This is a genomic window from Geodermatophilus sp. SYSU D00815, from assembly GCF_054050035.1.
On record NZ_JBJGYO010000001.1, the window covers coordinates 224236 to 337677 of the forward strand.

Here is a 113442-nt window from a genome sequence, read left to right on the forward strand (position 1 = left end):
CTCCTCACCGACCAGACCGGCCCGTCGCGCGCGACGGCGCCCCGCACCCGGAGACGCATCGCCATGTTCTTCCCCGCCCTGCTCGCCAAGATCGCCTCCGCCGGCGCCGTCGCCCAGGCGGCCACCGGCGCGGGCATCGCCCTGGTCGCCTTCACCGGCGCCGGCACCGCCGGGGTCCTCCCGGACTCCCTGCAGCACGGCTTCGCCACGGTCGCCGAGACCGTGGGCGTCGAGGTCGCGGACCCCCGCGAGGACGAGGTCGCCGAGGAGTCGACCCCGGTCGCGCCCGCACCCACCCAGGACACCGGCACGACGGCCGGCACCGGCGCCGACACCACCGGCACCACCACGGGCACGACATCCGAGGACGACGCCGCCACCGGGGAGCCCGCCGAGGGGCCGGCCGGGGAGGCGCTGACCTACGACCAGTGGAAGCTCGGCCCCGAGGGCTACGACTCGTTCGGCGACTGGGTGAGCTCGGGCGCCCGGCTCGGCTACGCGAACGGCGAGGACGTCCGCTACTGGGCGCACCGGAAGGGCGAGCGCGTGCCGGACGAGTACGCGGCGCCCACCACGCCCGAGGCCGCCACCGTGACCACGACCGAGACCGCGCCCCAGCCGGAGACCACGCAGTCCGCGACGACCGGCACCGGCCGCGGCAACGGCGGCGGGAACGGGCACGGCAACGCCGGCGGCAACGGCAACGGCGGCAACGGCGGCGGCAACGGCCGCGGGAACGGCTGAGCGCTCCCCCTAGGTGACCGCTGCGCCCCCGGCCAGCAGCAGGACGACGTCCAGCACGGTCAGCAGCATCACCGCGGGGAACGCCAGCCGGCGCCACCGCGGCCGCCCGGCGAGGGCGGCGACGACGACGGCGGGCAGGGCCACGACCAACCCGGCCCAGCCCGCCGCCGTCGGGGCCCCCGGCGGGCCGAGCACCAGCAGCAGCGTGGCGGCGCCGAGCAGCACCGCGCCGGTGACCGCGGAGGCGGTGGCCCCGATCCGGTGCGGCAGCCCCCGGACGCCGGTGGCGAGGTCGTCCTCGAGGTCCGGCGCGACGTTGGCCACGTGCGCCGCCCCGCCCAGCGCGGCACCGGCGGCCACCAGCCACCACGGGGCGGCGGGGGTGCCCGGCCCCGCGGCGACCACGCCCGCGGGCAGCGCGCCGAACCCGACGAGGTAGGGGACGGCCGAGGCGGCGGTGCGCTTGAGGCCGGCGTTGTACGCCCACCCGCTGGCCACCAGCAGGAGCAGGAGCAGTCCCGGCACGACGCCCAGCGCCAGGGAGAGGACGACGGCCAGGGCGGCCGCCAGGAGCGCCGCGAGGCGCAGCGTCGAGGGGCTCACGGCGCCCTGCACGACCGGCTTGTCCGGGCGCGCGACGGCCCGGTCGCGGTCGGCGTCGAGCCAGTCGTTGCTCCACCCGATGGACGCCTGACCTGCGAGGACGGCGGCGCACAGCAGCACGGCGCGCGCCCCGCCGACCCCCGCGGCGACCCCCAGCAGGGTGGCGACGACGGTCACCGCCACCGCCGGCCCGGCGTGCGTCGCGAGCACCAGGCCGCGGACCCGGTCGGACCCACCACGCACACCGGCCACGCGCTTGTCAACCCCCTCCGACCAGTTGATATGCCTTCTGACCTGCAGATTTACGGCGTTCGCCGGGTTCGCCCGTCAGTCTTCCGTGGTAGCCTGGAGACAGCGAAAGGGGTCACACACACATGGGCTTCACTGTCGGCGAGACCGTCGTCTACCCGCACCACGGTGCGGCGCTCATCGAGGCGATCGAGAAGCGCGTCATCAAGGGTGAAGAGAAGGCCTACCTCGTGCTCAAGGTCGCCCAGGGCGACCTGACCGTGCGCGTGCCGGCCGACAACGCAGAGATCGTCGGCGTCCGCGACGTCGTCGGCCAGGAAGGGCTCAACCGGGTCTTCGAGGTGCTGCGCGCCCCGCACACCGAGGAGCCGACGAACTGGTCGCGCCGGTACAAGGCGAACCTCGAGAAGCTCGCCTCCGGTGACGTGAACAAGGTCGCGGAGGTCGTCCGCGACCTGTGGCGTCGCGACAAGGACCGCGGCCTGTCCGCCGGCGAGAAGCGCATGCTGTCCAAGGCCCGCCAGATCCTGGTCAGCGAGCTCGCGCTCGCCGAGGGCACCAACGAGGACAAGGCCGAGGTGCTCCTCGACGAGGTCCTCGCCAGCTGAGCTCGCAGCTCGAGCTCGCACCACACCTCCAGACCGCTCCCGTGCACGCTGTCGGCATCGTCGCAGCGGCCGGGAGCGGTCTGCGTCTGGGGGCGGACCGGCCGAAGGCGCTGGTCCCGCTCAGCGGCCGGCCGCTGGTGTGCTGGGCGGTCGACACGCTGCGCGCCGGTGGCGTCGACGAGGTCGTCGTGACCGTCCCCGCGGGCGGGAGCGCGGCCTTCGCCGCCGTCCTGCCCGGCGACGTGCGGCTGGTCGAGGGCGGCGGCACCCGCACCGCCTCGGTGCGCGCCGGGCTCGCCGCGGCGGGGGAGGACGCCGACGCCGTCCTCGTGCACGACGCCGCCCGGCCGCTGACCCCGCCCGACGTCGTCGTCCGGGTGCTGGCCGCCCTGGCCGGGGGCGCCCGCGCCGTCGTCCCCGTGCTGCCGGTCGTGGACACCACCGTGGTGGTCGACCACGACGGCCTGGTCACCGACGCCGTCCCCCGGGCGCCGCTGCGGCGCGTGCAGACGCCGCAGGGCTTCGACCGCGCGACGCTGGCCGCCGCCTACGCCGGGCTGCCCGAGGGCGTCGAGCTCACCGACGACGCCGCCGTGGTCCGCGCGGCGGGGGTGCCGGTGGCCACCGTCGACGGCGACGAGCGGGCGGCGAAGGTGACCGTGCCGCACGACCTGGCGCTGGCCGAGCTCCAGGTGGCGCGGTGACCGAGCTGCCCCGGGTGGGGCTGGGGGCCGACGTCCACCCGGTCGAGCCCGGGCGCCCGTGCCTGCTCGCCGGCCTGGAGTGGCCGGGGGTGGACGGCTGCGCCGGCCACTCCGACGGCGACGTCGCGGCGCACGCGCTCACCGACGCCGTCCTCTCCGCCGCCGGGCTCGGCGACATCGGCGGCCTGCTCGGCGCCGACGACCCCCGCTGGGCCGGCGCGTCCGGGGTGGCCGTGCTCGAGCACGTCCGCGAGACCCTCGCCGCCGCCGGCTGGCGGGTGGGCAACGCCGCCGTGCAGCTGATCGCGCCCACCCCGAAGGTCGGCCCGCGCCGGGCCGAGGCCGAGGCGGTGCTCTCCGCCGCGCTGGGCGCGCCGGTCAGCGTCAGCGCCACGACCACCGACGGGCTGGGCCTCACCGGCCGCGGCGAGGGCCGGGCCGCGGTGGCGACCGCGCTGGTGGTCAGGGCCGACGTCCCGGAGCGGTCCGTAGACTCCGAGCGGTGAGCCTCCGCCTGTACGACACGGCCGCGCGCGCCGTGCGCGACTTCACGCCCCTGCGTGCGGGACGGGCCTCCGTGTACGTCTGCGGGCTCACCGTCCAGGGGCCGCCGCACATCGGGCATGTCCGCGCCGCGCTGGTCTTCGACGTGCTGCGCCGCTGGCTGGAGCGCGGCCACGGCCTGGACGTCACGCTCGTCCGCAACGTCACCGACATCGACGACAAGATCCTCGCCAAGGCCGCCGAGCACGGGGTGCCGTGGTGGGCCTGGGCGTACGAGAACGAGCGGGCGTGCACCCGCGCCTACGACGTCCTCGGCGTGCGGCCGCCCACCTACGAGCCGCGGGCGACCGGCCACGTGCCCGACATGGTCGAGCTCATGCGGCGGCTGCTCGACGCCGGTCACGCCTACGCCGTCGACGGTGACGTCTACTTCGACGTCCGCTCCTTCCCCGCCTACGGCGCGCTGACCGGGCAGAAGCTCGGCGACCTGCAGCCGGCGGGCGACACCGACACCGACGAGCGCAAGCGCGACCCCCGCGACTTCGCGCTGTGGAAGGCGCACAAGGAGGGCGAGCCCGAGACCGCGTCCTGGGCGACGCCCTGGGGCCGCGGCCGGCCCGGCTGGCACCTGGAGTGCTCGGCGATGGCCGAGCGCTACCTCGGCCCGGAGTTCGACATCCACGGCGGCGGGCTGGACCTGCGCTTCCCGCACCACGAGAACGAGCAGGCGCAGTCCCGCGCCGCCGGCGACGGCTTCGCGCGGTACTGGGTGCACAACGGCTGGGTCACCCTGGGCGGCGAGAAGATGAGCAAGTCGCTGGGCAACACCGCGCTGGTCGACGAGGTGGTCAAGCGGGTCCGGCCGGTGGAGCTGCGCTACTACCTGGCCGCACCGCACTACCGGTCGACGATCGAGTTCACCGACGAGGCCCTCGCCGAGGCGGCGGCCGGGTACCAGCGGGTCGAGTCGTTCGTGCGGCGCGCCGTCGAGCGCGTCGGCGAGGACGCCGGCAAGCCGGAGCTGCCGGCGGCGTTCCGCGCGGCGATGGACGACGACCTGGGCACGCCCGCCGCCGTCGCCGTGCTGCACGAGGCGGTGCGGGCGGGCAACACCGCGCTGGCCGACGACGACGACGCCGGCGCCGCCGCCGCGCTGGGGGCGGTGCGGGCGATGCTCGACGTCCTGGGGGTGGACCCGCTCGACCCGCAGTGGGCCGCAGGCGGGGACGAGAAGCTCGGCGAGGTCACCGACGGGCTGGTGCACCTGGCCCTCGAGCAGCGCCAGGCCGCCCGCGCCCGCAAGGACTACGCCGCCGCTGACGCCATCCGCGACCAGCTGGCGGAGCTGGGCGTGACCGTGGAGGACACCCCGCAGGGGCCGCGCTGGGAGCTGAGCCGCTGATGGCCGGCAACAGCCAGCGCCGCGGCGCCCGAACCGCGGGCGGCAAGAAGGGCGCCACCGGCGGCACCGGCGGCAAGGGCCGCCGCGCCCTGGCCGGCCGCGGGGCGACCCCGCCGGCCGAGATGCGCCCCGGCCACCCGGCGCAGCGCCGGGCCGCCGCCGAGCAGCGGCAGCGGGCCGAGCGCGCCCGCCAGCGGCAGCGCGCCGAGGAGGCGCCGGAGCTGCTGCTGGGCCGCAACCCGGTGGTCGAGGCGCTGCGGGCCGAGATCCCCGCGACGGCGCTGTACGTGGTCACCGATGCCGGCCGCACCGACGAGCGGATCGCCGAGGCGGTGCAGCTGGCCGCCGACCGCGGGCTCGCCCTGCTGGAGGTGGGCAAGGCCGAGTTCGACCGGATGGCGGGTGGCGCGCTGCACCAGGGCATCGGCCTGCAGGTCCCGCCGTACACCTACGCCCACCCCGACGACCTGCTCGCCGCCGCGCACTACTCCGGCCGCCCGCCGCTGATCGTGGCGATGGACGGCGTCACCGACCCGCGCAACCTCGGCGCGGTGGTCCGCTCGGCGGCCGCCTTCGACGCGCACGGCGTCGTCGTGCCGCAGCGGCGGGCCGTCGGCATGACCGCGTCGGCCTGGCGGACCAGCGCCGGCGCCGCGGCCCGGCTGCCGGTCGCCCGGGCGGTCAACCTGCCGCGCGCGCTGGCCGCCTACCAGGACGCCGGTCTGATGACCGTGGGCCTGGCCGGCGACGGGGAGGTCGACCTGCACGAGTACGACGGCTTCGCCGACCCGGTCGCGCTCGTCGTGGGCGCCGAGGGGGCCGGGCTGTCGCGGCTGGTGCGCGAGCGCTGCGACGTCGTCGTCCGCATCCCGATCGGCCGCGACACCGAGTCGCTCAACGTCAGCGTGGCCGCCGGCATCGCCCTGTACGTGGCGGCCCGAGCCCGGCTGTGACGCCGTCCCGTGCGCGTGCGCTCGGGCTGGGGCCGCACCCCGAGGGCGGCTGGTTCCGCCGCACCTGGAGCTCACCGGCGAGCCTCGGCGACCGACCTGCGGCGACCGCGATCCTCTTCCTGCTCGTGCCGGGGGAGCGCTCGGCGCCGCACGTGGTCGACGCCGACGAGCTGTGGCTGTGGCACGGTCCGGGCGCGCTGACGCTGCGGGTGGGGGACCGGCCGGTCGTCCTCGACGCGGCGAACCCGCAGGTGCGGGTCCCGGCCGGCACCGAGCAGTCGACCGACCCGGTCGACGACGAGGTGCTGGTCAGCTGCGTCGTCTCGCCCGGCTTCGCGTGGAGCGGCTTCCGTCTGGTCTGAGCGGAGTGCCACGGGCGCGCTTTCCGCGCCGTGGCACTCCGCCTCAGCCGATCAGCTGGGCGACCGTGTAGATCACCAGGCCGGCGAGGCCGCCGACGACGGTGCCGTTGACCCGGATCCACTGCAGGTCGCGGCCCACCTGCAGCTCGATCCGCCGGCTGGTCTCGTCGGTGTCCCACCGCTGGACCGTCGTCCCCACCAGGTCGGCGACGTCGCCGGCGAACCGTTCCACGAGGTAGCCGGCGACCGTGTGCGCGTGCTTCTGCACCAGCTCGCGCACGGTCGGGTCGGTCTGCAGCAGCCGCGCGAGGTCGCGGATCATGCCGGTCACGCGCGACCGCAGCTCGGAGTCGGGGTCGGCGGCGGCGGCCAGCACCGAGTTCTTCGCGTTGGTCCACAGCGAGCCCGACCAGTGGCGGACGGCGGGGTGCTCGAGCAGCTCCTTCTTGAGCTCCTCCACCCGGGCGGCGGTCGACGGGTCGGTGCGCAGCGCGTGGACGTAGGCGCGCAGCCGGCGGTCGTAGGAGCGCCGCAGCTCGTGGTGCGGGTCGGCGCCGACCTCCTCGAGGAACTGCTGGACGCCGTTGAAGGCGCGGGTGAACACCCGCTCGTCGACCCAGTCGGGCACCCAGGCGGGGGAGGACTCGCCGAGCTGGGCGCGGAACACCACCCGGTTCTCGTCGAGGAAGCGCGCCAGCCCGCGCAGCGCGACCGAGAGCACCTCCTGGTGCCGGTCGCCGTCGACGACCAGCTCCAGCGCGCGGGCCACGATCGGCGCCGCCGGGGTGGCGTGCAGCTTGCGGTCGACCAGGCCGGCGACGGCGGGCTGCAGGTCCTCGTCCTTGAGCAGGTCGGTGAGCCCGGTCAGGGCGGTGGCGGCGTCGCCGGCCAGCCGCTCGGCCCGCCCGGGGGCGGCGAGGAACGCGCCGAGCCGGCCGGGGACGTCGACGGTGGTCAGCTTGTCCTCGATCACCGCGCGGGTGAGGAAGTTCTCCTGCACGAAGGTGCCGAGGCTCGCGCCGATCTGGTCCTTCTTGCGCGGGATGATCGCGGTGTGCGGGATCGGCAGCCGCAGCGGGTGCCGGAACAGGGCCGTGACGGCGAACCAGTCGGCCAGGGCGCCGACCATCGAGGCCTCCGCCGTCGCCCGCACGTAGCCGACCCAGGCGCCGGCGTCGCTCCCGATCAGGACGCACGCGAGGAACACCGCGGCGGCGAGCAGGAACAACCCGGTCGCCAGCCGCTTCATGCGGGTGAGGTCCCGGGCCCGCTGGGGGTCGTCGAGCGAGCCCGCCAGCGGTGCGGGCGGTCGGGGGTCCGGCACCCGCACCAGCCTAGGCATCGGTGCCGGTCCGTGCCGGGGCCCGCGCGCGGACGGCCCCGGCCGCAGGAGGGGGCCGGGGCCGGGGCCGTCGGTCGGGACGGCGCAGCGGTCAGCTGGTCGACGTGCCGAGGGTGACCTGCACGCTCTCGGTGGAACCCCCGCGGCGGACGGTCAGCGTGACCTCCTCGCCGGGGGTGGCGCTGCGCACGGCGGCGGTCAGCTCGGTCGAGGTGGTGACCGGGCGGTCGCCGACGGCGGTGATGACGTCGCCGGCCTGCAGGCCGGCGTCCGCGGCCGCGCTGCCCTCCTGCACCGAGACCACCTCGGCGCCGGCGCCGACCTCGCTGTTCGCGTCGTCGGTCGCGGTCCGCGCGCTCACCCCGAGGACGGCGTGGTCGGCCGAGCCGTTCGCCATGATCTCCTTCGCGATCCGCTCGGCGGTGTTGCTGGGGATCGCGAACCCGACGCCGATGCTGCCGCTCTGCGCCGACTGCTGACCGGGCAGGTCCGACGTCGCCACCGAGGCGATCGCCGTGTTGATCCCGATCACCTCGCCGGCGGCGTTCACCAGGGCGCCGCCGGAGTTGCCCGGGTTGATCGCGGCGTCGGTCTGGATGGCGTCGATGACCGTGGCGTCGCTGGCGCCGGATCCGGTCTGCACGGCCCGGTTCGTGGCGCTCACGATGCCGTCGGTGACGGTGTTCTCCAGGCCCAGCGGCGCCCCGATCGCCACGGCGACGTCGCCCACCTGGACGTCGTCGGAGTCGGCGAAGGTGGCCGGCGTCAGGTCGCTCGCGCCCTCCAGCTTCAGGACGGCGAGGTCGCTGGAGGGGTCGGTGCCGACGATCGTGGCGTCGTAGAGCGTGCCGTCGGCGGTGCGCACCTGGATGTCGGGGTCCGTCGCCTGGCCCTCGAGGGTGGCCACGTGGTTGTTGGTCAGCACGTAGCCGTCGTCGGTGAGGACGACCCCCGAGCCGCTGCCGGCCCCCGAGCCGCTGGTGACGTAGACCGTCACGACGCTCGGGGCGGCCTTGGCAGCCGCGGCGGTGGCGGTCGTCGCCGACTCGGGGTCCTTGATGACGACGCTCTGCGCGGCCGTGGCCGACGACCCGCCGGTGGCCGACGGGTCGAGCAGCGCGACCACGCCCGCGCCGGCCCCGCCGCCGATCAGGGCGCCGGCGACCAGGCCGGCGACGCCGATCCGCAGCCGGCCGGTCCGCCGCGCCGGGGGCACGGCGGACGGCATCGGGCCGGTCGCGCCGGGCGGCGGCACCGTGCTGCCGGGCGGGACGGCGCCGGCATAGGAGGGTGCCCCGTAGGCGGGGGCCGACGGCGGCACCGGGCCGTCGTACACCTGGCCGCCGTGCGCCTGGCCGCCGTGCGCCTGGCCGCCGTGCGCCTGGGTGCCGTGCTGCGGCGGCGGCCAGGCGCCCGCGTGCGCCGGCGCCCCGTACGGCGGGGGCGTCCCGCCGGGGGTCGTCCGCGGGTCCTGCCCGGTGGGGCCGGGGTGTCCGAGCTCGCTCACTTCTGCTGTCCTCCCTCCGCGCGGCCGTCCGGCCGGCGTCCTGCACCGAGGTTCGGCCGACGGCCTGACGCGGCGCTGGAGGGCAGCTGTGAGTCCGCTGGACGCCGGTCAGGTGCCGGTGCGGGCCTGGCCGGCGGCCGTCTCCGGGGTGCGGGTCGCGGGCGGCACGAGGGCCATCGGCGAGGTGCAGTGCCGCAGCAGCCAGCGGTGCGTGCCGTCCAGCCCGCGGTGGAAGCGGCCGCCGCGACCGACGCCGATGACCAGCAGCGGCGTGGGGCAGGACCGGTCCAGCACCTCCACCGGCTGGGCGCCGGGCAGGGCGACGCGCTCCCCGGGCAGGTCCGCGGCCGCGCCGCGGGCGCCGTCCCCCCGGGTGTCCAGCAGCACCAGGCGGCGGCCCGACCGCTGCGCGGCGGCGGCGGCGAAGGCGGCCACGGCGTCGTCGTCGGCCGGGTCGTCGCCGTCGAGGACGGCGACCACGGGGCGGTCGGCCCCCGGCTCCCTGCGCGACCGCGGCACCACGGCGACCGGCTGCGGCGAGCGGGCGGCCACGCGCGCGGCCACCGAGGCGAGCACCAGCTCGTCGGCCGCACCCGTCGTGGAGATGCCGAGCACGAGCAGCTGCGCGCCGGCGGCCGCGCGCAGCAGGGCGGTGGTCGCGTCACCGGGGACGACCTCGGTGGCGGCGGTCAGGCCGGGGGCGGCGTGCCGCGCGGCCGTGTAGGCGGTGGCGGTGATCCGCCGGGCGCGGGGGAGTTCCGGCGGGGGCGCGCCCGGGCCCGGCGGCTCGCCCAGGTAGTCGGCGGCGTGGACGATGCGCAGCGGCGCGCCTCGGGCGGCCGCCTCCCGGGCGGCCCAGCGCACGGCGGACAGCGACGTCTCGCTCCCGTCGACCCCCGCCACCACCTCGCGCACCGGGGGGTCCGCGGTCCCGGGGGCCGGGACGGGGGCCGGGGGCCGGTCGGTGTGGGTGGTCGGGGTCGAGGTCGCCACTGCGCACCTCCTCGGGGCGAGGCGGTCCGGCGCCGGAAGCGGCGTCGGCTTCCGGGACAAAGCGTGCTCGCCGTCCTGCGCCGAGGGAAGACCCGGCGGGACGTGCATGCGGTGCCCGCGCTGGGTAGTGCCGCTGCGACGAACGGGAGCGGGGGGTCGTGGAGCGGCCCGGGCGACCGTGGATCACCTCTGTCCGGTCTTGCTCGCGCAGGAGGCCCCCTTGCTCACCCGCGGTCCCTTCGCCCGCTTCCTCCTCGGCGCCGCCGCCCTCTGCGCTCTCGGTCTCGCGTTGGCCGGCGGTGTCGTGCTGCGCGGGTCGGGGGTCGTCGCCGTCCTGCTCGCCGGCGGCGTCGCCGCCTGCCTGGCGGCCGGCGTGGCCCGGGAGACGTCCGGCACCTCGCGGATCTCCCCCTGGGAGGCGGCGGGTCAGGCCGGGGCCTGGACGATCGGTGCGCTGCTCGTGCTCGCCGGCACGGCGGCGCTGGCCGGTGGGCTGGCCGCCGTGCTCCTCGGCGCCGTCGGCGGGCTGGCCGGGGTGGCGGTCTGGCTGGTGCGCTCGCAGCGGGCGCATGAGGGCGGCGCGCGGCCGCCCGCCACCCAGCCCGCCCGGCCGGCGCCGGGCCTGCCGCCGCGGCCGGTCGCCGCGGCGCCCGGCCACACGGCCACGGCCGGTGTCGCCCGGCTGACCCTGCCGGTCTCGCTGCTGCCCACCGACGCGCTCGGCCGCGAGTGGCTGCGCACCACGACCGCGCTGGCCGGCTGGCTCGACCCGGCCGCGCGCGAGACGATCGTCCGCCGCCGTCAGGAGGCCCTCGACGAGCTCGAGCGGCGCGACCCCGAGGGGTTCGCCCGCTGGCTGGCCGCCGGCCCGGTGCCGGGCAGCGACCCGGCCGACTACGTGCAGGGCGGCTCGCCCAGCAGCCGCGACTGACCCGGTGCACCCCGGGCCGTAGCCGGCGCCCGGGCCACCGCGGCTCGCGCGCCGGCCCGAAGACCGCGTCGGGGTCGACGTTCGCGACGACCTCGCGGTCGCAGCACCCGCCGTGCTCCTCGATGCCGACGTGCGGCCGCGCGAGGTCGATCCCGTGCCGCCGCGCCCAGGCGTCGGTCCCCGGCGCGTCCGGTCGCAGCCGTCCGGCGTGACCACGGCGTCGACGTGGGCGAGCAGCGACTCCAGCTGCGGCCGGTAGAGCGGCACGAGCTCCGCGCCGGTGTCCACGTCCCCCGCATCGGCCGCCGGGGCCGCGGGGCCGTCGACGGCGGTGGTCATCCGGTCCGGACGACGTGGCACCGCCGCCGCGTGCCCACCCTGGGTTCCCGCACCCGAGGGGAGGCCCACCGTGACGCCGGACGCGCAGGACAGCGCCCCGACGCAGGTCCTCCCGGCGGACCCCGACGCGGAGCGGGAGGTCGGACCGCCGGGCGGTGAGGACGTCGGGAGCCGGGCCTCGTCCGCGGCCCTCGAGTTCCTCGCCGTCCTGGTGCTGTCGGTGACGACCATCCTCACCGCGTGGTCGGCGTTCGAGGCCAGCAAGTGGGGCGGGGCCATGTCCATCGCCTTCAGCCAGGCCTCGTCGGCCCGGATCGAGGCCGCCCGCGCCGACGCCACCGCGAACGCCCGCCTCACCAACCAGGTCGGGCTGTGGACCGAGTGGGTGGCCGCCGAGGGCGCCGGGAACGCCGCACTCGCCGGCTTCGTCGCCGACCGGTTCCCCGAGCCGCTGGCCACCGCCCACCGGGACTGGCTCGCGTCCGGTGGTGCCGCCGCGGGAGCGCCGGGGTCGCCCTTCGAGCTCCCCTCGTACGTCCTGCCGGAGGACCTCGCGGCCACGGCGGCCGACGAGCGGGCGGACGAGCGGTTCGCCGCCGCGCTGGCGAACAACCAGCGCAGCGACGACTACACGATCCTCACGGTGCTGTTCGCCGCCGTCCTGTTCTTCGCGGCGATGTCCGGCCGCGTGCGCGCGCACCGTTCCCAGTGGCTCCTGCTCGGGACCGGTCTGCTGCTCGGCGCCGTCGGCGTCGTCTTCCTCGCCGCCTTCCCCAAGCTCGTCTGAGGCGGGCCGAAGTCACCCGCGCCGGGTGAGCCGCCCGCGCGGGCGCGCCGCGATCGTCGCCCCGTGACGGCGCGACCGGGCACGGCGGCGGCCGCCGAGGACTCGGCAGGCCTCCGACGGCTGAGCACCCCGCGCTCGGCGGCGGTCGCCGGGATCCTGTTCGCCCTGCTCTTCGGCACCAGCCTGGTCCTGCTCCGCACCGCCGTCCCGCCCGACCCGTTCGCCGCCACCGGGTGGCTCGACGCCGGCGCCGGCCGGATCCGGGTGGCCGTGGGGCTGGTGCCGTTCGCCGGCATCGCCTTCCTGTGGTTCATCGCGGTGATCCGCGACCACCTCGGCAGCCACGAGGACCGCTTCTTCAGCACCGTGTTCCTGGGCAGCGGGCTGGTCTTCCTGGCGATGGTCTTCGTGGCCACGGCGATCGCCGCGGCGGTCCTGGCCGGCGCCGCGGTCGACGACGCGGAGGGGTACCGGGCGGACGTCGTCCACTTCGGGCGCGCCGTCGTGCTCCAGGTCAGCAACGTGTACGCCCTGCGCATGGCGGCGGTCTTCACGGCCTGCCTCGCCACCATCTGGCTGCGCACCGGCCTGCTGCCGTGCTGGCTCGCGGTCGTGAGCTACGCCGCCGCGCTCGCCATGCTGACGGTGGTCAGCCTGAGCCTCTGGGTCTCGCTGGTCTTCCCCGCCTGGGCGCTGACCGTCAGCGTCCTCCTGCTCCTCCGGGAACGGGGCGCCGCCCGCTGAGGACGCCGTCCGCCGTCGGCCCCGACCGGCCGGGGGACCCGCCGCGGAGTCCCTATCCTTGGGCCCGGACCTGGTGCCAGGTCCCCGCCGGCGTGGCGCAACTGGTAGCGCACCCGACTTGTAATCGGGCGGTTAGGGGTTCGAGTCCCCTCGTCGGCTCCGTCTCCGCGTGCCAGGGTGGTCGGGCCGCCACCACCGCAGGTGGCGGCGGACGAGGAGGCCATCCGTGAGCGACCACGTGTACCGGCTGAGCGAGATCGTCGGCAGCAGCAGCACCAGCGTCGACGACGCGATCAGGAACGCGATCGGCAAGGCCGCGCAGACGGTCCGCAACATCGAGTGGTTCGAGACCACGCAGATCCGCGGGCAGGTCGTCGACGGCGAGGTCGCCTACTTCCAGGTGGGCCTGAAGGTCGGCTTCCGCGTCGAGGACTAGTCGAAGCTGCCGGCGCCGTCCTGCCGGTAGGGGGAGCGGCGCTCCAGCTCCTCCCGTTCCCGGCGCTCCTCCCGCACCCGCGTGGCCGTGCCGGACCGGTACCCGGCCTTGGCCACGCGGTGCTCGGTGGTCTCGGTCATGAAGGCGACGGAGAAGAGCAGGCCGAGGACCAGCCCGCCGACGGCGGCCGACAGCCGGTAGCCGACGGGGACGGGAACGGCGACCAGGCAGAGCACCACCAGCGGCGAGAGCTGCACCACCGCGCGCGCCAGGTGCCGCAGCCACCAGGTGCGGGTCGTGGTGTCCTCCAGCACCCACGGGGACAGCTCCCGCGGCAGGCCGCCGCCGAGCGCGTACCAGAGCCACTGCCACGGGGCGGGGCGACGGCGGTGCTCGGTGCGCACACCCCGACGGTAGGCCGGTGCGCCGGTCGGTGGGACACGCGTTGCACGGCATCGGTGACCGGCGTCACACTTCCCAGGTCGTCGAGGAGGTCCGAGTGCAGATCAGCCAGGTGCTCCGCCGCAAGGGCCACGAGGTGGCCACCATCGAGGCCGCCGTGAGCGTGCGCGACGCGCTCGCCGTGCTCGCGCAGCACGGCATCGGTGCCCTCATCGTCTCCGCCGACGGCAACCGCATCGACGGGATCCTGTCCGAGCGCGACATCGCCCGCGGCCTGCACCAGCGGGGCGCCGGTCTGCTCGCCGAGCCGGTGTCCAGCGTGATGACGGCGGAGGTGCACACCTGCCGGCCCACGGCGAGCGTGCACGAGCTCGCCCAGGCCATGACCGACCGCCGCATCCGGCACGTGCCGGTGGTGGAGGGGGACAGGCTGGTCGGCATCGTCTCCATCGGCGACGTCGTCAAGGCGCGCCTGGACGAGCTGGAGGCCGAGCGCGCCTCGCTGGTCGACTACATCCAGCACGCCTGAGGCCGGCAACTCCTCAGCGGCGCTAAGGACCGGCGCGCCGCGGCGTAGCCTGCCCGGCGTGGACGAGCGTCGGCTGGGAGTCGTCTCCGGGATCACCGCCTACGCGCTCTGGGGCCTGTTCCCGCTGTACTTCCCGCTCCTGGAGCCCTCGAGCGGGCTGGAGATCGTCGCCCACCGCATCGTCTGGTCGCTCGTGTTCGTCGCCCTGCTGCTCACCGTCGTCCGGCGGTGGGGGCAGGTGCGGGCCGCGGTCCGCGACCGGCGGAGCCTGCTGGTCCTCGCCGGCGCCGCCGTGCTCATCGCCGTCAACTGGCTGGTCTTCGTCTACGGCGTGAACTCCGGGCACGTGGTCGAGACCTCGCTCGGCTACTTCATCAACCCGCTGGTCAGCGTGCTGCTCGGGGTCGTGGTGTTCGGCGAGCGCCTGCGGCCCCTGCAGTGGGTGGCGGTGGGCATCGCCGCGCTCGCCGTCGCCGTCCTGACGATCGACCACGGCCGCCCGCCCTGGATCGCCCTGGTGCTCGCGGCGACCTTCGGGTTGTACGGGCTGATGAAGAAGGTGGTGCGGGTCGAGGCGGCGCCGGGCCTGTTCCTGGAGACCGCGGTGGTCGCCGTCCCCGCGGTGGTCCTCCTCGGCGCGCTGCAGGCCGGGGGCGACGGGACGGCGTTCGGCGAGGGGACCGGGCACCTGCTGCTGCTGGTCACCTCGGGCGTCGCGACCGCGATCCCGCTGCTGCTGTTCGCCGCCGCGACGCGCCGGATCCCGTTGTCGACGGTGGGCCTGCTGCAGTACCTCACCCCGCTCATGCAGCTGGCGATCGGCGTCTTCGTCCGGCACGAGCCGATGCCACCCGCCCGCCTGGCCGGCTTCGTCGTCGTGTGGGTCGCGCTCGCCGTCTTCACCGTCGACAGCCTGCGCACGGCCCGGGCCGCCGGCCGCCGCCCGGCACCCGAGCCGGTGTCCGCGCCCGCCTGAGCCCCCGGCCCGGCGCCCTCGCCGATCGGGTCGAAACTGTCGCCGCCGCGAACTACCGTCGTGTCATCCGCACCGCGCCGGTCGGCGCGGTGGACGCCGGTCAGGAGAGACGCACCCATGAGCACCGACCCGGCCCCCGTGGTCTCCCCGCCACGGGACGAGGGTCCAGGGGAGACGACCGCGACCGCTTCGGCGGCCCTCACCCGCCGCGAGCACGACATGCTCGCCTTCGAACGCCAGTGGTGGCGCTCGGCGGGCGCCAAGGAGACGGCGATCCGCGAGCAGTTCGGCGTGACGCCGACGCGCTACTACCAGGCCCTCAACGCCCTCGTCGACCGCCCGGACGCCCTTGCGGCCGATCCGTTGCTGGTCCGGCGGCTGCGCCGGCTGCGCAGCGCCCGGCGACGTGGCCGTTCGGCCGAGATCCTGGGCAACGGCGGCCCCGCCGTCTAGATTTGGTGACCGTGGGGAGGCACGCGGCGCCAGGCAGTGACGGACCGGACCGGGGGGACGCCCCGGTGGCCGGTGGCCGTCGGCGTACCGATGCCCCCGACCTGCGGCGACCGCCGGCCGCGGAGCTGAGCGACCACCCCACCACCCCGGGCCGGCGCCGCGGCGACCGTCCCGACGGCCGCGACCACGGTGGGCCGGCTGCGGTCGACCGGCGCCCGCCGGTGCCCCCGGTCCCGCCGCGCCGGGTGGCGCCGCAGACCACGGTCGCCCCGTTCCAGGTGCCCGGTCCGGAGGCGCAGCCGGACAAGTACTCGCCGGAGCGGCTCGCCGAGACGCCGCTGCCGGGCTCGCCGCCGGCGGGGCTGCCGCTCGGTGGCGCGGCGTCCCGACCGCAGCCGCCGGCGCCCCCCGTTCCGCCGCCGTCCCTGCCGGCGGGGCACCCCTCGGCACCCATCTCGGAGTGGCCTCCGGCCCGCCCCGCCGAGCCCCCGGCCGGCCCCACCGGGGCCCCGACCCGTGCCGAGGCCCCGGCCCGTGCCGCCGAGCCGCCGGTCGAGGCCCTCCGCGCCGAGCGGCCGACCCGCCCGCCGGTGGCCTCGCGGCCGGCCGTCCGGCCGGCCCCGGGCCGGGCCGCCGTCCCCCCGCCCCCCGTGCCCGCACCCGCCGCTCCCGCGGCCTCGGCCCCCGCGCCGTGGACCACCGGCCCCACCGGGGCGCGGGCGGAGGCGCCGCGCCCGGCGTCTGCGGCCCTTGCCGCCGGCCTGCGGGCCCCGGCCACGCACCCCTCCGGGCCCGTGTACGGCGACTGGACGCGGCCGAGCCGGTCGGGCGTCGAGTCCGGCCGCGTGGCCCCGGGGCCGATCACCGCGTCCGACGAGTTCCCGGTGCCGGCACCGGCCACCAGCGCGATCCCCGAGCGGGAGACCACCCGCGGCCGGCGCGGCGAGGTCCGCGACGACGAGTTCGACGCGTACGACGACCCCGAGGCGGACGACGACCGCTCCGCGCGGCCCGCCCGGGACCGGGGCCCGGCGACCGGCCCGTCCACCCAGGTCCGCGGCGGCCGCGCCGCCGACCGGGCGAAGCGGCAGGCCGTCGACGCCGAGCGGCGCAAGGAGCTCAAGCGCCAGGGCGAGACCATGACCGCCCGCGCCTACCTCGACGGCGAGGACGGCACCTCGCGCCGGCCGAAGCGCACGGTGCTCGCGCTGGTCGCCGTCGTCCTGGTCGCGCTCACCGTGCTGGGCGTGTACTCGTTCACCTCCCCGGAGACGCAGGAGACCGCTTCCGGCGGCGACGCCGCGCCCACCAGCACCCCGAGCGCGCCCAGCGGGGTGGCCGACGCCACGCTGCCGCCGCTGTCGGTCGGTCCGGCCTCGCCCACGGAGGCCGCGCCGGCGACCCCGGTGCGCGTGCCGGTGACGGTGCTCAACGCCACCGACGTCAACGGCCTCGCCGGGCGGATCGCCGGCTCGCTGACCGACGGCGGCTGGGAGGCCCCGGTGACCGGTGCCTACACCGGCGGGGACGTCGCCACCACCACGGTGTTCTTCACCGACGGCGACGAGACGCAGCGGCAGGCCGCAGTGCAGCTGGTCGAGCAGTTCCCGGAGATCACCGGCGGGCCGTCACCGCGGTTCTTCGAGATGCCCGCGGACGCGCCCGCCGGCCTGGTCGTGGTCGCCGCCGGCGAGTGGCAGCCCTGATCCGGGACACCTCACAGGTCCCGCACAGCCGGTTCCGGAACACCCGCCGTTCCCCGGCCGTTGGCCGCTTCGTGCGTCCCGTCCGCGGGCCCGTGCGTCCCCGCCCGCGATCCGGCCGGTCGACGCTCGCCGCCCTGCTCCCCGTGCTGCTGACCGCGGCGCTGCTCGCCCTGGTGCCGGCGGCACCGGCGAGCGCCGCCGACGACGTCCGCACCGAGGAGGCGCGCGTCCCCTCCGGCTCCGGCGCCGACGCCGTCGAGCTCGACACCACGCTCCACCTCCCGTCCTCGGCCACCGCGGACACCCCGGCGCCCGCCGTCGTCCTGGCCCACGGGTTCGGCGGCAGCAAGGACTCCGTCGCCGCCGACGCGCAGTTCCTCGCCGAGCGCGGCTTCGTCGTCCTGGCCTACTCCGCGCGGGGATTCGGCGAGAGCACCGGCCAGATCGGCCTGGACGACCCGCGCTTCGAGGTCGCCGACCTCTCCACGCTGCTCGACCTGCTGGCCGACCGCGACGACGTCCTGCAGGACGACGACGGCGACCCGCGGGTCGGCGTCGCCGGCGCCTCCTACGGCGGGGCGCTGTCGCTGCTGGGCGCCGCCTACGACGACCGGGTCGACGCGATCGCGCCGCAGATCACCTGGAACTCGCTGACCGCCGCTCTCTTCCCCTCGCAGACCGGCTCGGTCGACGGCGCCGACACCGTCGCGGCCACGCCGCAGACCGAGGGCGCCGGCGTCTACAAGCGGCTGTGGGCCGGCATCTTCTTCGGCGAGGGCTCGGCCGGCCTGCTCAGCGTCTTCACGGACGGGGACGAGGAGGACGGCGCCGCCACGGCCGACGGCGGGGCGAACGGCGCGCCCGAGCAGCTGCCCGAGATCGACCCGGCGAGCGTCGACGCCGAGCAGGTGGAGCAGGCGCTGCTCTGCGGCCGCTTCCGCGCCGACATCTGCGCGGCCTACCAGGAGGCGGCGGCCACCGGCACGCTCACCCCGGCGATCCAGGCGGTCCTCGACCGCAGCAGCCCGGCGGGCGTCCTCGACCGGATCACCGCGCCCACGCTGCTCGTGCAGGGCACCCAGGACTCGCTGTTCGGGCTCGGCCAGGCCGACGCCAACGCCCGCGGCATCGCGGCCAACGGCACCCCGGTCAAGGTCGTCTGGTACGCCGGTGGCCACGACTCCGGGGCGTCGGACCGCGTCACCGAGCGGCTGCGCGAGCAGGTCGCGGGCTGGTTCGACTGGTACCTGCGCGACGAGGGCGACGAGGCCCGGGGCACCGATCCCGGCACCGGCTTCGAGTTCCCCGCGCCCACCGGGCTGGGCGGCACCGGCGGCGGCTTCGTGCAGGGCGGCAGCCAGACCGTCGTCACCGACGCCTACCCCGGCCTGGACGGCGCGGGGGCGGGGGAGCGCACGGCCGTGCGGGTCAGCGGCCCCACGCAGCCGGTGGTCACCCCCGCCGGCGGCACCCCCGCGGCGATCACCACGCTGCCGGGCCTCGGCGCGCTCGGCACCGCGCTCGGCGGCCAGGCCGTCGAGATCCCCGGCCAGTTCGCCGCCTTCGACAGCGAGCCGCTCGACGCCGCGGTCGAGGTCGTCGGCGCCCCCTCGATCGAGGTCGCCGTCACCTCGCCCAGCGGCAGCGCGACGCTGTTCGCCAAGCTCTACGACGTCGGCCCCGACGGCTCGATGACCCTGCCGTCGGGCCTGGTCGCGCCGCTCTCGCTGACCGAGGTCTCCGCCGACCCCGCCGACCCGACCGTCGTCCCCGTCACCCTGCCGGCGATCGACCACCGCTTCGAGGCCGGCCACACCATGCGGGTGGTGGTCAGCACCACCGACCAGGCCTTCGCCCTGCCCGCCGAGGCCACCGTCTACGGCGTCGGCCTCGCCGCCGGGCTCGGCGACGCCGCCGCCGACCTCGCGGTGCCCTCGGTCGCCGGCACCACCCAGGACCCCGCCGGCACCTCCCGCTGGTGGGTCCTGCTCGCCGTCGTCGTCGGCCTGCTGCTGCTCGGCTGGCTCGCCGCGGTGCTGTGGGGTCGCCGCCGGCGGCGGCGGATCTCCGCGGTCGACCCCGACGGCGAGGACGTGCCGCTGCGCTTCGAGGGCGTCACCAAGGCCTACAAGGACAAGTTCGTCGCCGTCCGCGACCTCTCCTTCGAGGTGCGGCGCGGCCAGGTGCTCGGCCTGCTCGGGCCCAACGGCGCCGGCAAGACGACGTCGCTGCGCATGCTCATGGGCCTGATCCGGCCGACGTCCGGGCGGATCACCGTCTTCGGGCACGAGGCCGGCCCCGGCGCGCCGGTGCTGTCGCGGCTGGGCTCCTTCGTCGAGGGCACCGGCCTGCAGCCGCACCTGTCGGGCCGGGACAACCTGCGCCTGTACTGGGCGGCCACCGGCCGGCCGGAGGCCGACGCGCACATGGCCGAGGCGATCGAGGTCGCCGGCCTCGGCAAGGCGATCGACCGCCCGGTGCGCCGCTACAGCCAGGGCATGCGGCAGCGGGTGGCCATCGCCCAGGCCATGCTCGGCCTGCCCGACCTGCTGGTGCTCGACGAGCCGACCAACGGGCTCGACCCGCCGCAGATCCACGCCATGCGGGAGGTGCTGCGCTCCTACGCGCAGACCGGCCGCACGGTGATCGTCTCCAGCCACCTGCTGTCGGAGATCGAGCAGACCTGCACCCACGTGGTGGTCATGGCCAGGGGCCAGAAGATCGCCCAGGGCACGGTCGAGGAGATCGTCGGCACCGGCGGGGCGGTGCTGGTCGGGCTCGCCGACGACGCCGACACCGACCGCGCGATCGCCGTCCTCGAGGCGCTGCCGGGCGTGAGCGCCGGGCGCACCGACGAGGGCCTGGTCGCCGACCTGGGCGACGGCACCCGCCGGGCGGCGGCGCTGCAGGCGCTCGTCGACGCCGGCATCGCCGTCGACCAGTTCACGCCGCGGCGGCGGCTGGAGGACGCGTTCCTGGCGCTCGTCGGAGAGGGGCCGGTGCAGTGAGCGCGACCGATCACGTGCAGGCGACCGGCGCGGTCGCCGGCTACCGGCCGGAGCGGACGCTGCGGCTGTGGGTCGAGCTGCGCCGCCAGTTCAAGCGCCGCCGCACCCTCGGCGTGGTCATCGCGATGGTCGCGCTGCCGCTGGTGCTCATCGCGGCGCTGCAGCTGGGCGCCAGCGAGGACGCCCAGGAGAACAGCCGGATCAACCTGGTCGACGTCGCCACGGCGAGCGGGCTGAACTTCACGCTGTTCGTGCTGTTCGCGACGACGTCGTTCTTCCTCGTCGTCGTGTACGCCCTGTTCTTCGGCGACACGGTGGCCAGCGAGGCGCAGTGGGGCTCGCTGCGCTACACCCTGGCCACCCCCGTGCCGCGCATGCGGCTGCTGCGCCAGAAGTGGTACGCGGCGCTGGTGCTGTCGGTCGGCGCCCTGGTCACCGTCACCGCGGTCGCGCTGGTGGCCGGCGGCATCGCGTTCGGCTTCGAGGACATCCAGACGCCGGTCGGGGTCACCCTCGACCAGGGCGACGGGCTGCTGCGGCTGGCCGGGATGGTGGGCTACCTCGCCGTCCACCTGCTCGTCGTCGGCACCCTCGCGTTCTGGTTCTCCACGATCACCGACGCGCCGCTGGCCGCCGTCGGCGGCGCGGTGTTCACCATGTTCGTGTTCGCGATCCTCGACCAGGTGGAGCAGCTCGGCGCGATCCGGGACTGGTTCCCGACGGCCGAGGAGTTCGCCTGGACCGACCTGCTGCAGACGCCGGTGGACTCCGGCGACCTGTTCCGCGGCGTGGTGCAGTCGCTGGTCTACGCCGCCGTCTTCACGCTCCTCGGCTTCCGGCACTTCGCCCGCCGCGACGTCACGTCGTAGCGGAGTGCCACGGCGCGGATCCCGCGCCCGTGGCACTCCGTCACAGGCTGGCGCGGACGGCCTGGGCCCAGCCGTCGCCCATGGGGGCGTCGGTGACGGTCGCGTTGGGGACGGCGCCGACCAGCTCCGCCATGCCCTCGACCGCGGCGCCGTTGGCGGTCACCCACAGCCGCCCCACGGCCGGGGCCATCTCCAGGTCGCTGACGCTGTCGCCGATCGCCACCGCGTCGGCCGGGTCGATGCCGCGCCGTTCCAGGTCCCAGGCGATGGCCGCGCCCTTGGAGATGCCGCGCGGCATCAGGTGGTAGACGCGCGGGGGCAGCGCCTCGGGGGCGAGGGTCGTGCGCGCGGTCGCCGGCAGCGCGCCGTTGTCCTTGATCGTCAGCCAGCCGGCGCCCTGCGCGGCGAGCCAGGCGTCGACGGCGACGGGGTCGACGCGACCGCGCAGCATCGCGTCGGCGGTGTGCGAGGCGTGCCAGGGCGCGTGCCACTCGATCAGGCCGGGGTGTTCGGCGAAGAGCCGCTCGACGATGCCGAGCTCGGCCATGACCTCCATCGGCGCGCGGCCGGCGTACCGCTCGGGGAACTCGCCCGGCAGCAGCTGGGTGGTCCGTCCGCCGTCCCAGCTGACCAGGGCGCCCAGCTCGGCGATCGCGCCGTCGGCGGCCAGCAGCCGCGCCGCCTCCACCAGCTGGGCGTGCGTGCGGCCGCTGACCAGCACGAGCGGGACGCCGGCGCGGTGCAGCTCCAGCAGGGCGGTGGCCGGTTCCGCGGTGAGCGAGCGGTCGGCGGCGTGCCAGAAGGAGCCCCGCCAGCCGACCATCGTGCCGTCGAGGTCGGTGTAGACGATGCGGGCTGCCACGCCGTCCATCCTGGCCGGAGCCGGGGGACGACGAGGCACTGGGTACAGTCGGTGCCGTTCACTCATCCAGAGGGGCAGAGGGACACGGCCCGGTGAAGCCCCGGCAACCGCCGCTGTCTGCGCGGGTGGGTCGAGCGGGTGCGCGCGTCGCACCCGGCTCGCCCGCCAGGTGCAGCCGAGCGAGAGGTGCCAATTCCGTCCCGCGCGGCTCGACGGCCCGACGCGGGGAAGATGAGGAGGTAGTCGTCGCATGACCCTGACCGCTCCCAGCCCCACGGTCGCCCAGAACCCGGCGAAGGGCCTGGTCTGCCGCAACTGCGGCGCGACGTTCGGGCTGGTCGCCCAGCACGCCTGCGCGGAGTGCTTCGGACCGCTCGAGGTCGACTACGACCACGCCCTGCTCAAGGCCGTCACCCGCGAGCAGATCGAGGCCGGACCGCAGAACATCTGGCGCTACGCGGCGCTGCTGCCGGTGGGGCACGACCCGGCCGACCGCGTCTCCCTCGACCCGGGCATGACGCCGCTGGTCCGCGCCGACCGGCTGGCCGAGGAGCTGGGCATCACCGGCGGGCTGTGGGTCAAGGACGACTCCGCCAACCCCACCCACTCGTTCAAGGACCGCGTCGTGAGCCTCGCCGCCACCGCGGCCAGGGGGCTGGGCTACCGCAAGATCGCGGCCGCCTCCACCGGCAACCTGGCGAACTCCGTCGCCGCGCACGCCGCGCGCGCCGGCATCCCGTCGTTCGTGTTCATCCCGAGCGACCTGGAGCCGGGCAAGGTCGTCCAGTCGGCGATCTACGGCCAGACCCTGGTCGCCGTCGACGGCAACTACGACGACGTTAACCGGCTGACCAGCGAGCTCGGCGAGACCGACGAGTTCGAGGACACCGCCTTCGTCAACCAGAACGTCCGGCCCTACTACGCCGAGGGCTCCAAGACGATGGGCTACGAGATCGCCGAGCAGCTCGGCTGGCGGATCCCGGCCCAGGTCGTCATCCCCATGGCGTCGGGCTCGCTGCTGACCAAGGTGGACAAGGCCTGGCGCGAGCTCGCCGCCGCCGGGATCGTGCCCGACACCGGGTGGACGGTCTTCGGTGCCCAGTCGGCCGGGTGCGACCCGATCGCCACCGCCTTCGACAACGGTTGGGACGTCGTCAAGCCGGTCAAGCCGACCGGCATCGCCAAGTCGCTCAACATCGGCAACCCGGCCGACGGCCCGTACGCGCTCGACGCCATCCGCCGCACCGGCGGCGCCGTGGGCCGGGTCGGGGACGACGAGATCGTGCAGGGCATCCGCGACCTCGCCCGCACGACCGGCGTCTTCGCCGAGACGGCCGGCGGCGTGACGGTCGCGGTGCTGCGGCAGCTGGTCGCCGACGGGCGGCTGGACCCGACGAAGGAGACCGTCGTCCTCAACACCGGCGAGGGGCTCAAGACCCTCGCCCCGCTGGAGCCGGTCGTGGGCTTCACCCACCGGGTCGAGCCCTCCCTGAAGTCGGTGCGGGCTGCGGGGCTCATCGGCTGAGGGCGTACGCTGGGGGAGACCCGATCACCCGGGCAGAGGAATTCGCCCGGAACCGGGGATGAGCCGTGCGTGGAGTTGCTGTCTCCACGCACTCTGTGCTGTACCTTTCTGCGCGGTTCGAGTTCCACGCGCGTGTCCACGGGCGGAAGAGCTAGACCCGGTCCCTCCACAGGAGGGGTCGTCCGCACGCAGGAAACGTGGGAGCACACGTGGCACAGGGCACCGTGAAGTGGTTCAACGCCGAGAAGGGCTTCGGCTTCATCGCCGTCGACGGCGGCCAGGACGTCTTCGTCCACTACTCGGCCATCCAGATGGACGGCTACAAGACCCTCGACGAGGGCCAGCGGGTCACCTTCGAGGTCGTCCAGGGCGAGAAGGGTCCGCAGGCCGACGCGGTCCGCACCGCCTGAGCCTTCCCGCACGCCGCGAGGCCCGGGTTCCCCCAGGGGAGCCCGGGCCTCGTCGTGCACCGGGGCCACGATCAGCTGACCTGATCCCGGCGGTTCCTCCCTCGCGGTGCGGCATGGGGGAGGAGCTCTCACGGCGGGGGAGGACGGCGGTCGGGGCCGGGGAACAGCCCCGCGGTCGGGACCGTTCTTGCACTCGCATGGGTCGAGTGCCAGACTTCTGATTGGCACTCGTACCATCCGAGTGCCAACTCAGGTCGGGCGGTGAGGCACCGTCCGCGGGCCGACGGAGTGCCCGTGGAGCCGGTGTCGTCCGTCGCGGGCGCCGAACCCGGCCGTGCAGCGATCAACGCATGGAGGACATCGCCACATGGCCAAGATGATCGCCTTCGAGGAGGAGGCGCGCCGCGGCCTCGAGCGGGGCATGAACACCCTCGCCGACGCCGTCAAGGTGACCCTCGGCCCGAAGGGCCGCAACGTCGTCCTCGAGAAGAAGTGGGGCGCGCCGACCATCACCAACGATGGTGTGAGCATCGCCAAGGAGATCGAGCTCGAGGACCCGTGGGAGAAGATCGGCGCCGAGCTGGTCAAGGAGGTCGCGAAGAAGACCGACGACGTCGCGGGTGACGGCACCACCACCGCCACCGTGCTGGCCCAGGCGCTCGTCCGCGAGGGTCTGCGCAACGTCGCCGCCGGCGCCAACCCGATGGCCCTGAAGAAGGGCATCGAGAAGGCCGTCGAGTCGGTCACCGAGTACCTCCTCTCGACCGCCAAGGACGTCGAGACCAAGGAGCAGATCGCCGCGACCGCGTCGATCTCCGCCGCCGACACCGCCATCGGTGAGCTCATCGCCGAGGCGATGGACAAGGTCGGCAAGGAGGGCGTGATCACGGTCGAGGAGAGCAACACCTTCGGCCTGGAGCTCGAGCTCACCGAGGGCATGCGCTTCGACAAGGGCCACCTGTCGGCCTACTTCGTCACCGACCCCGAGCGCATGGAGACCGTGCTCGACGACCCGTACATCCTGGTCGTCAACAGCAAGATCAGCTCGGTCAAGGACCTGCTCCCGCTGCTGGAGAAGGTCATGCAGTCGGGCAAGCCGCTCGCGATCATCGCCGAGGACGTCGAGGGCGAGGCCCTGGCGACCCTGGTCGTGAACAAGATCCGCGGCACCTTCAAGTCCGTCGCCGTCAAGGCCCCGGGCTTCGGCGACCGCCGCAAGGCCATGCTGCAGGACATCGCGATCCTGACCGGTGGCCAGGTCATCAGCGAGGAGGTCGGTCTCAAGCTCGAGAACGCCGACCTGTCCCTGCTGGGCCGCGCCCGCAAGTTCGTCACCACCAAGGACGAGACGACGATCATCGAGGGCGCCGGTGACCCCGACCAGATCGCCGGCCGGGTGAACCAGATCCGCGCCGAGATCGAGAAGTCGGACTCCGACTACGACCGCGAGAAGCTGCAGGAGCGCCTCGCCAAGCTGGCCGGCGGCGTCGCCGTCATCAAGGCCGGCGCGGCCACCGAGGTCGAGCTCAAGGAGCGCAAGCACCGCATCGAGGACGCGGTGCGCAACGCCAAGGCCGCCGTCGAGGAGGGCATCGTCGCCGGTGGTGGCGTCGCCCTGGCGCAGGCCACGGCCGTCGCGTTCGACAAGCTCGAGCTCGAGGGTGACGAGGCGACCGGTGCCAACATCGTGCGCGTCGCGCTCGAGGCCCCGCTGAAGCAGATCGCCGTCAACGCCGGCCTCGAGGGCGGCGTCGTGGTGGAGAAGGTCCGCAACTCGGAGACCGGCTGGGGCCTCAACGCCGCCTCCGGCGAGTACGTGGACATGGTCGGCAGCGGGATCATCGACCCCGCCAAGGTGACCCGTTCCGCGCTGCAGAACGCCGCCTCGATCGCCGGTCTGTTCCTCACCACCGAGGCCGTCGTCGCCGACAAGCCGGAGAAGGCCCCCGCGGGCGCCGGCGCCCCCGGTGGCGACATGGGGGGCATGGACTTCTGATGAAGGACCCCGTCCTCCCCACCCCTCGCTAGCCCGGGGCGGGGCCCGGGACGGGGCCGTTCCAGTCCGTCACCTGCAGGGGCGGTCCGCTTCGGCGGGCCGCCCCTGTCGGCGTTCCCGGGGGCGGCCCGGCCCGCCCCGTCGACCGTGGAGCCGGGTCAACCCTCCTCGTGGGAGAAGCAGCAGAACTCGTTGCCCTCCGGGTCGGCGAGCACGTCCCAGCGGATGTCCCCGTCGCGGGCGCGCACCAGGGTGGCGCCGGCGGCCAGCAGCGCTTCCCGGTCGCCGTCGACGTCGACGTGCAGCCGGTTCTTGACCGTCTTCGGCTCGGGCACGGGGTTGACCCAGATCAGCGGCCCCGCGCCGGACGGGTCCTCGATCGCGACCGGGTCGCGCGCCGGGCGGTCGCCGTCACGGCGGACGTAGCCGAGCGCGGCGCACCACCAGTCGGCGAGCGCCTGGTGGTCGCGGGCGTCGAGGCACAGGTCCTTGAAGCGTGCGGGGGCCGGCATGCCCCGACCCCAGCACGCACGCCGGAGGGCCCCCCACCGAGACCGGTGACGGGCCCTCCGCGCTGTTCAGTTGTGGTGCGTCCCGGCCGGGCTCACCCCTGGCGGGGGCGGGGACCCGGCCGGGCGGGGATCACCGGACCTCGACGGTGAACGGTCCGGCGACGGCGCCGTTGCTGGACTTGATCCAGATGGCGGTCGCGGGCGGCGTCGCCGGCGGCGGGTCCATGACGATCGACCACGGTCCGGTGTTCTCCGGGGCCTCCAGCGGGCCCACCGTCGCCGTCGGGTACCCGGCGATCGGCGTGGCGACCGGACCGGTGCCGGCCGCGTTCATGCGGTGGACGGTGATCGTCGCCCCCGGCACGGTGCCCGAGCCGCTGAGGCGGAACTCGTCACCGGTCCGGTACTGGGCCAGGTCCAGCGCGATGGTGTCACCGGGCAGGACGTGGTTGACGGCGGTCGACAGCGGCCCGTAGGTGGCGGCCGCCGGCGTCTTGGCCTGGACGCGGACCACGTAGCGGTGCCCGGTCTCGCTCTTCGGCAGGCCGGTGACCGTCCCGTTGGTGGTGGTCACCACCGTGTCGAACTGCGGCAGCAGCGTGTTCGTCGCCGTCGCGTCGGTCCGGTCGTAGACCCGGATCCGGTACTCGGTGGCGTCGGGAACCGGGTTCCAGCCCACGGTGATCGAGCCCTGCGGGTTCGCCGGGTCGGGACCCGCGCCGTTGCTGGCCAGCACCGCGAGCCCGGTGGGGGCGACCGCCGTGGCGGCAGGCTTCGGCGAGACGACACCCGAGGCGTGGGTGGCGTTGCCGGCGGCGTCGATCACCGCGATCTTGACCGGGGTGTTGGCGGTCGTGATCGGGATGGGCTCGGTGTAGATCTTCGCGGTCGCCGACGGGACGTTGCCGTCCGGCTGCGTGGTGACCGCGGAGTTGTCGAGCGTGTAGTAGATCGTGCCCTCGTTGGCCGACAGGGTCAGCGTCCGGGTTTCGGAGACGACCGCCGTGGTCCCGTTCAGCGCCGGGGTGGTGGTCAGCTCCGGGGCGGTGGCGTCGTTCGGGTCACCCGGCGTCGGGCCGGTGCCGGCCAGGACGAAGGGGGCGCCCAGCTCGCCGTCGACGATCGAGCGGACCTCGATGTCGTACAGCGCTCCGGCGGTCAGGCCGTCGACGACGACCTGGGTGGCGTTCGGGCCGACCCGGTAGCCCTCGACCCGCTGCGGCGCGTCGGCCGCGAGGCCCTGCACGACCGCCTCGACGCTGTAGCCGTCGACGGCGGCACCGCCCAGGACGGGCTTGGCCGTGGCCCAGTTCACCGTGGCCTCGGTCTGGCTGGTCCAGACGACCGAGAACTCGCTCGCGGGCGGCTCGGCGCCGTCCGGCCCGGCCGGGCAGCCCGGGGCGCCGCCGCTGGCGAGCCCGTACTCCGCCAGCGTGAGGCCGAGCTGCTGCTCGACCCCGGCGGGCTCGGCCATCCAGGCCAGCGCCACCTTCTCGCCGTCGAAGACCAGCTGCTGGTCGCTCGGCGACAGTCCGCCGAAGGTCACCTCGAAGGTGCCGTTGGCCGCGGTGCCCGAGACGGTGTAGCCCTGGGTGGCTTCTGCCGGCTCGTTCGGGCTCCAGCCGATGGCCCGCTCGCCGATGGCGCTGCCGGTCTCGCGCATCTCCGGGTTGACGACCTCGACGGCGAACCGGTCGAGGTTGACGTCGGCGCCGTAGGTGCCCTTGATCGTGACGGAGTTGGTGTTGCCGTTGGCCGGGGTGCTCGCGGTCACCTCGGTGACCGTCGCCGAGCTGACCGTCATGCCGTCGACCAGCGGCGAGCCGCTGAAGGACACCTCGGCGACGTCACCCGCCTGGATGTTGGGCGTCACGTCGGTGAAGCACGACGCCGAGTCGTGGTTCCACTCGAGGAAGCCGTTGGCGGGCACGACACCGGTGGCGGTGCCGATGACCTGCCCGTCGCGCTTGATGTTCAGGGTCGCGGTCTGGCCGGCCTGGGCCGTGTAGCCCTCGATGGCCACCATGTCGCGGTCGGGGAACACCTCGACGTTGCCCGGGCCCGACGGCGGGGTGCCCGCCGAGGCGCTGGTGGCGAAGCCGATGAGCCCGCCGGTGGCCGTGGCGGCCACCAGGCCGGCGGTCGCCAGCCTGGCCCTGGTGCTGTGTCCCCGCAGGCGCGACGCGGGAGGAGCCGCTGCTCCAGTTCCCCGCCCGCGACCACTGGTCGGTCGTGTCCTGGTCATGATCTCTCCGCAGTCGAACCGCTGGTAAGCCTCGCTCGGGTGAGGAGGCGCACAGGAACAGTCGTTCACCGCGCGGTTGTGAGGCAGCCGCCACGAGGGGGGCGGCCGCACCCCAATAGCGGGGGGCGACCATGGTCGTACGACCGCCCGCGGCAGGCCGGGCGCGTCCCCGCCGGGCCCCCGGGGTACGCGGCGGTCGTGACGGTGCTGATCGGGACGTCGGGGTGGCAGTACCGCGACTGGCGCGGCCGCTTCTACCCGCCGCGGCTGGCCCAGCGGCTGTGGCTGGAGCACTACGTCCAGCACTTCGCCACCGTCGAGAGCAACAACGCCTTCTACCGGCTGCCCGAGCTCGAGACGTTCGCCCGGTGGCGGGAGCGCACCCCGCCCGACTTCCGCTGGGCGGTCAAGGCCAGCCGCTACCTGACGCACATCAAGCGGCTGCGCGAGCCGGAGGAGCCGGTGGCGCGGCTGATGGAGCGGGCGGCCGGGCTCGGCCCCAAGCTCGACGTCGTCCTGCTCCAGCTGCCGCCGACGCTGCGCGCCGATGCCGACCTGCTGCGCGAGTGCCTGTCCCGGTTCCCGGCCGGGGTGCGGGTGGCGGTCGAGCCGCGGCACGACTCGTGGTGGACCGACGAGGTGCGGGCGCTGCTCGAGCGCTACGGCGCGGCCCTCTGCTGGGCCGACCGGGAGGAGCGGCCGATCGCGCCGCTGTGGCGGACCACCGACTGGGCCTACCTGCGCCTGCACACCGGCACCGCCGAGCCGTGGCCGCGGTACCACCCGGAGACCCTGCAGCTGTGGGCCGAGCGGCTCGCCGCCACCTGGGCGGACGACGAGGACGTGCTCGTCTACTTCAACAACGACCCCGGCGGCGCGGCGGTCGTCGACGCCGTCGCGTTCGCCGCGGCCGTGCGCCGCACCGGGCGGACGACGACCCGGGTGCCCACGCCCGAGCAGGCCTCGGGCCTGGCGTGGGCGGCGGCCTGAGGCTCACAGCGCCGCCGGGTCCTCCGCGTGCCGCACCCCGAGCTGCCGCGCGGCCTCCTCGAGCACGGCCTGCACGGCCAGGGTGTCCGACAGCGGCATGACGCCGCTCTCGGTGGCACCGGCGCGCAGGCAGGCGCCGACCTCGTCCAGCTCGTGCGCGTAGCCGCCGCCGCGGTGCGCCCGGGCGATGGTCTCCGGCTCGGCGCCGTTGCGGTGCAGCACGATCGTGTCGGGGTGGTGGAAGCGCGGGAGGACGTCGATCCAGCCGGTCGTGCCGAACACGCGGGCCTGCCCGGGCAGTCCGCAGCGCAGCGAGGTGGTGAGCGTGGCGCTGCGGCCGTCGTCCCAACCGAGCAGCAGCGCGGCCTCGGCGTCGGCGCCCGAGTCGAACAGCGACCCGGTCGCGGTCACCGAGTCGGGCGCGCCCAGGAGCATCTGCGCGAAGCTCACCACGTAGACGCCGAGGTCGAGCAGCGCACCGCCGCCGAGCGCCAGGTCGAACAGCCGGTCGCTGGGCTCGTACTCCCGCAGCACGCCCAGGTCGGCCTGCACCGAGCGGACCTCGCCGATGGCGCCGTCGGCGACCAGCTCGCGCAGCCGCACGACCGCCGGCTGGAAGCGGGTCCACATGGCCTCCATGACGAAGACCCCGTGCTCCCGGGCGGCGTCGACCACCTCCTGCGCGCCGGCGAGCGTCGCGGTGAAGGCCTTCTCGACCAGCAGCGCCTTGCCGGCGCGCACGGCCGCCAGCGCGACGGCGTGGTGCTGCGGGTGGGGGGTGGCGAGGTAGAGGACGTCGACGTCGGGGTCGGCGAGGATCGCCGCGTACGAGCCGTGCGCCCGCTCGAGGCCGTGCCGGGCGGCGAAGTCGTCGGCCCGCGCCTGCGAGCGGGACGCGACCGCCACCGCCCGCGCCCCCTCGACGACCGCGAAGTCGCCGACCAGCTTCTCGGCGATGCGGCCCGGCCCGACGACGCCCCAGCGGATCTCTTCCGTCACGCCCAGGACGCTAGCGGGCGGCAGACTGCACCCGTGACGGTGCTGATCGACACCCCCGTGTGGCCGTGGCGGGGGCGGAGGTGGTCGCACCTGGTCAGCGACGTCTCCTACGACGAGCTGCACGCCTTCGTCGCGGCCGAGCTGGGCATCCCGCGCCGCGCCTTCCAGGGTGACCACTACGACGTCCCCGAGGAGCTCTACGACGTGGCGGTGCAGGCCGGTGCGCAGCCCGTCGGCGCCCGCGAGCTGCTCAGCCGGCTGCGGGCGGCGGGGCTGCGCCGGAAGAAGCCGCGCGCGACCGCAGCAGGGTGAGCTCGGCGGCCAGGTTGGCCCGCGCCCGCTCCGTCCACCGCGCCGCCACCTGCGGCAGCCGGTACAGCGCGGGCAGCGCGAGCAGCCGCTCGAGCACGGCGATCCGGCCGGCGGTGAACACCTCGTCGGGCAGGTGCCGGTACTCCTCGCGGACGGCCGAGGCGTAGGTGGCGTAGGCCTCCGGCGGGCTGGCGAGGACGGCGAGGTCGGCGTCGCAGAGCACCGCGCCGTTCGCGTCGCCCGGCTCGGGGTCGTGCCCGGCGGTGAGCAGGACCAGGCGGGCCACCTCCGCGACGCGCGCCTCGTCGACCAGCCCGCGCAGCCCGGCCCGCGCCCGCTCGGCGCTGACCGCCTCGTTGTCCGGGCGGGTCGGGTCGTAGACGGCGTCGTGGTACCAGGCCGCGAGGCGGACGGCGTCGGCGTCGGCGGCCGCCGGGGCCAGCTCCCCGACGATGCCCAGGACGGCGGCCAGGTGGGCGAGGTCGTGGTAGCGGCGGTGCGGCTCGCCCCACGCCGCGACGAGGGCGGCCCACTCGGTCCGGGAGGTGGGGGAGTCCCCGGCCAGCGCGGCCCACGCCTCGAAGTCGACGCTCACCGGGTACCCGCCGTCCTCACCACGACGGCCGAGTCTGGCACGCCGACCGGCGAGGCGGGGGAGCCTGCCCGGGCGTCCGCGGGCCGGCGGGCTACCTTGACCGCCGTGACGCAGCCGCCACCCCCGCCGGGCTGGTACCCCGACCCCGCCGGCAGCGGGGGCACCCGCTGGTGGAACGGCCAGGGCTGGACCGAGCACGTCCAGGCACCGGCCGCCCCGCCGTCCCCGCCGGTCCAGCAGCAGGCCCCACCACCACCTCCGCCGCCGCCGGCCCGGCAGCACGCGCCGGTGCAGCAGCAGACCGCCGTGGGACCGTCGCTGCACGACCAGTCGGTGCTCGTGGTCAGCCAGCGCACCAAGCTGATCGAGCTGACCAACGAGTACGCCGTCTTCGACGGCCAGGGCCGGCAGATCGGTGCGGTCGTGCAGGTGGGGCAGAGCGCGGCGAAGAAGGCGCTGCGGTTCGTCTCCAACCTCGACCAGTTCCTCACCCACCGGCTCGAGGTCCGCGACTCCGGCGGCGTCCGGCTGGTGCTCACCCGGCCGGCGAAGCTGGTCAAGTCGCGGGTGGTCGTCCAGCGGCCCGACGGCGCGACGATCGGCGAGATCGTCCAGGGCAACGTCTTCGGCCGGATCCGCTTCGACTTCGTCGTCGACGGCCAGGTGGTCGGCGGCATCCAGGCGGAGAACTGGCGGGCCTGGAACTTCTCGATCACCGATGCCGCGGGCACCGAGGTCGCGCGGATCACCAAGACGTGGGAGGGCCTGGCCCGGACCCTGTTCACGACGGCCGACAACTACGTCGTCCACGTGCACTTCCGGCTGCCCGAGCCGCTGGCGAGCATGGTCGTCGCCTCGGCCCTGACGGTCGACACCGCCCTGAAGCAGGACAACCGCGGCTTCAACTGAGGAAGGACCCCGCTGCCCCCACCGCTCGCGAGCTCCGGGGGGACCCTGCGGCGGGGCCGCCCCCTCGCGCAACCAGGGGTATGGTGGGAGGTGTCCGGGCCGGGTGATCTGTGCCCCCGGGTGCCAATTGGTTACCGCCTTCGCGGACTACCGCCCCGACCTCGGTCGGGGGCTGGAGCCGCGTCGTGCCTCTCGCCGCGAGGCGGCCAGCACCCGGCCCGGGCCCACGTGGAACGGCCCCCGTCCGAACCGGACGGGGGCCGTGTCGCGTCCCGGGTCAGTACCGCTCCTCCCGCACCGTGGTGCTGCGGCCGGGTCGGGCGTAGGCGTCGGTCCGGGTGACCCGGCGGCGCGGGCCCCAGACGGCCAGTTCCAGCACGATGCCGAGCACGCCCACGGCCATGAGGATCCAGCCCACGACGTCCAGGTTGACCCCGCTCACCTGGACCTCGATCGCGAAGGTGAGGATCGCGCCGAGGGCGAGCAGCACGATCGCTGTTCCGAGTCGCACGGTTGCTCCCTTCTCCGCGGCCGCACCCCCGAGTGGCCGACCGGCCGACCGGTGGCCGAGCGATGCCGCAGCCCCACCCTGAGGCCGCTGTTCCGGGTACCCGGCGCGCCGGGCGGCCATGCCCACCCGATCGGGTGCCCGCAGCCGTTCCGCCGGTGCAGGTGTGGCCGGGCCCGTGCGCGGTTACCCACCTCCGCCAGGACGCCGCCCCACGGAAGGCCCGAGACGATGGCCGGCACGCTGCAGACGGGTTCCGCCACCGGCACCGAGCAGCACAGGCTGCCCGTGCGCACGCTGGTCTCGGCCAGCATCGGCAACGCCGTCGAGTGGTTCGACTGGACCGTCTACGCCACCTTCGTCGTCTACTTCTCCACCCAGTTCTTCCCCGAGACCAACGAGGCGCTGGCGCTGATCGGCGCGACGTCGACCTACGCGCTCGCGTTCTTCTTCCGCCCGCTCGGCGGCTGGCTGCTCGGCCGGTTCGCCGACCTGCGGGGGCGCAAGGCGGGGATGCTGCTGACCATCCTCCTCATGGCCGGCGGCTCCCTGGTGATCGCCGTCCTGCCCACGTACGGGGCGGTCGGCTGGCTGGCGCCGATCCTGCTGCTGCTGGCCCGCATCGCCCAGGGCATGTCGCTGGGCGGTGAGGTGTCCAACGCCTCGGCGTACCTGGCCGAGATCGCGCCGCCGTCCCGCCGCGGCCGGTACTCGGCGTTCTTCTACATCTCCACCGGCACCGCCCTGCTCGCCGCGTCGCTGCTGGGCGTGCTGCTCACCAACGTGCTCGACGAGGCCCAGCTGGAGTCCTACGGCTGGCGGATCGCCTTCGGCGTCGGCGGGCTGCTGGGCCTGGTGGGCCTGTGGCTGCGCCGCTCCCTGCAGGAGACCGACCAGTTCGAGGAGAACGCGGCCAAGGCGCGCGCGACCCGCAACCCGCTGTGGCTGACCCTGCGCCACCACCCGCGCGCGGTGCTGCAGCTGTGCGCGTTCACGATGCTGTCGACGCTGTCGTACTACACGTTCTTCAGCGCCCTGACGCCGTTCGCGATCGAGTTCCGCGGCGCCGACGGCTCCGACGTCTTCGTCGCCCTCTCCATCGGGACCGCGCTGTTCGTGGCCTGCTGCTACCCGTTCGGCGCGCTGTCGGACCGGCTGGGCCGCAAGCCGCAGATGCTGCTGTGGTCGGGAGCGCTGGCCCTGCTGATCGTGCCGCTGTCGTTCCTCGTGCAGGACGGCCTGGCCGCGCTGGTGGTGGTGTTCTGCGCCGGGCTGGGGCTCTACGCCCTCATGGCGTCGATCGCGCCGGCGATCATGAGCGAGCTGTTCCCGACCGAGCTGCGGGCCACCGGCATCGGCGCCTGGTACAACCTCACGGTCGCGCTGTTCGGCGGGACGGCGCCGCTGGTCATCACGGCCCTGTCCGAGGCCGGGCACCCCCTGTGGTTCTTCTGGTACGTGGCGATCGCGGCCGTCATCGCCTTCGCGGCGATCCTCACCCTCCCCGAGACCCGGGGCAGCGAGCTGCGCTGACGTCCTCCTGAGGCCCTCCTGAGGCCGTCTGAGGACCCCTTAGGCGCCCGCGCCGGGCGTCGGGCCGGCGATCCTGCCCGGCCGACCGATGCCGGGGGCCACCCCTCAGGCCGAACCTCCTCCTCGACAGCACGAGGAGGAGAAGACGATGACGAACTACAGCAACCCGGCCCTCGAGGCGGAGCTGGCCTACCGGCGGGAGCAGCTGCAGGCAGCGGCTCACCGCACCCGCAGCGGCGGTCGCCGCTGGCTGACCCGTCGCCGGCCGGCGCTCTGATCCCGCGCCGCCGGTGGTCGCCGGGCCCGTCCTGTCGGGGGCACGTGCCACGATCGTCGACGTGCCGCGCTGGGACGACGGACCGCTGGTGGGCCGGGCCGAGGAGCTCACGCACCTGCTGACGCACGTCGACCGCGCCGTGCAGGGGCGCGGTTCGGCCGTGCTCGTCGCCGGCGACGCCGGGGTCGGCAAGACCCGGCTGCTCGACGAGCTGGCCGCCGGCGCCGCCGAGCGCGGGGTCCGCGTGCTGGTCGGGCACTGCGTCGACCTCGGCGACGTCGGCCTGCCCTACCTGCCCTTCGTCGACCTGCTGCGGCCGGTCGCCGCCGAGCGGGGTGCCGCGGCCACCGCCCGGCACCCCGCGCTGGCCGGCCTGCTGGCCGGCCGGTCCGACGCCGCCGGCGAGGCCCCCGCGGCCGACCCGGCCGACCTCGGCTCGCTGGCGCACCGGGCGCTGCGCCCGCCGCCGGACGACGGCCGGCTCCAGCTGTTCGAGTCGGTCGCCGCCCTGCTGGCCGAGCTCGCCGCGGCCGAGCCGCTGCTGGTGGTCCTCGAGGACGTCCACTGGGCCGACCGGTCCAGCCGCGACCTGCTGCGGTACCTGCTGGCCCGGCTGGCCGACGAGCCGGTCGTCGTCGTCGCCTCGTACCGCTCCGACGACCTGCACCGCCGGCACCCGCTGCGCCCGCTGCTGGCCGAGCTGGTGCGGCTGCCCGGCGTCGAGCGCCTGGAGCTCGACCCCCTCCCGGCTCCCGCGGTCGCCGAGCTGGTCCGCGGCCTGGCGGCCTCGGCCGGCGGCGTGCCGGAGCAGACCCTGGACGACGTCGTGGCCCGGGCCGAGGGCAACGCCTTCTACGCCGAGGAGCTCCTCGCCGCGGGGCTGCAGGGCGAGACCCTGCCGATGGGCCTCACCGACGTGCTGCTCACCCGGGTGGAGGCGCTCACCCCCGCGGCGCAGCAGGTGCTGCGGGTCGCGGCGGTGGCCGGCCGCCGGGTGCGGCACGAGCTGGTCGCCGCGGTGAGCGGGCTGGGCGACGCCGAGCTCGACCAGGCGCTCGCCGAGGCGGTGCACCGCCACCTGCTCGTGGTCTCCGACGACGGGCGCTACCGCTTCCGCCACGCCCTGCTCCGCGAGGCGGTCCTGGCCGACCTGCTGCCCGGTGAGCGGGTCCGGTTGCACGCCGCGGTCGCCGCCTACCTCGCGGCGAACCCCGCGGCCGGCACCGCCGCCGAGCGGGCCCACCACGCCCGCGAGAGCAACGACCTGCCGGGGGCGTTCTCGGCCTCCCTCGACGCGGCCGAGCAGGCCCGCCGGGTGGGCGCGCCGGCCGAGCAGCTGCAGCACCTCGAGGCGGCGCTGGCGCTGTGGTCGGCGGTGCCCGACGCCGCCGAGCGGTGCGGCCGGGCGCACGCCGACCTGCTCCTCGACGCCGCCTCCGCCGCCCGCACCGGCGGGGAGCTGGTGCGGGCCGTCGGGCTGCTGCGGGCGGCGCTCGACGTCCTCGGCCCCGACGGGGAGCCGGCCGCCCGGGCCCGGGTGCACTACACCCTGGCGCAGGTGCTGGCCCGCATCGAGGACCAGAACGCGGCGCTGCGCGAGAGCGCGGCCGCGATGGCGCTCGTGCCGGCCGACCCGCCGTCGGTGGTCCGCACGTGGGCCGCGGCCACGCACGCCCGGGTGGCGTTCGGCATCGGCCGGGTCGCCGAGGGCGAGGCGGCCGCGGAGGAGGCGCTCGAGGCCGCGGCCCGGCTGGGCATCGACAGCGCCTGGTCCGACACCGCGGTCACCCTCGCCCGCGCGCACGGCGGGCAGGACCGGGCGGCTGTGCGCTCGCGGCTGGAGGAGGCGCTCGCCCGCGCCCGCCGGTCCGGCGACGCCGACGTCGAGATGCGGGTCTACTTCAACCTCGCGATCGTCGCCTGGGAGGCCGGCGACGTCGAGGAGACGCTGGCGTGGACCGGCCGGGGCATCCGGCGGGCCGCCGAGCTGGGCGTCGAGTGGGCCTTCTACGCCGCGGAGCTGCGGCACCTCGAGGTGCACGCGCGCTACGTGTCCGGCGACTGGGACGGCAGCCTCCGGCTGGCCGACGACCTGGCGCGGGTCCCCGAGATGGTCGCGCACGTGCGCGCCGCGGCGCTGCTGGTCGAGGTCGGCCGCGGGGCGCCGGCCGCGCGGGAGCGGCTGGCCTGGGCGCAGGGCCTGGCCGGCCGGCTCGACGCGCACGTGCTGCTCCTGCTGGCCACGGCGAACGCCGAGATCGACCTCGCGGCGTGGGCGGGGAATGCCGGCACGGCGGTGGCGCGGGCCGAGCACGCCGCCCGGCGGCTCGCGGAGCTGTGGGAGGTCGACCGGCTCGCCGTCCTCCGGATGGTGGCCGGTGCCCTGGCGCCGGTCGGCGACGCGGCGGCGGCCGCGCGGCTGGTGGGCGACGGGGCGGGCGAGAAACGGTGGGTCGCGGCGGGGGAGGGCCTCCTGCGGCTGGCCCGGGAGGCCGTGGCCGAGTACCGCGCGGAGTTCGGCGAGTTCGGCGTCGAGGCGGCGGCCTGGCTGGCGCGGGTGGAGGCCGAGGCGGCGCGGCTGGAGGGCCGGGCCGCGCCGGAGCTGTGGCGGGCCGCGGTCGAGGCGTTCGGCTACGGCCACGTCTACGAGCAGGCGCGGTCGCGCTGGCGGCTGGCCGAGGCGCTGCTGGGTGTCGACGACCGGGAGGCGGCGGGGACGGAGCTCAAGGCGGCGCACGAGGTGGCCGTCACGCTCGGCGCCGTGCCGCTGCGCACCGCGATCGAGGCGCTCGCCCGCCGGGGCCGGCTGGAGCTCGACGGCGGCGGGCGGGTGGTCGACCCGGCCGCGGTGTTCACGCCGCGGGAGCTCGAGGTGCTCGGGCTGCTCGCCCAGGGCCGCACCAACCGGCAGATCGGCCAGTCCCTGTTCATCAGCGAGAAGACGGCGAGCGTGCACGTCAGCAACATCCTCGCCAAGCTCGACGCCGGCGGCCGCACCGAGGCCGTGGCCATCGCCGCCCAGCGCGGCCTGCTGCCGAATCCCTGAGAGGTCACGAGGGCGGGTCGGCTCGTCGTCGCCCGCTGTCGACGCGGGCGCCTCCGCCGCGGATCCCGGTCGATCATCGGCTTGTTGCCGCCGGTGCCGGCGTGTGCGCCCGTGTCGGCGGCAACAAGCCGATGATCAGCTGCAGGCAGCAGGCGTCAGAGCATCGTGCGCAGGCGTTCGCGGCGGGCGCGCAGGACGTCGACCGATGCCGAGGCCGACGGCGGGCCCGGTACCGCCTTGCGCAGCTCGGTGTGGACGACGGCGTGCGGCTTCGAGGTCTTCGCCGACACCCGGCTGACGAGGCGGTTGATCTCACGGCGCAGCTCGGCGGCGTCCCGCCAGGAGCGGCCGGCGTCGGCCTCGTCGGGGTGGTCCTCGACGAGCATGAAGTGCTCGTCGTCGTCGGCGATCCGGCGGGCGGCCTCGACCCGCAGCCGCAGCTCGTCGTCCCGCTTGGCCAGCAGCGACGCCGTCTGCTCGGGGGTGAGCAGACCCGGGATGCCGAGGAACTCCTCCTCCTCGGCGCCCAGCGACACCGCCGCCGGGCGGCCGTCACCGGTGTGCGCCGTCCCGCCGTGCAGGACGTGCGCGAAGCGCGCGTCGGCCTCCAGCGCCTCCCACTCCTTGGCGCCGCCCTCCTTGGGCTCGCGCGGCGGCAGGTCCAGCGCCTCCAGCTCCTCCTCGGGCTGGCTCTTCGGCGGCGGCATGACGTGGTTGCGCTGCTCCTCCATGGAGGCGGCCAGGGTGAGCAGGGGGCGGACGGCGGGCAGGAACACCGTCGCCGTCTCGTGCGGCGCGCGCGAGCGGACGACGCGGCCGACGGCCTGGGCGAAGAACAGCGGGGTCCGGTAGGAGGTCATCCACGCGAGGACGGCGGCGCGCGGCACGTCGACGCCCTCGGAGATCATCCGCACGCAGACGGCGATGCGGGCCGAACCGGTGGCGAACCGTTCGATCTTCTTCGACGCCTTGGGGTCGTCGGAGAGGATGAGCTCCGGCGCCTTGCCGGTGACCCGCTTGACGATGCGGGCGTACGCGCGGGCGTCGTCCTGGTCGCTGGCCAGGATCAGCCCGGCGGCGTCGGGCATGCCGCCGTGCTCGCGCAGGTGGGTGATCCGGTCGTCCATCGCCGCGATCACGTGCGCCACCCACTGGCCCTTGGGGTCCAGCGCGGTCCGCCACGCGGCCATCTCGACCGACCGGGTGCCGGCCTCCGACAGCGAGGCGGCGACCACCTCGCCGGCGGAGTTCCGCCAGCGAGACGTGCCGGTATAGGCGGCGAAGACGACCGGGCGGACGACGTCGTCGGCCAGCGCCTCCTTGTAGCCGTAGGTGTAGTCGGCGCGGCTGACCAGGCCGACGCCGCCCTCGCCGTCGTCGCCGTCGAAGGTGTCCTCCTCGTAGCGCACGAAGGGGATCCGCTCGTCGGCCTTGGTGCGGAACGGCGTCCCGGTCAGGCACAGCCGGCGGGCGGCGAAGCCGTAGGCCTCCTCGATCGCCTCGCCCCAGGACAGACCGTCGCCGGCGTGGTGCACCTCGTCGAGGACGACCAGCGTCTTGACGGCGGTGGCCCGGGCGGCGTGCAGCATCGGCTTGCCGGCGACCTGCGCGTACGTCGTCACGTAGCCCTGCGTGCCGGCGCGCACCGGGCCGACGGAGTTGGTCAGGTTCGGATCGAGGACGATGCCCATCCGGTCGGCGGCCTCGGCCCACTGCAGCCGCAGGTGGTCGGTCGGGCAGACGACGATCACCCGCGCGACCTCGCGGCGGGACAGCAGCCGCGCGGCGAGCGTCAGGGCGAAGGTGGTCTTGCCGGCGCCGGGGGTCGCGGTGACGAGGAAGTCCTTGGGCGACTGCGCCTCGTACTGGTCCAGCGCGGCCTGCTGCCAGGCCCGGAGCGGTCGGCTGGTGGTCTGCGGGCCGTAGGCCTCCGCTCGCGCTGCACTCCCCATGTCGGGAGCCATTCTGCGGTCCCGGGAGGAGACACGCCCAACCGGTCGTCGCTTGCGTCGCCGTGTCGCCGGGACGTATGGGCCCCGCGCCGCAGGCGCCCCACCTGCGGTTTCCCGCTGCGCGGCGGCGGACTGTGGCGAGTGCCACGCCCGTGCCGGACCGGCCCGTCACGTCCCGGCGGTCCCGCCGTCCCCACCCGTCCCGGCGAACCGGTTCGGGCGCGGCGGGCCGTGGCCGTAGGGTGGGCGCGGCTCCTCGACCAGGCAGCCCCACCGGCGCCGAGCGCCCGCGGCACACCCCGCCGCCCTCGCCGCGCCGCCTCGCCCCCGACCCGCTGCCTGGAGCCCCTCGTGACGTCCCTCGCCGATCCCGTCCGCCTCCCGCTCGCCCGCCGCCTCGACGGGGTGGCGAGCTCGCCCGTCCGCGACCTGCTGGCGCTGCTGGAGCGCCCGGAGGTCATCTCGTTCGCCGGCGGCCTGCCGGCGCCGGAGCTGTTCGACCTCGACGGCCTGCGCGCCGCCTTCGACCGGGTGCTCACCTCGCCGGCCGCGCGCCGCGCCCTGCAGTACGCCCCGACCGAGGGCGACCCGGTGCTGCGGGAGCTGGTGGCGGCCCGCATGACCGCCCGCGGGCTGCCGACGTCGGCCCGCGACCTGCTGGTCACCACCGGTTCGCAGCAGGCGCTGACCCTCGTGACGACGGCGCTGCTCGACCCGGGCGCGGTCGTCGCGGTCGAGGAGCCGACCTACCTGGCCGCGCTGCAGTGCTTCGGCCTGGCGGGCGCGCGCGTCGTGCCGGTGGCGTCGGACGGCGACGGGCTGGTGCCGGAGGCGCTGGAGGAGGTCGTCGTCCGGGAGCGGCCCGCGCTGCTGTACCTGGTGCCGACCTTCGCCAACCCGTCGGGGCGGACGCTGCCGGCCGACCGGCGGGCCGCGGTGGTCGCCCTCGCCGAGCGGTACGGCTTCTGGGTGGTCGAGGACGACCCGTACGGCGAGCTGCGCTACCGGGGCGCACCGGTGCCCGCGGTGGCCGGCCTCCCCGGGGCCGAGGACCGCGTGCTGCACCTGGGCAGCTTCTCCAAGGTCGCCGCGCCGGGCCTGCGGCTGGGCTGGCTGCGGGCGCCGTCGTCGCTGCGCGGGCCGCTGACCGTCGCCAAGCAGGCCGCCGACCTGCACACCTCGACGGTCGACCAGGCCGCCGCGGCCGCCTGGCTGGCGGAGGTGGACCTGGACGCGCACGTGCGCCGGCTGTGCGCGGCCTACCGCGAGCGGCGGGACGCGATGGTGGTCGCGCTGCCCGGCGCCGTCCCCGCCGGCAGCACGTGGAGCGATCCCGACGGCGGCATGTTCACCTGGGTGCGGCTGCCCGGCGACGTCGACACCGCCGCGCTGCTGCGCGCGGCGCTCGCGCACGACGTCGCCTTCGTGCCCGGGGCGCCCTTCTACGCGGGCGACCCGGACCGGGCCACCCTGCGGCTGTCGTTCACGACCAACACCCCCGAGGTGATCGCCGAGGGGATGACGCGGCTGGGCGCGGCGCTGCGCTGAGCGGAGTGCCACGGGCGCGGAAACCGCGCCGCGGCACTCCACACCGTCACTCCACCCAGTCGGGGCCGTTGACCTCGCCCAGGCCGGCGAGGTCGGCGGCGTCGACGATCGTGTACGCGTAGCCCTGCTCGGCGAGGAACCGCTGCCGGTGGGCGGCGTACTCGCTGTCGAGGGTGTCGCGGCTGACCACGGTGTAGAAGTGCGCCTGCCGGCCGTCGGCCTTGGGCCGCAGCACCCGGCCGAGCCGCTGCGCCTCCTCCTGCCGCGAGCCGAACGTGCCCGACACCTGGATCGCCACCGCCGCCTCGGGCAGGTCGATCGAGAAGTTGGCGACCTTGGAGACGACCAGGGTGCGGATCTCGCCGGCGCGGAAGGCGTCGAAGAGCTTCTCCCGCTCGCGGTTGGTGGTGGATCCCTGGATGACCGGGGCGTCGAGGGCGGTGCCGAGCTCCTCGAGCTGGTCGAGGTAGGCGCCGATGACCAGCTTCTGCTCGTCGGGGTGCCGCTCGAGGATCCGGCGGATCACCGGCATCTTCGACGACGCCGTCGCGGCGATGCGGTAGCGCTCGTCGGGCTCGGCCACGGCGTAGGTCATCCGCTCGTCGTCGTCCAGGGAGACGCGGACCTCGACGCACTCGGCCGGGGCGATGTAGCCCTGGGACTCGATGTCCTTCCACGGGGCGTCGTAGCGCTTGGGGCCGATGAGCGAGAAGACGTCGTCCTCCCGGCCGTCCTCGCGCACCAGGGTGGCGGTGAGGCCGAGCCGGCGGCGGGACTGCAGGTCGGCGGTGAGCCGGAAGATCGGGGCGGGCAGCAGGTGCACCTCGTCGTAGACGATCAGGCCCCAGTCCTGCGCGTCGAACAGGTCGAGGTGCCGGTACTCGCCCTTCCGGCGGGTGGTCATCACCTGGTAGGTCGCGATGGTGACCGGGCGGATCTCCTTGCGCTCGCCGGAGTACTCGCCGATCTCGTCCTCGGTGAGGCTGGTGCGGGCGATCAGCTCGCGCTTCCACTGCCGCCCGGCGACGGTGTTGGTCACCAGGATCAGCGTGGTCGCCTTGGCCTCGGCCATGGCCGCCGCGCCGACCAGCGTCTTGCCGGCGCCGCAGGGCAGGACGACGACGCCGGAGCCGCCGGCCCAGAAGCCCTCGACCGCCTCGCGCTGGTAGTCGCGCAGCGACCAGCCGGCCTGCTCCAGCTCGATGGGGTGCGCCTGGCCGTCGACGTAGCCGGCGAGGTCCTCGGCCGGCCAGCCCACCTTGAGCAGCGCCTGCTTGAGCCGCCCGCGCTCGGACGGGTGCACGACGACGGTGTCGTCGTCGATGCGCTGCCCGAGCATGGGCGCCACCCGCTTGGAGCGGACGACCTCCTCGAGCACCGCCCGGTCGGTGGTGGTGAGGACCAGCCCGTGCACCGGGTTGTTCTGCAGCGTCAGCCGGCCGAAGCGGTCCATCGTGTCGGCGACGTCGACCAGCAGCGCGTGCGGCACCGGGTAGCGCGAGTAGCGCACCAGGGCGTCGACGACCTGCTCGGCGTCGTGCCCGGCGGCGCGGGCGTTCCACAGCGCCAGCGGCGTCACGCGGTAGGTGTGCACGTGCTCGGGGGAGCGCTCGAGCTCGGCGAAGGGGGCGATCGCCGCCCGGCACTCCTTGGCCAGCGGGTGGTCGACCTCGAGCAGCAGGGTCTTGTCCGACTGGACGATGAGGGGGCCGTCGGTCACGCGGAAGCCTTCCTGGCTCGGGCGGGGGGTGGTGCGCGGAGCACCGGACTCCCCAAGGTAACGCCGGGCGGTGACACCTCCTTCCCCGTCCACGCCCCGCCAGCGGGCGGCGGCGCGCCGTCCGGGACTGGCGGACCGCCCGGTCCTGGGCCATCCTCGGCGGCTCGGGACCCGACGGGGGATGAGCCATGAGCGAGCTCGATGCGTCCAGCGACGCGGTGGTGCGGTGCCGGCGGCCGGGTTGCGGGCACGGCTTCCCCGAGCACCGGCCCGGCGGGGGTCCCTGCGCGGGCTCGTGCGCGTGCCCCGGGTTCCGGTGGGTGCCCGCGCAGGGACCGGCCGTCGGCTACCACCAGCCGCCGCAGTGGGGCTGGTGGCCGGATCAGGCGGTGGCCGGGCCGTAGGTCAGGTGCGCCACCCCGTTGCTCAGGCCCTCGGCGCCGAGGAGGGCCAGCGGGGTCCTCGGCGCGCCGTCGGGGAAGAGCCGGATGCCCGTGCCGAGCGCGAGCGGGTAGACGTACAGGTGCAGCTCGTCGACCAGGCCGTCGGCCAGCAGGGCCCGCACCAGCGTGGCGCTGCCGCTGACGTACAGGTCGCCGTCCACCTCCTGCTTGAGCGCCCGCAGCCGCTCGGCGTCGTAACCGCCGACGACGGTCGAGTGGCGCCACACGGCCTCGGCGTCGGTCAGGGTCGAGGAGACGACGTACTTGGTGGTGTCGTTGAAGAAGGGCGCGCCGGGGTCGTCCTCCACGGTGCGGGTGGACCAGGCCGGCGCGAACATCTCGAACGTGGTGCGGCCGAGGAGGATGCCCGTGGCGGAGCCGGTCAGGGCGCCGATGGAGGCCGACAGGTCGTCGGGGAAGCCGTAGTCGACCGTCCACATCGGCGTGTCGACCACCCCGTCGACCGTGGTGAACTCGTGGACCTTGATCGCGCCCAATGCCTGCTCCTCAGCTGTCTGCCCGGCGGCGTCGGCCTGCCGGTGCGGTGGTGTCGGTCAGGAGACCACGGCGGCCGCCGCTTCTCATCGGTGACGCCCCGGCACGGTGGCGGCGGCCGTGCGGCCGCTCAGGCGGGCTCGGGGACGCCGCCGGGGTCTCCACCGGGGTCGTCGGGCGTCGCCTCGATCGGCGGGGGCGGCAACGGCTCCGCGGCGTCGGGGAGCAGGTCACCCGGGTCGTCGGGCACCGGCTCGTCCGGATCGATGGTGGGTTCCGGCTCCGGAGGTGGCTCGGTCATGCCCGGAGTCAACCAGGGCACCCCCGGTTCCCGACACGTCGTGCGCCGGGGCGCGGGCCGGCGGGTCCGGGCGCCCGGGGACGCGGCTCAGCGGGCCGCGTCGTCCTCGTCGACCAGGGCCACCGAGGTGATCCGGTGGACGGCGAAGGTGCGCGCCTCGCCGCGGCGCTCGTCGAACCCCTGCAGGAAGCCCCCGGCCAGCGACACCGGGCGGACCACCCGCTGGCTCCCCGAGCCCTGCGCGTCGACGTAGCCCAGCCACACCGGCAGCCCCTCCCGCACGGCGCGGGAGAGCAGCTCCAGCGTCCCGGCGGTGGTCACGCCGGGCACCTGGCGCACCGCCTCCGTGCGCCGGGCCGACAGCGCCGCGTCGCCGGCGCGGATCTCGCGGACGACGGTGGCCACCTCGGCCGGTGCCAGCGGGCGGGCGGCCGCGTGCGCCTCGGAGCCGGTGCGCCGTCCCGCCGCGCGTGGCCGGCCCGGCGGGCGGGTGAGCACGGCACCGCCCGGCGACTCCCCGGCCGGCGCGTACCCCGCCTCCCGCAGCACGGTGAGCACCTCGTCGGCGCCCAGCGGGCTGACCAGCACCCCGGGGGCGAGGCGGCGCAGCTCCGCCCCGGCGGTGCGCCGGTCGTTGAGCACCTGCGACAGCAGCCCGGTGTCGTCGGAGCGGACGTAGCTCTCGATCGAGCCCACGCGCAGCCGGCCGTGCTGCCGTGCCACGTCGTCCACCAGGTAGTCCAGGGCCTGCGGCACCGGCGTGCGCGAGGCGCGGGCGAAGAAGTCGTGCAGGTCGGCCGCCGACCAGCCGGCGTCCAGGGCGCGGCGCACGCTGATCTCCGACACCCGGAACACCGTCGCGCCGCCCGAGGACTCGACGTCGGCGACGACGGAGAGCGTGTCGGCGAGGTCGGCCACCAGCGGACCCGGGGCGACCAGCGACAGGTCCGGCTGGGCGAGCACGTGGTCGACCGGGTCGGGCAGCAGGCCGCGCATCCCGTCGGCCGCGCCGTCCTCCCCGTCGGTGAGCAGCCCGCGCCCGGCGGTCGACAGGACCCCGCCCACCACCACCCCCAGCCGGGCCGCCTCGGCGAGCATGTCGGGCACCGGCGCCAGCCGGTCGGCCCGCCGCGGCGTGCGCCACCGCAGCAGCTCGACCAGCTCCTCGGCGGCCAGCCCCGAGCCGGGCGGGTGCTCCGCCAGCACCGCCAGGGCCGGGCGCCGGATCGCCGGCGCGGTGTGCCGCACGAGGTCGGGGGAGAGGGCGTTCACCGCCTTGCCGGCGACGTCGCGCTGGCCCACCAGCGAGGGCAGCCGGATGCTGGTCAGCCAGCCGGCGGCCAGCGACGCCCACCGGGCCGGCAGGTCCAGCTCGCGCCACAGGTCGTAGGCGCGGGTGGGCAGCCACTCGTCGCGGTGCGGGCCGCCGACGTCGAGCAGCCCCGCCACGTGCGCGAGCTCGAGCAGCCACCCCGCGTCGGCCTCGCCCACCTTGAGCGCGCGGGCCAGCCGCTTCTGGTCGCGGACGCCGACCCCGCCGCTGCGCAGCAGACCGGCGGGCTCGTCCTCCAGCGCGGTCAGCAGCTCGCCGATCCGGCCGATCGTCTCCAGCGCCGCCCCCGCGGCCTGCCGGTCGACCACGGCGACGTCGCGGCTCGTCCCCGCCGGCTCCGGTCGCAGCCGCGGCGGGCCGTACGGGCGGTCGCCGCGCAGGGCCAGGCCGATCTCGCGGGGCAGCTCGACGTTGAGCGCGTCGATGCGGGCCAGCAGCCCCTTCTGCAGCAGCCGCCGCGCCGGGGTGACCTGGCCGTCGCCGGGGGTGTCGGGCAGGTGGCCGACCGGGCGGTCGCCGGCCAGCCGTTCCAGCACGGCCAGCTCCTCGGCCGGCAGCTCGGCCAGCGCCGCCGGCAGGTCCGCGGGCAGCGTCAGCCGGATCTCCGCCGCCGGCCGGCCCAGCCCCGCGGGGTGGCGGACCGCGCGGCGCACCGGCTCGGGGGCGCGCAGCACGTCGTCGCCCCAGAGCAGGGCCCGGTCGGTGAGCGCCCGCACCGCCCCCCGCAGCACCTCGTCGGGCACCTCGGGCAGCCGGGCCGGCAGCTCGTCGGCGGCCACCCCGTCGGTCGGCGCCAGCAGGACGACGTCGAGCACCTGCAGCGTCGCGGCGTCCAGCTCGTCCAGCGCGCGGTCCACGGAGACCGGGACGGCGAGCCGGCTGGCCAGCGCCACGACGTCGCTGGGCGCCGGGCGGGCCACGTCGGGGCGCGCGACCAGCAGCGCCGCGAGCTGCTCGTCGCTGCGGGTGCGCAGCCAGGCGGCGAGCGTGGCGGGGCCTTCGGCGGACATCCGCTCCACGCTACGTCGCCCGCGCGGTGCGGGTCCGGCCGCACCGTTACACGGACGTTGCAGCGGACTACCGGTCCCTCCTGCACCTGTGGTGGGGTGCGCGGGAAGATGTGCCCGAGCGCGCACCGCACCCGGGGCGCCGGACACACGGAGACGACATGGCGAAGCGCAAGGCGAAGAACCCGGACCTGGTGGAGCCCACCTGGGAGCACACCGCCGACGGTGGCCCGCCGGTCAGCGAGTTCACGGCCGAGTCCGCGGGTCCGCTGTCGCCGTTCGGCGAGGACCACAGCTTCCCGCTGCCGCCGGGCGCCCTCCGCTACGCGCACCCGACCGACAAGCCCAACCGCGCCGGACTCATGGCAGGGGAGTGACCCAGTGACCGCACCCGCGTTGCCGTCCTACTCGAGCGGGACCTCCACGGTGCCCCTGCTCGGGGACACCATCGGGGCAAACCTCGACCGGACGGCAGCGCGGGTGGGCGACCACGAGGCGCTCGTCGAGTGCGCCACCGGTCGCCGGTTCAGCTATCCCGAGCTCGTCGCCGAGGTCGACGCCTGCGCCCTCGGCCTGGACGCGCTCGGCGTGCGCAAGGGTGACCGGGTCGGCATCTGGGCGCCCAACTGCGCCGAGTGGGTGTTCGTGCAGTACGGCACCGCCAAGCTCGGCGCGATCCTGGTCAACATCAACCCGGCCTACCGCACCCACGAGCTGGCCTACGTGCTCGCGCAGGCCGGCATCTCGGTGCTGGTGAGCGCGCCGTCGTTCAAGACCAGCGACTACCGGGCGATGGTCGCCGAGGTCCGCGGCGAGGCCCCCGACCTGCGCGAGGTCGTCTTCCTCGGCGACCCCGGCTGGGAGCAGCTGATGGCGACCGGCCGCGCGGGCGACCGCGGCCTGCTGGCGCAGCGCGAGACCGAGCTGTCGGCCGACGACCCGATCAACATCCAGTACACCTCGGGCACCACCGGCTTCCCCAAGGGCGCCACGCTCACCCACCACAACCTGCTCAACAACGGCTTCTTCGTGGGCGAGGGCTGCGGCTACACCGAGGCCGACCGCGTCTGCATCCCGGTGCCCTACTACCACTGCTTCGGCATGGGCATGGGCAACCTGGGGGCCACCAGCCACGGCGCGACGATGGTGATCCCCGCGCCCGGCTTCGACCCCGCGGCCACGCTGCAGGCGGTGCAGGACGAGCGGTGCACCTCGCTCTACGGCGTCCCCACCATGTTCATCGCCGAGCTCGGCCTGCCGAACTTCGCCGACTACGACCTCTCCAGCCTGCGGACCGGGATCATGGCCGGCTCGCCGTGCCCGGTCGAGGTGATGAAGCGGGTGGTGGACGAGATGGGCATGGCCGAGGTGACCATCTGCTACGGCATGACCGAGACCTCCCCGGTCTCGACGCAGACCGGCGCCGACGACGACCTCGACCGGCGCACCTCCACCGTGGGGCGGGTGCACCCGCACCTCGAGGTCAAGATCGTCGACCCGGAGACCGGGCTGACCGTGCCCCGCGGGACGCCCGGGGAGTTCTGCACCCGCGGCTACTCGGTGATGCTCGGCTACTGGGACGAGCCCGACAAGACCGCCGAGGTCGTCGACCGCGCCCGCTGGATGCACACCGGCGACCTGGCCACCATGGACGCCGAGGGCTACCTGAACATCGTCGGCCGGATCAAGGACATGGTCATCCGCGGCGGCGAGAACGTGTACCCGCGGGAGATCGAGGAGTTCCTCTACACCCACCCCGACGTCGTCGACGCCCAGGTCATCGGCGTCCCCGACGAGCGGTTCGGCGAGGAGCTCATGGCCTGGGTGCGGCTGCGGCCGGGCGCCGAGCCGCTCACCGCCGAGTCGCTGCGCGAGTTCTGCCGCGGCAAGCTGGCCCACTACAAGATCCCGCGCTACGTCAAGATCGTCGACGAGTTCCCGATGACGGTCACCGGCAAGATCCGCAAGGTCGAGATGCGCGAGGTGTCGGTGGAGGAGCTCGGCCTGCAGTCGGCGGCCGCGGTCCGCAACGCCTAGGACGACGACCGGGCCGGCCGCTGCGCCGGGGCCAGCCGGAGGACCAGCTTCGAGACCAGGTTGGCCAGGACGACGTAGATCAGCGCGGCCAGCGCGTCGTCGACCGCCTCGCCGACCTCCGGGTCGGTCGTGGTGAACAGGTCCTCGGTGAACCAGGCGAAGTGGTCCCGCCAGCCGGTCGTGAACTGCACGAGGGGGTTGGCCGGGTTCGCCCCGAACAGCACGAAGGCGGCGTGCACCAGGATCACCGCCCCGATCACGCCACCGACCAGGCGGACCGCCGCGGCTGCCAGGCTGAACCATCGGGCCATGGCGTCATGATCCACCGCGCGGCGCGGCGGCGCGAGCGGTACCTGTTACCCGGCGTCGACGTCCACGAGCAGGGCACGGTGGTCGGAGAGGGGCAGCCGCAGGGCGGTCGCGGGGCCGGTCGCCCGCAGCGGGCCGCGCACCAGCACGTGGTCCAGCTGCCGGCGCGCGCCGTCGGCCGGGAAGGTGTCCGCGGTCGCGATCGGGCGCAGCCCGCTGACCGCCGCGGCCTGCCGCTGCTCCATGTTCAGGTCGCCGATCACGACCAGCGGCTCCCGCGTGCCCGCCAGCGACCGCACCAGCCGGCGCAGCTGCAGCGCGTTCCAGACCGGCATGAAGGACAGGTGGGTGTTGGTGACCGTCATCTGCCCGTGCGGCCCCTCCAGCACGGCGGCGACGGCGACCCGCGGCTCGTCGTCCACCCACATCGGGCGGCGCCGGCCCTTGAACCACATGGGGACGCGGGCCCGCAGCGCCGGCAGGCGCACCACCCGCCAGGAGACGACGGGGAAGCGGGACAGCAGGGCGATGCCGTAGCTGGCCGAACCGGGCTGCTCGTCCCCGGTCGCCGCCATCCAGGTGCCTCCGGGGGTGCCCGAGAGGGCCGCGACGAACTGCGAGTCGACCGCGCCCATCGCCTCGGCGGCGACCGCCGTGAGGTCGGCGTTCAGCGAGCGCGGCTGGTCGCGGTCGACCTCCTGGAGGCCGAGGACGTCGGCGTCGATGGTCTTGACCGCGTCGGCGAGCCGGTCGCAGTCGACCTGGCCGTCGGCGAGCGAGCGCCCGTGCAGGATGTTGAAGGTGGCGATGCGCACCTCTGCGCAGTTCCCCGGATCCGGCGATCGGAACACGGTGCGTGCGGCCGGTCATCGCGGGTAGCAGGTCTGCCGTGGAGCCATCGGAGCGGGACGAGATCCGCGACCTTCTCAAGCGAACGGCCGTCGCGCTCAAGCAGGAGGGGGTCCCCTTCGCGCTGTGCGGCGGCTACGCCGCCTGGGTGCGCGGCGCGCCGGAGCCCGACCACGACGCCGACTTCCTCGTGCCCGAGGCCGAGGCCGAGCGCGCGGCCAAGGTGCTGGCCGACGCCGGGCTCGACGTCGTCCCCCCGGCCGAGGACTGGCTGACCAAGGTCGTCGGCGAGCACGCCTTCGTCGACGTGCTGTGGCGGACCTGCGGCCACCCGGTGGAGGCCGACCTGATCGAACGGGCCGAGGTGCTGCCCGTGCTGTCGGTGCAGATGCCGGTGCTCGCGGCGACCGACATCGTGATCACCAAGGTGATGGCCCTGGACGAGCACTACTGCGACTTCGGCCGCATCATCCCGGTCGCCCGGGCGATGCGGGAGCAGGTGGACTGGGAGCGGGTGCGCCGGGAGGTGGCCGACAACGACTTCGCCGCCGTCTTCCTGATCCTGCTGGAGCGGCTCGGCGTCATCGAGCCCGCGGACGGCGCCGGCGCCTCGCCCGGCGGTCCGGGGGAGGGGTAGCTTCCCCGGTGACCGGCTCCCCGGGAGCCGGGCGGATCGGGCGGGGCGGGTGACCCGCAAGGGGTGGCGACGGTGTCGATCGACGACGAGGCCGGCTGGGCCCGCGACCTGGCAGCCGAGCGGCGCGACGAGGCCGCGCGCCGGCGCGATGCCGCCGCCGAAGGACGCGCCCAGCGGGCCGTGGAGCGGGCCGCCGCCGCGGAGTCACGCGCTCAGGACCAGGCCGACCGGACCGCCGCCGCGCTGCACCACCGCGCGCACCCCGCCGCCCCGGGGTCGCCGGACGCGGAGGCCGAGCAGGCGCTCATCGACCGGGAGGTGCTCGCCACGCTGCAGGAGGAGACGGAGCAGGCGCTCCGGTCGAACGCCGCCGACCGCGCCGCCGAGACCGCCGACCGCGCGGCCGCGGAGCGCGATCGTCAGGCCGCCGCCGAGGACCGCGCCGCCGCCCGCCGCGACCGCCTCCAGGCCGCCGCCCAGCGCGAGCAGGCCGCCGTGGACCAGGCCCGGTGGTCGTAGCCGCGCGCGCGGCTCGACCGGTGCGACGACGCGCGGCGGCGGCCGGGTCCCGGCCCGGGAGCTCCGCCCGGCGACGGGCGCGGCGGGAGTCGCGTCCGGCGCGTCACCACGGCGACTAACCTGTGAGCAGCGGCCCACGGGCCGCGCCGTCCGCCGGCCCCAGAGGCCGGACCGCCCGCGAGTCGACCGAGGGAATCCACCGTGCCCACCGGAAGAGTCAAGTGGTTCAACTCCGAGAAGGGGTTCGGCTTCCTCTCCCGTGAGGACGGGCCGGACGTCTTCGTGCACAAGGACGCCCTCCCCACCGGCACCACCGAGCTCAAGCCCGGCCAGCGGGTGGAGTTCGGCATCGTCGCCGGACGGCGGGGCGACCAGGCGCTGCAGGTGCGCGTGCTCGACCCGCTGCCCTCGGTGGTGGCGGCGACCCGGAAGAAGCCCGACGAGCTGGTCCCGATCATCGAGGACCTGATCAAGCTGCTCGACAGCGTCTCGAACAGCCTGCGCCGCGGGCGGCACCCCGACCGCAACGAGTCGCGCAAGGTCGCGGCGGTGCTGCGGGCGGTCGCCGGCGACCTGGAGGCCTGAGGCAGCCCGCGGTCGGCGGGACCGCACGCGGCGGCACGGCCCGGCTCAGCCGGCCGGCGGCGTGGTCGCGCTGCCGGCCGCCGTGCCGCCGGCCCGGAGGAAGCCGACCGGCCAGGCCCCCGAGAAGGCGCCGCACGGCCCGCCCTTGTCCTCGACCACGACCAGGTAGAACGCCGCCGGGACGACGTCGGAGCTGGTGATCTCGTCGAACACGGCCTCGCCCTCGCCGACGGGGACCTCGCCCAGCTTCTCCTCGAGCTGGTCGTCGAAGACCTGGACCGCCCAGCCCTGCTCGGCGACGTCGTCGGGCACGGTGAGGGCGATCCGTGCGTCGGGCGCGACCTCGATGATCGGCGGCACCACGTCGGAGTAGCGCTGGCCCGTGCCGTCCAGGCAGTACTGGGTCGGCCGCAGGTCCACCTCCTGACCGCCGACGGCCACGGTCACGCTCGGCGGGGCCGCGGGCTCGCCGCCCCCGCAGGCGGCGAGGACCGGGAGGAGCAGGGTGCCGGCGGCGGCGACGCGCCTCAGCCCCACTGCTCGTCCAGGGGGGTGGTGGGCGCGTCGGGGTAGACCGGCGCCCGGCCGCGTCGCAGGCTCCACAGCAGCAACCCGACCGCGACGACGAGCAGGGCCGCCGCGACGGTGAAGCCGAGCCACCCGATCGGCGGCAGGGCGATGCCGATGGCGCCACCGACCACCCACGACAGCTGCAGCCAGGTCTCGGAGCGGGCGAACGCCGACGCGCGCAGGGTCTCGGGCACCTCGCGCTGGATGATCGCGTCGAGCGCCACCTTGCCGAGCGCGTTGGTCACCGCGGCGACGCCGGCGACCAGCGCCGCCATCGGGAGGTTGAAGAAGACGGCGGCGACGACGGTGACCGCGGCGGCGATCCCGGCCGCGACGAGCACCAGCCGGTCGGGGTCGACCGCGTGCAGCCGGGATCCGATGGCCGTGCCCAGCACGCTGCCGGCGCCCGCCGCGGCGGCGATGCCGCCCAGGGCGAGGGTCGCCGGCCAGCCGCCGTCGACCGTGCCCTGCACCAGGAACGCCGAGAAGATGGTGAGGAAGCCGCCGAGGAAGCGCAGCGCGGCGTTGGCCCGCAACCCCAGCACCACGTGCGGGCTGACCGGCCGCTTGCGCCGGCCGGGCTCGACCGGGCCGGTGGTGAGGACGTCGGCCTGCTGCTCGCCGCTGGGCACGTCGACGTGCTTGGGCAGCCGCAGGGCGAGCACGCCGGCCACCGCGAACACGACCGCGGTGGCCCACAGCTCGACCTCGAACCCGAACAGGTGGGCGATCCCGGCCGCGAGGCCGCCGACGGCGCCCGCGGTGACCAGCCCGAACACCGACTGCCGGGCGTTGGCCGAGGTCAGCGACATCTGCCCCGGCAGGACGCGGGGGACGACGGCCGCGCGCAGCACGTTGTGCGCCTTCGACAGCACGAGGACGCCGAGCGCGGCCGGGTAGAGCCAGAAGTCGTCGAAGTGCCGGGCCATGACCAGCGCGAGCAGCGCCCGGCCCAGGGCGGCCGCCGCGATCGCCCACCGCCGGCCGGTCTGCAGCCGGTCGAGCACCGGGCCGATGACCGGCGCCAGCACGGCGAACGGCGCCATCGTCACGAGCAGGTAGAGCGCCACGTTGCCCCGCTGGGCGTCGGTGGTCGCCGCGAAGAAGAGGGTGCCGGCCAGCGAGACGGCGATCATCGCGTCGCCGGCCATGTGCACCGCGTTGACCCACAGCAGCTGGGTCAGCCCGCTCTCGCCGGCGCCGTCGGCCCGGCTGGCGGCCTGGACCCGGCGCACGGCCGCGCCGGTCATCTCCCGCGTGCGCGCGGCGGCCACCCGCGTGACGGTCGCCCGGGGCGGCGGCGGGAGGACGGCGTCGGGCACGGTGGGCGCCACGGGCGGCGGCGGGGCGGCTCCCGCGCCGGCCCACCCGGGCGGGAGCTGGGCCGCGGCGGGGCCGGGGGGCGGGCCGCCGGGGGAGCCGGTGGCGGGGGAGGCGTACGGGTCGGGGGAGCCGGGCGGGACGTGACCGTTCCCGGCCCAGCCGTCCACCGGAGGGCCCTGCTGGGTGGCCCACTGCGGCAGCGGCAGCGGGGTGGTGTCCATGCGCTCGACCGGCTCGCCCTCGGCGCGTCGGCGCAGGCCCGCGCGCCGGCGCGGACCGGAGGGGTGGGTCGAGGGCACGTTCCCATCGTGCCCCACGAAGCCGGGCGTCGGCGGCGATCCCCGCCCGTGGCCGCCGGGGGCGTCGGCGACCGGCCCCGGCGCGCGTCAGCGACAATGGCTGCGTGCCCGAGTCCTTCCCGCCCGACGCCGCCGCCGAGGACGTGCTCCTCGCCGCGGTCGAGACCGCCCGCGCCGCGGCCGCCGAGACCGCCGGCGACCCCGAGCTCGTGGGGGAGCACCTCGGCGCCGTCCACGAGACGCCGGAGGCCGCGGACCGGGGCCCGGCGGAGCTCGGTGAGGTCGTCACCCACTCCTTCGCCAGCCGGCAGCCCGGCTACGCCGGCTGGCACTGGGCGGTCACCCTCGCCCGGGTGCCCGGCTCCGCCGAGGTGACGATCGACGAGGTCGTGCTGCTGCCCGGTGACTCGGCCCTGCTCGCCCCGGCGTGGGTGCCGTGGCACGAGCGGCTGCGGCCCGGCGACCTGTCCGTCGGCGACGTGCTCCCCTCCACCGAGGACGACCCCCGGCTCGTGCCCGCGTACGCCGTCGACGACGACGCCGCGGCCGATCCCGAGGCGCACGCCGTCGCCGGCGAGCTCGGCCTGGGCCGGGAGCGGGTCATGTCCGCCGAGGGGCGCAGCGAGGCGGCCGCGCGCTGGGCCGCCGGCGACTTCGGCCCCCGCGCGGCGATGGCCCGGCACGCCCCCGGCCCCTGCGGCACCTGCGGCTTCTGGCTGCCGCTCGCCGGCTCGCTGCGCGGCCGGCTGGGCGCCTGCGGCAACGCCTACTCACCGGCCGACGGCCGCGTCGTCACCGTCGACTACGGCTGCGGCGCCCACAGCCAGGCCACCCTGGTCCCCGCGGACGCGACCGAGGTGGTCACCTCGGCCCGCTACGACACCGCCGACTTCGACGTCATCTGAGCCCGGCGCGGCTCAGTCCTTCCTGCCCCACTGGCCCTGCCAGCGCATGATGCCGAGGCCGATGCCGGCCAGGCCGATGCCGGCGAGGCAGGTCCAGGTCCACATCCGGTCGACCCGGTCGCCGAGCAGGAGCAGCACGACGAGGGCCACCGCCCACAGCGCCGTCCCGGTGAGCACCACCCGGACCGTGTCGACCTGCAACGGGGGCGGGGCCTGCTTCTCGGGACCGGGCACGGGCGCACCCTAAGCCTGTCGTTCCCGCGCGCGCAGGAACGGGTACGGCGTGTGGCAGGCTGTCGCCGCTCGTCCCCCGCCTCCCAGGAGTAGGTCCATGGCCGACAAGTCCCACCCGACCCGGGGCGCCGGCGCCCCGACCGCCGACGACGGCACGCCCGCCGACGTCGTCGCCGGGACGTCGAAGGCGCCGAGGCGCAGCGAGGGGCCCCGGGCGAGGCCGAAGAACGGCCTGGACCGCTACTTCGGGATCAGCGCCCGGCGCTCCACCGTGGGCCGGGAGCTGCGCGGCGGGCTGACCACGTTCTTCACGATGGCCTACATCGTGGTGCTCAACCCGATCATCCTGTCGGGCGCCGACGTCAACGGGAACACGCTGCCCTTCGGGGCGGTCGCCGCGGTCACCGCGCTGGTGGCCGGCGTGATGACGATCCTCATGGGCGTCGTCGGCCGCTACCCGTTCGCGCTGGCCACCGGCCTCGGCATCAACGCCGTCGTCGCCGTCTACGCCGCCACGCAGCTGACCTGGCCCGAGATCATGGGCCTGGTCGTGCTCGAGGGCCTGCTCATCACCGTGCTGGTCCTCACCGGCTTCCGGAAGGCCGTCTTCGAGGCCATCCCCGCCCAGCTCAAGACCGCGATCGCCGTCGGCATCGGCTTCTTCCTCACCATCATCGGCCTGGCCGACGCCGGGGTCATCCGGCCGGGCAACCCGCTGATCAGCTTCGGCATCAACGGCCAGCTGGCCGGCTGGCCGCTGCTGGTCTTCGTCGTCGGGCTGCTGCTCACCGCCGTCCTCGTCGTCCGGCGGGTCAAGGGCGCGCTGCTCATCGGCATCGTCGCGGCGACGGTCCTGGCCATCGTCATCGAGGCCGTCGCCGACATCGGCCCGCGCATCGGCGCCGACGGCGCCGTCGACGACCGCGGCTGGGCGCTGCAGGTGCCCGCCCTGCCCGACCAGGTCGTGGGCGCCCCCGACCTGTCGCTGGTGGGAGCGTTCTCGCTGTTCGGCGGCTTCGAGCGGATCGGGATCATCGCCGCGCTGCTCATCGTCTTCTCGATCATGATCGCCGACTTCTTCGACACGGTCGGCACGGTCACCGCCGTCGGCGCCGAGGGCGACCTGCTCGACGACGACCGCAACCTGCCGAAGTCGCAGCCGGTCCTGCTGGTCGACTCGGTCGCCGCCGCGGCCGGCGGCGCGGCGAGCGTGTCGTCGAACACGACCTACATCGAGAGCGCCTCCGGTGTCGCGGACGGCGCCCGCACCGGGCTGGCCAGCGTGGCCACCGGGGTGCTGTTCCTCGTCGCGATGTTCTTCAGCCCGCTGGTCCAGGTCGTGCCGTCGGAGGCGGCCGCGCCGGCGCTGGTGATCGTCGGGGCGCTGATGATCAGCCAGCTGCGCCACCTGGTCTGGAACGACCTGTCCCTGGTGATCCCCGCGTTCCTCACGATCGCCCTGATGCCGTTCACCTACTCGATCACCAACGGCATCGGCGCCGGCGTCATCAGCTTCGTGCTGCTGCGGGTCGCGGTCGGCCGGCGGCGCGACGTGCACCCGCTGATGTGGGTGATCGCGGTGCTGTTCCTCGTGTACTTCGCGCTCGAGCCGCTCCAGCAGCTCGCGGGCCTTTCCTGAGTTAAGCTAAGGATCGTGAGCCGGACGACGCTGGACACCGCAGCGCTCGCCCACGACCTGCGGCTGGCCGTCATGCGGCTGTCCCGGCGGCTGCGCAACCAGCGCGTCGACACCTCGGTCACGCTGACCCACCTGGCCGCGCTCTCCACGCTGAAGAGGCACGGGCCGATGAGCCCGGGCGAGCTCGCCGCGCACGAGCGGGTGCAGCCGCCGTCGATGACCCGTGTCGTCGTGGCGCTGGAGGGTATGGGGCTGGTCACCCGGACGCCGCACCCCACCGACGGCCGGCAGGTCGTCATCGGGCTCACCCCGGCGGCGGACGAGCTGCTGGGGAGCGAGGCGCGGGCGCGCGAGGCGTGGCTGTCCGGGCAGCTGCAGCAGCTCAGCGCCGAGGAGCGGGCGGTGCTGCGGGAGGCCGCGGTGATCATGGACAAGCTGGCCAGTGGGTGAGGTGGACGAGCGCTGATCGACCGCCGGAGCGGGGGAACGGGATGTTCCGATCGCTCCGGGTGCGCAACTACCGGCTGTTCGCGTCGGCGAACCTGGTCAGCAACACCGGCACCTGGATGCAGCGCATCGGGCAGGACTGGCTGGTGCTGCAGCTGTCCGGCGACAGCGGCATCGCGCTCGGCCTGATCACCGCGCTGCAGTTCGGCCCCTCCCTGCTGCTGAGCATGTACGGCGGGGTGCTCGGCGACCGCTACGACAAGCGCCGGGTGCTGCTGGTGACCCAGGCGCTCATGGGCGTGCTCGCGCTCGCGCTCGGGATCCTGGTCGCCACCGACGGCATCGCGCTGTGGCACGTGTTCGTGCTGGCCCTGCTGCTCGGGGCGGTGTCGGCGATCGACGCGCCGGTCCGGCAGGCGTTCGTCTCGGAGATGGTGGGCCCCGAGCTGCTGCCCAACGCGGTCAGCCTCAACTCGACCATCTTCAACGGCGCCCGGCTGGTCGGCCCCGCGGTCGCCGGCGTGCTGATCGGCGCCTCGGGCGGCGACACCGCCCCGGCCTTCTTCGTCAACGCGGCCAGCTTCGCGTTCACCCTCGCCGCGCTGGTCGTCATGCGCGGCGGTGAGCTGCGCCGCAGCACGCCGACCGGGCGGGCGGAGGGGCAGCTGCGGGAGGGCCTGCGCTACACCGCGGCGCACCGCGACCTCGTGCTGGCGATGGCCCTGGTGTTCGTCGTCGGCACCTTCGGCTTCAACTACCAGGTCACCATCGCCCTCATGGCCCGCGAGCAGTTCGGGCTCGGCGCCCAGGACTTCGGCCTGCTCTCCACGGCCTTCGCCGTCGGGTCGCTGTCCGGCGCCCTGCTCTCCACCCGGCGCAGCAGCCGGCCGCGGCAGCGCTTCCTGGTGATCTCCTCGATCGTCTTCGGCCTGCTCACCATCGTCTCGGGCCTGATGCCCACCTACGCCGCCTTCGCCGCGCTCCTCGTGCCCACCGGCGCTGCCGCGCTGGTCTTCAGCGTGGCGGCGAACAGCTACGTCCAGCTCGGCGCCGCCCCCGAGATGCGCGGCCGCGTCATGGCCCTCTACTTCATGTGCTTCATGGGCGGCACCCCGGTCGGGGCCCCGCTGATCGGCTGGATCTCCGAGCACCTCGGCGCCCCCTGGGGCCTGGTCGTCGGCGGCGTCGTCGTGGCCGTCGCGGGCGCCGGCGCCGGGCTCCACCTGGCCCGCGGGCGCAAGGTCCGCCTGGAGGCGCACGTCGCCCCACCGCGCCTGGCGCTGCACGTGAGCCCGCCGCGCGGCGCGCCCGCCGTGGCGTCCCCGCCGCTGCGGGCCGCCGAGGAGGCCGCGGCCCGCTCGGCCGGCAACGCCTGAGCCACTGATTCGCCCTCCTCGCCCGCGGCCCGGTGGGGGTACGGTGGCCAGCAAGTGTCGGGCCGTACCGGGGAGCGACCGTGTCCGCCGTCCTCCTGCCCATCGGGGTCGTGGCACTCCTCGTGCTGTTCTGGCTCGAGCTGCCGCTGCTGGACCGCTACGTCTTCCGGGGCCGCCGGAAGGTCTTCCGGGGCCGCCGGGAGGTCTTCCGGGGCCGCCGGGAGCGCGACGCGCGTGAGCGCCGGCCGCGGCGCTACCGGGTGCGCGGCAACCGGGTGCAGCGCCCGCCGGAGACGAGCCGCCGTCCGCTCCAGGTCATCGCGGCCGACCTGCGCCGGCTGTCGCGGCAGCTCGCCCTCGTGCCCGCCGGTGCCCCGCTGGTGCGGTGGCGCGCGCTGTGGTCCGCCTACGACGCGGTGCTCACGGAGGCGGCCGAGGCGCTCGAGGTGCCGCACGCGCTGCCGGACACCCCGGTGGGCATGGCCCGCGACATCGAGCGGCTGCGCGTGCTCGCCGCGCTGGAGGGCGCCGGTCTGGTGGTGCGCGGCTGACCTCCGCCGATCCCCGGCTGTTCTTCGCCGTCGACCCCTCCCCGGAGGCGCGCGCCCACCTCGCCGCCGCCGTCGCGCCGCTGCGGGGGGCGCCCGGTGAGCCGCGCTGGACGGCGCCGGAGCGCTGGCACCTCACGCTGCTGTTCCTCGGCGACGTGCCGGCCGGGAAGGTGCCGGCGCTGGTCGAGGCGGCGGGGCCCGCGGTGGCCGCGGCCGCCCCGATGACCCTGCGGGTGGCGGGCGTGGGCCGGTTCGGCTCGCGCCGTCGTCCGCAGGTGGCGTGGGCGGGGCTGGCCGGCGACGTCCGGGGGCTGACCGCGCTGGCCGGGCGGCTGGCCGGGGTCGCGCGGTCGCTGCGGCTGGCGGTCGAGGAGCGGCCTTACGAGCCGCACCTCACCCTCGGGCGCTGGCGACCGGGCCGGCCCGCCGACGGCTCGGTGGTCGACCGCCTGGCGGGGTACGCGGGGCCGGACTGGCCGGTGACCGAGGTGCTGCTGCTGCGCAGCCACCTCGGCCCGGCCCCGCGCTACGAGACCGTCGCCACCTGGCCCGTGGCGCGGTGAGGGAACGGCCCCGGGACGGGGTCCCTCACCAGGCGTACTCCATCGGGGCGGGCTTGTAGCCGGGGAAGATCTCGTCGAGCCGGGCGAGGGTGTCGTCGTCCAGGACGACGTCGAGCGCGTGCAGCGAGCCCTCCAGGTGGCCCCTCGTGCGCGGGCCGACGATCGGCGCGGTGACCGCCGGCTGGTGCAGCAGCCAGGCCAGGCCCACGTCGGCCGGGCTCTCGCCGAGGTCGCGGCAGAGCGCCTCGTACTGCTCCAGCGCGGCACGGTTGTCCTCGAGGTCCTGCTTCGCCCGGCCCTCGTGGCGGCGCTGCCCCTCGGCCTTCTCCAGCGCGCCGGCGAGCAGGCCGCCGTGCAGCGGGCTCCACGGGATGATGCCCACGCCGTAGTGCTGGGCGGCCGGGATGACCTCGAGCTCGATCTGCCGGGTGAGCAGGTTGTAGATGGACTGCTCGCTGACCAGGCCCTGGAAGTGCCGGCGGGCGGCGGCCTCGTTGGCCGCGGCGATCTGCCAGCCGGCGTGGTTGGAGGAGCCGACGTAGAGCACCTTGCCCTGGGCGACGAGCGTCTCGCAGGCCTGCCAGATCTCCTCCCACGGCGTCCTGAGGTCGACGTGGTGGAACTGGTAGAGGTCGATCCAGTCGGTGCGCAGCCGGCGCAGCGAGGCCTCGCAGGCGCGCACGATGTTCCGGGCCGACAGGAAGGTGTCGTTCGGCCAGTCGCTCATCGAGCCGTACACCTTGGTGGCCAGCACGGTCTTCTCCCGGCGCTCGCCGCCCTGGTCGAACCAGGTGCCGAGCACCTCCTCGGTGCGGCCCTTGCCCTCGGAGAACCCGTAGACGTTGGCCGTGTCGAAGAAGTTGATCCCCTCCTGCAGGGCCAGGTCCATGATCTCGTGGGAGTCCTCCTCGGAGGTCTGCCAGCCGAAGTTCATGGTCCCCAGGCACAGCCGGGAGACCGAGAGGCCGCTGCGGCCCAGGTGCGTGTACTGCATGGGAACCACCCTGGCACCCTGGTCGGCGTGCCGCAGACCGACCGTCCAGGGTCAGAGTTCGCCGCCGCGACCGCGGTGACCCGTGCCGAGGCCGGCGGCCTCGTGGCCGCGCTGCACCCCGGTTGGGACGTCGGCGGCGGCATCCTCAACGGCGGCTACCTGCTGGCCACGGCGGCGCGGGCGGCGGTGCTCGACAGCCCGCACCCGCACCCGGTGGCGCTGGCGGCGAGCTACCTGCGGGCCACCGGTCCGGGCCCGGCCGCCCTCACCGTCACGCCGGCCACCGCGGGGCGCACGCTGGCGCACTCGTCCGTCGTCCTGGCCACCGCCGAGGGGCCGACCCTCGCCGTCCAGGCGACGACGGCCACCCTCGCGGACGCCGCGCCCGACGTCGCGGTGCCGCCGCCCGAGGTGCCGCCGGCGGAGGAGTGCCTGCCGCCCGACGCCTTCGTCTCGATCGGCGGCCGCCCGACCCTGGAGGTGGGCCTGCGGCAGCGGGTGCTGACCCGTCTCGACCCGGCGACCGCGGGCTGGGCGCGGGGCCGGCCCTCGGACGAGCCGGTCGTGCGGGCCTGGGTGCGGCTGGCCGACGGCACCGAGCCCGACCCGTTCGCGCTCGTCCTGTTCGCCGACGTCCTCCCGCCGACGACCTGGGCCATCGGGCGGTTCGGGTGGGCTCCGACGGTGCAGCTGCAGGTGCTGGTGCGGGCGCTGCCCGCGCCGGGCTGGTGCCTGGTCGAGGCGCGCGCGTCGGAGATCGCCGGCGGCTGGCTCGACGAGGACTACCGGGTCTGGGACTCCACCGGCCGCCTGGTCGCGCAGAGCCGCCAGCTCGCCCGCGAGCCGCGCCCGCGCTGAGCGCCGCCAGGATCAGCCCACCTGATCCGGAGAGGTCCTCCCGCGCGGTGCGACGTGGGGGAGGACCTCCCGCGATCAGCTCAGCTGATCGTGGCCCGACCGGTCAGGCGTCCTCGCGCAGGACGCTCGCCGGGTCGGCCCGGTCGGCGGCCCGCTGGGCGTACAGCGCGGCCAGGACGGCGACGACGACGGCGGTCAGCCCGGTGAGCCCGACCGCCACCCACGGGACGTCGAGCAGCGGCGTCGGCGGCCGGAGCAGGTCGACGTCGAGCCGCCGGTAGACGACCGCGACCGCCGCCGCCGCGAGCGCGGCGCCCAGCACCAGCCCGACCAGCGCCACCCCGGCGAGCTCCACCACCAGCGAGCGCAGGTGCGCCCCCTTCGACAGCCCGAGCCGCCGCGCCATCACGTACCCCGAGACCCGGGTGCGGCTGCGCGCCTCCAGGTAGAGCAGCAGGCCGCCGACCGCGATGACGCCGACGAAGACCGCCAGCGCCGAGAGGTAGCCGAACGTCCAGGTGATGCCGAGGAAGTTGGCGGTGGTGAAGACGTCGTCGGGCTCCACGACCCGGATCCCGGTCGCGCCCGCCGCCGTCGCCGCCTCCACCGCCCCGGCCCGTGGCGCGTCGGTCCACAGCTCCGAGACGCGGTCGGCGCCGGCCTGGCGGGGGATCTCGGGCAGCCGGTCGTACGCGACGAGCACCAGCGGGGCGTCGGCGCGGCGGCCGGGCAGGACGTCGGCGGTCTCGACCACCTCGGCGGGCACCTCGGTGGAGCCGACCCGCAGGCCGGCGTCCCCCTCGGGCAGGCCGAGGGCGACCACCGGCAGCCGGCCGTCGACGTCCGGGCCGCGCAGCGCGGCGACCAGGTCGTCGAGCGAGGCGTCGGCGAAGCTGTCCTGCCAGTAGGCGGCGCCCGCGAACGTGGCCGGGTCCACCGCGAGGACCTGCACGTCCACGCGGTCGCCCCCGGCGCCCGCCGCGCTGCCGTTGTAGCGGTCCACCACCGTGCCGACGTCGGCGGTCGTGGCGTCGCGCTCGATCCGGGCGATGCTGACGACCGCCCGCCCCGCGCCCACCTGCACGCCCACCTTCGCGTCGAGGGTGGCCTGCGAGCTCGAGGTCAGCGTGGCGGTGTAGCCGAGGACGGCGACCGGCAGGGTCACCGCGACCAGCAGGGTCGCCGTCGCCAGACGGGCGGCGGCCAGCCGGTTCACCGCCAGGTGGACGGCCGGGGAGCGGCGGGCCGCGGCGCGGCGCAGCGCCGGCAGCAGGCGGGTGAGCAGGCGGGTGAGCAGCACGGCGGCGCCGGCCAGGCCGAGCAGGGGGAAGGCCACGAGCAGGCCGTTGACCTGCGCCACGCCGCCCTCGGCGACGATCGCGTCGCGGCTCTCCATGAGCACCCAGCACCAGCCGGCGGCGACCAGCAGCGCGAGCTCCCACGGGACGGCCGCCGGCCAGCGGGGCGCCGCGCCCAGCGGGTGCTCCGCCGTCCCGCGGGCGCGCAGCCCCGCGACGACGGCGGCGCAGGCCAGCCCGACGACGAAGGCGGCGACGCCGGCCCGGAGCGCGGCGGTCGTGGCCGCGGGGTCGAGGTCGTCGGCCGGTCCGAGGCCGGCGATGAGCAGCCGGGCCACGGCCCAGCCCAGGGCGGCGCCGGCGAGGGCGGGCAGGCCCAGCTCGAGCGCGGCCTTGCCGGCCAGGGGGACCGGGCCGACGCCGCGGGCGGCCAGCAGCCGCACCTCCTTGGCCCGCCGGTCGGCCCAGAAGCTGCCGGCCGCCGCGACCAGCACCAGGGCGAGCAGGCCGCCGGCGATCGCGACCGGGAGCACCGGGCCCTGCAGCCCCCGCTCGATCGTCTCGGCCCGCCGCACCGCGTCGGCCAGCCGTTCGCTGCCACCCGCGTCGACCAGCTGCGGGGGCGCGGTGGCCTCGACCTCGGTGACGACGTCCTGCTGCTCGTCGAGCAGCCGCCGCGCGTCGGCGACCGACAGCGACGCCCGGTCGACCGGCACCTGCTCGCTCACGGCCATCAGGCCGGCGGCGGACGCCAGCCGGTAGAAGGTCGCCTCGTCGGTGGCCAGCACCAGCGCGGGTGGAGGCACGTTGGCCGACGCCAGGTTGAGGAAGAGATCGCCGTAGTCGCACCAGTAGGGGCCCGGGTCGGTCTCGAACAGGTCGGTGTAGATCCCGGCGACCGGCACCGTGAGGCCGCCCATGGTGATGGTGTCCCCGATGCCGGCCCGGGCCGCCTCCGCGTAGGAGGCGGGCAGCCAGACGCCGCTGGTGTCCGAGGACTCGACGGCCGCCACGTGCTGGGTGATGCCCGGCCGCCAGATCACGTTGGCCGGCTGGCTCAGCCGCGCGCCGGCCGGGTCCTGCACGAGCATGCCGAACTGCGGGTTGCCGCCCGAGCCGATGGCGCGGTCGATCAGGCGCACCGGCTCGCTCTCCAACCCGCGGTCCTGCCAGGCGAGTCGCTGCCCGTCGGCCAGGTCGGCGATCTCCTCGGGCGCCGTCCCCACGGGGACGGCGTAGCCGCCCCCGGTGATCTGCCAGCCGGCCTCGGCGCACTGCGGGGCCAGCTGCTCCTGCAGCGCCGCCGAGCGCGCGGACGAGAGGAACAGCGGCGCGGAGGCGACCGCGCAGGCCAGGATCGCCGACGTCACCAGGACGGCGACGACGGCGGCCGGGGAGCGCAACCCGAGCCAGGGGGCGCGGCTCCACGGGGGCAGCCGCCACAGCGGGGGCCGGCTCATGCCGGCGCCCCCTCGGTCAGCCGGCCGTCGCGCATGGAGACCACCCGGTCGGCGCGCGACCACGCGATCTCGTCGTGCGTGGCGACCAGCACCGCGGAGCCCTCGCGGGCCAGGTCGGTGAGGGCGTCGAGCAGCGCGTCGGCGTGGCCGCGGTCCTGGTGCGCGGTCGGCTCGTCGGCCAGCAGGACGGCGGGGCGCAGCAGCAGCGCCCGCGCGACGGCGACCCGCTGCTGCTCGCCCAGCGACGCCTGGTGCGGGTAGCGGTCGGCCAGGTGGGCGATGCCGAAGTCGGCCAGCAGCTGCTCGGCCCGCTCGGTGGCCGCGGCCACCCCGCCGCGGAGGCGGGCGGGCAGCAGCACGTTGTCGGCCAGGGACAGGTCGGGCACCAGGCCCAGCGCCTGCGGCACCAGGGCCAGCTCCGGCCAGCCCAGGCCCGCCGGCGGCCGGCCGGCGAGCGCGCCACCGTAGGTGAGCGTGCCGGAGTCGGCGCGCTCCCAGCCGCAGAGCAGCGCCAGCAGGGTGCTCTTGCCCGACCCCGACGGCCCCACCAGCGCCACAAGCTCCCCGCCGGCCACGCCCAGGTCGACCCCGTCGAGCGCGTGCACCGGCTCGCTGCCCCGGGTGAACGTCTTGCGCAGCCCGACCCCCCGGAAGCCGGTCACGCGGCCACCACCCGGCCGTGGTCGAGGCGGACGAACCCGTCGGCGATCGCCATGACCCGCGGGTCGTGCGAGGAGATGACGAAGCCCACGCCGGAGGCCGACAGGTCCTCCATCGCGGCCAGGACGCGCTCGGCGGCGGCGGTGTCGAGCTCGGCGGTGGGCTCGTCGGCCACCACCAGCGCCGGGTCGCCGACCACGCCGCAGGCCACCGCCAGCCGCTGCTGCTCGCCGCCGGAGAGCTGGGCCGGCCGGTGGTCGGCGCGGGGGCCGAGCCCGAGCCGGTCGAGCAGCCCTTGCACGTCGGCGTCGCTCACCCGCGCGCCGCGCAGCTGGGCGGCCAGGCGCACCTGGCCGGCGGCGTCCAGGTAGGGGAGCAGGTTCTCGCCGGGCCGCTGGAAGAGGTAGGAGACCTGCCGCTGCCGCAGCTTCCGGCGGGCCCGGGCGCGGAGGGCGTCCACCCGCTGCCCGGCCACCGACACCTCGCCGGAGTCGGGCCGGTCCACGCAGGCCAGCAGGCGCAGCAGCGACGACTTGCCCGACCCCGACGGCCCGACCACCACCGTCACCCGGGCCCGCGGGATGGCGAGGGTGACCCCGTCGAGGGCGGTCACCGACTCGGTCGCCGTCCGGTAGGTCTTCACGACGTCGCGGCAGACCGCCGCCGGCCCGTCGGGCGCCGCGGTGTCCGCGGTGCCGAAGACGGGGTCGGCCAGCGGGTCCTGGGCGAACCGGAACCCCTCGTGCCCACTCATCGAGGCGGCAGCTTAGGGGCTGCCCGCGCGGAACGGCCCCGTTTCACCCCGGGAGGGCGACGTCGCCGGTGAGGTAGCGCTGCAGCGTGGGCGCGTACGCCTCGACCAGGGAGTCCCGCGACGCCGAGGCGATCGGCTCCAGCTTCAGGACGTAGCGGGTCATGACCAGGCCGATCAGCTGGGAGCCCACCAGCGCGCCGCGGGCGTCCCGCTCGGCGGGGGAGTAGCCCAGCGTCCCGACGACGCGGCGCAGCACCCGGGCGACGAGGAACTCCCGCAGCAGCCGCGCCGTCCACTCGCTGCCCACGGCCGACCGGACCAGGGCGAGCCCCCCGGCCCGGGCCGGGCCGTCCCACACCCGCAGGAACATCTGCAGGAGGTTGCGGCCCAGCTCCTCCCGGCCGCCGGCGAGCACCTCGGGCAGCAGCTCGTCCGGGTCGGCCGGCGCCTCGACGGCGGCGAGGAACAGCTTGTCCTTGTTGCCGAAGTAGTGGTGGACCAGCGCCGGGTCGACGCCCGCCACGGCCGCGATGCCGCGGATCGTCGCCCCGTCGAACCCCCTCTCGGCGAACAGCGCGCGGGCGGCGGCCAGGACCGCCTCCCGCGTGCCGGGCTTGCCCGGCCGCCGGCCCGCGGGCCGCAGCGGGCGGGGGTCCGGTGCGCTCAGCTGGTCCTCCTCCGCAGGGTGGCCGCCGCCAGGGCCAGCGCCACGAGGGCGGCCCCGGCGACGATCGCGACGTCCCGCCACATCGTGCCGGTCTCCGCCGCCGAGCGTCCCACCTCCTGCAGCGCCTCGACCGCGTAGGTGAGGGGCAGGACGTCGCTGATCGCCTGCAGCCAGCCGGCCATCTGCTCGCGGGGCACGAGCAGGCCGCACAGGAAGAACTGCGGCAGCACGACCACCGGCATGAACTGCACGGCCTGGAACTCGCTGCGCGCGAACGCGCTGGCCAGCAACCCGAGCGCGACGCCGAGCACCGCGTCGACGACGGCGATGAGCCCGACCAGCCACAGCGACCCGGCGACGTCGAGGTCGTAGAGGGTGGTGGCGACGGTGACCGTGACCGCCGCCTGCAGGGCCGCCGCCAGGCCGAAGGCCGCGCCGTAGCCGAGCAGCAGGTCGAGGCGGGCGAGCGGGGTGGTGAGCAGCCGCTCGAGCGTGCCGCTGGTGCGCTCGCGGAGCATCGCGATGCTGGTGACCAGGAACATCACGACGAACGGGAAGATGCCGAGCATCGTCAGGCCGACCCGGTCGAAGATCCCCGGCTGCCCGGGCAGCGCCGGCACGTCCTTCCACAGCAGGTGGAGCAGGCCGAGCAGCAGGCTGGGCAGGACCAGCATCATCGCGACGGTGCGGTGGTCGTGCCGCAGCTGGCGCAGCACGCGGGCGGTGGTCGCGCCGGTGAGCCGGGGTGAGAACGCGCTCGGCTCCCGGACGTCGGTTCGGGTCAGGGTGGTGCTCACGCTCGGCTCTCCTGTTCGCTCCCGCGGGGCGCTCCGCTCCTCGCTCGTCCCTCGCTGCGGTGCTCACGCCCCTGTCCGCCCACGCCCACCTCCAGGCGGTTGCGCACGAGGGTCAGGAACGCCTCGTCGAGGTCGTCGGTGCCGGACTCGGCGCGCAGCCTGGCCGGCGTGGCGTCGGCGAGCAGCTCGCCGTCGCGCAGCAGGAGCAGCCGGTCGCAGCGGCCCGCCTCGTCCATGACGTGGCTGGAGACGAGCAGCGTCGTCCCGGCCGCGGCGAGTGCGCGGAACCGGTCCCACAGCTCGACCCGCAGCACCGGGTCCAGGCCCACCGTGGGCTCGTCGAGGACGAGCACCTCGGGCGCGCCGACGAGCGCGCAGGCCAGCGAGGCCCGGCCGCGCTGTCCGCCGGAGAGGTCGGCGACGAGCTGGCCGGCCGCGTCGCCGAGCCCGACGTCGTGCAGCGCGGCGTCGGCCTCGCGGGCGCCCATGCCGTGCAGCGCCGCGAAGTAGCGGACGTTCTCCCGCACGGTCAGGTCGGGGTAGACGCTCGGCGACTGGGTCACGTAGCCCACCCGGGTCCGCAGCCCGGGCGAGCCGGCCGGCTCCCCGAGGACCGTCACCTCCCCGGAGCGGACCTTCTGCACGCCGACGACGGCGCGCATGAGGGTCGTCTTGCCGCTGCCGCTCGGGCCGAGCAGCCCGGTCACCTGCCCGGTCGGGACGGCGAACGAGAGCCCCTTCAGCACCGGACGCCCCCCGCGGTCGACGACGAGCTCGGTGACGGTGACGGCGCTGTCCATGCTCGCTCCCAGGGAATTCAACACCTGATGAACTCAACGCTAGATGAGTTCCGGCGGCCGCGTCAACGGGGCCCTTGGTCCCGGGCGCCGGCCGTGCCGGAGGATCGACGGCGTGCCGGCGCCCCTGCTCATCACCGACCCCGAGGACCCGCGGGTGGCCGACTTCCGCGACCTGGTGGCGGGCGACCGCCGGCCGGGCACGCCGCGGGGGAGCGGGCCGGTGATCGTCGAGGGCGTGCCCGCGGTGGAGCGGTTGCTGGCCTCCCCGTACCGGGTGCGTGCGGTCTTCGGTGTCCCCGGCCGCGTCGCCGCGCTCGACCTGCCCGACGACGTCCCCGCCTACGAGGCCGACAAGTGGGTGCTCTCCGATGTCATCGGCTTCCGCCTCACCCGCGGCGTGCTGGCCTCGGCCGACCGGCGCCCGCCCGACGACCTCGACGCCCTGCTGGCCGGCCCGGACCCGGCCGCCCCGCGCCGGCTGGCCGTGCTCGAGGCCCTCAACGACGCCGAGAACCTGGGCTCGATCGCCCGGTCGGCGGTCGCGCTCGGCGTCGACGGCCTGCTGCTCGACCCGCGCTGCGCCGACCCGCTCTACCGCCGGGCGGTGCGGGTCTCGATGGGGCACGTGCTGGCGCTGCCGTTCGCCGTCCTGCCCGACTTGCCGGGCGGGCTGCACCGGCTGCACGACGCCGGCTACCTCACCGTGGCGCTGACCCCGGCGGCGGACGCCGTCGACCTGACCTCGCTCGACCCGCGGGAGCACCCGCGGACGGCGGTGCTGCTCGGCGCCGAGGGGCCGGGGCTCACCGCGGAGGCGCAGCGGGCGGCGCGGGTGCGGGCGCGGATCCCGATGCGGCACGGCGTCGACTCCCTCGGCGTCGCCGCCGCGGCCGCGATCGCCTTCGACCGGCTGCGCTGAGGTGCTCGCGCGCGGCCGGGAGTGCGATCCGTGCACGCCGCTGCGGCGCGGCTGCGCGTGCCCCGTGCACGGACCGCCTTCTCGGCGGGAGGCGGAGCGCTCAGTCCCCGGTGGCCACCCGCTGCCACTCGCGCGGGGTGACGCCGTAGGCCCGCCGGAAGCGGCGGGTGAAGTGGCTGGGGTCGCTGAAACCGCAGGCCCGGGCGGTGGCGGCGATCGTCCGGTGCAGCCCCGCCGGTGAGACCAGCGCCGTCCGTGCCGCCTCCAGGCGCTGGTCGATGATCCACTGCTCGAGGCTCAGCCCGGCCTCGGCCCAGGTGCGGTAAAGCCGGCGCACCGACACGTTGTGCGCGGCCGCGATCGCCTCGACGGTGAGGCCGGGGTCGTGCAGCCGCTGCCGCACGTAGGCGCGCACCCGGGTCAGCAGGGTGTCGTGGCGCACCTCGGCCGCGCGCCGGCCGTCACCGGCGGCCGAGACGATCAGCGCCCGCACCAGCTCCACCGTCGCCGTCCCCAGGGCGGCCGCGCCGGGATCGTCGGCGAGGTGGTCGGCGGACGCGGCCACCTCCTCGAGGTGGCGGCGGACCAGGTCGTGCAGCGGGCTGGCGCGCAGCCGGGGCGCGGCGGCCCGGACGACGTCCTCCGGCAGGCCCAGGACCTCCCCGGGGACCAGGAAGACCCGCGCCCCGCCGCCGATCGCGCACCCGAAGGAGTACGGCGCGGCCATGTCGACGAGCATCAGGTCGTCGCCGCGCACCAGCTGCTCGTGCCCGTTCTGCGCGAACTCGCCGTGCCCGCGCGCCTGGAAGGACAGGCCGACCACCGGTGCGCCGTCCATGCGGACGTGCCGGGCCGAGCGGACGAGGCGGAAGCGCGTCGCGTCGGTGGCCAGCAGCGCCGACGCGCCGTACTGCCACAGGCGCATCCGGATGCGCATCTCGTCCTGCGGGTCCCGGTAGTCGACCCGGCAGGCGGTGGCCAGCTCCTGCATCGCCCCGGCGAAGGCGTCGGCGCGGTCGCGGCGCGGCACGTCGGAGGTGTCGAGCAGCAGCATCAGCGGTCCCTCGCCGGCGGTCCCCGTGGCGCGGCCGAGCCTGTCAGCGCCGTCCCGCAGGAGGGAAGTCCCAGGTGGGGACGGCGGGCGGGTCGTGCACGGAGGGACCAGAGGCGTGCACGCACAGGCCATCGGGCCCGCGGCCCCGCTGCCAGGCTGCCGCGCATCCGCCGCCGAGAGGAGAGCCGCCGTGACCGCCCCCGACACGATCGTCCTCATCCACGGGTTCTGGGTGACCCCGCGCAGCTGGGAGAACTGGAAGACCCACTACGAGGCCAAGGGCTTCCGCGTCCTCACCCCCACCTACCCGGGCTTCGAGGTCGAGGTCGAGGCGCTCAACGCCGACCCGACCCCGATCGCCGAGGTCACGCTGCCGCAGATCGTCGAGCACATGGAGGGCGTCCTCGACACGCTCGACGGGCCGCCGATCCTGATCGGGCACTCGGCCGGCGGCACCATCACCCAGCTGCTGCTCGACCGCGGCCACGGCGCCGTCGGGGTGGTGCTCAACTCGGCGCCGACCGAGGGCGTCAAGGTGACGCCGCTGTCGCAGATCCGCTCGACCTGGGCGGTGCTGAAGAACCCGGCCAACCGGCACCGCGCCGTCGGGCTCACCGAGGAGCAGTGGCACTACGCCTTCTGCAACACCTGGGACGAGGAGGGCTCCCGCCGGCTGTACGAGCGCTACCACATCCCGGCCTCGGGCCGGATCCTGTGGAACTCGGTGCTGGCCAACCTCATGCCGGGCCCGCAGGACGCCCACGTCGACTACGGCAACGAGGCACGGCCGCCCCTGCTGTTCGTCTCCGGGGGCGAGGACCACATCATGCCGCCGTCGGTGCAGCGGTCGAACGCCAAGCACTACCACGGGAGCACGGTCACCGAGGTCCGCGAGCACGCCGGCTACGCGCACCTGCTGCCGGCCCAGGAGGGCTGGCAGACGATCGCCGACGAGGTGCTCGAGTGGGCGCTGGCGCACGCCACCGGGACGCGGCCGCAGGTGGCCGGGGCGTCGTGACGTCGACCCGGGTGGGCCTGCGGCTCACCCACGTCGGCGGGCCCACCCTGCTCGTGGAGTACGGCGGGTGGCGGCTGCTCACCGACCCGACCTTCGACCGGCCGGGACGGCGGTACGCGTTCGGCTGGGGCACCGGCTCCCGCAAGGTGACCGGGCCGGCGCTGCCGCCCGAGGCGCTGCTGCCCGTCGACGCGGTGCTGCTCAGCCACGACCACCACGCCGACAACCTCGACGACGCCGGCCGCGCGCTGCTGCCGTCGGTCCCGGTCGTCGTCACCACGGCGCCGGGTGCCGCGCGGCTCGGCGGCGGGGCGCGCGGCCTGCGCCCGTGGGCGTCGACGACGCTGGAGGCCGGGGGCCGGCCGCCGCTGGAGGTGACGGCCACCCCGGCGCGGCACGGCCCGCCGCTGTCCCGCCCGGTCGTGGGGGACGTCGTCGGGTTCGCGCTGCGGCCCGCCGGCGGCGACGACGGCGTGCTGTGGATCTCCGGCGACACCGTGCTGTTCGACGGCCTGCGCCAGGTCGCCGACCGGCTGCGGGTCGACACCGCGGTGCTGCACCTGGGCCGGGTGCGGTTCCCGGTGACCGGGCCGCTGCGGTACTCGATGACCGGCCGGGAGGCGGTGGAGGTCTGCCGGCTCACCGGCGCGCGCACAGTCGTCCCGGTGCACTACGAGGGCTGGAGCCACTTCACGCAGGGCCGCGACGGGGTCGAGCGGGACCTCGCCGGCGCCCCGGAGGAGGTCCGCCGCCGGTTCCGGTGGCTGCCGCTCGGGGAGCGGACCGAGCTGGACCCCTGACTACCCGCGCAGCGAGAAGCGGGCCAGCAGCGCGCGCGCCTCCTCGGCGTGCGCGGGGTTGCACATGACGTCGTACCGGCTGGCCACGATCTGGCTGGTGCTGGTGAAGTCGCGCCGTCCCCGGGTGGCCGCGTAGCCCATGGCGCCGAACGCGGCGCCGAAGGCCAGGCCGATGAGCAGGCCACCGATGACCGAGCCGATCCACTGGGTCCCGTCGGCGGCGAAGATGCCGAGCAGCAGGCCGACGAACAGACCCCACCACGCGCCGCCGGCGGCACCGGCGGCGATCGCCCGGCCCCAGGACAGCCGGCCGGTGACCCGCTCGATCATCCGCAGGTCGGAGCCGATGATCGTGACGTTCTCGACGGCGAACTTCTCGTCGGCGAGGTAGTCGACCGCGGCCTGTGCCTGCTCGTAGCTGTCGTAGGACCCGACCTGGACGCCGCCCAGCGGCATCGACACCGACGCTGACATGCCCGTTGCAACTCCCTCGCTCGGCCCGCCGTTCCCCGCTTTCCCCGCTACCACCAGGGTGAACCGTGCGAGCGGCTCACACCAGGCTCTCGGCCCAGGCGCGGTGCAGGTCGGCGAACCGGCCGGCGCCAGCGGCGAGCTCGGCGGGGGAGCCGTCCTCGACGAGCCGGCCGTCCTCCATGACCAGCACCCGGTCGGCGATCTCCACGGTGGACAGCCGGTGCGCGATGATCAGCGCCGTCCGGTCTGCCAGCAGCGTGCGCAGCGCCCGCTGGACCAGCCGCTCGCTCGGGACGTCGAGGGAGCTGGTGGCCTCGTCGAGGACGAGCAGCGCCGGGTCGGCCAGGAACGCGCGGGCGAAGCCGACCAGCTGCCGCTGGCCCGCCGACAGCCGCCCGCCGCGCTTGCTGACGTCGGTGTCGTAGCCCTCCGGCAGGGCGCTGATGAACTCGTGCGCGCCGATCGCCCGGGCGGCGGCCTCGACCTCGTCCCGGGTGGCCCCCGGCCGGCCGAACGCGATGTTGTCGCGGACCGTCCCCGAGAAGAGGAAGCTCTCCTGGGTCACCACCACCACGGCCCGGCGCAGGTCGTCGTCGGCGAGCCGGCGCAGCGGGACGCCGTCGAGCCGCACCTCGCCGGCCACCGGGTCGTGGAAGCGGGCGGCGAGCCGGGCGAGCGTCGACTTGCCCGCGCCGGTGGCCCCCACCAGGGCGACGGTCTGCCCCGCGGGCACGTGCAGGTCCAGGTGGGGCAGCACCGTGCGGCCGGTGTAGCCGAAGGTCACGCCGTCGAACACCAGGTCGCCGCGGGGGTCGGGCAGCGGGGTCGGGTCGGCCGGCTCGGCGACGGTGGGCACCTCCTCCAGCACGCCGGAGAGCTTCTCCAGCGCGGCGGCCGCCGACTGGTAGGAGTTGTAGAACATCGCGACGTCCTGCAGCGGGTCGAAGAACCGGCGAAGGTAGAGCAGGAAGCTGACCAGCGTGCCGACGGCGAGGTCGCCGTCGAGCACCCGCCACGCGCCGTAGCCCAGGACGGCGACGGTGACCAGGTTGCCGATCAGCGTCACCGAGGGGACGAAGACGGCCAGCAGCCAGAACGCCCGGTCCAGCGCCCGCCGGTTGCCCTCGTTGAGCTGCGCGTGCAGCCGGTCGTTGCGCGGCTCGCGGCGGAACGCCTGGACGGCGCGGATGCCGCCGAAGGTCTCGGTGAACTGCACGATCAGCGCGGCGATCGTCTCCCGGGTGCGCCGGTACGCCGCCGTGGAGTGCCGCTGGAACCAGCGCACCACGACGGCCAGCGGCGCGAAGCCGAGCAGCACGACCAGACCGAGCGGCGGGTCGAGGGCGACCAGGACGACGCCGATCGCGACCACGCTGAACAGCGCCGAGAGCAGGTTGTCCAGGCCCTCGTCGAGCAGCTCCTCCAGCGCCTCGACGTCGCTGGTCAGCCGGCTGATCGTGCGGCCGGAGGTGTAGCGCTCGTGGAAGGCCAGCGGCAGCCGCTGCACGTGCCGGAACACCCGGCGGCGCAGCTCCAGCAGCACCGCCTGCCCGACCCGGCCCGACCACGTGATGAACAGGAACCGCAGGCCGGCGTCGAGCAGCGCCGCGGCGACCATCGCCCCGGCGACGAGCACCAGCGGCCCGGCGTCACCGTCGACCAGCGCCGGGACGGCGACGTCGATGCCGACGCCGATGAGGAACGGCCCGGCCAACCAGGCCAGGTTCTGCGCCGTGATGGTGAGCAGCAGGCCCCACAGCGACCGCCGGTGCGGGCGCGCCAGCTCGCCGAGCAGCCGCCGCGACCGCCGGCGGAGGAACACCCCGGCGTCGGCCGGGAGGTCGTCGCGGTCCTCGGCGGCGACGCCGCGCCAGCCGTCGCCGGCGGTCACCGGAGCACCTCCGCCAGCTCGCTGTCCTGGGCCAGCAGGTCGCGGTAGGCGGGCACCTCGGCCAGCAGCTCGGAGTGGGTGCCGACGGCGGCGATGCGGCCGTCCCGCAGCAGCGCCACCCGGTCGGCGAGCAGCACCGTGGAGGCGCGGTGGGCCACGACCAGGGCGGTGGTGCCGGCGAGCACCTCGCGCAGCGCGGCCTCCACCAGCGCCTCGGTGTGCACGTCGAGGGCCGACAGCGGGTCGTCGAGGACCAGCACCGACGGCCGGCCCAGCACCGCGCGGGCCAGCGCCAGCCGCTGGCGCTGGCCGCCGGACAGGGACAGGCCCTGCTCGCCGATGCGGGTGTCCAGCCCCCACGGCAGGTCGTGCACGAAGCCGGCCTGGGCGGTGCGCAGCGCCTCGTCGACGTCGTCCTCGCTCGCGTCCGGGCGGCCCAGGGTGAGGTTCTCCCGGACGCTCATCGAGAACAGCGTGGCGTCCTCGAACGCCGTCGCGACGACGCCGCGCAGCTGCTCCAGCGGCAGGTCGCGCACGTCGACGCCGTCGACGGTGACCCGCCCGGCCGTGACGTCGTGCAGGCGGGGGACCAGGGCGGTGAGCGTGGTCTTGCCCGAGCCGGTGGCGCCGACGAGGGCGACCGTCTCGCCCGGCGCGAGGTCGAGGTCGACGCCGTCGAGCACCGGGGTGGCCGAGCCCGGGTAGGTGAAGCCGACCCCCTCGAACCGCAGGCGGGCGGGCGAGCCCACGGCGGCCGGCCGCGCGCCGGGGCGGTCGGCGATCCCGAGCGGCTCGTCGAGCAGCTCGCCGACGCGGTCGCAGGCGCTGGCGGCCTCCTGCGCCTGGGCGAGGAGGAACCCCAGCGAGAGGATCGGCCAGAGCAGGACGGTGAACAGCGCGACGAAGCCGACCAGCCCCCCGACGGTGAGCGCGCCGCCGCTGACGGCGAACGCGCCGCCGACCAGGATCAGCGCGAGGGTCAGCTGCGGGTGCAGCTCGAAGACGCACCACAGCAGGGCGAGCGTGCGCACCTTCGACAGCTGCAACCGGCGCAGCTCGCGGGCCCTGGCGTCGTACCGGCCGAACACCAGCCCGCTGCGGCCCAGCGACTTCACCACGCGGATGCCCTGCACCGCCTCCTCGACGTCGGTGGCCAGCTCGCCCTGCTGGTCCTGCACCCGCCGCGACTGCTCGTTGTACCGCTTCTCCCAGCGCAGCCCGACCAGCGTGAGCGGCACCGTGGTGAGCAGGACGGCCAGCCCCAGCGGCCAGTACGAGACGAGCAGCAGGACCAGGACCACCGCGCAGGTGATCAGGTTGACGGCGAGGAAGACGGCGCCGAAGCCGACGAACCGCCGGATCGTGGCCATGTCGCTGGTCGCCCGGGAGAGCAGCTGGCCGGAGGCCCACCGGTCGTGGAACGCCACCGGCAGCCGCTGCAGGCGCTCGTACAGGGCCTGCCGCAGGTCGCGCTCCAGCTGCAGGCAGCTCTTGCCCATCGCCCAGCGGCGCAGGAAGAACAGGCCGGCCTCGGCGACGCCGAACACCAGCGCGAGGGCGAGCAGCGGCCACAGCCCGGCCCGGTCGCCGCTGGCCAGCGGGCCGTCGACGAGCGCCTCGGTGACCAGCGGGATCGTCAGCTGCGCCAGCGTGGCCAGCAGCGCCGCGGTGAAGGTGAGCGCCACGAGGCCGCGGTAGGGGCGGGCGTAGGGGAGGAGCCGGCGCAGCGCGGCGAGCCGCCCCCGCTCGGGCTGTCGTTCGGGCGGGCGGGAGGCAGGCATGGCGTCCGCGAGGCTAGGCGCCGGTCATTTCCCTGGCGAACGAGTTTCCCCGTCCCCGGGCTTTCTGCGCCGAAGGCCCCGGGGGGCGCCGGGGTTTCTGCACCGAAAGCCCGTCAGCGGTGGCGGCGGACGCCGAAGACGATGTCCTCCCACGCCGGGATGCGGGCGCGCGGGTCCTCCGGCTCCTCGCCGGTGCGGCCCAGGACGACGGTGTCGTGCTCGGCCAGCTCGGGGTCGTCGGCGAACGGGTCGCCGGAGCCGGGCGTGCCGTCGGGCGGGGCGACGTCGCGGACGTGCTCGGGCTCTGGCTCGGGGGCCTCGGGGGCGGGCTCGTCGTCCTCGGCCGGCTCCTCCTGCACCACGGCCACCGGGCGGGCGTTCGGGGCGGGGGCCACGACGCCGCCGGGCACGTCGGGGACGACGCGCACCAGGCGGGTGCCCTCGGCGAAGTCCATCGTCGCGGCGTCCAGCGGCGTCACGGTGCGGGCGGGGATGTCGTAGCTCCAGAGCGTCGTGCCCGACTTGCCGCCGGCCTTCCAGCCCGCCGCCACCACCCAGGAGCCGTCGTCGGCGCGGTAGGCGTCCCAGCGGACGGCGTCGGGGTCGCCGCCGATGAGCCGCAGCCGGCCGGCCATGAACCGGTCGAGCGAGGTGTTCGTCGTCCCCTCCGACAGCCGGACGCGGGCCTCGCGGGCCTGCTCGGCGACGCGGGCGCGCTCCTGAAGCACCGGGTGGGCGAAGCGCATGATCCGCTCGACGCGGGTGCCGGAGGCCTCGGCCACCTGCTCGGGGGTCTCGCCGGCGCGGATGCGGGCCTGGATCACCCGCGGCGGCAGGGTGTTGCCGAGGTCCTCGATCGCGCCGAGGCGGGCGTCGCCGCGGGCGGCGGCGCGCACCCGCTCGTCGATGGGCAGCTCGAACCGCTCGAGCTCCTCGGAGCCGTCGGCGGCCTCGGCGGTGAGGATGAGGCTCTTGCCGTCGTCGGAGAGGGCCACGAGGCGCAGTCTGCGCATGGCGACCTCCTGACGGGTGCGGCGGCGGGGGCCCCGGGAGAGAGACCTGGCCCCCGAGGCTAGCCGCGCCGCGGGGAGCCGGCGCGCAGGCACGCCCGAGCGCGGCACGTCACCTGTCGGAAACGTCCGCGGAGGACAGTGGGGCCGCTGGGACGACGGGAGGTGCGCGGCGCAGCAGGTGAGCCGGTTCACCCGTCCGACGTGGAATCCTGCCGCTCGCGCGCCCGCTCACCGGCGGCGAGAACTCCGAGACGAGGAGGTGTGATGGCCAGCCCCCTGACCGTACCGAGGACGACCACCGCGCCTCGCCCGGGCGGGCCCGTCGTCGAGGGCCTGCCCACCGATGTCCGGCTCGCGGTCACCGAGATCGCGAGCGCCGCCGGCGCCTGGTGCCCGGCGCTGTCGCCCGACGGGACGCGCGTCGCGTACGTCTCCGACCGCTCGGGGCTGCCGCGGCTGGAGGTGGCCTCCCTCGCGCAGGAGACGGCGCCCGCCGTCGTCTCCGGCCCCGACGAGGAGGTCGTCTCCGTCGCCTGGTCGCCCGACGGCGCGTGGCTGGCGTACCTCGTGAGCCCGGGCGGCTCCATCTGCGCCGAGCTGCACGTGGTGCGTCCCGACGGCACCGGCCACCGGGTCGTCGCCGGCGCCGACCCGTTCGCCACCGTGTTCGCCGGCGGCTGGACCCGGCCGGGCCACTACGTCTGCTCGATCGCCCCCGGCGACGGACCGGACGCCGACGTCGTCCTGGTCGACGCCGAGAGCGGCGCCCAGCGCACCCTGGCCCGCGGCGGCTTCCTCGCCGTCACGTCCGTCTCCGCCGACGAGCGCTGGGTCCTGGCCCGCCGCGGCCCGCGCGGCTACCGGCACGTCGTGCTGGGCGACGTCGCCACCGGCGAGCTGCGCCGGGTGCTGCCGCTGGACGCGCCCGGCGGCATCGCGTCCGAGGACGGCCGCTTCGGCCCCGACGGCCGCTCGGTCTACGTGCGCGCCTCGCTGCCCGGGGCGCCGGGGGAGGACCGCGCCGGGCTCGTCGTCGTCCCGCTGTCCGACGACGGCGTCCCGGGCGAGGGCCGGGTGCTGCTGCGCCGCCCCGACGCCGACCTCGACGGGTACGCCGTCCGCGCCGACGGCACCGTGCTCGCGGTGTGGACCTGCGAGGGCGTCACGCAGGTGCGCATCCACGACCTGGCCGACGGCTCGGTCGTGCGGGAGGTCCCCCTGCCGGAGCCGGTGATGCCCGGCTGGTCGCTGTCGGGCGACGGCGAGCTGCTGGTGGCCGAGCTGACCGGCCCCCGGGCGCCGCGCGCGCTGTGGCTGGTCCCGCTCTCGGGCGACGCGGCTCCCCGGCCCCTGCCGTCGGCGCCGCCGCGGCCCAACCCCGACCTGCTGGTCGACCCGGTGCTGCACCGGTACAAGGCCGCCGACGGGCTCGAGCTCTCCGGCTGGCTCTACGTGCCCCGCGGGGCCACCGGGCCGAACCGCACCGTGGTGAGCTTCCACGGCGGGCCCGAGGGGCAGGAGCGGCCGGGCTGGTCGCCGGTCGCCCAGTCGCTGGTCGCCGCGGGCTTCACCGTGTTCGCCCCGAACGTCCGCGGCTCGGGCGGGTTCGGGCGGGCGTTCACGTGCGCCGACGACGGCCCGGCCCGCGAGGCCTCCTTCGACGACGTGCGCGCCACCGTCGACGCCCTCGTCACCGCCGGCATCGCCGCGCCCGGCCGGGTCGGCGCGCACGGCTGGTCCTACGGCGGCTACCTCACGCTGGTGGCGCTCACCCGCTGGCCGGGCCTGTTCGCCGCCGGCGCCACCCTCGCCGGCATGAGCGACCTGCGCAGCTTCTTCGCCGGCACCGAGCCGTGGATGGCCGCCGCCTCGGTCACCGAGTACGGCGACCCGGTCGCCGACCGCGACATGCTCGCCGCGATCTCGCCGATGACCCACCTGGACCGGCTGACCTCCCCGGTGCTGCTCTGCCACGGCGACCGCGACACCAACGTGCCGGTGGCCGAGTCGGTGCAGGCGCACCAGGCGCTGCAGGCTCGCGGTGCACCCAGCGAGCTGCTGCTCCTGCCGGGCGAGGGTCACACCATCGTGGGGAGGGACCACCTCGTGGAGCTGAGCGAACGGGTCGCGGCCTGGTTCGATGCCCACCTGTGAGTCCTCTTCGCGGCTACGCCCCGCCGGTCGGTGACGAGGCGGTCGACCCGGACGGCGGCCTGCGCCCGGGTTACGCCCCGCTCGGGCCGGTGCTCGACTCCCTCGGGACGCCCGGGCTGAACCGGCTCGGGGCCGCCCTGGCCGCCGAGCGCGCCGCCCGCGGCGTCGTCGTCGCCGGGTGGGCCGACGGGCGGCAGACGGTGCGGCCGGTGGGGTGCGACCCGGTGCCCCGGCTGGTCGACGCCGCCTCCTGGGCGCGGCTGGCCGCGGGCGTCGAGCAGCGGCACCGGGCGCTCGAGGCCTTCCTCGCCGACGGGTACCGGGCGGCGGGCAGGCGGCGCGGCGACCCCGACCGCGACCCGGAGGTCGTCCGCGCGGGCGTGCTGCCCGCCTGGGCGGTCGCGCACAGCCCCGGCCGCGATCCCGCCGCGGTCGGCCTGGCCTGGCGCGGCCAGCCGCGGGCGACCGTGGCCGGCACCGACGTGCTGCGCACCGAGGACGGCCGCTGGGTCGTCCGGGCCGACGACCTGCGCGTGCCCACCGGCCTGGGGTACGCGCTGGCCGCCCGCGACGCCGTGCGCGCGGTGGCCCCCGGCCTGCTCCCGGCGGGGGTCGCCGACCCGCGCGACGCCGTCCCGCTGCTGCGGCAGGCGCTCGCCGACGCGGCCCCGCCGGCCTGCGCGCGGACGCCGCGGATCGCCGTCCTCACCGTGGGGGAGACCGATCCCGCCTGGTTCGAGCACCGGTTGCTGGCCGACGCCCTCGGCGTCCCGCTGGTCCGGGCCGCGGACCTCTGGCCGCGGCCCGACGGCGGCGTCGAGGTGTCGCTGGACGGCGACCGGCGGCCGGTCGACGTGCTCTACCGGCGGTTCGACGACGCCGAGCTGCCGGCGCACCGCACGCCCGGCGGCGCCCAGCTGGGGGCGCTGCTGGCCGAGGGGGTGCGCACCGGCACCCTGGCGCTGGCCAACGTGCCGGGCAACGGGCTGGCCGACCACCCGGCGACCGGCGCCGTCGTCCCCCGGCTGATCCGGTTCTACCTGGGCGAGGAGCCGCTGCTGGAGTCCGTGCGCACGTGGGTGCTCGCCGACCCCGCGCAGTGGGCGGAGGTGCGCGACCGGCTGCAGGAGCTGGTCGTCACGCCGGTCGACCTCTTCGGCGGGGGCCGGCCGGTGGTGGGGCCGGAGTGCTCGGCGGCCGAGCTGGCCCAGCTGCACGCCGAGGTCGCCGCCGCCCCGTACCGCTTCCTCGCCGCCGAGCACGTGGAGCCCTCGACCGTGCCCACCCTGGCCGACGGCGTGCTCGTGCCCCGGCGGGTCGACCTGCGGGTGTTCTCGGTGGCCGGCCGCTCGGGGGTGCGGGTGCTGCCGGCGCCGCTCACCCGCGTGGCGCCGTCGGAGACCTCGCGGGTGTGCGACCTGGCGCAGGGCGCCGGCACCAAGGACACCTGGCTGCCGCGGTAGCGGAGGCCGGGAGTGCAGCAGATCTGCACTCCCGGCCTCCGCTACAGGCGCTCGACGACGTGGTCGATGCAGGCGGTCAGCGCGCTGACGTCGTCGGGGTCGACGGCGGGGAACATGCCCACGCGCAGCTGGTTGCGGCCGAGCTTGCGGTACGGCTCGACGTCGACCACGCCGTTGGCCCGCAGCGTCTTCGCGATCGAGGCCGCGTCGACGCCGTCGGCGAAGTCCACCGTGCCGACGACGTAGGAGCGCTGGTCGGGGTCGGCCACGAACGGCGTGGCGACGTCGGACTTCTCCGCCCACCGGTACAGCCGGCTCGACGACTCCCGGGTGCGCTCCACCGCGCCGGAGAGCCCGCCGAGGCCGAGCAGCCACTGGATCTGGTCGGCCAGCAGGAACAGCGTGGCGACGGCGGGGGTGTTGTAGGTCTGGTCCTTGCTCGAGTTGTCGACGGCGATCGACAGGTCGAGGAAGCCGGGGATCCAGCGGCCCGAGGCCTTGATCTCGGCCACCCGCGCCAGCGCCGCCGGTGACATGAGCGCGATCCACAGCCCGCCGTCGCCGCCGAAGTTCTTCTGCGGCGCGAAGTAGTAGACGTCGGTCTGGGCGACGTCGACCGGCAGGCCGCCGGCGGCGCTGGTGGCGTCGACGAGCACCAGCGCGTCGTCGTCGGCGTCGGCCGGGCGCACGACCGGGGCCATCACGCCGGTCGAGGTCTCGTTGTGCGCCCAGCCGTAGACGTCGATCCCGGCCTCGGCCTCGGGCAGGGCCAGCGAGCCCGGCTCGCCCTTGGCGACGACCGGGTCGGCGAGGAACGGCGCCTCCGCCGCGCCGGAGGCGAACTTCGCCGAGAACTCGCCGTAGGTGCCGAAGGCGCTGCGCTCGCGGATCAGGCCGAAGATCGCGGCGTCCCAGAACGCCGTCGTCCCGCCGTTGCCGAGCACCACCTCGTAGCCCTCGGGCAGGTCGAACAGCGTGGTCAGCCCCTCGCGGACCTGCCGGACCAGCTTCTTCACCGGCGCCTGCCGGTGCGAGGTCCCCATGACCGCGGCGCCGTCGGAGGCCAGGGCCCGCAGCGCCTCGGGGCGGACCTTGGACGGGCCGCAGCCGAACCGTCCGTCGGCGGGGAGCAGCTCGGCGGGGATCTGGATGGTCATCCGGGGAGGGCCTCTTCTCGGGTTCAGGCGGGGGCGGCGGCGCTCATCGACTTCGTCGTGATGGTGTCGAAGCCGTCGACCTCCTCGGGCTTGCGCGGGCCGGGGCCGATGTAGCGGGCCGACGGGCGCACGAGGCGGCCGGTGTTCTTCTGCTCGAGGATGTGCGCGCACCAGCCGGCGGTGCGGGCGCAGGTGAACATCGAGGTGAACATGTGGCTGGGCACCTCGGCGAAGTCGAGGACGATCGCCGCCCAGAACTCCACGTTGGTCTCGATCGGGCGGTCGGGGCGGCGCTCGCGCAGCTCCTTGAGCGCGGCCTGCTCCAGGGCCAGCGCGGCGTCGAACCGCGGGGCGCCGAGCTCCTGGGCGGCCTTGCGCAGCACGCGGGCGCGCGGGTCCTCGGCCCGGTACACCCGGTGGCCGAAGCCCATGAGCCGTTCCTTGCGGTCGAGCAGGTCCTTGACGTACTTCTCGGCGTCGCCGAGCTTCTCGACGCCGTCGAGCATGTGCAGCACCCGGGACGGCGCCCCGCCGTGCAGCGGGCCCGACATCGCGCCGATGGCGCCGGACAGCGCGGCGGCGACGTCGGCGCCGGTGGAGGCGATGACGCGGGCGGTGAAGGTGGAGGCGTTCATGCCGTGCTCGGCGGCCGACGTCCAGTAGGCGTCGACGGCGGCGACGTGGCGGGGATCGGGCTCGCCCCGCCACCGGGTCATGAACCGCTCGACGATGGTGTTGCACTCGTCGATGCGCCGCTGCGGGACGGCGGGGACGCCGATGCCGCGGGCGGACTGGGCGACGTAGGACAGCGCCATGACCGCGGCGCGGGCCAGCTCCTCGCGGGCCTCCTCGGCGCTGATGTCGAGCAGGGGCTTGTAGCCCCAGATCGGCGTGAGCATCGCCAGCGCGGCCTGGACGTCGACGCGGACGTCGCCGGTGTGCACGGGGATCGGGAACGGCTCGGCCGGGGGCAGCCCGGGGCCGAACTTGCCGTCGACCAGTAGCGCCCACACGTTGCCGAAGGTGATCTTGCCGACCAGGTCCTCGATGTCGACGCCGCGGTACCGCAGCGCGCCGCCGTCCTTGTCGGGTTCGGCGATCTCGGTCTCGAAGGCGATGACGCCTTCCAGTCCCGGCTTGAAGTCGTCGGCCATTCCGCATGCTCCTCTGCGCGCGAAACCTGTGCGTGCACGCAGCTGCGCGCACGACTGGGTGGACCCTAGGCGGTCCCGGCGGGCCGCCTCCATCCGACCCTGGTCACAGTGTCCCCCGCTCGGGCGCTGGTGTGAGGGCCCTCACGGGCTTCCTCCCCGTCCGCCTCCGGCGCCCGGGCGGACGCGGTGACAGCATGGCTGCGTGCCCGATCTCTCCCGCATGCGCCGGGACTACGGCGGGCGGGGCCTGCGCGAGGAGGACCTGGCGGCGAGCTGGGTCGAGCAGTTCGACCGCTGGTTCGCCGACGCCGTCGCCGCCGAGCTCCCCGAACCCAACGCGGTCGTCGTCGCCACCGCCGACGCCGACGGCGCCCCCGACGCCCGCATCGTGCTGATGAAGGGCTACGACGAGTTCGGGTTCGTCTTCGCCACCAGCTACGCCTCGACCAAGGGCGCCCAGCTGGCGGCCAACCCGCGGGCCGCGCTGGTCTTCCCGTGGCACCCGCTGCAGCGCCAGGTCCGGGTCGCCGGCCGCGTGGAGCGGGTGGGCGACGCGGCGTCCGACGACCTGTGGAACCCGCGCCCGCGCGGTGCCCAGCTGGCCGCGGTGGCGTCGGTGCAGTCGACCGTCGTCGACTCCCGGGACGAGCTGGCCGAGCGGGTGAAGCTGCTCGACGAGGAGACCGGCGAGGGGCCGGTGCCCCGGCCGCCCGTGTGGGGTGGCTACCGCGTCGTCCCCGACCGGGTGGAGTTCTGGCAGGGCGGCGCCGACCGCCTGCACGACCGGCTGCGCTTCGTCCGCGACGACGCCGAGGGAGGCGGCTGGATCGTCCAGCGGCTCGCCCCGTGACGGGCGGCACGCCCGTCGATCCGGTCGAGGGGGCCGGCGCGGTCGCCGAGCCGGTGGCCGCGCCGCGGCGCCGGGCGCGCGCGTGGGCGATCGACACCACCCCGCTGCGCAACCGCGCCTACCGCCGGCTGTTCTGGGGGACGGCGGCGACGATGCTGGGCCAGCAGATGACGCTGGTCGCCGTCCCCTACCAGGTCTTCCAGCTCACCGGCTCGTCGCTGCTGGTCGGCGTCACCTCGGTCGTCGCGCTGGTGCCGCTGGTCGTCTTCGGCCTGCTCGGCGGCGCGATCGCCGACGCGATGGACCGCCGCAAGCTGATGCTGGTCACCTCGATCGGCGCGGCGGTGACCAGCGCGCTGCTCGCCGTGCAGGCGCTGCTGCCCGGGGGCGGGAACCTCGCCGTCCTGTGGGTGCTGACCGCGGCCGTCTCGGGATTCGCCGCGGTGAACCAGCCGGCCCGCGGCGCCGTGATCCCGGCGCTGGTCGGGCCCGAGGGGGTCGCCGGCGCCAACGCCCTGGCGATGACGGTGCGGCAGGTCGGCGTCATCGTGGGCCCGCTGCTGGCCGGCGTGCTGATCGGCCTCGGCGAGCTCTTCGTCACCTACGCCGTCGACGCCCTCGGGTTCCTGGTGGCCGTGCTGCTGCTGCGCGGCCTGCCCGCGCTGCCGCCCGGCGGCGAGGCCCGGCCGCTGCGGCTGGGCAGCGCCGTGCGGGGCGTGTGGGCGGGCTTCGTCTTCCTGCGCACCCAGCCGGTGCTGCTGATGACCTTCGTCGTCGACATCATCGCGATGCTGTTCGCCTGGCCGCAGGCGGTCTTCCCGGAGCTGGCCGAGACCCGCTTCGCCGACTCGCCCAACGGCCTGGGCTGGCTGTTCGCCGGCGTCTCGATCGGCGCCCTGGTCATGGGTCTGACGTCGGGGTGGGTGGCGCGGGTCGACCGGCAGGGCGCGGTGGTGCTCGGGGCGATCGCGGTGTGGGGCGTGGCCATCATCGGCTTCGGGTTCGCCCCGGCGCTGTGGCTGGCCGTGCTCTGCCTGGCGGTGGCCGGCGCGGCCGACATGGTCAGCGCCGTCCTGCGGACGTCGATGCTGCAGCTGGCCGCGCCCGAGGACATGCGCGGGCGGATGCAGGGGGTCTTCATCGTCGTCGTGGCCGGTGGGCCGCGGCTGGGCGACCTGCGCGCGGGGGCCCTGGCCAGCGCGACCTCCGTGACGGTCGCCATGGTGTCCGGCGGCGTGGTCGTCGTCCTGGCGATGCTGCTGGTCGCGCTCGTCGTCCCGTCGTTCTGGCTCTTCCGGGCCTCCCGCTCCGCCCGCTGACCACCGGCGTCGGGACGTCAGCACGATCATCCCGGGTGCGGCGTCGCCCCAGCGCGCCGCAGGCACCGGTGGTCCCGGGGTGATCACCGGCCGGCCGGGCGGTGGCGGGCTCAGCCGGCGTCGGTGGGGGCGGTCTGCGCGACCAGCAGCTCGACGTCGACGTTGCCGTTCGTCGCCTTGGAGTAGGGGCAGATCTGGTGGGTCAGCTCCATGACCTCCAGGGCCTGCCCGGCCTCGATCCCCGGGGCGTGCAGCTCGAGCTCGACGGCGAGGCCGAACTCGAACGGCGGCGTCTTGAGGAAGTGCACCCGCGCGGTGACGCGGGACCCCTCCAGCGCCTGCGGCGGGAGCCCCACCTCCCGCACGGCGTAGCGCATCGCGCTGTGGAAGCAGGCCGCGTAGCCGGCGGCGAACAGCTGCTCGGGGTTGGTGCCGGGGCCGTCGTCGCCGCCCATCGCCGCCGGGCGGGACAGCTTGAGGTCCAGCCGGTCGTCGGAGCTCACCACCGCGCCGTGACGGGCGCCGTAGGCGGTGGCCTCCGCGGTGTAGAGCCGCTCCATGCACCGCCGGTACCCGTTCGCGGCGGCGTCACGCGAGCGCGCCGGCCACCACCCTGAGGTCGGCGACCAGGGCGTCGTAGGCGGCGGCGCGGGACTCGTCCGGCGTCCGCAGCACCGCGGAGGGGTGGGTGGTGGCCAGCATCCAGGTCTGGTGCGGGGCGTCCTCCTCGTCCTCCTCGGCGGCGGAGCCGGGCGGCGTCCAGGGGATGAGCCGGCCGCGGTCCTTGGTGATGCGGAAGGACGGCGAGATCAGCGCCTTGGCCGCCGTCGCGCCGAGGCAGACCACCACCTCGGGCGTGAGCACCGCGAACTCCGCCTCCAGCCACGGCCGGCAGGCGCGCAGGTGCTCGGGCCGGGGGGTCTGGTGCAGCCGCCGCTTGGGCGTCGGCTTGAAGTAGAAGTGCTTCACCGCGTTGGTGACGTAGGCGTCGCGGCGGTCGATGCCCGCCTCGGCCAGCGCCTTGTCCAGCAGCCGCCCCGCCGGGCCGACGAACGGCTCGCCCTTGCGGTCCTCCTGGTCGCCGGGCTGCTCACCGACGAACACCACGCGCGCGGTCTCCGGGCCGTCGCCGAAGACGGTCTGCGTCGTGCCCTCCCACAGCTCGCACGCCCGGCAGCCGGCGGCCGCGGCGCGCAGGCCCTCCAGCCCCACCCCGGACGGCGGCTGCGCGATCCCGTTGCGCTCGCTCATGGGTCGATGACACCGCAGACCCAGCCCGCGCGCGACACCTCCTGTTCACGTCGGAGCGCGGGTCGGCCACGGGGGGACCGCTACGGTCTCGTTAGCCGTCCACACGATCGGGGGGAGAGGCCGATGCTCGAGTTCGACGGGCTCCGCAAGAGCTACGGGGACCACGCCGTGCTGCAGGGCGTCGGGTTCACCGTCCCCGAGGGGTCGATGTTCGGCTTCTGCGGCGCCAACGGCGCCGGCAAGACGACGACGATGCGCATCGCGATGGGGCTGGCCCGGGCCGACGCCGGCGAGGTGCGCTGGCGCGGCCGGCCGCTGGACGAGGCCGCGCGCCGGCGGATCGGCTACATGCCGGAGGAGCGCGGCCTGTACCCGAAGATGCGGGTCGGCGAGCAGGTCACCTACTTCGCCCGCCTGCACGGCCTGGACGCCGCCGCGGCCGCGCGCGCCAGCGATGAGTGGGTCGGCCGGTTGGGGCTGGGCGAGCGGCGGGGCGATCGCGTGGAGAAGCTGTCGCTGGGCAACCAGCAGCGGGTCCAGCTGGCCGCCGCGCTGGTCAGCCGCCCGGAGGTGCTCATCCTCGACGAGCCGTTCTCGGGCCTGGACCCGGTCGGCGTCGACTCGCTCGCGGAGGCGCTGCTGGAGCAGTGCCGGCAGGGCGTGCCCGTCCTCTTCTCCAGCCACCAGCTGGACCTGGTGGAGCGGCTGTGCGACTCCGTGGGCATCCTCGCCCGCGGCCGCATGGTCGCCGCCGGCACGGTCGAGGAGCTGCGCCGCCGCGAGGCGGGGCGGCTGCTGCGCGTCGTCGTCCCCGACGCCGGTCCCGGGTGGGCCGGCGGCCTGCCGGGGGTGCGGGTGGTGTCCCAGCAGGCCGGCGACACCCTGCTCGAGCTCGACGGCGGCGCCGACGACCAGGCGGTGCTCGCGGCGGCGCTGCGCACCGGCCGGGTGAGCCACTTCGCCTGGCGGGAGCCGAGCCTGGTGGAGCTGTTCCGCGAGGCCGTCGCGGAGCCGGTGCAGCGGCAGGAGGTGGCGGCGTGAGCGAGCCGCGGCGGTTGAGCAGCGCGGCCCTCGTCCGGCTGGTCGCGGGCCGGGAGATCTCCACCCGGCTGCGCGACAAGGGGTTCCTGATCAGCACCGTCGTCCTGCTGGTGCTGATCATCGGCGCGATGGTGTTCCAGGTCATCGTCAACAGCGGCGGCTCGAGCACCACGGTCGGCGTCGTCGGCGACGCGTCGGATGTCCGGCCGGCGCTCGTGGCGCAGGGGGAGGCGCTCGGCACCGACGTCGAGGTCCGCGACCTCGCCGACGAGGACGCCGCCCGGCGGGCCGTGGACGACGGCGACGTCGACGCCGCCGTGATCGACCCCGAGGGCACGAGCCCGCGCCTGCTGGTGCAGCGCGACGGCGGCGAGGCGCAGACGCTGGTGCAGGGCGCGGTGGCCGCGGTCTCCACCGCGGCGCAGCTGCAGCGGGCGGACGTGGCGCTGGACCCGCCCCCGCAGGTCGACGTCGTCGCCCTCGAGGCGAACGGCGAGGACCGCACGCAGGCCGTCGTCGTCGCGATCGTCGGCGTGGGGCTCCTCTACTTCCTGCTGATCCTCTTCGGCCAGTTCGTGGCCCAGGGCGTGGTCGAGGAGAAGTCCAGCCGGGTGGTGGAGCTGCTGCTCGCGACGATGCGGCCCTGGCAGCTGCTGGCCGGCAAGATCCTCGGCCTGGGCCTGCTCGGGCTGGGGCAGATCGTCATCCTCGCGGTCGTCGGGGTGGCCGGCGCGCTGGCGTTCGACGTGGTCGACGTCCCCGGGCAGGTGATCGGCACGGTCGTGTCCGTCGTGCTGTGGTTCGTCCTCGGCTACGCCTTCTACGCCGCGGTCTTCGCCGCGGCCGCCGCGCTGGTCAGCCGGCAGGAGGACCTCGGCAGCGTGCTGACGCCCACGACGATCCTGCTCGTGGTCGGGTTCATCATCTCGATCCAGGCGGCCGGCGACCCGGGCAGCACCCTGGCGGTCGTGACCTCCTACGTGCCGGGCCTCTCGCCGCTGGTCATGCCGGTGCGGACCGCCGCGGGGGAGGCGGCGGCGTGGGAGGTCGGCCTCGCCGTCGTCCTGATGCTCCTCGCGATCGCGCTGGTCGTGCGGCTGGGCGGGCGCGTCTACGCCGGTGCGCTGCTGCGCACCGGCGGCCGGGTCAAGATGCGGGAGGCGCTGCAGTCCGAGCGCGCGTGACCGGGTTGGCCCCCGCCGACCCCGGGTAGCCGGGCCGCATGGCGATGCAGCTGGGCTACACGATGATGACCGAGCAGGCGGGCCCTGCCGACCTGGTCGGCCACGTGGTCGGCGCGGAGGAGGCGGGGTTCGACTTCGCAGTCTGCAGCGACCACTACTTCCCGTGGCTGGACGAGATGGGGCACGCCCCCAACGCGTGGGTCACCCTCGGTGCCGCGGCGCAGGCGACCAGCCGCATCCCGCTGATGACCTACGTGACCTGCCCGACCTTCCGCTACCACCCCGCGGTCGTGGCCCAGCAGGCGGCGACCCTGCAGATCCTCTCGGACGGCCGGTTCACCCTCGGGCTGGGCTCGGGGGAGAACCTCAACGAGCACGTCGTGGGCGGCGGTTGGCCGGGCGCCGACATCCGGCAGCAGGCGTTCGTCGAGGCGGTCCGCGTGATCCACGAGCTCTTCGACGGCGGGTACGTCAACTTCCGCGGCGAGCACTTCGACGTCGAGTCGGCCAAGCTGTGGGACCTGCCGGAGAAGCGGGTGCCGATCGGCATCGCGATCTCCGGTGGGCAGTCGGCGCAGATCGCCGGCGAGCTCGCCGACATGGTGATCGCCGTCGAGCCCAAGGGCGAGCTCGTCGAGATGTTCGAGGCCGCCGGCGGGGCGGGCAAGCCGCGGGTGGGGCAGATGCCGATCTGCTACGACACCGACCGCGACGCCGCGGTGAAGCGGGCGCACGCGCTGTTCCGCTGGTTCGGCCTGGGCTGGAAGGTCAACGCCGAGCTGCCGGGGACGACGGCGTTCGACTCCGCCAGCCAGTTCGTGACGCCGGACGACGTCGCGGGGAGCATCCCGTGCGGGGACGACGTCGACGCCGTGGTCGAGGCGGCGCGGGCGTACGCCGAGGCCGGTTTCACCCACCTGGCGCTCGTGCAGATCGGCGGGGACCAGCAGCAGCCGTTCCTCGAGTGGAGCCGCGGCACCCTCATGCCGGCCTGGCGGGAGGCCTTCGGCGGCTGATCGGCGCAGATTCCCTCCGCCCCAACGGGTGAGACCGGTGCCCGAGCAGTCCCGCCGGGTCGTGCGCCCCGCCATGATCGGCTCGTGCGAGAGGACCTGGACCGGCGCCTCCGGCGGCTCCGGGCCTCCGGGGACCCCGCCGAGCTGATCGACCTCGGCTGCGACCTGGCGGAGGCCGGCCGGCAGCGCGACGCGGAGGTGTGCTTCCGCCGCGCCGCCGCGCTCGGCGACTCCATCGGCTCGTTCAACCTGGGCAACGCCCTGGCCGCGCAGGGGCGCTGCGAGGAGGCGGTCGACGCCTACGAGGCGGCGCTCGCGGCCGGCGAGTCCGACGCGTGGCGCAACCTCGGGCTCGTGCTCGAGGAGCTCGGCGACCTGGCCGGCGCCATGCGCGCCTACCGCGGCGCGGCCGCGGCCGGCGACCCCACCGGCTGGCTGGGCCTGGCCTTCCTGCTGCGCGAGCAGGGGGAGCGGGAGGAGGCGCTGGCCGCCGCGCAGGAGGGCGCCGCGCTAGGCGACCCGGTCGCGGCGGCGGTCGTCGCCAGCTGGACCTGGGCGCTCACCTTCGACCCCGCGCTGGAGCCCGACCTGCGGGCCGGCGCGCGGCACTACCCGTCGGCGCGGGCCGACCTCGGCCGGCTGCTGCGCGACACCGGGCGGGTCGACGAGGCCCGCCGCGTGCTGGAGCACGGGGCCAAGCTGGGGGAGACCGAGTCCTGGCTGCCGCTGGGCAACCTCTACTGCGACGAGCTCGGCGACGAGGAGGCCGCCGAGGAGGCCTACCGCGCCGGCATCCGCGCCGGTGACGTCTACTGCCACCACAACCTGGGCCTGCTGCTGGCCGAGCGCGGCGACCTCGACGGCGCGGTGGAGCAGTTCCGCCTCGGCGTGGCCGCCGGCGACGACCTGGCCCTGCGCGCCCTGGAGCAGTTCGAGGGCCCCCTGGCGCCCTAGGCGCAGGAGGCCGTGCATAGCGGGATCCGGGCCGAAGCCGTGCGCACGGCCTCCTGTGCCCGAGGGCGGCCGGGTGGGTCCCGCGGTGGGCCAACACGAGCCGTTCACACGGGCAGGGGATGATCCTGCCCATGTCGGAAGCCACCGTCGACGTCGCCGATCTGCGCCACCACAACGGTGGGGACGCCACCGACGACCGGGCGGACGACGCCCCGCTGCGCGACGACATCCGCCTGCTCGGCCGCGTGCTCGGCGAGGTGATCGGCGAGCAGGCCGGCGCGGACGTCCTCGAGCTGGTCGAGTCCACCCGCGTCGAGGCGTTCCGCATCCGCCGCTCCGAGGTCGACCGCGAGGAGCTCGCGGCCCGGCTGGCCGGGCTCGACATCCGCAGCGCCAACCACGTCATCCGGGCCTTCAGCCACTTCTCGCTGCTGGCCAACCTGGCCGAGGACATCCACCACGAGCGCCGCCGTCGGCACCACCGCCGCGAGGGCTCCCCGCCGCAGCTGGGCACCCTGGCCGCCACCTTCGACCTGCTCGACCAGGCCTCGCTGGACGCCGACACCGTGGCCCGCGAGCTGGCCGGCGCCCTCGTCGTCCCCGTGGTGACGGCGCACCCGACGGAGGTGCGGCGCAAGACGATCTCGCAGGTGCAGCGGCAGGTCGCCGACCTGATCCGCGAGCGCGACCGGACCGCGCTCGGCGAGGTCGGCGACGAGTGGTCGGCGAAGCTCTGGCGGGCGGTGCTCACCCTCTGGCAGACGGCACTGCTGCGGCTGTCGCGGCTGCGGCTGTCCGACGAGATCGACGAGGCGCTGCGCTACTACGAGCTGTCGCTGTTCGACGTCGTCCCGGCCATCAACGCCGAGCTGCGCCGGGCGCTGACCGAGCGCTGGCCCGACGCCGGGCTGCTGGAGCGGCCGATGCTGCTGCCGGGCTCCTGGATCGGCGGCGACCGCGACGGCAACCCGTTCGTCACGGCCGAGGCGCTGAAGCGGGCCACCACCCGCCAGGCCGAGACGGCGCTGCGGCACTACCTCGACGAGCTCGACCAGCTGCGGGTGGAGCTGTCGATGTCCGACCGCCTGGTCACCCCCACCCCCGCGCTGTACCGCCTCGCCGAGGCCTCCCGCGACGACTCGCCCTTCCGCGCCGACGAGCCCTACCGGCGGGCCCTCGGCGGCGTGCACGCCCGCGTCGTCGCCACCACCAGGCGCGCCGTCGGGCACGTCCACGGCCCGGCGCCGGAGGTCGAGCTGCCGCCCTACGACGACCCCGACCAGCTGCGGGCCGACCTCGACACCATCGACGCCTCGCTGCGCAGCCACGGCGCCGGCGCCCTCGCCGACGACCGGCTGGCCCGCCTGCGCGAGGCGGTCGAGGTGTTCGGCTTCCACCTCTGCGGCCTGGACATGCGGCAGAACGCCGAGGTGCACGAGGAGGTCGTGGCCGAGCTGCTGGCCTGGGCCGGGGTCACCGACGACTACGCCGGCATGGGCGAGGAGCAGCGGGTCGCGCTGCTGGCCGAGGAGCTGCGGCTGCGCCGCCCGCTCGTCCGCCCCGGCGCGCAGCTGTCGGAGCGGGTCCGCGGCGAGCTCGACGTGCTCGAGGCCGCGGCCGCGCAGGTCGCGCTGCTCGGCCCCCGCGTCCTCCCGAACTACGTCATCAGCATGTGCGAGTCGGTCAGCGACGTGCTCGAGGTCGCCGTCCTGCTCAAGGAGGTCGGCCTGCTCGACCCCGGCGCCGAGGACGGGCCCACCTGCCCGATCGGCATCTCGCCGCTGTTCGAGACGATCGAGGACCTGCAGAACGCCGGCCGCACCCTCTCCGCGGTGCTCGAGCAGCCGCTGTACCGCGCGCTGGTGGCCGCGCGCGGCGACGTCCAGGAGGTCATGCTCGGCTACTCCGACAGCAACAAGGACGGCGGCTACCTCGCCGCCAACTGGGCGCTGTACCGGGCCGAGCTCAGCCTGGTGGAGGTCGCCCGGCGCGAGGGCATCCGGCTGCGGCTGTTCCACGGCCGGGGCGGCACCGTCGGCCGCGGCGGCGGGCCCAGCTACGACGCGATCCGCGCCCAGCCGCCGGGCTCGGTGGCCGGCCAGCTCCGGATCACCGAGCAGGGCGAGGTCATCGCCGCCAAGTACGGCGAGCCCGACCGCGCCCGCCGCAACCTCGAGGCGCTGGTCGCGGCGACCCTGGAGTCGACGCTGCTCGACATCGAGGGGCTCGGGGACGACGCCGAGCCGGCCTACGAGCTGCTCGACGACCTCGCCGCCCGCGCCGAGCGCGCCTACCGGGCGCTGGTGCACGAGACACCCGGCTTCGTGGAGTGGTTCCGGGCGGCGACGCCGATCGGCGAGCTCGCCGAGCTCAACATCGGCAGCCGCCCGCCGTCGCGCAAGGCCGGCGACAAGATCACCGACCTGCGCGCCATCCCGTGGGTGTTCAGCTGGTCGCAGGCGCGGATCATGCTGCCCGGCTGGTACGGCACCGGCACCGCGCTGGAGGGCTACGTCGCCGGCGACGCGGCCGCCGACGAGGACGCCCGGCTGGGCCGGCTCCAGGAGCTCCACCGGCGCTGGCCGTTCTTCCGCACCATCATGTCCAACATGGGCATGGTGCTGGCCAAGACCGATCTCGGCCTGGCCGCCCGGTACGCCGAGCTGGTGCCCGACCGGCAGCTGCGGCACCAGGTCTTCGACGCGATCACCGCCGAGCACGAGCGCACCTGCCGCATGCTGCTCGCGGTCACCGGCGACGACCGGCTGCTGGCCGACAACCCGTCGCTGGCCCGCTCGATCCGCAACCGCTTCCCGTACCTCGAGCCCCTGCACCACCTGCAGGTCGAGATGCTCCGGCGGCGCCGGGGCGGGGACGACGACGAGCTGACCCGCCGCAACATCCAGCTGACCATCAACGGCATCGCGACGGCGCTGCGCAACAGTGGGTGAGGCAACGGTTGGCTGAGCACCGGGCGGCCGCGGGGGGCCCGGACCTGGCCCGCGCCGCCGCCTCGCTCGCCCTCGCGCCGGCCGCGCTGGCGCCGGCGGTCAGCGACCCGGCCTACCGCGTGCTCGTCGGCGACGACGGCTCGGCGGTGCTGCTGCGGCGGCAGTGGACGCCGGAGGGCGTCGCCGAGGCGGTGCTGCTCGCCGCCGCCGGCATCGGGCCGGACACCCCGGCGGTGCTGGCGACGGCGGCGACGTGGGGCTGCGACCGCGTGCGCGACCGGCCGGGCGGGCGGGGCGTGCTGCCCGTGCCGGTGCCCGGGCCGGCGGTGGCGCTGAGCCACCGGTTCCTGCACCTCGCGGCGCTGGCCGCCACCCGCGTGGAGACGGCGGTGGCGTTGGCGCGGGGCACCGGCGCGGAGCGGGTGAAGCCCGACGGCAGCCCCTCGATCGCCGCCGACGAGGCCGCGCACCTGGCCGCCGCCGGGGTGCTGGAGGCGTTGGGCGTCCCGGTGCTCAGCGAGGAGCGCCGGGACCGGCGGGTGTCCGCCGACTCGCCGTGGGTCGTCCTCGACCCGCTCGACGGCACCGGCAACTTCCTCTCCGGCCTGCCGCCGTGGGCGTTCTCCGCCGGGCTCGTGCAGGGCGGGCGGGCGATCGCCGGCGTCGTCGTCGACCTCTCGTCGGGCCGCCGATGGTGGACCGACGGGCGGGGCGCCTGGCGCGACGGCCTGCCGGTCCGCCCCCGGCCGGGGACGACCGTCGTCGTCCCGTCGGCGCCCGGCGGGGGATCGGTCACCGTGCCCGGGCCCGCCCGCCGCGTGCGGGTCACCGGCTGCACCGCGGTCGAGCTGTGCCTGGTCGCCGACGGCTCCGCGGCGGCCTGGCACGACCTCGACCGCAGCGGCACGCACGTGCACGACGTGGCCGGCGCGCTGGCGCTCCTGGCGGCCGCGGGCGGGGTGGCGCTCACGCCCGACGGCGCCGAGCTGCGGCTGTGCCCCGACACCGAGGGGCTGATGCGGTTCGTCGCCGCCGGCACGCGGGAGGACGCCGAGGAGCTGCTCCGGGCGTTCGCCTGACCTGCGCGCTGGGGCCAGACCTCTTGACAGCCGGCGGCGGCACCCCGTCAATGGGTCCCTCCCTTGGCCACCGACGCAGGCCTCACGGCACCGCCGACGGCCGCCTGCTCGTGCGGCGGCGCACCTCGTGCGACGGCGCCCGCCGGGCAGGCGGACGCACGAGGAAGGCGACGCCGTGGAAGCGCAGACCCCCGCTCCCGCCGGACAGCCCCCGCACGGCCCCTCGGCCACCACCGACGAGGCGCGGCTGCACCAGCTGGGCTACGCCCAGGAACTGCGCCGGCACATGTCCGGCTTCTCCAACTTCGCCGTCTCGTTCACGATCATCTCGATCCTGTCCGGCTGCCTGACGCTCTACGCGTTCGGCATGAACACCGGCGGGCCGGCCGTCATCGTGTGGGGCTGGCCGATCGTCGGGATCATGGTGGTCTTCGTCGGCCTGGCCATGGCCGAGGTCTGCTCCAGCTACCCCACGGCCGGCGGGCTGTACTACTGGGCGGCCAAGCTGGCGCCGCGCAACCCCGGCGCGTGGTCGTGGTTCACCGGCTGGTTCAACTTCCTGGGCCAGGTCGCGGTCACCGCCGGCATCGACTTCGGCGCGGCGTTCTTCCTCAACGCCTTCCTCGACCTGCAGTTCGGCTTCGACACCCGGCCCGGGCACACGATCCTGCTGTTCGGGATCATCCTGCTGGTCCACGGCCTGCTGAACACCTTCGGCGTCAAGGTCGTGGCCTTCCTCAACGACGTCAGCGTGTGGTGGCACATCGTCGGCGTGCTGGTCATCGTCGGCGTCCTCGCCTTCGTGCCGGACAACCACCAGTCGGCCTCGTTCGTGTTCGGGGAGTTCGTCAACAACACCGGCTGGGGGTCGACGGTCTACGTCGCCCTGCTGGGCCTGCTGCTGGCGCAGTACACCTTCACCGGCTACGACGCCTCGGCGCACATGACCGAGGAGACGCACTCCGCCGACGTCGCCGGGCCCCGCGGCATCGTGATGTCGATCGTCGTCTCGCTGGTCGCCGGCTGGGTGCTGCTCATCGGCGTCACGTTCGCCATCCAGAGCTACGACAACGCCCTGGCCGCCCCGGACACCGGCGTGCCGCCGGCGCAGATCTTCGTCGACGCCGTCGGGCTGACCACCGCGAAGTTCCTGCTGCTCATCGTCATCGGCGCCCAGCTGTTCTGCGGCATGTCGTCGGTGACGGCGAACTCGCGGATGATCTACGCCTTCTCGCGGGACGGCGCGCTGCCGGCGTCGGCCTTCTGGCACCGGATCAACGCTCGCACCCGGACGCCCACCAACGCCATCTGGCTGGCCGCCGGCGGCGCGTTCGTCCTCGGCCTGCCCTACCTGTGGAACACCACCGCGTACGCGGCGGTCACCTCCATCGCGGTCATCGGCCTCTACATCGCGTACGTGATCCCGACGTTCCTGCGGCTGCGCGCCGGCGACTCCTTCCAGCGCGGCCCGTGGCACCTCGGCCGCTGGAGCCGGCCGATCGGCACCATCGCGGTGGTCTGGGTCTGCTTCATCACCGTGCTGTTCATGCTGCCGCAGGTCAGCCCGCTCGACGCGACGACGTTCAACTACACGCCGGTCGCCGTCCTCGTGGTGCTCGGGTTCGCCGGCATCTGGTGGCTGGTCTCGGCCCGCAGGTGGTTCACCGGCCCGAAGGTGCAGGGCACGGAGGAGGAGCTGGCCGAGGTCGAGCGCGACATCGAGCTCGCCGGTGAGACCGCATGAGCCTGACCACCGAGGAGCTCACCCTGCTCGTCGGGGACGGGGCGGTCGACACCGTCGTCCTCGCCGTCCCCGACATGCAGGGCCGGCTGCAGGGCAAGCGCTTCCACGCCCGGTTCTTCCTCGACGAGGTCCTCGCCCACGGCACGGAGGCGTGCAACTACCTGCTCGCCGTCGACGTCGACATGAACACAGTCCAGGGGTTCGCGATCTCGTCGTGGGAGCGGGGCTACGGCGACTTCGCCGTCCGGCCCGACCTCGCCACCCTGCGGCGGGTGCCCTGGCAGCCGGGGACGGCGATGCTGCTCGGCGACCTCGAGCAGCTGGACGGCGCCCCGGTGGCGCCGTCCCCGCGGCAGGTGCTGCGCCACCAGCTGGCCCGGCTGGCGGAGCACGGCTGGACGGCGATGGCCGGCACGGAGCTGGAGTTCATCGTCTTCCGCGACACCTACGAGCAGGGGTGGCAGCGGCGGTACCGCGACCTCACGCCGGCCAACCAGTACAACGTCGACTACTCGCTGCTCGGCACCGCCCGGGTGGAGCCGCTGCTGCGGGCGATCCGCAACGGCATGGCCGGCGCCGGGATGACGGTCGAGTCGGCCAAGGGGGAGTGCAACCTCGGCCAGCACGAGATCGCCTTCCGCTACCGCGACGCGCTGACCACCGCCGACAACCACGTCGTCTACAAGAACGGCGCCAAGGAGATCGCCGCCGACGCCGGGATGAGCCTGACCTTCATGGCCAAGTTCGACGAGCGCGAGGGCAACAGCTGCCACCTGCACGTGAGCCTGCGCGACGCCGCCGACCGGCCGGTGTTCGCCGGCGAGGGCCCGCACGGGTTCTCCCCGGTGTTCGAGCACTTCCTGGCCGGGCAGCTGGCCGGCCAGCGGGAGCTCACCCTGCTCATGGCGCCGAACGTCAACTCCTACAAGCGCTTCGCGGCGGGCAGCTTCGCGCCGACGGCGGTGGCGTGGGGGCTGGACAACCGCACCTGCGCGCTGCGGGTGGTCGGGCACGGTCCGTCGCTGCGGGTGGAGAACCGGGTGCCCGGCGGCGACGTGAACCCCTACCTGGCGCTGGCCGCGGTCCTGGCCGCCGGGCTGCACGGCATCGAGAACGAGCTGCCGCTGGAGCCGGCGCTCGGGGGCAACGCCTACTCCTCGGACCGGCCGCGGGTGCCCACGACGCTGCGCGACGCGGCCGAGCTGTTCGAGAAGAGCTCGCTGGCCCGCGCGGCGTTCGGCGACGACGTCGTCGACCACTACACCAACGCCGCCCGGGTGGAGCTGGCCGCCTTCGACGCGGCGGTGACCGACTGGGAGCGGGTGCGGGGGTTCGAGCGCCTGTGAGCTCCGCCCACGAGGTGGTCAACCCGGCCACCGAGGAGGTCGTCACCACCGTCGAGCCGACCTCGCTCGAGCAGACCGACGCCGCGATCGAGCGGGCCGCGGCCGCCTTCCCGGCCTGGCGGGCGGTCGCGCCCGGCGACCGCGGCCGGCTGCTGCGCCGCTTCGCGGAGCTGGTCGACGCCTCGATCGAGGAGCTCGCCCGGCTCGAGGTGCTCAACTCCGGGCACCCGATCGGCAACGCCCGCTGGGAGGCCGGCAACGTCCGCGACGTCCTGCACTACTACTCGGCCGCGCCCGAGCGGGCGGCGGGCCGGCAGATCCCGGTGCCCGGCGGCGTCGACGTCACCTTCGCCGAGCCGCTCGGCGTGGTCGGGGTCATCGTGCCCTGGAACTTCCCGATGCCGATCGCCGGCTGGGGCTTCGCGCCGGCGCTGGCGGCGGGCAACACGGTCGTCCTCAAGCCGGCCGAGCTCACCCCGCTGACCGCGATCCGGCTGGCCGAGCTGGCCCGCGCGGCGGGCATCCCGGACGGCGTGTTCCAGGTGCTGCCCGGCCAGGGCTCGGTCGTCGGGTGGCGCTTCGTCACCCACCCGGCGGTGCGCAAGGTCTGCTTCACCGGCTCGACCGAGGTGGGCAGGCGGATCATGGCCGGCTGCGCCGAGCAGGTGAAGCGGGTGACCCTGGAGCTCGGCGGCAAGAGCGCGAACATCGTCTTCGCCGACGCCGACCTCGAGCGGGCCGCGGCGGCCGCCCCGTACGCCGTCTTCGACAACGCCGGGCAGGACTGCTGCGCCCGCTCCCGCATCCTGGTCCAGCGCACGGTGCTCGACGACTTCCTGTCGCGGCTGGAGGCGGCGGTCACCGGCCTGCGGGTGAAGGACCCCGGCGCCGAGGACAGCGAGATGGGGCCGCTGATCAGCGCCGGCCACCGTGAACGGGTGGCCGCCTACGTGCCCGACGACGCCCCGGTGGCGATCCGCGGCAGCGCCCCGGACGGCCCCGGGTTCTGGTTCCCGCCGACCGTGCTGGCGCCGGTCGACCCGGCCTCGCCCGCCTGGCGGGAGGAGGTCTTCGGCCCGGTCGTCGCCGTCGTCCCGTTCGACGACGAGGCCGAGGCGGTCCGGCTGGCCAACGACACCGAGTACGGGCTCTCCGGCTCCATCTGGACCGAGAACCTCGGGCGGGCGTTCCGGGTGGCGCGGGCGGTCGAGGCCGGCAACCTGTCGGTCAACTCGAACTCGTCGGTGCGGTACTGGACGCCCTTCGGCGGGATGAAGCAGTCGGGGCTCGGCCGGGAGCTGGGCCCGGACGCGCTGGACGCGTTCACCGACGTGAAGAACGTCTTCCTGGCGACCGGGTGACCTCGGCGAGATCGGCGGTCTCGCACGCTTCGACGCCCCACGACGTGCGAGATCGCCGATCTCGCCAGGAGGAGGAGCAGTGGCAGGCAGGCTGGAGGGCAAGGTCGCCGTCATCACGGGCGCGGCGAGCGGGATCGGCCGGGCCAGCGCCCGGCGTTTCGCCGCCGAAGGGGCGCACGTCGTCGTCGCCGACCTCGACGAGGACGGCGGCGAGGCGCTGGCCGAGGAGATCGACGGGCTGTTCGTGCGGGCCGACGTCACCGACGCCGACGACGTGCAGGGCATGTACGCCGCCGCCGTCGACCGCTTCGGCGGCCTCGACGTCTGCTTCAACAACGCCGGCATCTCACCGCCCGACGACGACTCGATCCTGGAGACCGAGCTCGACGCCTGGCGGCTGGTGCAGGAGGTCAACCTGACCTCGGTCTACCTGTGCTGCCGGTACGGCATCCCGCACCTGCTCGAGCGCGGTGGGGGAGCGGTGGTGAACACGGCGTCGTTCGTCGCGGTCATGGGGGCGGCGACCAGCCAGATCTCCTACACCGCGTCCAAGGGCGGCGTGCTCGCCATGAGCCGGGAGCTCGGCGTGCAGTTCGCCCGGCAGGGGGTGCGGGTCAACGCGCTCTGCCCCGGCCCGGTGAACACCCCGCTGCTGCAGGAGCTGTTCGCGAAGGACCCGGAACGGGCCGCCCGGCGGCTGGTGCACGTGCCGATGGGCCGCTTCGCCGAACCCGAGGAGATCGCCGCGGCCGCCTGCTTCCTCGCCTCCGACGACGCCTCCTTCATCACCGCCTCGACCTTCCTGGTCGACGGCGGCATCTCCGGGGCGTACGTGACCCCGCTGTGACCGCCCGGCCGGTCGTCGGCATCACCACCTACCGGGAGACCGCCCGGTGGGGCGTGTGGAACTGCCCCGCCGTGCTGGTGCCGGCCGACTACGTCCGGCAGGTGTCGGCCGCCGGCGGGATCCCGGTGCTGCTGCCGCCGCTGGCCGACGACGTCGAGGTCCTCGACCGGCTCGACGCGCTGGTGCTCGCCGGCGGCGCGGACGTCGACCCGGCCCGGTACGGCGCGGCCCGGTCCCCGCGCACCGGTCCCGCGCAGCCGCACCGCGACGAGGCGGAGCTGGCGGTGCTCGCCGGGGCGCTGGAGCGCGACCTCCCGGTGCTCGCCGTCTGCCGCGGGCTGCAGCTGCTCGCCGTCCACCGCGGCGGGACGCTGGTGCAGCACCTGCCCGAGGTCGTGGGCACCGACGCGCACGTGCCGTCGCCCGGGACCTACGGCGACAACCACGTGCGGATCGCACCCGGCAGCCGGCTGGCCGGGCTGGTGGGCACCGAGGCCACCTGGGCCTGCCACCACCACCAGGCGGTCGACGAGCTCGGCGCCGGCCTGTCCGCGGTGGCCTGGGCCGACGACGGCACGATCGAGGCCGCCGAGCTCGACGGCGCGCGGTTCGTGGTCGGCGTGCAGGGCCACCCGGAGGTCGGCGACGACGTCCGGTTGTTCACCGGCCTGGTCGCCGCGGCCCGGCGCTGACGGCGCCGGGCGCCCGCCAGGCACCCTTGTACGGGCCGGATCCGTCCGGAACTGCTCAAGTTCGGACCCCCCGTGTCGATGCTGTCGTCGTGACCCCCTCCGACCACCTCACGGCGGCCCAGGAACGGCTGCACGCCGCCGTCGGCGGGTTCGCCTCCGCCGCCGGACGGGCGTACGCGGCTCTCCGGGCGACCCTGGTCGCCACCGGGACGGCGACCGAGGAGCGGGTGCAGGCGGCCCGGGTGCTGCTCGCCGCCGACCGCGCCACCCGGGAGCAGGCCGCCGCCGGACAGCACGACGTGCTGCGGGCCGCGCTCACCGAGGGGATGCTCGCCCTGCCGCCCGCCGCGAGGATGTCCTTTCGCGGCGCGGGGTGGTCCGACCGGCTCGACCACCCGCCGGCCGGCCTGCCCGGGCTGTTCCGCGTCGGCGCCCTCGCCACGGGCGGGGGCGAGGACCTGACCGAGGCGCTGCTGCCGAACCCCGCGACGGCCAACGTGACCCTCGTCGGTGGCGCGGCCGACCGGCCGCTGCTGCTGGGGGTCGTCGAGTCGCTCCTGGTGCGCGCGATCGCCACGGCGCCGACCGGCGGGCTGCTCGTCCACGTGCTCGACCCCCACCAGAGCGGGACCTCGCTGGCGCGGTTCGGCCCGGTGGGCGCGACCCCCACGGGGGTCTTCGCGCCCACCGCCGTCACGGCATCGGACATCCGCGACACCCTCGACGGCCTCGCCCGCCGGGTGGCCACCGTCTCGCAGCGGTACCTGCAGGGCAGCCATGCCACTCTCGCCGAGTACAACGCGACGACCGGCGTGGCCGAGCCCTGCCACCTGGTCGTGGCGCTCGACGTCGCCCACTACGGGCCCGCGGAGCTGGACCGGCTGCTCACCCTCGCGCGCACGGGGGCCGCGTCCGGGGTCCACGTGCTCGCCCTGGTCGACACCGACGCGTCCGCCCGGAGCCCGGGGGTGGACCTCGCCCCCCTCACCGAGGTCGACGCCGGCCTGGCGGTCACGGACGGAGGCGTGCGGCTGACCGGCGTCGACAGGGACCACGGCGTGGTCGTCGAGCCGCCACCGGCCTCGGACCTGGTGCGCGCGGTGATCGCGGCCGCAGAGGCCCGCGTCGGCACCTCTGACCGGGGCGGTCCCGTGCTCGGCGAGCACGACGCCTCCACCGCCATGTCCTGGGCCGAGTACCGCGCGTTCGTCTCCGGGCTGCTCGCCCACCAGGCCCTGGTGTCGGTCATCGGCCCCGCGGTCGAGGAGGCCGAGGAGCGCCTGCGCGAGTGGTACGAGGCCGACCGCGTGTCCACGGCCGCCCAGCTCCGCACGCACGTCCAGCACCTGGGACGCGTGGTCGTGGACGTCGGCCGGCGGGTGGCCGACGTCCGGCCCGAGGCGGTGCAGGAGCTCACCCGCGTCCTGCGCGACACCTCGACCGGGGTCTCCGGGCCGCTGCCGTTCGGCCTGGACGGCGTGCCACGGGTTCTCGTGGACGACGTGCTGGCGCCGGTCGACGACGGCCTGCGCGAGGTGACGCGCGCCATCGGGGAGGTGCACCGGGCCGCCCGCGAGGCGGAGGACGACCGGCGGCTGCGCGCGTGGACGCGCCGGCGCACGTCCGGTCTCGCCCTCGATGCCGTGGTGCTGCCGCTGGTGTTCGGGGGCGGGACGACCGCGCTGGCCCTGCTCTACTGGCGCGGTCAGCCGCCCGGACCGCTCCTGGCGGCGGCCGCGACGGCCGGGCTGTCCCTGGTGGCGTGGGTCGTCGTCGCGCTCTCCCGCTCGTGGGTGTTCGGTCGCCTGGCGTTCCACGACGCACGCTCGCGGCTGCTGCACGAGCCGACCGACCGCGGCGGTGTGGAGGCCGCCCTGCTCATGGGAGGCATCGGCGCGCTCCTCTACGGACCGGCGCCCCGGCCCGAGCGGGACTGGTTCCTCGCCGCCGTGCTCGACCCGCTCGACGACGCCCTGGTCTACGTCGCGCCGTTCGTCGGCCTGGCCCTGTGCGTCCTGGCGCTGCGCGACGTCCGGGTGCTCGTCCGCGAGCCCTCGTACGCCGAACTGGTGAGGATGTGAGGCGGCCGTGCGCCACTTCTGGAGACTGATCGTCGCGGCCGCGCTCTGCACCGCACCGGTGCACGTGCTGGTGCGTGGGCTCTCCGGCTCCGGCGCCTTCGACGCGGTGCTGGGACTCCCCGGCTCCGGCGCTCCGATGGAGGGCGAGCCGCTGCTGGCGCTCGGCGCGCTGCCGGTGCTGCTCGGCGGGGTGGTGGCCCACCACTGGCGGCGGCGGCGCCGGGAAGGCTTCCGGCCGGACGCCGCCACGGTGGTCCCGCGGGCGGTGCGGTCGACGCTGTGGCTCGTCGGCGGCGGGGTGGCCGGGACCCGGGTGCTGACGCTCGTCGGGCTCGACGACGTCGCGCTCGTGCTCGGTCCCCTCCTCGGCGCGGGGTACCCCGCCCTGGTCGGCCTGTGGCGCGACGTCTTCCCCGTCACCGCCCTGCCCCGGACCCTGCGCGCGCTCCTGCGCCAGCCGGTCCGGGCTCGTCCCCGCCCCGCGGACCGACCGGTGCGCACCGGGCCGGGAGTGGGCGAGATCTGGTGGGCCGACGTGCCCTTCGCGGAGGTCGCGGAGAGCAAGGACCGCCCCTGCGTGGTGATCGAGGCGTCCGACGACGAACTGGTCGTCCTGATGATCACGAGCCAGGACCAGTCCACCCGCCGCGGGTACGTGCAGATCCCGAGGACCGGGTGGGACCGCACGCCGGGGACGAGCTGGCTGAGGCTCGACCGGCGCATCCCGATGCGACGCGGCGACTTCCGCAGGTACGCGGGCCCCTGCCCCGCGGCGACGTGGCGGCTCGTGCAGGAGCGGGTGCTGCCGCCGGTCGTCCGGTCTCGGCCGGTGACGACGGCCGCGGCCACCGCCGGCCCCCTCACCCGCACCCCCGTCCCCTTCCCGGAGCTGCCCGCCGACCCGCGCACGTTCACCGCGCCACCGTCCGGTCCGGGCGAGGTCCCGCCGCGCTCGGCCGAGGAGGCACTCGGTCGGCCGCTGGTCGTCGCCGCGCTGCAGGCCGTCACGGTGCGGGCACGGCTGACCGGCGAGGACGCGTACGACGCCGGTCTCGTCGCGGACCTGCGCGGTGCCGCCGGCCGCGGCGACCTGCCGCACCTGTGGCTGCTGGCCGTCACCGAGTGCTGCGTCTCGGGCGCGGCCCTGGCCCGGGCGGCGCTGGCGGCCATGGACCTGGAGCACGACGAGGAGTTCGCGAGGTTGCACGGGATGAGCACCCGTCTCATGGCGGTCCTGCGCTCCCTCGGCGAGATGCCCGTCGCGGTGCCGGCGGCCATCACCTCCTCCACGGTGTTCGCTCCCTACCGCGCCGCCGTCCGGGCGCCGTCGGACGAGATCGGCAGGGCCGCCGTGGCCGAGTTCCTGGCCGAGGTGAAGGTCCGCTGCGCCGTGGAGGCGTCGGTCGCCTCGTGACCGCGGCGCCGGGTCAGCGCGCCGCGGCGGCAGCCGCCTCGCGCACCGCGGCCAGCAGCGACTCCCGCTCGTGCAGCGTCGTGCGGGCCCGCCCGCGGGTGGCGCCGAGGGCCACCTCGGCGGCGTCGATGGCCCGCCAGTCCTCCAGCAGCACCGGCTCGGCGCCGCTGTGGCGCAGCGTGTCGACGAGGTCGTCGACGGGGCCGCCGACCCGCAGCGTCCCGTCGGCGGCGTCGGCCAGGAGGGCGGCGATCGTCTCGCGGGCGTCGTGCTTGTTGGTGCCGACGACGCCGGTCGGCCCGCGCTTGATCCAGCCGGCGACGTACTCGCCGGGCGAGCGGGCGCCGTCGCGCAGCACGCGGCCCTGCTCGTTGGGCACCGTGCCGGTGCGCTCGTCGACCGGCAGGCCCGGCAGCGGCAGCCCGCGGTAGCCCACCGAGCGGACGACGAGGTCGGCCGGCAGCACCTCGAACTCACCGGTGCCCACGGCCCGCCCGTCGCCGTCCACGGCCGTCCGCTCGATCTCGACCGCCTCCACGCGGTCGGTGCCGATCAGCCGGACCGGGCGGCTGAAGAACCGCAGCCGCAGCGGGTTCCGGCCCGGGTCCACCTCGTGCGCGGCCCACTCGCGCAGCACCGCCAGGTTGCGGCTGACCACGCGGTCGGCCTGCGCCCGCTCCTCGGCGTCGGCCTCGAGCTCGAGGTCCCGCGGGTCGACGAGCACCTGCGCGCCGGCCAGCCCGTCGAGCTCGCGCAGCTCCTGGGTGGTGAAGGCGGCCTGCGCGGGGCCGCGGCGGCCGAGGATCGTCACCTCCCGCACCGGCGCGGCGGCGAGCACGTCGAGCACGTGCTGCGGCATGTCGGTCGGGTCCAGCTCCTCCGGCGTGCGGGAGAGCACCCGGGCGACGTCGAGGGCCACGTTGCCGACGCCGACGACGACGGCGGAGCGGGCCTCGCGCAGCGCCGCCTCCACCAGCCCCCGGTCGGCGTCGGGGTGGCCGCAGTACCAGGCGACGAGGTCGGTGGCGGCGAGGCTGCCGGGCAGCTGCTCGCCCTCGATGCCGAGCTGCCGGTCCCGGGAGGCGCCGTAGGTGTAGACGACGGCGTCGACGTGCCGGCGCAGGTCCTCCAGCGAGATGTCGGTGCCGACGTCGACGTTGCCGACGAAGCGCACCAGCGGGTGGTCGAGGAACCGGTGCAGGGTGTCGCGGATCGCCCGCATCTTCGGGTGGTCGGGGGCGATCCCGTGCCGGACCAGCCCGAACGGGGTCGGCAGCCGGTCGACCAGGTCGACGGCGACCGGGACGGCGTCCTGGCGGGTCAGCGCGTCGGCCGCGTAGATGCCGGCCGGTCCGGCGCCGACCACCGCGACGCGCAGGGGGCGGGCAGGGGAGGGGGACGCCTCGACACCGTCGTCGGTCACGGGACGCATCCTGACCCCGAGGAGCCGGTGCGCACCAGGCCGGGCGCCGTCAGCGGCAGGGGACGTTGTGGTCCAGGCCGTCGCGCACGTACTGGGCGAGCACCACGTCGCCGCCGGCGGTGAGCGGCTCGTCGGCGCAGTTCTCCTCCGCGCCGTCCGCGCTGACCGCGCCGGGCAGCCAGCTGTCGAGCCGGTACAGGCTGCTGTCCCAGGCGACCGCCCCGGCGATCTCCCGCCACTGCTGCGGGACGGCGTAGAGCCCCACCGTGCCCCCGCGCGCGGTCAGGTAGGCCGCCATCCCCTCCAGGGTCGCCCGGTTGCGGGCCTGCGCCCCCGGCGAGCCGGACTGCCAGGTGTTCGCGTCCTCCACGTCGAGCCACCACGTGTAGGCGGCGGGGTCGGCCTCGACGCCGGCGGCCCGCGCGGCGGGCACGAAGAACTCGGTCACCGAGGTGCGGGCCCGCTCCCAGCCGTACTCCCAGGAGCAGGCGGTGGAGTTGCTGCCGTCGCACTCGCCGTAGGGGGTGTCGCCGGACGACGGCCAGGTGGTGACCAGCTCGCGCACCTCGCCCGGGTTGGCGGTGTTGAGGTAGAGCTGCACCGGCGGGTGCCCGTCGACCTCGCCCGTCGACTCGTGCGCCCACGCCAGCTGGGTCTCCAGGCAGGGGTTGGGCAGCGTGGCCCGTCCGCCGTTGACGCCGACGACGCCGAACGCCCGGGCGTCGGGCAGCGGTTCGCCGCACTGGGGGTGCGAGACGTCGATGCCGGTCCCGTCCGCGGGCGCGGCGGAAGCGCTCGCCGTCGGGAGCGCGACGACCAGCGCAGCGGCGGCCGTCCCCGAGACGAGCAGTGCCCGCACCCCGCGTCCCATCGGCCGGAAAGGTACACGGGCCCGGGGCCCTCCCGGCGGCTCCGACACCCCTGGGGGACCCGTCCGGGGGAGGCCCCGCTCACGCCGCCTGGCAGTGCGGGCACCAGTGCAGGTTGCGGCCCACCATGACCTCCGTGCGCACCTCGGTGCCGCAGATCCGGCAGGGCAGCCCGGTGCGCCGGTAGACGTAGTGCGCGTCCTCCTGCGCGACCGGGCCGCGCCGCCGCGCGCGGTCCTCGGGGCGCGTGGTGACGATCCGGCCCCGCCGCACGCCGTCGCGCATGAGCACGACCAGGTCGGCCCACATCCGCGCCCACAGCTCCTCGTCGACGCCTCGGCCGGGGCGGAACGGCGAGACGCGGTGCCGGAAGAGCAGCTCGGCGCGGTACACGTTGCCCACCCCGGCCAGCACCGACTGGTCCATGAGCAGCGCGCCGACCGCCGTCCGGCTGGCGGCCAGCCGCCGGTACGCGAGCGAGCCGTCGGCGCCGCGGCGCAGCGGGTCGGGGCCGAGCCGGTCGAGGATGCCCCTCACCTCGGGGCGGGTGAGCACCTCGCAGACCGTGGCCCCGCGCAGGTCGGTCCACACGCCGAGGCCGTCGGGGCCGTCGGCGACCCACCGCATGCGCAGCGCGCCCCGCGCCGGCGGCGGGTCGCCGGCGCCGGTGGTGAAGCTGCCGTACAGGCCGAGGTGCACGTGCAGCACGTCGCCGCCGAAGTGCCCGAACAGGTGCTTGCCGTGGGCGGTCGACCGGTCGAGCACGCGGCCGTCGAGCAGCGCCGCGCCGGCGGAGAACCGGCCCTGCGGGCTGGTCACGTGCACCGGGCGGCCGGCGAACAGCGCGGTCTGCTGGCGGGCCAGCCGGTGCAGGGTGTGTCCCTCAGGCACCGGCGCGCACCTGCTCGTAGCGGGCGAGGGCGACCTCGCGCTCGGCGGCGTGCTCGACGATCGGCGGCGGGTACCCGGGCGGGACGCCGTCCGGCGCGCGCCACGGCTCGTGCACCCAGCGGGTCGGCACGTCCCGCAGCTCGGGCACCCAGCGGCGGACGTACTCGCCGTCCGGGTCGAACTGCTGTCCCTGCCGCACCGGGTTGAACACCCGGTGGTAGGGCGAGGCGTCGGTGCCGGTGCCGGCGACCCACTGCCAGCCGTGGTTGTTGCTGGCCAGGTCGCCGTCGACCAGGTGCCGCAGGAAGTACCGGGCGCCGCGCCACCAGTCGACGTGCAGGTCCTTGGTGAGGAACGACGCGACCACCATCCGCACCCGGTTGTGCACCCACGCCTCCCCGAGCAGCTGGCGCATCCCGGCGTCGACGATCGGGTAGCCGGTGCGCCCCTCGGCCCACGCGGCGAAGCGGGCGTCGGCGTCCGGACCGGTGTCGTGGGCCAGCCGTCCCATGCGCTCGTCGAAGGCCCGGTGGGCGGTCTCGGGCCGGTGCCAGAGCACGTCGGCGTAGAACTCGCGCCAGGCCAGCTCGTCGGTGAACCGGCGCACGTGCTCGCGGGGGGCGTCGTCGGCCGCGGCGAGGTCGGCCAGGAGCGTGCGCGGGTGCAGGGTGCCGTACTTCAGGTGCACCGACAGCCGGCTCGTGCCGTCGGCCGCGGGCAGGTTGCGCGTGTCGCCGTAGCCGGCCAGCCGCTCGTCGCGGAAGCGGCGCCAGGCGCCCCGCGCCGCGTCCTCCCCGGCCGGCGGCAGGCGGACGCCGTCGAGGTCCGCGACGTCGGGCAGGTCCTCGGAGCGCACGCCCCGCAGCCACGGCACGTGCCGCGGCCGGGGCGCCGGCGCCCGCCAGCCGTGCGCGCGCCAGGCGCGGGCGAAGGGGGAGAAGACCCGGTACGGGCTGCCGTCGTCCTTGGTGATCCGGCCGGGGGTCACCGCGTACGGCGACCCGGTGCGCACCAGGGGCACCTCGCCGAGCGCCCGCTCCACCGCGGCGTCGCGCTGCCGGCCGTAGGGGCCGGCGTCGGCCGAGACGTGCACGCCGGCCGCCCCGGTCTCGCGGACCAGCCGGGGCAGCACGCGCGCCGGGTCGCCGGTGCGCACGACCAGGGCGCCGCCGGTCGCCTCGTCCAGGGCGGCGAGGCAGTCGCGCAGGAAGCGGCGGCGGGGGAGCCCGGCCGGCTCCCACAGCCGCGGGTCGACGACGAAGACGGGCAGGACCGCCCCCTCGGCACCGGCGTCGTCGCGCGCGGCGAGCAGCGCGGGGTGGTCGGAGAGCCGCAGGTCACGGCGGAACCACAGCAGCGACGTCGGCACCTGCGCCACATTAGGTGGCGCACAACGGACGTGCAGGTCAGCGGGTGGCGGGCTCCAGGCCGAAGTGCGGCCGGTCGTCCTCGGCGACGAGGTCGACGGTCTCGGGGTGCTGCTGGATGTAGCGCCGGACGAAGGAGCAGTACGGCAGCACGTGCAGCCCGCGCTCGCGGGCGGCCGCGAGCACGCCGGCCACCAGGGCCGTGCCGAGGCCGCGACCGCCCATGGCGGGGTCGACCTCGGTGTGCGGCAGCGTCATCGTGCCGTTCTCGACGTGGTAGCTGGCCAGCCCGACCACGCGGTCGCCGAGCCGGATCTCGAACCGCCCCCGTTCGGGGACGTCGACCACACTCGTCTCCATCGTTGCTTCGTCCACCTTCCCTCGCCCGGCGCCGTTGCCGGTGCGGTGCCAGCACGGTAACCCGTGCTCCCCGGAACGACGGCCTTCTCGTAGACCGACGAGTCAGGTGTCGCAGGTGTTCCCCGGAGGTGCGTCGGCCAACCGTTCCGGTCAGCGCCGCAGCGGCAGCCAGCGCAGGACGTCCTGGATCATCGCGTCCCACAGCCCCCACTCGTGCTCGCCGGGGCGGAAGTCCTCCGCGACGTCGTGGCCGCGGGCGCGGGCGGCCTCGAGGAAGCGGCGGTTGTGGTCGATCAGCGGGTCCTCCGTGCCGCAGCCGACGAACAGCCTCGGCGCGTGCGCGGGGTCGACCCGGTCGATCAGCGCGAGCAGGTCGTCGTCCGTGCCCTCGACCCGGTGGCCGCCGAAGATCGTGTGCCAGAGCTTCGCGCGCCCGGGCGGGTGCGCGACGCCCGCCAGCCCGGCGACGTCGACGGCGCCCGACAGCGTGGCCGCCGCGGCGAACCGGTCGGGGTGCCGGAGGGCCCACTTGAGCGCGCCGTAGCCGCCCATGGACAGGCCGGCGACGAAGGTGTCCTCCCGACGGGCGGAGAGGTGGAAGAACGACCGGGCGATGGCCGGCAGCTCCTCGGAGAGGAAGGTCCAGTAGCGGTTGCCGTGCGCCTCGTCGGTGTAGAAGCTGCGCGCGACCTGCGGCATGACGACCGCCAGCCCGAGCGGGGCGGCGTACCGCTCGATGGAGGTGCGGCGCAGCCAGATCGTGTCGTCGTCGGAGAGCCCGTGCAGCAGGTACAGGGTGGGGGCGTCACCGGACCCGGCGGCGCCGGTCATGCCGATCTGCCCCGACGTCGCCTGCGGCAGCACCACCGTCATCGAGGTGCTCAGTTCCAGCACCTCGGAGAAGAAGTCGCAGCGCACCAGTGCCATGGCAGCACCCTGGCCGACACCGCCCGTGGGAGCGACCCGACCCCGCGAGCAGGAGCTCGGGAGGCCGTGCGGCGGTCAGCGGCCGGCGACGCAGCTCGCGCAGGTGCCGAAGACCTCGACCTGGTGCTGGACGTCGGCGAAGCCGTGCTCGGCGGCGATCCGCGCGGCCCACCGCTCGACCGGCGGGTCGGCCACCTCGACCGTGCGGCCGCAGGAGCGGCAGACGAGATGGTGGTGGTGGGCGGGGGAGCACCGGCGGTAGACCGCCTCGCCGTCGTCGCTGCGCAGCACGTCGACCAGGCCGTCGTCCACCAGGGCCTGCAGCGCGCGGTACACCGTCGCCAGCCCGACGCCGTCGCCGCGCTGCCGCAGCAGGGCGTGCAGGTCCTGGGCGCTGCGGAAGCCGTCGAGCTCCTCCAGCAGGGCCTGGACGGCGCTGCGCTGCCGGGTGGTCCGCCGGCGCGCCGTCCCCTCGACGCCCGGTCCGGCCGCGCTCACGACGCGCCCGCCCGGCCGGCCGGCGGCGCGGCGGCGGTGGGCTCGCCGTGCTCGTCGTAGTGCACCCCGGCGCCCGTGCGGTGCGCGGCGTGCAGGTGGCCGTCGTGGTCGTAGTCGACGTGGTCGCCGTGCGGAACCGGTCGGTGCCCGCAGCCCTCGCCGTGCTCGTGGGGATGGGCCGCGTGCACCTCGGCGCGGCGGCGGTGGCGGCGGCGCGCGGTCGCGTCGCGCAGCGCCACGGCGGCGGTGACGACGAGGAACAACGCGATCGCCAGCAGCACGATCGTGCCGCCCGACGGGGTGCCGGTGTAGTACGACGTCGTCGTCCCCGCGACGCTCACGACCAGGCCGATCCCGCAGGCCAGGTAGAGCGTCCGGCGGAAGCTGCGGCCCACCAGCTGCGCCACCGCGGCCGGCAGGATCATCAGCGCGCTGATCAGCAGCAGGCCGACCACCCGCATGGAGAGCACCACGGTGGCCGCCACGAGCGCGGCCAGCACGATGTTCAGCGCCAGCACGGGCAGCCCGACGGCCCGGGCGTACTCCTCGTCGTCGCTCACCGCGTACAGCCGCTGCCCGAGCAGCCAGACCACGCCCAGGACGAGCACGGTGATCACCGCGAACACCGCGACGTCCGAGGCGGTCGTGGTGGTGATCGCGCCGAACAGGTAGGCCTCGAGGTTCGTGGCCTGCCCGCGCGGGGCGAGGCTGAGCAGCACGACGCCACCGGCGATGCCGCCGTAGAACAGCACGGCGAGGGCGACGTCGCCGCTGGTGCGCCCGCGGGCGCGGACGAGCTCGATGAGCACCGCGCCGAGGACGGCGGCGACCAGCGCCGTCCCCACCGGGGCGGTCGAGGTCAGCACGCCCAGCGCGACGCCGGTGAGCGCGACGTGGCCCAGGCCGTCGCCCAGCAGCGAGAGCCGGCGCTGGACCAGGAACACCCCGACCGCCGGGGCCACCAGCCCCACCATCAGGGAGGCGAGCAGGGCCCGCTGCATGAAGCCGTACTCGAGGATCTCCACCTCAGCGCCCTCCCCGCGCCGCGTCCGGCGTCACCCGCGGCTGGTCGATCCGGTACCCGGCGGCGCCCGGGCGGCCCGGCTCGTCGGCGTGGTGGTGCCCAACCCCCGAGTACCGCTCGGCCCCGGCCAGCGGCCCGTCGAAGCAGATCCGGCCGTGGTCGACCACCACCGCGCGGGTGAGCACCCCGGCGAGCGGGCCGGCCTCGTGGGTCACCACGACCAGCGTCGTCCCGGTCGCCGACACCCCGGCCAGGACGGCGGCCAGCGCCTCCTGGCTCGCGGCGTCGACGCCCGCGGTCGGCTCGTCCATGATCAGCAGCTCCGGCTCGGCGGCCAGCGCGCGGGCCACCAGCACCCGGCGCTGCTGACCGCCGGACAGCGACGCCACCGGGTCGCCGAGCCGGTCGGCCAGCCCGACCGCCTCGACGGCGCGGGCGACGGCCTCCCGGTCCCGCGCGCCGAGCCGGCGGAACAGGCCCAGGCGGGCCAGCCGGCCCACCCCGACCACCTCGCGGACCGTCGCCGGGACCGCGCCGCTGACGGTGTGCCGCTGCGGGACGTACCCGACCCGGCCGCGCTCCTGCAGCCGGCCGATCGGGGCGCCCAGCAACGCCACCTCGCCGCCCAGCACGGTGGCCAGGCCGAGCAGCCCGCGGGCGAGGGTGGTCTTGCCCGAGCCGTTGGAGCCGAGCACCGCGACGGCCTCGCCGTGCCGCACCTCGAGGTCGACGTTGCGCACGATCGGCACGTCGCCGTAGCCGATCGTCACGTCGCGCAGCCGGATGGCCGGCTCGCGGTCGGTCGCGGTCACGTGCAGGACTGGCCTTCCCGGAGGGTCGTGAGGTTCGAGCGCATGACCTCGAGGTAGTCGTCCCCGGCGGACTCGTCGGTCAGCCCCTCGAGCGGGTCGAGGACGGCGGTCCGCACGCCCGCCTCGGCGGCGACCGTCTCGGCGACGGCCGGGTCCACCAGCGTCTCGGTGTACACGGTGGTGACCCCCCGCTCGGTCACGAGCGCGGAGATCTCGGCCAGCTGCGCCGGGTCGGGTTCCTGCGACGGGCTCAGCCCGCTGATGCCGACCACGTCCAGACCGTAGCGGTCGGCGAGGTAGCCGAACGCGTCGTGGGCGGTGACCAGCGTGGTCACCGCGCAGCCGGCCAGGCCCTCCCGCATCTCGGCGTCGAGGGCCTCGAGGTCGGCCCGCAGGGCGGCCGCGTTCTCCTCGAAGGTCGCCGCGCCGTCCGGGTCGATCCCGGCCAGCCGCTCGGCCAGCGCGTCGCCCACGGCGGCCAGCCGCACCGGGTCGAGCCAGAAGTGCGGGTCGACCCCGCCCTCGTGCTCGTGCGCGGACTCCTCCCCGCCGGCCTCCTCCTCGGCGTGCTCCTCCTCCGCGTGCTCGTCCTCCGCGGTCAGCGAGAGGTCGGCCGCCTCCCCGGCGTCCCAGGCGGAGTCGCCGGCCTCGCTCGCGGCCGCCTCGTCGAGCGCCGGCTGGAAGCCCTCCAGGTAGACGAGCAGGTCGGCGTCGGCGACGGCGCCGACGTCCTGCGGGGTCAGCTCCAGGTCGTGCGGTTCCCCGCCCGGCGGGGTCAGCGAGGACACCGCGACCCGGTCGCCGCCGATCCGCTGCGCGGCCCACTCGAGCGGGTAGAAGCCGGCGACCACGGTGAGCCCACCGCCGCTCCCGCCGCCGTCCTGCCCGTCCGCGCCGCACCCGGCCACCGCCAGGGCCGCCGCCGCCGTCGTCACCGCCCCGACCGTCCGCGTCCACCTCGTCATGAGAATCATTATCGCATAGCGGTCGGGCGGGGCGGCGGCGGCGTCAGGCCGCCGCCGCCAGGGCGTCGGCGAGCGAGGTGGGGGCGCGGCCGAGCAGCTCCTCCAGGTCGTGGCCCGCCACGAACAGCTCGCCGGCGGCGGCGCCGCGGTCGCCGTCGGCGATCGTGGTCGCGGCCGCCTCGGGCAGCCCGGCGCCGACGAGCACGTCGCGGTAGGTGTCCACCGGGACGTCGGTGTAGGAGACGGTCCGGCCGGTGGCCGCCGACACCGCTGCGGCGAGCTCGGTCATGGTGAAGGCCGCGCCGCCGAGCTCGTACGCCGTCCCCGCGTGCCCCTCGGTGGCGAGGACCGCGGCGGCGGCCGCGGCGTAGTCGGCGCGCGTGGCGGCGCTGATCCGGCCGTCGCCGGCCGCGCCGACGATCCCGTGCTCGAGCCAGGTGGGCAGCTGGGACGTGTAGTTCTCCAGGTACCAGCTGTTGCGGAGGAACACCCACGGGA

Annotated in this window: 107 protein-coding genes, 1 tRNA gene and 1 riboswitch (2 of these 109 cut by a window edge); of the genes, 60 read left to right on the forward strand and 48 right to left on the reverse strand. The window is 75.7% G+C overall.

Annotated elements, in window-relative coordinates; genetic code table 11:
- Positions 1–744 carry the 3' portion of a hypothetical protein gene (locus ACI78S_RS01140; RefSeq protein WP_456970352.1) on the forward strand. It extends 174 nt beyond the left edge of the window, so 744 of the gene's 918 nt are visible here — the last part of the coding sequence; its start codon lies beyond the left edge, outside the window; it ends in the stop codon at positions 742–744.
- A 9-nt stretch (positions 745–753) separates the two neighbouring features.
- Here ACI78S_RS01140 and ACI78S_RS01145 read toward each other — a convergent pair whose 3' ends face one another.
- Positions 754–1599 carry a UbiA family prenyltransferase gene (locus ACI78S_RS01145; protein ID WP_456970353.1) on the reverse strand — a complete coding sequence of 282 codons (846 nt, stop codon included), beginning with the start codon at positions 1597–1599 and terminating at the stop codon, positions 754–756.
- 122 nt (positions 1600–1721) lie between these two features.
- Between ACI78S_RS01145 and ACI78S_RS01150 the strand changes: the two genes are divergently transcribed.
- Genes ACI78S_RS01150 through ACI78S_RS01175 form a run of 6 tightly spaced genes read left to right on the forward strand, consistent with a single transcriptional unit; the run spans position 1722 to position 6129 of the window.
- Positions 1722–2204 (forward strand): CarD family transcriptional regulator, encoded by a 483-nt coding sequence (locus ACI78S_RS01150; protein ID WP_097206868.1) that lies wholly within the window; start codon positions 1722–1724, stop codon positions 2202–2204.
- Between the two features lie 41 nt (positions 2205–2245).
- The gene (ispD, locus tag ACI78S_RS01155; protein WP_456970354.1) at positions 2246–2908 is read left to right on the forward strand and encodes a 2-C-methyl-D-erythritol 4-phosphate cytidylyltransferase; all 663 of its coding nucleotides are present in this window, start codon (positions 2246–2248) and stop codon (positions 2906–2908) included.
- Positions 2905–3414 carry a 2-C-methyl-D-erythritol 2,4-cyclodiphosphate synthase gene (gene ispF / locus ACI78S_RS01160; protein ID WP_456970355.1) on the forward strand — a complete coding sequence of 170 codons (510 nt, stop codon included), beginning with the start codon at positions 2905–2907 and terminating at the stop codon, positions 3412–3414. The genes ispD and ispF overlap by 4 nt, the downstream gene beginning before the upstream one ends.
- On the forward strand, positions 3411–4814 hold the full coding sequence (gene cysS, locus ACI78S_RS01165) for a cysteine--tRNA ligase (protein ID WP_456970356.1): 1404 nt from the start codon (positions 3411–3413) through the stop codon (positions 4812–4814). Before ispF ends, cysS begins: the two co-directional genes overlap by 4 nt.
- Positions 4814–5767 (forward strand): 23S rRNA (guanosine(2251)-2'-O)-methyltransferase RlmB, encoded by a 954-nt coding sequence (gene rlmB, locus ACI78S_RS01170; RefSeq protein WP_456970357.1) that lies wholly within the window; start codon positions 4814–4816, stop codon positions 5765–5767. The genes cysS and rlmB overlap by 1 nt, the downstream gene beginning before the upstream one ends.
- Complete coding sequence (locus tag ACI78S_RS01175; RefSeq protein WP_456970358.1) at positions 5764–6129, forward strand: cupin domain-containing protein; 366 nt, start codon at positions 5764–5766, stop codon at positions 6127–6129. The genes rlmB and ACI78S_RS01175 overlap by 4 nt, the downstream gene beginning before the upstream one ends.
- A gap of 43 nt (positions 6130–6172) precedes the next feature.
- On the opposite strand, the gene ACI78S_RS01180 is transcribed toward ACI78S_RS01175, so the two are convergent.
- The 3 genes from ACI78S_RS01180 to ACI78S_RS01190 form a co-directional block, all read right to left on the reverse strand.
- Positions 6173–7453 carry a DUF445 domain-containing protein gene (locus tag ACI78S_RS01180; protein ID WP_456970359.1) on the reverse strand — a complete coding sequence of 427 codons (1281 nt, stop codon included), beginning with the start codon at positions 7451–7453 and terminating at the stop codon, positions 6173–6175.
- A 109-nt stretch (positions 7454–7562) separates the two neighbouring features.
- The gene (locus ACI78S_RS01185; RefSeq protein WP_456970360.1) at positions 7563–8978 is read right to left on the reverse strand and encodes a trypsin-like peptidase domain-containing protein; all 1416 of its coding nucleotides are present in this window, start codon (positions 8976–8978) and stop codon (positions 7563–7565) included.
- A gap of 108 nt (positions 8979–9086) precedes the next feature.
- Complete coding sequence (locus ACI78S_RS01190) at positions 9087–9971, reverse strand: universal stress protein (protein WP_456970361.1); 885 nt, start codon at positions 9969–9971, stop codon at positions 9087–9089.
- A 220-nt stretch (positions 9972–10191) separates the two neighbouring features.
- Here ACI78S_RS01190 and ACI78S_RS01195 point away from each other — a divergent pair, with 220 nt between their 5' ends.
- The 5 genes from ACI78S_RS01195 (at position 10192) to ACI78S_RS01215 (ending at position 13208) form a co-directional block, all read left to right on the forward strand.
- Positions 10192–10902, forward strand: a complete 711-nt coding sequence (locus ACI78S_RS01195; protein WP_456970362.1) for a hypothetical protein — start codon at positions 10192–10194, stop codon at positions 10900–10902.
- Between the two features lie 409 nt (positions 10903–11311).
- Positions 11312–12028 (forward strand): hypothetical protein, encoded by a 717-nt coding sequence (locus ACI78S_RS01200; protein WP_456970363.1) that lies wholly within the window; start codon positions 11312–11314, stop codon positions 12026–12028.
- Positions 12029–12091: 63 nt separating this feature from the next.
- Positions 12092–12772 carry a hypothetical protein gene (locus tag ACI78S_RS01205; RefSeq protein ID WP_456970364.1) on the forward strand — a complete coding sequence of 227 codons (681 nt, stop codon included), beginning with the start codon at positions 12092–12094 and terminating at the stop codon, positions 12770–12772.
- 86 nt (positions 12773–12858) lie between these two features.
- Positions 12859–12931 (forward strand) — tRNA-Thr (locus tag ACI78S_RS01210).
- Positions 12932–12998: 67 nt separating this feature from the next.
- Positions 12999–13208: a dodecin gene (locus ACI78S_RS01215; protein ID WP_456970365.1), complete on the forward strand. Its 210-nt coding sequence runs from the start codon at positions 12999–13001 to the stop codon at positions 13206–13208.
- Here the strand turns inward: ACI78S_RS01215 and ACI78S_RS01220 are convergent.
- Complete coding sequence (locus tag ACI78S_RS01220; protein WP_456970366.1) at positions 13205–13612, reverse strand: DUF5313 family protein; 408 nt, start codon at positions 13610–13612, stop codon at positions 13205–13207. The two genes, ACI78S_RS01215 and ACI78S_RS01220, sit on opposite strands and share 4 nt — an antisense overlap.
- A gap of 95 nt (positions 13613–13707) precedes the next feature.
- On the opposite strand from ACI78S_RS01220, the gene ACI78S_RS01225 reads away from it, so the two are divergent.
- From ACI78S_RS01225 to ACI78S_RS01250, 6 genes are all read left to right on the forward strand, one after another.
- Positions 13708–14139 carry a CBS domain-containing protein gene (locus ACI78S_RS01225; RefSeq protein ID WP_456970367.1) on the forward strand — a complete coding sequence of 144 codons (432 nt, stop codon included), beginning with the start codon at positions 13708–13710 and terminating at the stop codon, positions 14137–14139.
- Between the two features lie 58 nt (positions 14140–14197).
- On the forward strand, positions 14198–15115 hold the full coding sequence (gene rarD, locus ACI78S_RS01230; RefSeq protein WP_456970368.1) for an EamA family transporter RarD: 918 nt from the start codon (positions 14198–14200) through the stop codon (positions 15113–15115).
- Positions 15116–15232: 117 nt separating this feature from the next.
- The gene (locus ACI78S_RS01235) at positions 15233–15568 is read left to right on the forward strand and encodes a DUF3263 domain-containing protein (protein ID WP_456970369.1); all 336 of its coding nucleotides are present in this window, start codon (positions 15233–15235) and stop codon (positions 15566–15568) included.
- A 65-nt stretch (positions 15569–15633) separates the two neighbouring features.
- Positions 15634–17274: a LytR C-terminal domain-containing protein gene (locus tag ACI78S_RS01240; protein ID WP_456970370.1), complete on the forward strand. Its 1641-nt coding sequence runs from the start codon at positions 15634–15636 to the stop codon at positions 17272–17274.
- 143 nt (positions 17275–17417) lie between these two features.
- Complete coding sequence (locus ACI78S_RS01245) at positions 17418–20282, forward strand: alpha/beta fold hydrolase (RefSeq protein ID WP_456970371.1); 2865 nt, start codon at positions 17418–17420, stop codon at positions 20280–20282.
- The gene (locus tag ACI78S_RS01250) at positions 20279–21151 is read left to right on the forward strand and encodes an ABC transporter permease (protein ID WP_456970373.1); all 873 of its coding nucleotides are present in this window, start codon (positions 20279–20281) and stop codon (positions 21149–21151) included. Before ACI78S_RS01245 ends, ACI78S_RS01250 begins: the two co-directional genes overlap by 4 nt.
- A gap of 40 nt (positions 21152–21191) precedes the next feature.
- Here the strand turns inward: ACI78S_RS01250 and ACI78S_RS01255 are convergent, their stop codons facing one another.
- Positions 21192–22013, reverse strand: a complete 822-nt coding sequence (locus tag ACI78S_RS01255) for an HAD family hydrolase (RefSeq protein WP_456970374.1) — start codon at positions 22011–22013, stop codon at positions 21192–21194.
- 59 nt (positions 22014–22072) lie between these two features.
- Positions 22073–22251, forward strand: a riboswitch (SAM riboswitch).
- Positions 22252–22263: 12 nt separating this feature from the next.
- On the opposite strand from ACI78S_RS01255, the gene thrC reads away from it, so the two are divergent.
- The 3 genes from thrC to groL all read left to right on the forward strand — a co-directional run bounded on the left by thrC (position 22264) and on the right by groL (position 25944).
- Positions 22264–23538 (forward strand): threonine synthase, encoded by a 1275-nt coding sequence (gene thrC / locus ACI78S_RS01260; protein WP_456970375.1) that lies wholly within the window; start codon positions 22264–22266, stop codon positions 23536–23538.
- 209 nt (positions 23539–23747) lie between these two features.
- Positions 23748–23948 (forward strand): cold-shock protein, encoded by a 201-nt coding sequence (locus ACI78S_RS01265; protein WP_456970376.1) that lies wholly within the window; start codon positions 23748–23750, stop codon positions 23946–23948.
- A 367-nt stretch (positions 23949–24315) separates the two neighbouring features.
- Positions 24316–25944, forward strand: coding sequence for a chaperonin GroEL (gene groL, locus ACI78S_RS01270; protein ID WP_456970377.1), 1629 nt, complete (start codon positions 24316–24318; stop codon positions 25942–25944).
- A gap of 158 nt (positions 25945–26102) precedes the next feature.
- Here groL and ACI78S_RS01275 read toward each other — a convergent pair whose 3' ends face one another.
- The gene (locus tag ACI78S_RS01275) at positions 26103–26456 is read right to left on the reverse strand and encodes a VOC family protein (protein ID WP_456970378.1); all 354 of its coding nucleotides are present in this window, start codon (positions 26454–26456) and stop codon (positions 26103–26105) included.
- Between the two features lie 130 nt (positions 26457–26586).
- Positions 26587–28587, reverse strand: a complete 2001-nt coding sequence (locus tag ACI78S_RS01280; protein WP_456970379.1) for a chitobiase/beta-hexosaminidase C-terminal domain-containing protein — start codon at positions 28585–28587, stop codon at positions 26587–26589.
- A gap of 312 nt (positions 28588–28899) precedes the next feature.
- Between ACI78S_RS01280 and ACI78S_RS01285 the strand changes: the two genes are divergently transcribed.
- Positions 28900–29691, forward strand: coding sequence for a DUF72 domain-containing protein (locus ACI78S_RS01285; protein ID WP_456970380.1), 792 nt, complete (start codon positions 28900–28902; stop codon positions 29689–29691).
- A gap of 3 nt (positions 29692–29694) precedes the next feature.
- On the opposite strand, the gene ACI78S_RS01290 is transcribed toward ACI78S_RS01285, so the two are convergent.
- On the reverse strand, positions 29695–30690 hold the full coding sequence (locus ACI78S_RS01290) for a Gfo/Idh/MocA family protein (RefSeq protein ID WP_456970381.1): 996 nt from the start codon (positions 30688–30690) through the stop codon (positions 29695–29697).
- Positions 30691–30723: 33 nt separating this feature from the next.
- Between ACI78S_RS01290 and ACI78S_RS01295 the strand changes: the two genes are divergently transcribed.
- Positions 30724–31002 carry a DUF4031 domain-containing protein gene (locus ACI78S_RS01295; protein ID WP_456970382.1) on the forward strand — a complete coding sequence of 93 codons (279 nt, stop codon included), beginning with the start codon at positions 30724–30726 and terminating at the stop codon, positions 31000–31002.
- On the opposite strand, the gene ACI78S_RS01300 is transcribed toward ACI78S_RS01295, so the two are convergent.
- Entirely contained in the window at positions 30941–31597 is a 657-nt protein-coding gene (locus tag ACI78S_RS01300) for an HD domain-containing protein (protein WP_456970383.1), read from the reverse strand. The genes ACI78S_RS01295 and ACI78S_RS01300 overlap by 62 nt on opposite strands.
- A 105-nt stretch (positions 31598–31702) precedes the next feature.
- Here ACI78S_RS01300 and ACI78S_RS01305 point away from each other — a divergent pair, with 105 nt between their 5' ends.
- Positions 31703–32506 (forward strand): phospholipid scramblase-related protein, encoded by an 804-nt coding sequence (locus tag ACI78S_RS01305; RefSeq protein ID WP_456970384.1) that lies wholly within the window; start codon positions 31703–31705, stop codon positions 32504–32506.
- A 277-nt stretch (positions 32507–32783) separates the two neighbouring features.
- Here the strand turns inward: ACI78S_RS01305 and ACI78S_RS01310 are convergent, their stop codons facing one another.
- Positions 32784–33017 carry a DUF6458 family protein gene (locus tag ACI78S_RS01310; RefSeq protein ID WP_456970385.1) on the reverse strand — a complete coding sequence of 78 codons (234 nt, stop codon included), beginning with the start codon at positions 33015–33017 and terminating at the stop codon, positions 32784–32786.
- A 228-nt stretch (positions 33018–33245) separates the two neighbouring features.
- Here ACI78S_RS01310 and ACI78S_RS01315 point away from each other — a divergent pair, with 228 nt between their 5' ends.
- The 3 genes from ACI78S_RS01315 to ACI78S_RS01325 all read left to right on the forward strand — a co-directional run bounded on the left by ACI78S_RS01315 (position 33246) and on the right by ACI78S_RS01325 (position 37870).
- Positions 33246–34547, forward strand: a complete 1302-nt coding sequence (locus tag ACI78S_RS01315; protein ID WP_456970386.1) for an MFS transporter — start codon at positions 33246–33248, stop codon at positions 34545–34547.
- Positions 34548–34695: 148 nt separating this feature from the next.
- Positions 34696–34824: a hypothetical protein gene (locus ACI78S_RS01320; protein WP_456970387.1), complete on the forward strand. Its 129-nt coding sequence runs from the start codon at positions 34696–34698 to the stop codon at positions 34822–34824.
- A gap of 61 nt (positions 34825–34885) precedes the next feature.
- The gene (locus ACI78S_RS01325; RefSeq protein ID WP_456970388.1) at positions 34886–37870 is read left to right on the forward strand and encodes an ATP-binding protein; all 2985 of its coding nucleotides are present in this window, start codon (positions 34886–34888) and stop codon (positions 37868–37870) included.
- A gap of 155 nt (positions 37871–38025) precedes the next feature.
- Here ACI78S_RS01325 and ACI78S_RS01330 read toward each other — a convergent pair whose 3' ends face one another.
- The gene (locus ACI78S_RS01330) at positions 38026–39822 is read right to left on the reverse strand and encodes a DEAD/DEAH box helicase (RefSeq protein ID WP_456970389.1); all 1797 of its coding nucleotides are present in this window, start codon (positions 39820–39822) and stop codon (positions 38026–38028) included.
- Between the two features lie 351 nt (positions 39823–40173).
- Between ACI78S_RS01330 and ACI78S_RS01335 the strand changes: the two genes are divergently transcribed.
- Positions 40174–41370, forward strand: coding sequence for an aminotransferase-like domain-containing protein (locus ACI78S_RS01335; protein ID WP_456970390.1), 1197 nt, complete (start codon positions 40174–40176; stop codon positions 41368–41370).
- 46 nt (positions 41371–41416) lie between these two features.
- Here ACI78S_RS01335 and ACI78S_RS01340 read toward each other — a convergent pair whose 3' ends face one another.
- The 4 genes from ACI78S_RS01340 to ACI78S_RS01355 form a co-directional block, all read right to left on the reverse strand.
- A complete protein-coding gene (locus ACI78S_RS01340) occupies positions 41417–43090 on the reverse strand; it encodes a DNA repair helicase XPB (RefSeq protein WP_456970391.1) in 1674 nt (557 codons plus the stop codon).
- Positions 43091–43472: 382 nt separating this feature from the next.
- Positions 43473–44030: a dihydrofolate reductase family protein gene (locus ACI78S_RS01345; protein ID WP_456970392.1), complete on the reverse strand. Its 558-nt coding sequence runs from the start codon at positions 44028–44030 to the stop codon at positions 43473–43475.
- Between the two features lie 128 nt (positions 44031–44158).
- Positions 44159–44329 (reverse strand): hypothetical protein, encoded by a 171-nt coding sequence (locus tag ACI78S_RS01350; RefSeq protein WP_456970393.1) that lies wholly within the window; start codon positions 44327–44329, stop codon positions 44159–44161.
- Positions 44330–44416: 87 nt separating this feature from the next.
- Entirely contained in the window at positions 44417–46672 is a 2256-nt protein-coding gene (locus ACI78S_RS01355) for a helicase-associated domain-containing protein (RefSeq protein ID WP_456970394.1), read from the reverse strand.
- Positions 46673–46830: 158 nt separating this feature from the next.
- Here ACI78S_RS01355 and ACI78S_RS01360 point away from each other — a divergent pair, with 158 nt between their 5' ends.
- Positions 46831–47046 (forward strand): hypothetical protein, encoded by a 216-nt coding sequence (locus ACI78S_RS01360; protein ID WP_456970395.1) that lies wholly within the window; start codon positions 46831–46833, stop codon positions 47044–47046.
- 4 nt (positions 47047–47050) lie between these two features.
- Complete coding sequence (locus ACI78S_RS01365; protein ID WP_456970396.1) at positions 47051–48706, forward strand: AMP-binding protein; 1656 nt, start codon at positions 47051–47053, stop codon at positions 48704–48706.
- On the opposite strand, the gene ACI78S_RS01370 is transcribed toward ACI78S_RS01365, so the two are convergent.
- Both ACI78S_RS01370 and ACI78S_RS01375 read right to left on the reverse strand, forming a co-directional pair.
- A complete protein-coding gene (locus ACI78S_RS01370; protein ID WP_456970397.1) occupies positions 48703–49017 on the reverse strand; it encodes a hypothetical protein in 315 nt (104 codons plus the stop codon). The genes ACI78S_RS01365 and ACI78S_RS01370 overlap by 4 nt on opposite strands.
- Positions 49018–49062: 45 nt before the next feature.
- Complete coding sequence (locus ACI78S_RS01375) at positions 49063–49830, reverse strand: endonuclease/exonuclease/phosphatase family protein (protein ID WP_456970398.1); 768 nt, start codon at positions 49828–49830, stop codon at positions 49063–49065.
- 74 nt (positions 49831–49904) lie between these two features.
- Between ACI78S_RS01375 and ACI78S_RS01380 the strand changes: the two genes are divergently transcribed.
- The 3 genes from ACI78S_RS01380 (at position 49905) to ACI78S_RS01390 (ending at position 51605) form a co-directional block, all read left to right on the forward strand.
- Positions 49905–50501 carry a hypothetical protein gene (locus ACI78S_RS01380; RefSeq protein WP_456970399.1) on the forward strand — a complete coding sequence of 199 codons (597 nt, stop codon included), beginning with the start codon at positions 49905–49907 and terminating at the stop codon, positions 50499–50501.
- Between the two features lie 72 nt (positions 50502–50573).
- Positions 50574–51020, forward strand: coding sequence for a hypothetical protein (locus ACI78S_RS01385; protein WP_456970400.1), 447 nt, complete (start codon positions 50574–50576; stop codon positions 51018–51020).
- A 201-nt stretch (positions 51021–51221) separates the two neighbouring features.
- Positions 51222–51605 (forward strand): cold-shock protein, encoded by a 384-nt coding sequence (locus tag ACI78S_RS01390; protein ID WP_456970401.1) that lies wholly within the window; start codon positions 51222–51224, stop codon positions 51603–51605.
- A 45-nt stretch (positions 51606–51650) separates the two neighbouring features.
- On the opposite strand, the gene ACI78S_RS01395 is transcribed toward ACI78S_RS01390, so the two are convergent.
- Together ACI78S_RS01395 and ACI78S_RS01400 are read right to left on the reverse strand one after the other, a co-directional pair.
- Positions 51651–52142 carry a DUF2771 family protein gene (locus ACI78S_RS01395; RefSeq protein ID WP_456970402.1) on the reverse strand — a complete coding sequence of 164 codons (492 nt, stop codon included), beginning with the start codon at positions 52140–52142 and terminating at the stop codon, positions 51651–51653.
- Positions 52133–53797 (reverse strand): MFS transporter, encoded by a 1665-nt coding sequence (locus ACI78S_RS01400; protein ID WP_456970403.1) that lies wholly within the window; start codon positions 53795–53797, stop codon positions 52133–52135. The genes ACI78S_RS01395 and ACI78S_RS01400 overlap by 10 nt, the downstream gene beginning before the upstream one ends.
- 104 nt (positions 53798–53901) lie before the next feature.
- Here ACI78S_RS01400 and ACI78S_RS01405 point away from each other — a divergent pair, with 104 nt between their 5' ends.
- Positions 53902–54702: a DUF3027 domain-containing protein gene (locus tag ACI78S_RS01405; RefSeq protein ID WP_456970404.1), complete on the forward strand. Its 801-nt coding sequence runs from the start codon at positions 53902–53904 to the stop codon at positions 54700–54702.
- 12 nt (positions 54703–54714) lie between these two features.
- On the opposite strand, the gene ACI78S_RS01410 is transcribed toward ACI78S_RS01405, so the two are convergent.
- Positions 54715–54936, reverse strand: a complete 222-nt coding sequence (locus ACI78S_RS01410) for a DUF2530 domain-containing protein (RefSeq protein WP_456970405.1) — start codon at positions 54934–54936, stop codon at positions 54715–54717.
- Between the two features lie 97 nt (positions 54937–55033).
- On the opposite strand from ACI78S_RS01410, the gene ACI78S_RS01415 reads away from it, so the two are divergent.
- From ACI78S_RS01415 to thpR, 5 genes are all read left to right on the forward strand, one after another.
- Positions 55034–56575, forward strand: coding sequence for an NCS2 family permease (locus ACI78S_RS01415; RefSeq protein ID WP_456970406.1), 1542 nt, complete (start codon positions 55034–55036; stop codon positions 56573–56575).
- Positions 56576–56590: 15 nt separating this feature from the next.
- Entirely contained in the window at positions 56591–57025 is a 435-nt protein-coding gene (locus ACI78S_RS01420; protein ID WP_456970407.1) for a MarR family winged helix-turn-helix transcriptional regulator, read from the forward strand.
- 41 nt (positions 57026–57066) lie between these two features.
- Positions 57067–58398 carry an MFS transporter gene (locus ACI78S_RS01425; protein WP_456970408.1) on the forward strand — a complete coding sequence of 444 codons (1332 nt, stop codon included), beginning with the start codon at positions 57067–57069 and terminating at the stop codon, positions 58396–58398.
- 80 nt (positions 58399–58478) lie between these two features.
- Positions 58479–58949 carry a hypothetical protein gene (locus ACI78S_RS01430; protein WP_456970409.1) on the forward strand — a complete coding sequence of 157 codons (471 nt, stop codon included), beginning with the start codon at positions 58479–58481 and terminating at the stop codon, positions 58947–58949.
- A gap of 17 nt (positions 58950–58966) precedes the next feature.
- Positions 58967–59512: an RNA 2',3'-cyclic phosphodiesterase gene (thpR, locus tag ACI78S_RS01435; protein WP_456970641.1), complete on the forward strand. Its 546-nt coding sequence runs from the start codon at positions 58967–58969 to the stop codon at positions 59510–59512.
- A 25-nt stretch (positions 59513–59537) separates the two neighbouring features.
- Here the strand turns inward: thpR and ACI78S_RS01440 are convergent, their stop codons facing one another.
- Positions 59538–60506 (reverse strand): aldo/keto reductase, encoded by a 969-nt coding sequence (locus tag ACI78S_RS01440; RefSeq protein ID WP_456970410.1) that lies wholly within the window; start codon positions 60504–60506, stop codon positions 59538–59540.
- Between the two features lie 27 nt (positions 60507–60533).
- Here ACI78S_RS01440 and ACI78S_RS01445 point away from each other — a divergent pair, with 27 nt between their 5' ends.
- Positions 60534–61364: a thioesterase family protein gene (locus ACI78S_RS01445; protein ID WP_456970411.1), complete on the forward strand. Its 831-nt coding sequence runs from the start codon at positions 60534–60536 to the stop codon at positions 61362–61364.
- A 103-nt stretch (positions 61365–61467) separates the two neighbouring features.
- On the opposite strand, the gene ACI78S_RS01450 is transcribed toward ACI78S_RS01445, so the two are convergent.
- Genes ACI78S_RS01450 through ACI78S_RS01475 form a run of 6 tightly spaced genes read right to left on the reverse strand, consistent with a single transcriptional unit; the run spans position 61468 to position 67800 of the window.
- On the reverse strand, positions 61468–64122 hold the full coding sequence (locus ACI78S_RS01450) for an FtsX-like permease family protein (protein ID WP_456970412.1): 2655 nt from the start codon (positions 64120–64122) through the stop codon (positions 61468–61470).
- Positions 64119–64784 carry an ABC transporter ATP-binding protein gene (locus ACI78S_RS01455; RefSeq protein WP_456970413.1) on the reverse strand — a complete coding sequence of 222 codons (666 nt, stop codon included), beginning with the start codon at positions 64782–64784 and terminating at the stop codon, positions 64119–64121. The genes ACI78S_RS01450 and ACI78S_RS01455 overlap by 4 nt, the downstream gene beginning before the upstream one ends.
- The gene (locus tag ACI78S_RS01460) at positions 64781–65536 is read right to left on the reverse strand and encodes an ABC transporter ATP-binding protein (RefSeq protein ID WP_456970414.1); all 756 of its coding nucleotides are present in this window, start codon (positions 65534–65536) and stop codon (positions 64781–64783) included. The genes ACI78S_RS01455 and ACI78S_RS01460 overlap by 4 nt, the downstream gene beginning before the upstream one ends.
- A gap of 43 nt (positions 65537–65579) precedes the next feature.
- The gene (locus tag ACI78S_RS01465; protein ID WP_456970415.1) at positions 65580–66284 is read right to left on the reverse strand and encodes a TetR/AcrR family transcriptional regulator; all 705 of its coding nucleotides are present in this window, start codon (positions 66282–66284) and stop codon (positions 65580–65582) included.
- Positions 66200–67000, reverse strand: coding sequence for an ABC transporter permease (locus tag ACI78S_RS01470; protein ID WP_456970416.1), 801 nt, complete (start codon positions 66998–67000; stop codon positions 66200–66202). The genes ACI78S_RS01465 and ACI78S_RS01470 overlap by 85 nt, the downstream gene beginning before the upstream one ends.
- Positions 66997–67800, reverse strand: a complete 804-nt coding sequence (locus ACI78S_RS01475) for an ABC transporter ATP-binding protein (RefSeq protein ID WP_456970417.1) — start codon at positions 67798–67800, stop codon at positions 66997–66999. Before ACI78S_RS01475 ends, ACI78S_RS01470 begins: the two co-directional genes overlap by 4 nt.
- Positions 67801–67912: 112 nt before the next feature.
- On the opposite strand from ACI78S_RS01475, the gene ACI78S_RS01480 reads away from it, so the two are divergent.
- Positions 67913–68719 carry a TrmH family RNA methyltransferase gene (locus ACI78S_RS01480; protein ID WP_456970418.1) on the forward strand — a complete coding sequence of 269 codons (807 nt, stop codon included), beginning with the start codon at positions 67913–67915 and terminating at the stop codon, positions 68717–68719.
- Between the two features lie 100 nt (positions 68720–68819).
- Here ACI78S_RS01480 and ACI78S_RS01485 read toward each other — a convergent pair whose 3' ends face one another.
- The gene (locus ACI78S_RS01485; protein ID WP_456970419.1) at positions 68820–69773 is read right to left on the reverse strand and encodes a helix-turn-helix domain-containing protein; all 954 of its coding nucleotides are present in this window, start codon (positions 69771–69773) and stop codon (positions 68820–68822) included.
- A gap of 190 nt (positions 69774–69963) precedes the next feature.
- On the opposite strand from ACI78S_RS01485, the gene ACI78S_RS01490 reads away from it, so the two are divergent.
- Entirely contained in the window at positions 69964–70791 is an 828-nt protein-coding gene (locus tag ACI78S_RS01490; RefSeq protein ID WP_456970420.1) for an alpha/beta hydrolase, read from the forward strand.
- The gene (locus tag ACI78S_RS01495) at positions 70788–71591 is read left to right on the forward strand and encodes an MBL fold metallo-hydrolase (RefSeq protein ID WP_456970421.1); all 804 of its coding nucleotides are present in this window, start codon (positions 70788–70790) and stop codon (positions 71589–71591) included. The genes ACI78S_RS01490 and ACI78S_RS01495 overlap by 4 nt, the downstream gene beginning before the upstream one ends.
- On the opposite strand, the gene ACI78S_RS01500 is transcribed toward ACI78S_RS01495, so the two are convergent.
- The 4 genes from ACI78S_RS01500 to sepH form a co-directional block, all read right to left on the reverse strand.
- Positions 71592–72065: a general stress protein gene (locus tag ACI78S_RS01500; protein ID WP_456970422.1), complete on the reverse strand. Its 474-nt coding sequence runs from the start codon at positions 72063–72065 to the stop codon at positions 71592–71594. It abuts the gene before it with no gap.
- 76 nt (positions 72066–72141) lie between these two features.
- Positions 72142–73956 (reverse strand): ABC transporter ATP-binding protein, encoded by a 1815-nt coding sequence (locus tag ACI78S_RS01505; protein WP_456970423.1) that lies wholly within the window; start codon positions 73954–73956, stop codon positions 72142–72144.
- The gene (locus ACI78S_RS01510; RefSeq protein WP_456970424.1) at positions 73953–75737 is read right to left on the reverse strand and encodes an ABC transporter ATP-binding protein; all 1785 of its coding nucleotides are present in this window, start codon (positions 75735–75737) and stop codon (positions 73953–73955) included. Before ACI78S_RS01510 ends, ACI78S_RS01505 begins: the two co-directional genes overlap by 4 nt.
- 113 nt (positions 75738–75850) lie before the next feature.
- Complete coding sequence (gene sepH / locus ACI78S_RS01515; protein ID WP_456970425.1) at positions 75851–76750, reverse strand: septation protein SepH; 900 nt, start codon at positions 76748–76750, stop codon at positions 75851–75853.
- A 264-nt stretch (positions 76751–77014) separates the two neighbouring features.
- Here sepH and ACI78S_RS01520 point away from each other — a divergent pair, with 264 nt between their 5' ends.
- Both ACI78S_RS01520 and ACI78S_RS01525 read left to right on the forward strand, forming a co-directional pair.
- Positions 77015–78904 (forward strand): prolyl oligopeptidase family serine peptidase, encoded by a 1890-nt coding sequence (locus ACI78S_RS01520; RefSeq protein WP_456970426.1) that lies wholly within the window; start codon positions 77015–77017, stop codon positions 78902–78904.
- Positions 78901–80367 (forward strand): circularly permuted type 2 ATP-grasp protein, encoded by a 1467-nt coding sequence (locus ACI78S_RS01525; RefSeq protein WP_456970427.1) that lies wholly within the window; start codon positions 78901–78903, stop codon positions 80365–80367. The genes ACI78S_RS01520 and ACI78S_RS01525 overlap by 4 nt, the downstream gene beginning before the upstream one ends.
- Positions 80368–80408: 41 nt before the next feature.
- Here the strand turns inward: ACI78S_RS01525 and serC are convergent, their stop codons facing one another.
- The gene (gene serC / locus ACI78S_RS01530) at positions 80409–81524 is read right to left on the reverse strand and encodes a phosphoserine transaminase (RefSeq protein WP_456970428.1); all 1116 of its coding nucleotides are present in this window, start codon (positions 81522–81524) and stop codon (positions 80409–80411) included.
- A 23-nt stretch (positions 81525–81547) separates the two neighbouring features.
- The gene (locus tag ACI78S_RS01535; RefSeq protein ID WP_456970429.1) at positions 81548–82678 is read right to left on the reverse strand and encodes a citrate synthase 2; all 1131 of its coding nucleotides are present in this window, start codon (positions 82676–82678) and stop codon (positions 81548–81550) included.
- Positions 82679–82880: 202 nt separating this feature from the next.
- On the opposite strand from ACI78S_RS01535, the gene pdxH reads away from it, so the two are divergent.
- Together pdxH and ACI78S_RS01545 are read left to right on the forward strand one after the other, a co-directional pair.
- Positions 82881–83528: a pyridoxamine 5'-phosphate oxidase gene (gene pdxH, locus ACI78S_RS01540; RefSeq protein ID WP_456970431.1), complete on the forward strand. Its 648-nt coding sequence runs from the start codon at positions 82881–82883 to the stop codon at positions 83526–83528.
- Positions 83525–84847 (forward strand): MFS transporter, encoded by a 1323-nt coding sequence (locus tag ACI78S_RS01545; RefSeq protein WP_456970432.1) that lies wholly within the window; start codon positions 83525–83527, stop codon positions 84845–84847. Before pdxH ends, ACI78S_RS01545 begins: the two co-directional genes overlap by 4 nt.
- A gap of 110 nt (positions 84848–84957) precedes the next feature.
- Here the strand turns inward: ACI78S_RS01545 and ACI78S_RS01550 are convergent, their stop codons facing one another.
- Both ACI78S_RS01550 and ACI78S_RS01555 read right to left on the reverse strand, forming a co-directional pair.
- Entirely contained in the window at positions 84958–85407 is a 450-nt protein-coding gene (locus ACI78S_RS01550; RefSeq protein WP_456970433.1) for an organic hydroperoxide resistance protein, read from the reverse strand.
- Positions 85408–85435: 28 nt separating this feature from the next.
- The gene (locus ACI78S_RS01555) at positions 85436–86098 is read right to left on the reverse strand and encodes a UdgX family uracil-DNA binding protein (RefSeq protein ID WP_456970434.1); all 663 of its coding nucleotides are present in this window, start codon (positions 86096–86098) and stop codon (positions 85436–85438) included.
- 123 nt (positions 86099–86221) lie between these two features.
- Between ACI78S_RS01555 and ACI78S_RS01560 the strand changes: the two genes are divergently transcribed.
- The 13 genes from ACI78S_RS01560 (at position 86222) to ACI78S_RS01620 (ending at position 103808) form a co-directional block, all read left to right on the forward strand.
- On the forward strand, positions 86222–87139 hold the full coding sequence (locus tag ACI78S_RS01560; RefSeq protein ID WP_456970435.1) for an ABC transporter ATP-binding protein: 918 nt from the start codon (positions 86222–86224) through the stop codon (positions 87137–87139).
- Positions 87136–88323: an ABC transporter permease gene (locus ACI78S_RS01565; protein WP_456970436.1), complete on the forward strand. Its 1188-nt coding sequence runs from the start codon at positions 87136–87138 to the stop codon at positions 88321–88323. The genes ACI78S_RS01560 and ACI78S_RS01565 overlap by 4 nt, the downstream gene beginning before the upstream one ends.
- 38 nt (positions 88324–88361) lie before the next feature.
- Positions 88362–89339 carry an LLM class F420-dependent oxidoreductase gene (locus ACI78S_RS01570; protein ID WP_456970437.1) on the forward strand — a complete coding sequence of 326 codons (978 nt, stop codon included), beginning with the start codon at positions 88362–88364 and terminating at the stop codon, positions 89337–89339.
- 84 nt (positions 89340–89423) lie between these two features.
- Complete coding sequence (locus ACI78S_RS01575) at positions 89424–90293, forward strand: tetratricopeptide repeat protein (RefSeq protein WP_456970438.1); 870 nt, start codon at positions 89424–89426, stop codon at positions 90291–90293.
- Positions 90294–90424: 131 nt separating this feature from the next.
- Entirely contained in the window at positions 90425–93244 is a 2820-nt protein-coding gene (gene ppc / locus ACI78S_RS01580) for a phosphoenolpyruvate carboxylase (RefSeq protein WP_456970439.1), read from the forward strand.
- An 8-nt stretch (positions 93245–93252) separates the two neighbouring features.
- Positions 93253–94323 carry an inositol monophosphatase family protein gene (locus tag ACI78S_RS01585; protein ID WP_456970440.1) on the forward strand — a complete coding sequence of 357 codons (1071 nt, stop codon included), beginning with the start codon at positions 93253–93255 and terminating at the stop codon, positions 94321–94323.
- 175 nt (positions 94324–94498) lie between these two features.
- Positions 94499–96067 (forward strand): amino acid permease, encoded by a 1569-nt coding sequence (locus ACI78S_RS01590; RefSeq protein WP_456970441.1) that lies wholly within the window; start codon positions 94499–94501, stop codon positions 96065–96067.
- Positions 96064–97413 (forward strand): glutamine synthetase family protein, encoded by a 1350-nt coding sequence (locus tag ACI78S_RS01595; protein ID WP_456970442.1) that lies wholly within the window; start codon positions 96064–96066, stop codon positions 97411–97413. The genes ACI78S_RS01590 and ACI78S_RS01595 overlap by 4 nt, the downstream gene beginning before the upstream one ends.
- A complete protein-coding gene (locus tag ACI78S_RS01600; RefSeq protein WP_456970443.1) occupies positions 97410–98774 on the forward strand; it encodes an aldehyde dehydrogenase family protein in 1365 nt (454 codons plus the stop codon). The genes ACI78S_RS01595 and ACI78S_RS01600 overlap by 4 nt, the downstream gene beginning before the upstream one ends.
- Before the next feature lie 79 nt (positions 98775–98853).
- Positions 98854–99621 carry a 3-oxoacyl-ACP reductase gene (locus ACI78S_RS01605; RefSeq protein WP_456970444.1) on the forward strand — a complete coding sequence of 256 codons (768 nt, stop codon included), beginning with the start codon at positions 98854–98856 and terminating at the stop codon, positions 99619–99621.
- Positions 99618–100313, forward strand: a complete 696-nt coding sequence (locus tag ACI78S_RS01610) for a gamma-glutamyl-gamma-aminobutyrate hydrolase family protein (protein ID WP_456970445.1) — start codon at positions 99618–99620, stop codon at positions 100311–100313. Before ACI78S_RS01605 ends, ACI78S_RS01610 begins: the two co-directional genes overlap by 4 nt.
- 89 nt (positions 100314–100402) lie before the next feature.
- Positions 100403–102394: a hypothetical protein gene (locus ACI78S_RS01615; RefSeq protein WP_456970446.1), complete on the forward strand. Its 1992-nt coding sequence runs from the start codon at positions 100403–100405 to the stop codon at positions 102392–102394.
- A 7-nt stretch (positions 102395–102401) separates the two neighbouring features.
- Positions 102402–103808, forward strand: coding sequence for a type II toxin-antitoxin system PemK/MazF family toxin (locus ACI78S_RS01620; RefSeq protein ID WP_456970447.1), 1407 nt, complete (start codon positions 102402–102404; stop codon positions 103806–103808).
- Positions 103809–103821: 13 nt separating this feature from the next.
- Here the strand turns inward: ACI78S_RS01620 and ACI78S_RS01625 are convergent, their stop codons facing one another.
- From ACI78S_RS01625 to ACI78S_RS01675, 11 genes are all read right to left on the reverse strand, one after another.
- Positions 103822–105231 carry an FAD-dependent oxidoreductase gene (locus tag ACI78S_RS01625; RefSeq protein WP_456970448.1) on the reverse strand — a complete coding sequence of 470 codons (1410 nt, stop codon included), beginning with the start codon at positions 105229–105231 and terminating at the stop codon, positions 103822–103824.
- A 49-nt stretch (positions 105232–105280) separates the two neighbouring features.
- Positions 105281–106102, reverse strand: coding sequence for a hypothetical protein (locus ACI78S_RS01630; RefSeq protein ID WP_456970449.1), 822 nt, complete (start codon positions 106100–106102; stop codon positions 105281–105283).
- 79 nt (positions 106103–106181) lie between these two features.
- Entirely contained in the window at positions 106182–106991 is an 810-nt protein-coding gene (locus tag ACI78S_RS01635; RefSeq protein WP_456970450.1) for an Fpg/Nei family DNA glycosylase, read from the reverse strand.
- Entirely contained in the window at positions 106984–108360 is a 1377-nt protein-coding gene (locus ACI78S_RS01640) for a cryptochrome/photolyase family protein (RefSeq protein WP_456970451.1), read from the reverse strand. The genes ACI78S_RS01635 and ACI78S_RS01640 overlap by 8 nt, the downstream gene beginning before the upstream one ends.
- A 37-nt stretch (positions 108361–108397) precedes the next feature.
- Positions 108398–108718, reverse strand: coding sequence for a GNAT family N-acetyltransferase (locus ACI78S_RS01645; RefSeq protein WP_456970452.1), 321 nt, complete (start codon positions 108716–108718; stop codon positions 108398–108400).
- A gap of 150 nt (positions 108719–108868) precedes the next feature.
- Entirely contained in the window at positions 108869–109645 is a 777-nt protein-coding gene (locus ACI78S_RS01650; protein WP_456970453.1) for an alpha/beta hydrolase, read from the reverse strand.
- A 75-nt stretch (positions 109646–109720) separates the two neighbouring features.
- On the reverse strand, positions 109721–110143 hold the full coding sequence (locus tag ACI78S_RS01655) for a Fur family transcriptional regulator (protein ID WP_456970454.1): 423 nt from the start codon (positions 110141–110143) through the stop codon (positions 109721–109723).
- Entirely contained in the window at positions 110140–111168 is a 1029-nt protein-coding gene (locus tag ACI78S_RS01660) for a metal ABC transporter permease (RefSeq protein ID WP_456970455.1), read from the reverse strand. The genes ACI78S_RS01655 and ACI78S_RS01660 overlap by 4 nt, the downstream gene beginning before the upstream one ends.
- Before the next feature lies 1 nt (position 111169).
- Complete coding sequence (locus ACI78S_RS01665; RefSeq protein WP_456970456.1) at positions 111170–111979, reverse strand: metal ABC transporter ATP-binding protein; 810 nt, start codon at positions 111977–111979, stop codon at positions 111170–111172.
- A complete protein-coding gene (locus ACI78S_RS01670; RefSeq protein WP_456970457.1) occupies positions 111976–112944 on the reverse strand; it encodes a metal ABC transporter substrate-binding protein in 969 nt (322 codons plus the stop codon). The genes ACI78S_RS01665 and ACI78S_RS01670 overlap by 4 nt, the downstream gene beginning before the upstream one ends.
- A 43-nt stretch (positions 112945–112987) precedes the next feature.
- Positions 112988–113442 carry the 3' portion of an NmrA family NAD(P)-binding protein gene (locus ACI78S_RS01675; RefSeq protein WP_456970458.1) on the reverse strand. The gene runs 394 nt beyond the window's last position, so the window shows 455 of its 849 coding nt (coding positions 395–849); the start codon falls outside the window, past its right edge — the gene reads right to left on this strand; its stop codon occupies positions 112988–112990.

What these genes read in the sequence shown, in the direction of transcription:
- ACI78S_RS01150 (WP_097206868.1), top strand. Translation starts at nt 1,722, where the DNA reads ATGGGCTTCACTGTCGGCGAGACCGTCGTCTACCCGCACCACGGTGCG.
- rlmB (WP_456970357.1), top strand. Translation starts at nt 4,814, where the DNA reads ATGGCCGGCAACAGCCAGCGCCGCGGCGCCCGAACCGCGGGCGGCAAG.
- ACI78S_RS01235 (WP_456970369.1), top strand. Translation starts at nt 15,233, where the DNA reads ATGAGCACCGACCCGGCCCCCGTGGTCTCCCCGCCACGGGACGAGGGT.
- thrC (WP_456970375.1), top strand. Translation starts at nt 22,264, where the DNA reads ATGACCCTGACCGCTCCCAGCCCCACGGTCGCCCAGAACCCGGCGAAG.
- groL (WP_456970377.1), top strand. Translation starts at nt 24,316, where the DNA reads ATGGCCAAGATGATCGCCTTCGAGGAGGAGGCGCGCCGCGGCCTCGAG.
- ACI78S_RS01275 (WP_456970378.1), bottom strand. Translation starts at nt 26,456, where the DNA reads ATGCCGGCCCCCGCACGCTTCAAGGACCTGTGCCTCGACGCCCGCGAC.
- ACI78S_RS01315 (WP_456970386.1), top strand. Translation starts at nt 33,246, where the DNA reads ATGGCCGGCACGCTGCAGACGGGTTCCGCCACCGGCACCGAGCAGCAC.
- ACI78S_RS01320 (WP_456970387.1), top strand. Translation starts at nt 34,696, where the DNA reads ATGACGAACTACAGCAACCCGGCCCTCGAGGCGGAGCTGGCCTACCGG.
- ACI78S_RS01330 (WP_456970389.1), bottom strand. Translation starts at nt 39,822, where the DNA reads ATGGGGAGTGCAGCGCGAGCGGAGGCCTACGGCCCGCAGACCACCAGC.
- ACI78S_RS01350 (WP_456970393.1), bottom strand. Translation starts at nt 44,329, where the DNA reads ATGACCGAGCCACCTCCGGAGCCGGAACCCACCATCGATCCGGACGAG.
- ACI78S_RS01355 (WP_456970394.1), bottom strand. Translation starts at nt 46,672, where the DNA reads ATGTCCGCCGAAGGCCCCGCCACGCTCGCCGCCTGGCTGCGCACCCGC.
- ACI78S_RS01360 (WP_456970395.1), top strand. Translation starts at nt 46,831, where the DNA reads ATGGCGAAGCGCAAGGCGAAGAACCCGGACCTGGTGGAGCCCACCTGG.
- ACI78S_RS01370 (WP_456970397.1), bottom strand. Translation starts at nt 49,017, where the DNA reads ATGGCCCGATGGTTCAGCCTGGCAGCCGCGGCGGTCCGCCTGGTCGGT.
- ACI78S_RS01415 (WP_456970406.1), top strand. Translation starts at nt 55,034, where the DNA reads ATGGCCGACAAGTCCCACCCGACCCGGGGCGCCGGCGCCCCGACCGCC.
- ACI78S_RS01425 (WP_456970408.1), top strand. Translation starts at nt 57,067, where the DNA reads ATGTTCCGATCGCTCCGGGTGCGCAACTACCGGCTGTTCGCGTCGGCG.
- ACI78S_RS01440 (WP_456970410.1), bottom strand. Translation starts at nt 60,506, where the DNA reads ATGCAGTACACGCACCTGGGCCGCAGCGGCCTCTCGGTCTCCCGGCTG.
- ACI78S_RS01450 (WP_456970412.1), bottom strand. Translation starts at nt 64,122, where the DNA reads ATGAGCCGGCCCCCGCTGTGGCGGCTGCCCCCGTGGAGCCGCGCCCCC.
- ACI78S_RS01460 (WP_456970414.1), bottom strand. Translation starts at nt 65,536, where the DNA reads ATGAGTGGGCACGAGGGGTTCCGGTTCGCCCAGGACCCGCTGGCCGAC.
- ACI78S_RS01475 (WP_456970417.1), bottom strand. Translation starts at nt 67,800, where the DNA reads ATGGACAGCGCCGTCACCGTCACCGAGCTCGTCGTCGACCGCGGGGGG.
- ACI78S_RS01485 (WP_456970419.1), bottom strand. Translation starts at nt 69,773, where the DNA reads ATGCTGCTGCTCGACACCTCCGACGTGCCGCGCCGCGACCGCGCCGAC.
- ACI78S_RS01500 (WP_456970422.1), bottom strand. Translation starts at nt 72,065, where the DNA reads ATGTCAGCGTCGGTGTCGATGCCGCTGGGCGGCGTCCAGGTCGGGTCC.
- ACI78S_RS01510 (WP_456970424.1), bottom strand. Translation starts at nt 75,737, where the DNA reads ATGCCTGCCTCCCGCCCGCCCGAACGACAGCCCGAGCGGGGGCGGCTC.
- sepH (WP_456970425.1), bottom strand. Translation starts at nt 76,750, where the DNA reads ATGCGCAGACTGCGCCTCGTGGCCCTCTCCGACGACGGCAAGAGCCTC.
- ACI78S_RS01520 (WP_456970426.1), top strand. Translation starts at nt 77,015, where the DNA reads ATGGCCAGCCCCCTGACCGTACCGAGGACGACCACCGCGCCTCGCCCG.
- serC (WP_456970428.1), bottom strand. Translation starts at nt 81,524, where the DNA reads ATGACCATCCAGATCCCCGCCGAGCTGCTCCCCGCCGACGGACGGTTC.
- ACI78S_RS01535 (WP_456970429.1), bottom strand. Translation starts at nt 82,678, where the DNA reads ATGGCCGACGACTTCAAGCCGGGACTGGAAGGCGTCATCGCCTTCGAG.
- ACI78S_RS01550 (WP_456970433.1), bottom strand. Translation starts at nt 85,407, where the DNA reads ATGGAGCGGCTCTACACCGCGGAGGCCACCGCCTACGGCGCCCGTCAC.
- ACI78S_RS01555 (WP_456970434.1), bottom strand. Translation starts at nt 86,098, where the DNA reads ATGAGCGAGCGCAACGGGATCGCGCAGCCGCCGTCCGGGGTGGGGCTG.
- ACI78S_RS01560 (WP_456970435.1), top strand. Translation starts at nt 86,222, where the DNA reads ATGCTCGAGTTCGACGGGCTCCGCAAGAGCTACGGGGACCACGCCGTG.
- ACI78S_RS01570 (WP_456970437.1), top strand. Translation starts at nt 88,362, where the DNA reads ATGGCGATGCAGCTGGGCTACACGATGATGACCGAGCAGGCGGGCCCT.
- ppc (WP_456970439.1), top strand. Translation starts at nt 90,425, where the DNA reads ATGTCGGAAGCCACCGTCGACGTCGCCGATCTGCGCCACCACAACGGT.
- ACI78S_RS01595 (WP_456970442.1), top strand. Translation starts at nt 96,064, where the DNA reads ATGAGCCTGACCACCGAGGAGCTCACCCTGCTCGTCGGGGACGGGGCG.
- ACI78S_RS01630 (WP_456970449.1), bottom strand. Translation starts at nt 106,102, where the DNA reads ATGGGACGCGGGGTGCGGGCACTGCTCGTCTCGGGGACGGCCGCCGCT.
- ACI78S_RS01645 (WP_456970452.1), bottom strand. Translation starts at nt 108,718, where the DNA reads ATGGAGACGAGTGTGGTCGACGTCCCCGAACGGGGGCGGTTCGAGATC.
- ACI78S_RS01650 (WP_456970453.1), bottom strand. Translation starts at nt 109,645, where the DNA reads ATGGCACTGGTGCGCTGCGACTTCTTCTCCGAGGTGCTGGAACTGAGC.
- ACI78S_RS01670 (WP_456970457.1), bottom strand. Translation starts at nt 112,944, where the DNA reads ATGACGAGGTGGACGCGGACGGTCGGGGCGGTGACGACGGCGGCGGCG.